Source organism: Phaeobacter sp. JH20_34 (assembly GCF_048056095.1).
Taxonomy (GTDB): Bacteria; Pseudomonadota; Alphaproteobacteria; order Rhodobacterales; family Rhodobacteraceae; genus Phaeobacter; species Phaeobacter bryozoorum.
Window position 1 is genome coordinate 57,672 of record NZ_JAYMWT010000021.1, and the last position, 112,069, is coordinate 169,740.

The window sequence follows — 112,069 nt, forward strand, 5'->3', positions numbered from 1 at the left end:
ACATCGGCGCTGGTGCTGCTGGCGATTTCGCCGCTGTTTGGACCGCTGCTGCGCGACCCCACGGCGCTGCATATCTCCGGCGTGTTGTTTCAGGCCATCGCCATCGCCAGCCTCGGCTATCTGCTGTGGCTCTGGCTGATCAGCCTCTACCGCGCCAATGCCGTTGCCTCCTTCAGCTTCCTGTCGCCGGTGATCGCGGCCATTCTCGGTTGGCTGCTGCTGGACGAGGTGATCCTGCCGCAGGTCTGGGCCGCACTGGTGCTGGTCGCGGTCGGTATCCTGCTGATCAATCGCAAATAGGTTCAGGTGCCGCAGAAGGTCGCCTTCACCACCTCGCTCGCAGTCGGCGGGCGACGCAGATCCTCGGCCCCTGCCTGCACGGTATAGGGATCCGCCAGCACGGTATTGAGCCGCTCGAACGGGGCAAAATCGCCCGCAACGGCGGCACTGATCATCGCCTCGATCCGGTGGTTGCGCGGGATATAGACCGGGTTCGCCGCCGCCATCACCGCCGCCGGATCCGCCTCCTGCGCCAGACGCGCGCGCCAGTCCCCTGCCCAGCCGTCAAACGCCTCCGGCTCCAGAAACTCATCGCGCACCTTGCCGGAGTCCGGCGCAACAGCATCGCCCAAGGCCCGGAAGGTATTGGTGAAATCCGCCTGCCCCGCCGCCATGCGCTGCATCAGGTCAGTGATCAGCGCCATATCGTCAGGCGTTGCCTCGGCAATGCCGATCTTGGCGCCAAAGCGCCGCAGCCAGGCGGCCTCGGTCCGGGCGGGCATCGCATGAACGATCTCGGTCGCCTCCTCAACCAGCGCCTGCGGATCCTCCGCCTGCTGGATCAGCGCGGTGGCCAGCTGCGCCAGATTCCAGACCGCAATATCGGGCTGGTTGGAATAGGCATAACGCCCCATCCGGTCGATCGAACTGAACACAGTGCTGGGGTGATAGACATCCAAAAAGGCGCAGGGACCATAGTCAATCGTCTCGCCGGAAATGGACGAGTTATCGGTATTCATCACCCCGTGGATAAAGCCTACCGACATCCAGGCCGCGATCAGCTCCGACTGCCGATCGCGCACCGCCCGCAACAGCCCCATCGGCCCCTTCGCCTCAGGATAATGGCGTTGGATGGCGTAATCCGTAAGCTGCCGCAGCGCCGCCTGCTCGCCCCGCGCGGCAAAGATCTGAAAGCTCCCGACCCGCAGATGGCTCGCGGCCACCCGCGTCAGCACCGCGCCCGGCAGCCCGCCCTGTTCGCGCCAGACCAGCTCACCGGTCGCAACCGCCGCCAGCGCGCGCGTCGTCGGAATACCAAGCGCGTGCATCGCCTCGCTCACCACATATTCGCGCAGGACCGGCCCCAGCCAGGCCCGCCCGTCACCGCCCCGCGAATAGGGCGTGCGCCCCGATCCCTTCAGCTGGATATCGCGGCGCTCGCCATCAACACCAACAGCCTCGCCCAGCAGGATCGCGCGCCCATCGCCGAGTTGCGGATTGTAGGTGCCAAACTGATGCCCGGCATAAAGCTGCGCCAGCGGATCGGCGCCATCGGGCACACGGTTGCCCGCAAAAATCTCGGCCAGCTCGGCCCTGTCACCCGCCCGGATGCCCAGCTCCGCGCCAAGTGCACCATTATAGGCGATCAACTCCGGCGCCTTCACCCGCACGGGAGCCTGTTTGCTGTAGAACAGCGGCGGCAGCGCGGCATATGTATTGTCAAAGGGGATGTGCAATGTCATGGCCCAAACATATGCGGCAAATGCCAAATTGCCAGAGCCAACAGACAAAACGGAGCACTGACATGACCGCCGATGAGATCATCGCCCGGCTGAACCTCCAGCCCCACCCCGAAGGCGGCTATTACCGCCAGACATGGATCGCCGAAACCACAGCCAGCCACGACGACCGCGCCACCGGCACCTGCATCTATTTCCTGCTGAAGGCGGGTGAGAGCAGCCACTGGCACCGTGTCGATGCCACCGAGATCTGGCTTTATCACGCTGGCGCGCCGCTGGTGCTGTCGCTGTCAGCCAGCGATAACGGCCCCGCCCACGACCACCTGCTGACCCCGGACCTGACCACCGGAGAACCGCAGCTGATCGTCCCCGAAGGCCACTGGCAGGCCGCCCGCACCACCGGCGACTATACGCTGGTCAGCTGCACCGTCTCACCGGGGTTCCGGTTCGAGGGCTTCACCCTCGCCGACCCCGGCTTCGATATCCCGCGCGCCTGACCCCAGATTACTTCGAAGGGATTTGCCGGGAAACCTCCAAGTTTCCCGGCCGCCAGACCTCAGTCCTCGCGCCCCGGCACACTCACCACACCGCCGCCAACGCAGGCGCTGACACCGGTTGTGCCGGGACAGGAGGTCGGCAGCCCGCGCGCAACCCGTACCGCCAGATGGGCAAAGGCCTGCGCCTCCAGCATGTCGCCATCCAGCCCCACCGTCTCGATCGGCTGAACCGGGCAGTCCAGCGACACCCGCAGCATCTCCATCAGCACCGGGTTGTGGCGCCCGCCGCCAGTGACCAAAACCACCTCCGGCGGCTCCGGGCAATGCTCCATCCCCTGCGCGACAGCAGCGGCGCACATGCCAGTCAGAGTCGCCGTCGCATCGCGGTCGCACAATTCGGAGACCAGCGTGATCATCTCGGAAAAATCATTGCGATCCAGCGATTTCGGCGGCATCCGGGCAAAATAGGGCTCCGCCAGAAACAGCTCCAGCGCCCCGGTCTCCACCGCGCCGCCACGGGCAATCGCGCCGCCTTCGTCCATCATCTGACCACAGCGCGCCTGCACCAGATCATTGATCGGCGCATTGGCAGGGCCGGTGTCAAACGCCAAAAGCGCGCCGGGATCCTCAGCCGCGTCACAGCGCGGATCGACATAGGTCAGATTGCCCACGCCGCCGAGGTTCAGGAAACACAGGGGTTTGTCCCGCTTCAGGTATTTGGCGCAGGCAAAATGAAAGAACGGCGCCAGCGGCGCGCCCTCCCCGCCCAGCCGCACATCGTCGCTGCGAAAATCCCAGACCACCGGGGTGTCAAGCTCAGCCGCAAGCGCCGCCCCATCGCCCACCTGCAGGGTGCCCTGCACGCGCGGCGCATGGGCCAGCGTCTGACCGTGAAACCCGATGACATCAACCGCCCGCTGATCCGCCCCGGCCTCTGCATCCTCAGCCAGAACCTGCGCCAGCAGCGCCGCATGGGCGCGGGTCACGATCTCTGCGGCGGCGTCCACCTGTGGCCCCTGCCACTGTCCCAGTGCGGCCGCCAGCTGCGCCCGTTCCACCGGCTCATAGGCGCGATAGGCACTGGCGCCAAAGCCGTGGATCACCACGCCATCGGTCTCGACAATGGCCGCATCCACCCCGTCCAGCGAGGTGCCGCTCATGGTGCCAAGGGCGCGCAGAACGCCGGTCTTGGGGATCGCCACAGAACGGGCCGAGGAGGGGGATCTGGTCATGCTGATGGTGCCTGCTGTGATATTGGGCGCGCCGCGCCGGTTTGCGCCAAGGATACAGCAGCGAATTTCTTGCGCAAAGCCGTTCACACTGCTTTCCCCCCGGCAATTTGCGTTTTATACAGCAGCGCGCAAATTAGAAAGCCGAGGCACATCATGACCTACCACCCAAAATCGGACTTCATCGCAGTTATGATGGAACGTGGCTATCTGGCCGACTGCACCGATTACCAGGGCCTGGACGAGGCACTGATGACCCCCGGCCAATCCGCCTATATCGGCTTTGACGCCACCGCGACCTCGCTGCATGTGGGCTCGCTGATCCAGATCATGATGCTGCGCTGGTTCCAGAAAACCGGCCATAAACCGATCACCCTGATGGGCGGCGGCACCACCAAGGTGGGCGATCCCTCCTTCCGCGCTGATGAACGCCCGCTGCTGACGGATGAGCAGATCGATTCCAATATCGCCGGCATCAAGAAGGTGTTTGCCGCCTATATCGACTATGACAGCGACGCGGATAACGCCGCCATGATGCTGAACAACGCCGAATGGCTGGATGATCTGAACTACCTCACTTTCCTGCGCGATATCGGCCGCCATTTCTCGGTGAACCGGATGCTGTCGTTTGAGAGCGTGAAATCGCGTCTTGACCGCGAACAGTCGCTGTCCTTCCTCGAATTCAACTACATGATTCTGCAGGCCTATGACTTCCTGGAGCTGAACCGCCGCTACGGCTGCGTGTTGCAGATGGGTGGCTCCGATCAATGGGGCAATATCGTCAACGGCATCGACCTCACCCGCCGGGTGCTGGACCATGAAATCTACGGTCTCACCTCGCCGCTCTTGACCACCTCCGACGGCAAGAAGATGGGCAAATCGCAGAATGGTGCGATCTGGCTCAATGGCGATCTGCTCTCGCCTTATGAGTTCTGGCAGTTCTGGCGCAACACCACCGACGCCGATGTGGGCCGCTTCCTGAAGCTCTATACAGAGCTGCCGGTGGACGAATGCAACCGCCTGGGTGCACTGGAAGGGTCGGAGATCAACGCCGCCAAGGTGATCCTTGCCAATGAGGTGACCACCCTGCTGCACGGTGCCGAGGCCGCCGCCGCCGCCGAGGCCACCGCCCGCGAAGTGTTCGAGAAAGGCGGCATTGGCGACGACCTGCCCACGCTCAGCCTGACTACCGCAGATCTGGGCGATGGCATCTCCATCGTGCAGCTGATCGTGAAATCCGGGCTGGCCAAATCGGGCAAGGACGCCAAGCGCCTGATCGCAGAGAACGGCGCCAAGATCGACGACGCGCCGCTGACCGATGCAGGGCTGATGATCGACGCCGCCGCTCTGGCCTCGCCGATCAAACTGTCTGCGGGCAAAAAACGCCACGCGCTGGTGCAGCTGGAGGGGTAATCGCCCCGCGGTGCAGCCGACGGGCCGGACCAACCGACAGCAATCAAAAAAAGGGGCCGCTGTGGCCCCTTTTTCGATCCCGAAGATCAGACCAGCCGCAGCGCCATTGCCAGCCCAGGGCCGAGGCGTTGCGGGAACCTCCGCAAAAGGCTCCCGCCCGTCATCCCCCATCCCGGATGGGGTGTTCCCGTTGGGCGGGGCGCCACGCGAAGGCGCGGCGTGGCAGCGCATCACGACAGGGCATCACCGCCGTGCACCGGAGCTGCTGCCAAGACCCTGCCCTCGGATCCCGGGCTAAAACAAAAGGCTTCACAGCACCCAGAGATCCAGCAGCATCAGCACCAGCCCAACCGGCAGCGACAGCGCCAGAGCCACCAGAAGAGCCGCAGCTTTGGTGACCCGCGGAGCCGGTGCGGAATGATTTCGAATTTTATTCGCATTTTTCATATCTTCATTAACCATCATTTAGGTTTCGCTGCGGTTAATGGCGCCATGTTCGATTTCACACCAGCAGATGTCATGCCCCGCCCCATTCTCCGCGACGAAACCATCTCTGCCCTACCGCAATCGGCGGAATTTGCCCGCGCGCTTCAGGCGACGGGCAAGGACCCTCTGGTGCTGAACCAGATGAAAGGCACCGTCGTCATGCGCCGCAAGCTCTGGGGCCGCATCAACGTGGCCATGGTCAACCGCGCCCGCATCGACAAGCCGTTGCGACTGCTGGAACAATTGCAGGAAAACGGCCTGCGCCGCACGCCCGTCATCCTGTCGCCAGAAACGCCGACCCCCGCCCTCGCCCGCCACGGCGCGGTGGCGCTGGTCAGCCCGGCGCATGTCGGTTTGCTCGACCTCACCGGTGACCCGGATCAGCGCCGCGCGGCGCTGCATCAGAAATGGCGCAACCGGCTGGTCCATGGCGAACAGCAGGGGCTGCGCATCACCCGCCAATCCCTGCCCCAGACCCCGGCGCATTGGATCTTTGCTGCTGATGCCGCGCAGCAATCCAGCCGCGGCTATCGCAACTGGCCGGTGGATCTGACCCTGGCCTATGCCCGCGAGAACAAGGGGATGGCCAAGATTTTCGAAGCCCATGACGGCAAGGAGATCGTCGCCGCCGTGCTGGTGCTCTGCCATGGGCGTGGCGCCACCTATCACATCGGCCATACCACCGATCGCGGCAAGGCGCTGTCCGCCCATAACCTGCTGATGTGGGAGGCGATGTCCTGGCTTGCCAAACGCGGCTATGAACAGCTCGACCTTGGCGTGATCAACACCGAAAACGCCGCCGGTCTGGCCCGCTTCAAACTGGGCACCGGCGCACGGCTGCACCAGCTGGGTGGCACCTGGGCCTATTGGCCGCCGCTGGGTCGCCTGCTGCGTCCGCTCGCCGCGCTCGACAAACGGCTGATGAACCCCGGGCTCTCTGGACACTGCTAGGGGGACGTGATTATCTGAACACACGTTCAGATATGAACCCGATAGCATAGACCCCCGGGAGGAGCCCTGCTCATGAAACTGTCGCAAACCGCCGCCGTCATCACCGGCGGCGCCTCTGGCCTTGGTGAGGCCACCGCCCGTCATTTTGCCGCCCAAGGCGCCCAGGTCACGCTCTTGGATCGTGACGCCGAACGCGGCGCTGCCGTAGCCGAAGAAATCGGCGGGCATTTTGCCCAGACCGACGTCACCAGCGAAGAGTCGGTTGCCGCCGCCATGGCGCTTGCCAGCGAGAAGATGGGCAAGATCAACGTCTGCGTGAACTGCGCAGGCATCGCCCTTGGCATCAAGACCGTGGGCCGCGATGGCGCGCACCCTCTGGATGCCTATCAGCGCACCATCGACATCAACCTTGTCGGCACCTTCAACGTCGCCCGGCTCGCTGCGGTGGAAATCGCCAAATGCGAGGCTGAGGCAGACGGTGGCCGGGGTGTCATCATCAACACCGCGTCAATCGCGGCCTTTGACGGCCAAAAAGGCCAGGCCGCCTATGCCGCCTCCAAAGGCGGCGTTGTGGGCATGTGCCTGCCGATGGCCCGTGATCTCGCGTCCTCTGGCGTGCGGGTGATGACCATCGCGCCGGGCATCTTCATGACCCCGATGCTGGCGGGCCTGCCGGAAGAGGTGCAGCAGCAGCTCGCCGCCGATGTGCCCAACCCGGCCCGCCTTGGCGACCCTGCCGAATATGGCCGTCTGGCCGGGTTCATCGTCGAGATGGGCTATCTCAACGGCGAGGTGATCCGCCTCGACGGCGCGCTGCGGATGCGCTGAGGCGCTCTCGGTTACCCGCATCGAAACCAAGACCTCAAGGGGCAGACCACCCCTTGAGACACCCCCTCTCCCCTCTCCGCGCAATACGGAATTGATCAGCGACAGCCTCCCGGTTCTCCGCTAGCCTGTCGCACAACCTTGCCGAGGGGGAGCAGACCCATGACCCAGCCCAACCTGCCGCTGACCGGCGCCTGTCTCTGCGGTGCTGTCCAGCTGCATGTCACCGCCTCCCCCCTGCTGACGCTGGCCTGCCACTGCCGAGATTGTCAGAAACTTGCCGCCAGCGCCTATTCCCTGACCGTCATGTTTCCGGCAGAGGCGGTCACCGTCACGGGAGAGCTGGTGCTGGGTGGAAAACACAGCGAAGAGCGCAACCATTATTACTGCCCGACCTGCCTCAGCTTTGTCCTCTCCCGCCTGAAGGCGGCACCAGAACGGGTGAACCTGCGCGCCTCTTTGCTGGATGATCTGACTTGGTTCACCCCCTTTGTCGAAGTCATGACCGAGGACAAACAGCCCTGGGCGACGGTTCCGGCCTCTCACAGCTATGCCCGCTTCCCCACCACGGCAAAGGAGCTGGCGGATCTGATGGATGATTACGTCAATACCATCGCACCCTCCGCGCCCGGCAGGGATCCGGCATGAGCAGATCCGAACGACAAAAGATGCAGGCGGGCGACTGGTACTGTTGCCTGGACAGCGAACTCTCCGCGTTGCGTCATCAGGCCCGTCTGGCGGTGCATCAGCACAATCACCGCCCCCCTGACCCCGGCGACAGCCTCAGCCCGTCACTGGCAGCCCTCTTTGCAGAACATGGGCAGAATTGCCTGATCGAGGCCCCGTTTCACTGCGCCTACGGGGTCAATATCACCCTCGGGCATCAGGTCTATTTGAACGCGGGCTGCACCATCCTTGATACCGCGCCGGTGCGCATTGGGGACCGCTCCATGCTGGGGCCGAATGTGCAGATCTTCTGCGCCCAGCACCATAAGGATAAAGCCTTGCGCGCCAAGGGGTTGGAAATCGCCCATCCGGTCACGCTGGGGTGCGATGTCTGGATCGGTGGCGGCGCGATCATCCTGCCCGGCGTCAGCATCGGCGATGGCGCCATCGTCGGTGCCGGCGCGGTGGTGACACGAGATGTGGAGGCCGGGGTGACAGTGGTCGGCAATCCGGCGCGGACGCTCCCTCGCTAGCATCCGCAGGGTCAAAACTCGCACCCGTTGCGCAGCAACCGCGCGCCGCCTCAGGCTTCAATCAGGAAAAATTTATATTTTACAAACGACTATGGCAACGTCTTTGACCCAATGTTTCGCACGCGAAACATTGGGTCAGCCCTGCTTACCGAAAAATCAGAGGGGCTTCAGCCTGCGGATTTCTCTTCCAGCTCCAGCCATTCTTCCTCAGCGGCAGAGAGTTTCTCCTGCCGCTCCACCAGCGCATCGGTGGCCTTCTGGAACTTCACCGGTTCGCGGGTGAACAGCTCGGGATCGGCCATCAGCTGCTGCAATTTGGCGATCTCCGCCTCCAGCCGGTCGATCTCGCCGGGCAGCGCCTCCAGCCGGTGTTTTTCCTTAAAGCTCAGACCGTCCTTGGGCTGGGCTTCCTGCTTGGGTTTCGGCTTGCTCGCCTTGGCTTTCTCCGCCTTCTCCGCCGCACCTTCGACCGGGGCACGCTGCGAGAGGTAATCGCTCCAGCCCCCCGCATAGGCCGTGGCGCGCCCGCCGCCTTCCATGGCGATGGTGGTGGTGGCCACGCGGTCCAGAAAATCCCGGTCGTGGCTCACCAGCAGAACCGTGCCATCGTAGCTGTCCAGGAGTTCCTGCAACAGGTCGAGCGTCTCAACATCCAGATCATTGGTCGGTTCGTCCAGCACCAGCAGGTTGCTCTGCCGCGCCATCAGCCGCGCCAGCAAGAGACGCGCCTTCTCGCCGCCGGACAGGGACCGCACCGGCGCGCGGGCCTGCGCCTCGTCGAACAGAAATTCCTTCAGGTAGCCGACCACATGTTTAGGCTGCCCCCGGACCATCACCTGATCCGCCTTGCCCGAAATCCCCAGAAGCGGATCCGAGGTCAGGTTTTCCCAGAGACTGGCATCGCCATCCAGCTGATCGCGGGTCTGATCAAACAGCGCCAGCTCCAGATTGGTGCCCATCTGCACATGGCCTTCATCAGGCTGTTCCAGCCCCAGCAGCATCTTCAGGAGCGTGGTCTTACCTGCCCCATTCGGCCCGACAAAGGCAACGCGATCGCCGCGCTGCACCTTCAGCGAGAAGTCCCGCACAATTGCCTTGTCACCGTAGGATTTCGTCAGCCCTTCGGCCTCGATCACCTTGCGGCCCGATTTCGGGCCCGCGTCCAGCGCCAGCTCAGCCGTGCCCTGCCGCTTGATCTGGCTGGACCGCTCCGCCTTCAGATCCTGAAGCGCGCGCACCCGGCCCATATTGCGTTTGCGGCGGGCGGAGATGCCCTCCACCGCCCAGCGGCTTTCGGATTTGATCAGCCGGTTCAGCTTATGCCGCTGCTGGTCTTCTTCTTCCCAGATCTTGTCGCGCCAGGCCTCAAAGGCATCAAACCCCTTCTCCTGACGGCGCACCTGCCCCCGGTCCACCCACAGCGTCGCGCGGGTCAGGGCGCGCAGAAACGCCCGGTCGTGCGAAATCAGCACAAAGGCGGCGCGGGTCGATTTCAGCTCATTCTCAAGCCAGGTGATCGCCTCGATATCCAGATGGTTGGTCGGCTCGTCCAAGAGCATCAGATCGGGTGCCTCGGCCATCAGCTTGGCCAGCGCCGCGCGGCGTTTTTCACCGCCGGAGGCCGTCGCCACAGGGCGGGCGGGATCAAACTTCAGCCCCTCGCCTGCGCGCTCCACCTTGTACATCTCGCCCGGATCCAGTTCGGAACTGGCAAAATCGCCCAGCGTGGCAAACCCGGTCATCTGCGGGTCCTGCTCCATATAGCCGACGGATTTGCCCGGCGGCACCACCAGCGAGCCGGTGTCGGCCTCGACCAGACCGGCCATCACCTTCATCAGGGTGGATTTGCCGGAGCCATTGCGCCCGACCAGCGCCACCCGGTCGCCGGGTTGCACCACCAGATCAAGATCCGCGAACACCGGATCGCCCCCAAAGGTGAGGGAGATACCGGACATCTGTAAAAGAGGAATACGTGCCATGTGAGGCTGCTAAACCGGGGCGCGGGGCAGGTCAACGGCTGTCAGCGCACCGGATGGTCAACGCCAGTGACAATGGCGCGCAGCAGACGTTTGCGCGCTGCGGGAATAGTGGCGATTTCCACCGCCGTAAACAGATGCAGCGTGCCAAGCTCGCGGTCGATCACCGCATGGTCGCTAACCCAGCCGCCCATCATCAGATAGGTGCGCAACAGGGGCGGCATCTGCTGCTGCGCCGCCTTGCCATCCACGGGCGGCAGATCCAGTGCCGCAAGGGGCAGCACCTGCGCCGCCCGCACCCCCACCCCCTGCCCGGTCGGTGCCTGATGACGGGCCAGCAGCAGGGCAAGGGCCTGCCCATAGGGCGCCGGATCAACACCCTGAAAGGACGAGCAGCCAAACAGCAGCTCGACCCCGTGATCATCGACAAACGCCGTCAGCGCCCCCCAGGCAAGCCGCAGGATATCGGCATCCTGCCAATCGGGATGGATGCAGAACCGACCCAGCTCCAGCAACGGGCCACGACGGGCGGAAAACATATTCAGATCATATCTTTGCGCGGAATAACTCTGGGCGATACATGCGCCATCTGGCAGCAGCAGAAGGCGAAAACAACAGACCAGAACACCGCTGGCCTGATCCTCGATCAGCATATGCCGGCAGCGCAGGTCCAACGGTTCTGCGTCGAGCTTGCTGCGGCCGAAACACAGGCTTCGCAGCGCCCGCGCCCGTTGCAGATCGCCGCCATCACCGGCCACCTGCCCGGCGCCATCAATCAGCCGGACCCGATAGCGGCCACGACACAGCAGCGGCCGCGGCGCGACCTTTGCAGGGGACATCTTCACAAGGGGCAACAGATCACGCAACGCAGCTCTTCCAGCGACCACAGGCACCGCAGCCTGTGGCCTGCCTAGCATGGATCACGTATCAGCCAAACGACGAAAGCCACCCCGGATCGGGATGGCTTTCTCAGAATTTGATATGCAGGCCGATCAGACCCGCCGCATCATTCGATCAGCCCACCGGGACCAAAGTTGCCGAGGCTGCCCAGCAGCTGGCGCAGGAAGGTCTTGTCCTGCACGTTGGAGCTGGTCACGCGGCGTTGCAGGGGAATCACCCGGCCCTGCTCCAGACCGTAGCGCTCGATCCCCGTGACCACGCCCTGATCGTTGAAATTGATCGCAACCAGCTCCCGCGAGACCGGCTTGCTGGCCGAAGGTCCGCGGCGGCGCATCAGGGTGGAAACATAGTAGTAGCCGCCATCGGTCAGCACGCCCTCTGCCGCCGGAACCCCAATGGTTTCAGCAACGCTGTCCTTGGTATCAACGCCGACAACCACCTCTGACAGCAGCTCTTCGCTGGGGACATATCCGTGCTTGCGGTACATGGAACAGGCGCCAACCGCGAGCCCCGCTACCAAGAGAACCGTGACCCTTATCGCCGCCTTCAGCGACCTCATACGTTTGGATGCCATGCTACTCTCTTACCCCCCCGGCTTGAATACGCCTTTGAACCGGATTACCTAAACCAAGCCTCCGGTTCAAGAAACGAAAGTCCCCCAAATGTCTGAGAGCACCGCTTTTCGGGTCGCTGACCTGCCGCAAAACCGCGCAACCTCGTTCGAACTGCGCCCCGACGCCGCTGGTCTGACCGCCCTCGCGCAGGAGCTGGGCGTCGACGATCTGCGCAAACTGCGCTTTGCCGGAGAGATCCGCGCTCTGGGCAAACGTGACTGGGAACTGGTTGCGGATCTGGGCGCCACCGTGGTGCAGCCCTGCGTGGTGACACTGGATCCGGTGACCACCCGCATTGATCAGAAGGTGCGCCGCAGCTTTATCGCCGGGATGGTGCATCCCGACAGCGAGGAAGAGGTGGAGATGCCTGAGGATGACACCAGCGAACCGCTGGGCAGCCATATCTCCCCGCATGAGGTGATGGTCGAAGCGCTGGCGCTGGCGCTGCCGCAATACCCCCGTAAAGACGGCGTCTCGCTCGGAGAATCAGTGCACGCCGAACCGGGTGTTGCCCCGATGCGCGACGAGGACACAAAGCCCTTTGCCGGGCTGGCCGCGCTGCGTGATCAGCTTGACGGCAGCCGCGAAGACTGAAAAGAGAGCGGCCAGACGATTCCGATTGGTGTTCATGCGCTGACCGGCCAAAAAACCACTTGCGCCAGCGTCAATTCGCAGTATTTTCGCGCGCTCATCGGAATTTTGGTTGGACATCGGCAAGGCTGAGGCCTAAACGCACGGCAGACCGATCGAAACATTGAATGTGAAACGCGCCGCGGGGACAGCCCCAAGGCCCCAAGTGACAAAGGTTGAGACATGGCTGTCCAACAGAACAAAGTATCCAAGTCGCGTCGCAACAACCGCCGCGCGCACGATGCACTGGTTGCTGCAAACCCGAACGAATGCGGCAACTGTGGCGAACTGAAGCGTCCGCACCACGTATGCCCCTCCTGCGGCCACTACGACGAGAAAGAAATCGTCGCAGCCGCTGACGAGATCGACATGGACGAAGACGCGGCCTAAGCCGCGTCTGCACCAGACTTAATGTCAGGCAGGCATTTTCATGGCGGGTAAACCCGATCAGATGCAGAAGAATGCCGGCCGCATAGTTATTTCGGTTGACGCCATGGGCGGAGATGCCGGCCCTGCAGTTGTGGTGGCCGGCATTGCCATGTCCGCCGAAAAGAACCCCGATCTGGGGTTCATCCTGCATGGTCCCGAAGAACAGCTGACGCCGCTGGTCGCCAAGAAGCGTATTCTCGACGGCCGGGTGGAATTCCGCGATGCCCGCGATGTGGTCACCATGGAGGACAAGCCCTCTCAGGTGATGCGCCACGGCAAGGGCACGTCGATGTGGTCGACGCTGGAGTCGGTCAAGGAGGGTGAAGCCGCCGGTGCGGTCTCCTGCGGCAATACCGGCGCGCTGATGGCGCTGTCGATGCTGCGGCTGCGCAAGCTGCCCGGTGTGAACCGCCCGGCCATTGCGATTCTCTGGCCGTCGCGCAATCCGCAGGGCTTCAACGTGATGCTCGATGTTGGCGCCGATGTGCGCGCCGACGCGCAGGATCTGCTGCAATACGCCATGATGGGCACCTCTTATGTGCGCAATTCGATGGACATACCCCGCCCCCGCGTGGGCCTGTTGAATGTCGGCACCGAAGAGCACAAGGGACATGCCGACCTGAAAGAAGCCTATGGGCTGATCTCGGATCATTCCGAAACCGGGGGGTTTGACTTTGTCGGTTTTGTCGAGGGCAGCGATATCCCCGGCGATGTCGCCGATGTGATCGTCACCGACGGGTTCACCGGCAATGTCGCGATCAAGACCGGCGAGGGCACTGCCAGCCTGATGCGTGTCGCCCTGCGGGAAGCCTTTGAATATTCGTTCCTGTCCAGGATTGCGGCGCTGCTGGCGATGACCTCGCTCAAGCGGCTGTCCAAGCGCATGGACCCGCGCCGGGTCAATGGCGGTGTTTTCCTTGGTCTCAATGGCACCGTGGTGAAATCCCATGGTGGCGCGGATGCCACCGGTGTCTCGGCGGCGGTGAAGCTGGCCTTCCGTCTTGCCCAGCAGGGGTTTGCAGAAAAACTCGCCGCACGGGTTGCATCCTCTGTGGCGCTTACCCAAGATAAACCAGCGCAAATGGACGAGACCAAAACCGACCAGGCGCCCACCAAAAAAGACTAAAAGGCAGGCATCAGAATGACGCGACGCGCAGTAATTGTCGGGACCGGGCATTATCTCCCTGAACGCGTGGTCGAGAACGCGGAATTCGAAGCCACGCTGGATACGTCGGACGAATGGATTCGCAGCCGCTCCGGGATTGAGCGCCGCCATTTCGCCGCCGACGGCGAGACCACCTCCTTCATGGCCACCAAGGCCGCTGAAAAGGCGCTGGATGATGCCGGGCTGACCGCGGATGATATCGACGCCATCGTGGTGGCCACATCGACCGCCGATCTCACCTTCCCCTCTGCTGCCACCATGGTGCAGGCCCAGCTGGGCATGACCCGTGGCTTTGCCTTTGACGTGCAGGCGGTCTGCGCCGGGTTTGTCTATGCGCTGAGCAACGCCAATGCGCTGGTGGCCTCCGGGCAGGCCGAAAAGGTGCTGGTGATCGGGGCCGAGACCTTCAGCAAGATCATGGACTGGAGCGACCGCTCCACCTGTGTGCTGTTCGGCGATGGTGCCGGTGCGCTGGTTCTGGAAGCGCAGGACGGCGCAGGCACCAGTGCCGACCGTGGTATTCTGGCCACCGACCTAAATTCCGACGGCCGCTACAAGGATCTGCTTTATGTGGATGGCGGCGTTTCCACCCAGAACACCGGCCATCTGCGGATGCAGGGCAATCAGGTGTTCCGCCATGCGGTCGAGAAACTGGCCTCCACTGCCAATACCGCGCTGGAGCGCGCCGGCCTGACCGCCGCCGATGTCGATTGGATCGTGCCCCATCAGGCCAATATCCGCATCATCCAGGGCACCGCCAAGAAGATGGGCCTGCCGATGGAAAAGGTGGTGGTCACCGTGCAAGACCACGGCAATACCTCGGCTGCCTCGATCCCGCTGGCGCTGTCAGTGGGCAAGGAACGCGGCCAGATCAAACAGGGCGATCTGGTCGTCACCGAAGCCATCGGCGGCGGTCTGGCCTGGGGATCGGTTGTCCTGCGCTGGTAAGCGGCAAAGCCAGCCCGAGAAGCGGCGCGATTTTACGGGCGGAACTCCGCGATGCAATTCATTGATATTGACAGGGAAATTCCCCCCGCCCTATGCTTTGCCAAACAGCGGGGATAGTCATGGGCGAAAAAACACTAACACGAATGGATTTGAGTGAAGCGGTCTTCCGCGAGGTTGGCCTGTCGCGCAACGAAAGCGCGCAGCTGGTGGAAAGCATGCTTCAGCATATGTCTGACGCCCTGGTCCGTGGGGAACAGGTCAAAATTTCTTCCTTCGGGACATTCAGCGTGCGCGATAAATCCGCCCGCGTTGGCCGCAACCCGAAGACCGGCGAAGAGGTGCCCATTCAGCCTCGCCGGGTTTTGACCTTTCGACCATCGCATCTGATGAAGGACCGGGTGGCAGACGGGAACCGTAAATAACGGTCAGTAACCACGGGACACACCACGCGATGTCAAAATCACCAGACGCCTTCCGCACCATCAGCGAAGTTGCGGAGTGGCTGGGGATCCAGGCGCATGTCTTGCGTTTCTGGGAAAGCAAATTCACCCAGATCAAACCGGTCAAACGCGCAGGCGGACGCCGGTACTATCGTCCTGCCGATGTGGAATTGATCAGCAGCATCAAATACTTGCTGCACGACAAGGGGCTGTCCATCAAGGATGTGCAGGCGCTGTTGCGCGAACATGGCCCGGTCCATGTCGCCGCGATGGGCGGTGGCGCCCCGATAGATGCCGACACGGTCGAGGCGGACACAATTGAGGCCACGGTCGCAGAGGCGCAGGAGGAACCCGCCAGCGCGGAGCTGTCCGGGGGTGATCTTTTCTCCGACGCCGAAGCGCCCGCGCCCGAGCCTGCAACCGCGCAGACGCCAGAGGTGGCAGCCGCCCCCGCTGTTGAGATGCCTGTTGCGGACGTGCCCGCCACTGCGCCTGTCACCGCGCCTGTCACCGCGCCTGTCGCCGCCGCTGCGACCACTCCTGCCGCTGCACCAATGGCCCCTGCCTCCGCCGCGCCTGTTGCGCCCGGAATGCCCGCAGCGCCCACCGCAGGTGGCCCGCCCGCGCCAGTGGTCGGATCCGCAGCAACCTCACCGGTGGATGCCGGTCCGGTTGAGGCTGCCGCCTTCGACGCCGCCGCCGTGGCGCAGCCTTTCGATGCTGGCCCTGTCCCGGCGCAGCCCGAAACCGGCGCTGCCCCCCTGACGCCAGTGCAACCTCAGGGCGCGGCATCAATTGCCCCACTGGCAGATGTTCCACCCGCCGCAGCTGCACCCGCTCCGGCAGCGCCGCTTGCGGCGGAGCCTGCCATGGCGCCGATGGATCCGATTGACGCGGCTGTAGCGCAGACTGGTTCGGTCCACCCGCCTGCCGCACCGGTCAGCGAAACCGCCATCCCTGCCGCCGCCGAACCCACCAGCGATCTGCATGTCATGGCAGACGCCCCCGAGAGCGCGCCACAGGCAGATGGTCCTGCGGATGACCTCCCGCCCATGATGGGCGCGGCCATGCCGCAGGCACCCGACGTTTCCGTGCCGGCGGATACCGCCGACGCGATCGCGGACCTGCCCCCGGCGGCGCCATCCGATGATGCAGCGGAGCTGACCCAACCGGGCCTGCCGCTTGGTGAGGAAGACGATGCGCTGGTGGATGCGCCTGTCGACGCTGCGGCAGATGCGCCGGAGCAGGAGCAGGCGCAGCTCTGGCCGGAGACGCCGGAGTCGCAAGACCCCGGCACCGTGGAGGTCGCCGAGGCTGCGGCGCTCCCGACGGTGGCGCCGGAAGGGAACAGGCTTGCCGAACCGTCAGCGGATCCGGCGCTGGAGGCGACAATCGAGATACCGGTTGCGAGTCCGGTTGAGAGTCCAGCGGACAGCCCGGTTGCCATGGCTCTGGACACAGATGCGGGCGCAGATGACAGCGCCGCGCCTGCGCCATATGCGCCTGACAGCCCCATGTCTGATAGCGCCATGTCTGACAGCGCCATGTCTGACAGCGCCGCGCTGATGGCAGAACCGGGCGAGCCGGTGACAACTGTCGCGCCGGTGGAGCAGATAGCCGAGCCCGCGCCGCTCCTCGCACCTGAGCCTGAGCCTGAGGTCGAGCCTGAGCCTGAGCTCATCCCGGAGGTCGTGGAAGAGACTGCGGAAGACGCATCAATCGAGGCCGAGGCGCCGAATCTCTCTCCTTGGGGGGATGAGGAGCTTGCCTCGCCCGAGGTGGAAACGCCGGTTTCCATGGCAATGGCGCCTGCCGCCGATGAGGCCGAGGCCCCTGCCGGTGCTGGCGCGGATGTATTTGCTGCCGACTCTGATGCGCCGATGGCCGAGGCCCTCGCCGAGACGGATACGCAAGATCCCGTGGTGTTTGATCAGGGCGACAGCCCGGCACCCGTGGTTGAGGCGCTGGACAGCGATCCCGCACTTGGCGATATGCCACCGGACGCGCCTGCGGCGGAGGCCGTGCCAGAGGTCACAGTGCAGCCGCTGGCCGATCCTGAGGCCGATGTCGCACAGGAAGCTGCCGAGCCGGTAGCGACAACCGACTTTTTCGCTGGTGGCGATGTGTCAGATGACGCGCTGGCAGATGGCGATCTGATGCCGGGCGAACTGGCGGGCAGCGATCTGCTGACGGACGCAGCGGGTGATCATCTGCCCGACGACAATGAGGCCCTCTCGCCCGAGGATGTGCCGCTGGCCTTTGCCGATGCGGCGGAGACGCCGGACGCTGCCGCGCCTCCGGCTGACGTGCTGGATATGCCTGACCCGGTTGCCGATCGTGCGGAGCTTGAGGCTGTGGCAGCACTGGAGGCGGGGCCGGAAGAGCTGCCAGATCTGGCTGAGGTTGCGGCCGAGGTTGAGGTTGCGGCTCCGGTTGCCCTGGAGGATCCGCAGCTGGACGCGGGCATTGTCAGCGATCCGGTCTTGGCTGCGCCTGCGGTTGATGAGGATCTGTTGACCACGCCGGTGCAGGAGGATGCCGCGCTGCCGGAACCTGACCTGCCGGAACCTGACCTCGTGGGACTTGGGGACGCAGGATTTGCGGCTGCCGCGCCGGAGCATCCCGAAGCGGAGGCCACGGAACTGGCCACCGCTGACCCGGCATCCGAGGTGACCGAAGGCGCGGTTGAACCTATCGCGCCTGAGCCATATGACGAGGATGCGGCTGCGATGCCCGCGGGTGGCTCCGATATGGCTGCCACGGGCGAGCTGAGCCCGCCGAGCGAATTGACCGCCCCTGTCGAACTGGGCCAGGCAACCGAATTGGCAGAGCCTGAAGAGCTGGCGCAGACCGCGCCGCTCGCAGAGCCTGTGGATGCGGCGACGCCGGACCAGGAGGCCATGGCCGAGGTTACCGAGGTCGCAGAGGTCACGGAGACGGCGCCGGCGCTGGATGAACCGGCAGAGCCTGCCGCGCCGGTTTCCGCCCCGGCTGGGCAGGAATTTGTCGAACCCGATCTCCCCGCAGCCTATGTGGCCGAAGCGGACCTGCCCGCCGCTAATACATCTGCCGCTGACACCCCTACCGCCGACGATCCCGCCGAGGCTGCGGCGCCGGAGCTTCGACCGCTGGTGATTGATATCCCCGATGAGGCGGAGCCGCGCGCTGCGCAGACCTCCCGCGCGCTGTCGCGGCTTGCGGGGATTGCGCAGCTGCCTGCGGATCATGTCGGACAGGCCCGCGCCTGTGCCGAGGCATTGCGGGCGCATCGGGGCGCTGCCTAGGGTCGCGTCACATTAATCTTGCAGAGGCGGCGAAATAATCTGGTTTTTTCGCTTGCCCCTGCCGGAAAAACGGGTAGAAACCAGCGCAACGGGCTATAGCGCAGCCTGGTAGCGCGTCCGTCTGGGGGACGGAAGGTCGCAGGTTCGAGTCCTGCTAGCCCGACCAAAATACCCCGCCTCGCAAGGGGCTAAAAAACGCCCGCCCCTCTTTGGGGTGGGTGTTTTTGTATCTGCCTTTCGTGCAAGGTATTGATAATAAAGCGTTGGGAGGATCGGGATGACATCAGAACCACGGCTCGTGAGCGGAGCGGCACAGGGCGTGCTGTCGGATCGCCAGATCCGCCAGATGATCACCGAGGGTGCGATTTCCGCTTCTTCTCCGATCCTGAATGACCAGATCCAACCGGCGAGCCTTGATCTGCGGCTGAGCGATTGTGCCTATCGGGTGCGGGCCTCCTTTCTGCCCGGTCTGGGGCGCACGGTCGCCGACCGGCTGGAGGATCTGACCATGCACCGGGTGGCGCTGACCGGTGGTGCGGTGCTGGAAAAGGGCTGCGTCTATGTGGTGCCGCTGATGGAGCGGATCCGTCTGCCCGAGGGAATGACGGCGGCGGCCAGCGCCAAATCCTCCATCGGGCGGCTGGATGTGATGACGCGGGTGATCACCGATCAGGGGGTGGAGTTCGACCGGGTCACCGATGGCTATGACGGGCCGCTTTATGCGGAAATCTGCCCGCAGAGCTTCTCAGTTGTGGTGCAGCCGGGGCAGCTGCTGACGCAGATCATCTTTCGTCAGGGGCGCACATTCCTCAGTGACGCGGAGCTGCGCGCGGTGCATGAGGCGACGCCGATTGTGTCGGGAACACCGGTGATCTCCGACGGTCTGGGCTTCTCCGTCGATCTTCGGCCTGAGCGGGGCGATCTGGTGGGATACCGCGCCAAACATCACACCGGTGTGGTCGATCTGTCAAAGCTCGGCCATTACGATCCGGCGGAGTACTGGGAAGAGGTCCGCACCACCAAGGGGCAGATCATTCTGGATCCCGGTGCGTTCTACATTCTGGTGAGCCGCGAAGCGATTGCCATCCCGCCGGATTATGCTGCCGAAATGGCGCCCTATCTGGCGATGGTCGGCGAATTCCGGGTGCATTACGCGGGCTTCTTTGATCCCGGTTTTGGCTATGCTGCCGCTGGCGGGGCCGGATCGCGTGGCGTTCTGGAAGTGCGCTGCCATGATGCGCCCTTTGTGCTGGAGCACGGGCAGGTCGTGGGGCGGCTGGTCTACGAGAAGATGTCGGAAGTCCCCGAACAGCTCTATGGCGTTGATATCGCATCAAACTATCAGGGTCAGGGGCTAAAGCTATCAAAGCATTTCAAACCCCAAACCCAGGGCTGACGCCCTGACTGGGGGAGCCTGAGCCTAGAACCGTGGGGGTCGGGTATTGCGCCCGGTCAGGCGCGCCTTCTGGGCGGTTGCCTTGTCCTGTGGCAGCGGGCGCGCGGATTTTTCCGTGCCCTGCCCCTTGTCGCGCTTGGCGATTGCCCTGATCCCGGCGTTGACGCCTGCATTGACCGCGCGGCCCACAAGACGGCGCAGGATCATGTTGATCAACCTGTCTATGCTCATCTGCGTCACTCCTTGGCCCTGGCATCTGTTGCACGCGGATCTCACCGCGTGCACCGGCAGTATCGCAGAGGTTTGCGGCCCTTTTGCGGCGCGGCGGCCTGCCCTCAGTCGCCAAAGAGTTCCGGCTGTTCCTCGACCTCGTCGCTGTCGCCGCGCCCGCCCAGAGGCAGGCTGCCCGGTGGCGGGCGGTTTTCCAGCAGACCTGCGGCGCGCAGCTCCTTGAGGCCGGGGAGATCACGCGCGCTTTCCAACCCGAAGTGATCGAGGAACGTGGGCGTCACCACAAAGGTCACCGGGCGGCCCGGTGTCATCTTGCGGCGGCCAAGGCGGATCCAGTCCATTTCCAGAAGCTGGTCGATGGTGCCGCGCGACACCGACACGCCGCGCACCTCTTCGATTTCGGCGCGGGTGACCGGCTGGTGATAGGCAATGATCGCAAGGGTTTCGATGGCCGCGCGTGAGAGTTTGCGGGTTTCGACCGTTTCCTTCTGCATCAGAAAGCCAAGGTCAGAGGCGGTGCGCAGCGCCCAGGCATCGCCGACGCGCACGATGTTGACGCCGCGCCCGTCGTAGCGTTTGCGCAGGTGCTCCAGCGCGGTGCCCGGTTCGCAGCCATGCGGCATCCGCGCCTCAAGATCGCGCACCGTCACCGGTTCGGCGCTGGCAAAGAGCACCGCTTCAACCATGCGCTCCTGTTCGGCCATGGGGGGCGCGTCGAAGAGGGTTTGGGTTTCCTCCGCAACAGTGTTCTGGCTGTGGTCGTCCATCAGGTATCCTTGTCACGAATGCGCAGCTGAATGGGCGCATAGGTCTCGCTCTGTCGCAGCTCCAGTCGGCCTTCTTTCACCAGTTGCAGCGAGGCGGCAAAGGTGGAGGCGGTGGCGGAGCGGCGTTTCATCGGGTCGGAGTGCCAGCCATCAGGCAGATAGGTCAGCATATCGGTCCAGCTGCCGGTGTAGCCGATCAGGTGGCGCATCCGTTCCAGCGCCGCCTCCATGGTAAAGATCGCCTCGCGGTCCAGCACGAAGGGGCGGAAATCATCGCGGGTGCGGATCCGGGCATAGGCCTGCATCAGGTCCAGGAGATTGGCCGAATAGCTGACGGTGCGGATGCGGGTCACATCCTCACCCTGACCACGGGCAAAGAAGTTGCGGCCCAGCTGATCGCGCGCCATCAGCCGCGCCGCGGCGTCGCGCATGGCCTGAAGCCGCTCCAGCTGGAAGGCCAGATGCGCCGCCAGCTCCTCACCGGAGGGGCCGTCCTCCGTCGGGTCGGGCGGCAGCAGCAGGCGGGATTTCAGATAGGCAAGCCAGGCCGCCATGACCAGATAATCGGCGGCCAGTTCGATACGCAGCTCATGGGCCTTTTCCACGAAACTGAGGTATTGGCGCGCAAGTTCCAGCACCGAAATGCGGCGCAGGTCGACCTTTTGCGTGCGCGAGAGCGACAAGAGCACGTCCAGCGGCCCCTCGTAGCCGTCAACGTCCACGATCAATGCTTCGGCCGCGAGCCGCTCCTCGACGCTGGTCGCGTCGTCGTCAAACAAAGTGTCAGCCATATACCTGTCCGCCCATGAGGGCTGATAGTTCGGCCTCGGCCGCGGTTATGTCAAGCGTGGCCGGAGCGCGGCGAGCGGCCTCGGCCTGTTCGGCGCGGGCCTGTGCAGCCACGCTCATCTGGCCCGAAGCCTCCGCCACGGCGGCGCGCTCATCCAGCGGGGCGTTGCAGAACAGGACCACATCGCAGCCTGCCGCCAGCGTGTCGCGGGCGATATCCTGCGGTGTGCCGCTCAGCGCCTTCATCGAGATGTCATCGCTCATGATCAGCCCGTCAAAACCAATGTCGGTGCGGATCATCTGCATGACGCGGGGCGACAGGGTGGCGGGGCGGCTGTCCAGCGCCTCATAGACCAGATGGGCGGTCATCCCCATCGGCAGGTCATTCAGCGCGGCAAAGGCGGCAAAATCCGAGCCGGTCAGCTGATCCAGCGGCGCGCTGATGCGGGGCAGGTCCTTGTGGCTGTCCAGCGTCGCGCGGCCATGGCCGGGGATATGTTTCACCACCGGCACGACGCCGCCATCCAGCAGGCCGTCGGCGGTGGCGCGGGCGCGGCGCACCACCGCCGCCAGATCGCTGCCGTAACAGCGGTTCTGGAGAAACGGGTGGGTATCGGGACCGGCCACATCGGCCAGCGGTGCGCAGTTGCTGTCGATGCCCAGCCCGCGCAGCTCCTCCGCGATCAGGCGGGCGCGCAGATACATGGCGCGATCCGCCCCTGCCCCGGCAGCCGCCGCGTGATCCAGCGCGGGCCGCCACTGGCGTGCCAGCGGCGGGCGCAGGCGCTGCACGCGGCCGCCCTCCTGATCGATGGTGATCAGACAGTTGCGGCCAACCGCCTCGCGCAGTTCATCACAGAGCGCGCGGGTCTGCTCGGCGCTGTCGATATTGCGGGCAAACAGGATGAAGCCAAAGGGATTGGCGCGGGCGAACAGCGCCTTTTCGGCGGCGCTGAGACGCAGACCTTCGGCATCTAGAATTGTGGCTCCGTAACGCATTGCGATCCTCTTGTGCTGGGGCGCTGATACACCAGTGTCGGGGGCGGCGCCATGGCCGGATGGGTCAAACTGGCAGCAGTTTGCCGGATGGAAAACGACAAACGCCCGGCTGGAGCCGGGCGCGGAGGTGTCGGAGGGAGGCCCATGTCCTAGCGGGTGGTCACGGGGATACAGTCGGCGTTGCCTGCCACCAGTGCGGAGCAGAAACGGCGCGCATCGGAGAGGTCGTCAAAGCCCATCGCGCGCAGGCGGTAGAAGGTGCGACCTCCGCTTTCCGCCTTTTGGATCACCCGTTTCTTGCCTTCCAGATAATCGGCGAAGCGTCCGTGGATGCGATCCCATTCGGCGCGCGCGACCTCGGCGCTTTCATAGGCGCCGAGCTGGGCCAGACGGGTGCCTGCGGGCAGGCTGTCGGGCGAGACATCCTGCGTGGTTTGCGCAACCGGGGCAGACGCTGTGGCGCGGCTTGGTGAAAAACGGGCGGGCCGCGCGGCGGGGCGCAGCGAGACGCGCACACCGGGGGCATTGCGCAGGGCTGCATTTGGCGCGGGCGCCACGGCCGCGACGCTCACGGCCTGCAGGGGTTGTGGCTGAACGATGGCCGGCGCTGTGGCGGAAGCCGACAGCTGTTCGGCGCCGCGCAGGGTCTCCTCCCCCAGAGGGGCGAAATCCTCGGTCAGCTCAGCCACCAGCGCGTCGATATCGCCGCCCTGATAGGCCGCGACCGCTTCGCTGGAGAGCCTGCCTGTATCGGCATTGGCCGCCGCAGCGGCATCAGCCGCCCCATCGCGGGTGTCGTTGATCCGCGCAGCACCGGTGGTGAGCGCCGCCTGCATGGGCTGGTCATCCTCGGTCAGCTGCACGTCCTGCGGCGCCAGTGTCAGCCGGTCGGCGGGAGTTTCGACATTGCCATTGGCGGCAACCGCATTGACGGCAAGCCCCTGATGATCGGCGGGCAGGCCGCCGGGGTTCTCGGGCTGCACCCGCAGCGGGCCTTCGACGGCGCGCACGACCGGCACGCCGCTGACATCGCGGGAAATCAGCTGGTAGCCCCAGAGACCGATGCCTGCGACCAATGCAAGCGAGGCCACGGCGCCAAGGACGCTGAACGCCTTGCTGAGGCCGGCGCGACCGGCCCCTGCCGGTTCCGGGCTAAACCCGTAGTCATCGTAGCGATGCCCCTGACCGGTGCCCGGCCCGCTATAGGCGTCCTGCGCGGAGGCACCATAGCTGGGCGCTGGCTGCTGATAGGGGCTGTAGGACTGCGCGCCCTGTCCGGGCGATGTATGGGGCTGCGCAAAATAGCCGCCCGCTGCCGGCTGCTGGGCCTGTGGCGCGGCGGCCGATGTCTGCGGATCGAATCCGAAGGGGTGTTTGGGCTGCGGATAGGGCAGATGCGCATCGGCAAAGGAAGGCTCCTGCCGGGTGCCCTGTGTTTCAGTGGCGGAGGCCGAAGAACGGTCCCCACCATTGGAATACGACTGGCCGTGACCTGCCTGCGTAAAATACGCCATTTCCGCCTCACTGCCCGCAGACGGCACGCAATGCGCCGATCCGGGTTTCTACTTGATGATCTGCCTCGATCCGGCGGCCTGGGCGATTTTAGCTATCGCATCTCCTGCGCCGGTGTGACCCCAAGAATACCAAGACCGGCAGAAATGACAATGGAAACGGACTTGGCCAGTGCCATTTTTGCATGTGTTGCAGATGGGTTGCTCTCGTTAACAAAACGTAAACCTTCGTTGGTTTTGCCAAGGTGATACAGCCCGTGCAGTTCCGAGGCGAGATCATAGAGATAGAAGGCAACCCGGTGCGGCTCGTGGGTGCGGGCGGCGATTTCCACCTGACGTGGCCATTCGGCCAGCTTCTTGGCCACCGCCAGCTGGGCGGAATCGTCCAGAAGCGACAGGTCGGCCGCGGCCAGCGTGGCCTCGTCGGTCGCAATCCCGGCCTCTGCCGCCTTGCGGAGGGTCGAGCAGATCCGCGCGTTGGCGTATTGCACATAGAACACCGGGTTATCCTTGGACTGCTCCAGCGCCTTGTCGAGGTCGAAATCGAAACCCTGATCGTTCTTGCGCGTCAGCAGCATGAAACGGGTGACATCGGCGCCGACGGCATCGACCACATCGCGCAGGGTAACAAAGGTCCCTGCCCGTTTGGACATCTTGAACTCCTGACCGTCCTTGAACAGCTTCACCAGCTGGCACAGCTTGATATCCAGCGGCACCCGACCATCGGAGAGCGCCGAAACCGCCGCCTTCATCCGCTTGACATAGCCGCCGTGGTCGGCGCCGAAAATGTCGATCAGCTCGTCAAAGCCGCGCTCAACCTTATCGTAGTGATAGGCGATGTCGGGCGCGAAATAGGTCCAGGAACCATCGGATTTCTTCACTGCCCGGTCAACGTCGTCGCCGTGATCGGTGGATTTGAACAGGGTCTGTTCGCGCGGTTCCCAATCGTCGGGTTTCTTGCCCTTCGGCGGTTCCAGCACGCCCTGATAGATCAGCCCCTTGGCATCCAGTTCCTTCAGCGCGGCCTCGATCTTGCCGGTGCCGTAGAGGGATTTTTCCGAGTAGAACACATCCATCTCGATGCCAAGCTGGGCCAGATCCTCGCGGATCAGCTGCATCATCGCATCGGTTGCGAATTCGCGCACCTCGGCCAGCCAGACATCTTCGCCCTGATCGACATAGGCATCGCCCACCTTGTCCTTCAGCGCCTGCCCGACGGGAACCAGATAGTCGCCCGGATAGGTGCCATCGGCAAAGGCCACGTCCTGCCCGTGTGCCTCGAGGTAGCGCAGGTAGACAGAGCGCGCCAGCACATCGACCTGACCGCCGCCGTCATTGATGTAATATTCGCGGGTGACGTCATAGCCGGCATAGGCCAGGAGCGCCGCCAGCGCATCGCCGAAGACCGCGCCGCGGGTGTGACCCACATGCAGGGGGCCGGTCGGGTTGGCGGAGACATATTCCACGTTCACCCGCTTGCCCGCGCCGACGTCCGAGCGGCCGAAATCCGTGCCTGCGTCCAGGACCGATTTCAGCACGCCCTGCCAGATGCCCGGAGCCAGCCGCAGGTTCAGGAAGCCTGGGCCTGCGACCTCAGCGCTGGTGATCCGATCGTCCGCGGCCAGCTTGGCCGCCAGCGCCTCGGCGATGTCGCGCGGCTTCATCCTGGCGGGCTTGGCCAGCACCATCGCCGCATTGGTCGCCATGTCGCCATGGGCGGCGTCGCGCGGCGGCTCCACCGCGACATTGGCAAAATCGAGCCCTCCGGGCAGCGCGCCCTCGCCGGTCATGGCGGTCAGGCTGTCGATCACGAGCGAGCGGATATCGGTAAAGAGGTTCATATCTGGCGTCCCAACTGTTCAGCACAGCGGATACCGGGGGCGGCAGGAAGGGTCAACAGGATTGCAGAACCCATCACCATCAGCAGCGGGGGCGTCCCGGAAAATTCCCGTTTTCCGGTCAATTTTCCGGGTGAAGAAAATTGCGCGCGGGGCGAGGTTACGCGATATACGCACCAAGGCGCGGCAGATCAGGCCACCGGTACATCACGGGCCGGCAGACGGCCCCATCTGGTGATCTGATACCGGCGCAGCGAGGCGACATAATAGGGGTCGCGCAGAATCAGACGCTCAACCTCATCGCGGCTGGCCGCCTCGACATTCCAGATCGCCCCCGGAAAATCCTGCTCGGGCCGCATCGCCAATGCGCCGCCGATCTGCAATTCGGGATGGGCGCGTACAAAGGCGATATGAGCATCCCGGCGCGGGCGATCCGCGCGGATCCGCGCCATCTCTGGCGCATCCTGAAAGGTCACGGTCCAATGCGTCATGCCATTGCTTGCCATGGCGGCCTCTTGCATCTGCGATTGCGGTTCTGGGCGTCTGCCCCATGAAACCGCATCGGACCTGCCTCAGGATAGTGCCAGTTGGCGTCAGCGTTACCGCCAGTCGCAGCGCAGCCCGCGCCTATTGCCCGGCTTGCAGATCTGCCGCAGCGGCAGCGGCCTCAGCCGGGAACAGGCGGCGGTGCTCCTGCAATGCAAAGCGGTCGGTCATGCCTGCGATATAATCCGAAACGATCCGGGCCAGAGCGGTTTCATCAGCGGCGGCGGCGATATCGCCCTGCCAGCGCGCGGGCATCTCTGCCGGATGGTTGAGGAAATGCGGAAACAGCGCCTCCACCACCTTGGAGACCTCAGCGCGTTTGCGCATCACGCTGGGCGCGCGGTACATGCGGGTGAAGAGAAAGGCGCGGATTTCCTTCAGGTCGGCCCAAAGCGCATCGGAAAACACCACCACGGGCGCGCCCAGGGCACGCACATCCTCGACGCTTTGCGCGCCGCTGGCAGCAAGACGGGCGCGGGCGCCGTCGATCACATCGCTGACCATCACGCCAAAGACCCGCCGCAGCGCCTCGTGCCGGCGGCGGCGCGCGTCAAGGCCGGGATAACGGCGATCCACCGCCTGATAGGCCGGTCCGATCACCGGCAGCTCGGCAATATCGGCATCGGTGAACAGCCCGGCGCGCAGACCGTCGTGCAGGTCGTGGTTGTTATAGGCGATGTCATCGGCCAAGGCCGCAACCTGCGCCTCGGCGCTGGCATGGGTGTGCAGCTCCAGATCCAGCGCCGCATTGCATTCGGCCAGCGCCCAGGGCAGATCGCCCACAACCGGACCATTATGTTTGGCAATCGCCTCAAGGGTTTCCCAGGTGAGATTCAGCCCGTCGAATTCGGCGTAATGCCGTTCCAGCGAGGTGACGATGCGGATGGCCTGCGCATTGTGATCAAAGCCACCATAGGGGGCCATCAGCGCATGCAGAGCATCCTCGCCGGTGTGGCCAAAGGGCGTGTGTCCCAGATCATGCGCCAGCGCCACCGCCTCGGTCAGTTCCTGATTGAGCCGAAGTGCGCCCGCTATGGTCCGCGCCACCTGCCCCACCTCGATCGAATGGGTGAGCCGGGTGCGATAATTGTCGCCTTCATGTTCGACAAAGACCTGGGTTTTGTGTTTCAGCCTGCGAAAGGCGCTGGCGTGGATGATCCGGTCACGGTCGCGCTGATAGGGGGAGCGGAAACTGCTTTCTTCTTCGGGGACTTGGCGGCCACAGCTACGGTCGGGCATGGTCGCATAAGGCGCGTAGGTCACTAATCTTTTCCCCGGTCAATCTTGTCCCTGTGGCGTCACCTTTCTATATTATGAACTCAGCTGCAACACGGCAGTGATCACCGTATTGGGAGACCAGAGATGCAATTGCCTCCAAAAGTGACCGAGCGCGCCTTTGCCCGGCTGGCCGAAATCGGCGCGGCCGATCAGGGTCAGGCGCTGCGCGTGGCTGTCGAAGGCGGCGGCTGTTCCGGGTTTCAGTACGAAATTGCGCTGGATGCCCCGCAGGCCGATGATCTGATCCTTGAGGGTCAGGGGCAGAAGGTGGTGGTGGATGAGGTCTCGCTGCCGTTTCTGGAAAACGCGGTGATCGACTTTACCGAAGAGCTGATTGGCGCGCGGTTCGTGATCAACAACCCCAATGCCACCTCAAGCTGCGGCTGCGGCACCTCGTTTTCGATGTAGAAACGCCCGCAGGGGCTGCATGACCACCGGTTTGCGCTAAGTGATGCTGGCCGCGCGGTGCCCTGCGGACCAGATCCGTCATCTGCTGCCATATGGCCGGAGCGTCGCCGCTAAACGGGCTGGCGCGTTTTGATCACGGCGACAGGCTGAGCCCCCCTGCCCCGATCCGTCGATATCGGGCGTGACAGTCCCCCGCCCTGCTGAAGATCTGCCAGAACGCCTCGAATGCGGGGGTGCTGTTTTGCAGGTTCCGCAACTGTTTGCGGGCGTCGGGACCGGAGTGCGCCGCCATATGGCTGAGGGCATCCTGCCAGAGTGCGGGTGCTGTCCGGCCGGGTCCAGCGCCTGCCTCCATCAGCCAGACCGACAGCGGCGCCAGCAGGCTGCGGGTGGCGGGGGCGGCGATATGCAGGGCCTGCCCGGCGCCTGCGGGGAGCCGGCAGGCGGGCTCGGCTTTCCGGCCACCGCAGTTACCTGCTGCCACCACAGCGTAACGAAACAGGCGTGATAGCCATCCATGCGCCCGTCAAACCCGTCTGGTGTCAGGGTAAACTGCGCGGTCGCGTGGCTGAGCAGCTGCTCCCAATAGGGCGCAGGCGTCGCGCCGGCATAGCGCAGGGCAATGCAGATCTCGGCCAACAGGTCCAGATCCTGATCAAGGCAGGCCAACAGCCCGGCGTAGGTCAGGCTTTGCAGGGCGCGGTCGTCCAGCCCCGGATCCCGCCGCCCGTAATCGGAGAGGTAGAACACGATATGGGTCAGCTCGTAGGCAGCCTTGCGATTGGGGATCGCAAAGGTCGCGCTGCGGCGGGTGAAGCGGCGCAGCCGGTCCGCAAGCCCAGGATCAACCGGCAGCGCAATGCCACGGCGGGCCAGCAGCTGCTGTGCCTCAGCGCGTTGCAGATCCGACAGTTCCGCCTCCACGAGACCCTGAGCCGCGGCCCAATGTGCCAGCTCCGCGGCGGCGGCGGGCGTGCCGGTCAGATCTTCGTAGTCGAGGCAAATCGACAGGATAAAGCGATAATATTGCGGGAAAAACCGCAGTTGGCGCGCGGCGCCGTCACAGAAGGGGCGCAGGGGGGACAGCGCCGCCTCGCCGCCGATCCCCCCTGCGCCTGCCGGTCCCCCGGCCCGCTGCTGCATCACCCGCAGCAGGCTCAGCAGTTCTGCGTTCTCCTTCAGCCAGTAGACCTCCTGCGGCCGGCGCCGGTGGCAGGCAAAGCTCTCGACCCATGTTGCAGCCGATGTACCCGGCGCCGTGCCCCGCCGCCCCGGTCCAGAGGGAGGCGGATGGTCGGGCGGGCCATCAGCGGACGCGCGGGTTTCGGCGTCCGGGATCTTGAAAGGCAGGATGATGGTCATGGTCGAAGCACCAAGATGGAACGCGCCCTGTGTCCGTCAGCCGTCAGACAGGCTGCCGGGGGGCTGGCTCATCGCGGCTTAGCTGCCGGAGGAGAACAGGCCGGTGGCCGCGCCGGTGGTGGTGGCGCCATCGGCCTGCGGGGCGGAACCCGAGGAGAACAGCGCGGTGCCTGCGCCCGCACCCAGATTGCCGTCGCCCTCGCGGCAGGTCGAACCGGAGGAGAACATCTCGACCCCGTCCCCGGCATGAAGATCGCCGGTATGAAGCTCCGCCGCCGCAGGTGTCGACGGCTGTGCAAAGAGGTCGTGGCGCAAGGTTGATGTGGTCATGGATCGTCTCCCGTTCTAGGTGAAAAACACCCGTCGACGATTGGCACGGGATGCCTGTTTCGCAACTGATAAACACGCCTATCGGTTGTTTTTCTGATAGGTCCACGGTTTAGGAAGGAGCGTCAATCCGTTGATCCTGAACCGAATGGCAGGTTCTGCACAGGTTAGCCACAGAGCTATCCACAACCGCAGACGCACAAAGCATAAGCAGACCGTCAGGCGATGATTTTGCAGGGCTGCAAATCACCCGGCAGCCGGGAGGGCGAGACCGAGCGGATCGCGTGCTGCTGATTCGCTGCTGTCGCCCGGGCGCGCCCTTGCCCCCTCGCCCGGATTGCGCGATAGATCAGGCGCCCCGCTGCGGGCCATTGAGGCAGGAGACCGGATATGAAAATCGCCACCTTCAACATCAACGGCATCAAGGCCCGCATCCATGCGCTGCCGGAATGGCTGGATGAGGCGCAACCCGATGTGGTGGTGCTGCAGGAGATCAAATCGGTCGATGAGGCCTTTCCGCGTGAGCTGTTCGAGGACCGGGGCTACAATGTCGAAACCCATGGCCAGAAGAGTTTCAACGGGGTGGCGATCCTGTCGAAGCTGCCGCTGGAGGATGTGCGGCGCGGCCTGCCGGGAGATGACAGCGACGAACAGGCGCGCTGGATCGAGGCAACCGTGGTGGGCAAACAGGCGATCCGCATCTGCGGGCTTTATCTGCCCAATGGCAACCCGGTTGAGCTGGACGCAGATGGACAGCCGGTCGACGGCGGCAAATACGCCTATAAACTGGCCTGGATGGAGCGGCTGCGGCAGCGGGCCAAGGATCTGCTGGCCGAGGAAATGCCCGCGCTGATGGCCGGGGATTACAATATCATTCCGCAGGCCGAAGACGCCAAGACGCCCGAAGCCTGGAAAGACGACGCGCTGCACCGCCCCGAAAGCCGGGCGGCATTCCAGCGGATCGTGGCGCTTGGCTTTACCGAAGCGTTCCGCGCCCGCCATCAGGGGCCGGGGCATTATTCGTTCTGGGATTATCAGGCCGGGGCCTGGAACCGCGATAACGGCATCCGCATCGACCATTTCCTGCTGAGCCCGCAGGCCGCCGATCTGCTGCGCGACTGCCAGATCGACAAGGAGGTGCGCGGCCGCGACAAACCGTCAGACCATGTGCCGGTCTGGGTCGATCTGGACCTATAGGCGGATAAGGCAGCAGCCTGAGCGCCGGGTCGCGGGCGATCCGGCGGATTGACCGGGGTCAGCCCTAGCGGCGCGCGGGCTGCTGATATCGGCCGCCCCCTGAGGTCCGCAAAGATTTCATCTCGGCACGGACAACTGCGCACAAAAAACAAAGGGCGCATCGTTTCCGATGCGCCCGAATATCATCTCAGCAGATCCCCCCGCGGGGGCAAAAGCTTAGGCGAGAGCCAGATTGGCTGCGCTTTCGCGGCCATCACGACCGGCTTCGATATCGAATGTGACTTTCTGGTCGTCATTCAGTGTGGTCAGGCCTGCGCGCTCAAGCGCCGAGATATGCACAAACACGTCTCTGCTACCGCCCTCGGGGGCGATAAAACCAAAACCTTTAGTAGAGTTGAACCATTTTACGGTGCCATTAGCCATCGTAAGTCTCCTTAAAAATGCCACCCGCGGAATGCGGCAGCTCGGCCAGTCAGTGCAAGATCGCATCGCTGAGCCGTAAGGAGCAGAAAAGTCGATAGAGATAACCTAACCTGACCTCCCTACCTGCCTTTGTGCAACTAAGCAAGCAGCAACTGCGGATTGTTGCGACGAGGGTGTGCAAATGCGCTAGCTCCAGCGCCGCGCCCCAGGTTCTGACGGCCTGCCCGCCGGTCAGGCCAGCGTGGTGACGGGGCCGCCGGTGCCGGGGTCGTTTTCGGCTGGGGCCGCGCTGTCGCCGGTGACGTCATGGCCGTAGATCCAGTCGAATTGCTGCACCATGCGCTGGGGCGCGAGGCGACCGCCAAGGCGCAGGATCTGATGCGCAGGCCAGGCCAGCGGCTGGCGCAGGTGGTATTTCCAGGCATTGCCGGTGGCGGCATCGACAACCCGGGCGGTGCGGTCGTGGCGGCGCGCCTGATAGGCGGCCAGACCGGCCTCGGTGGTCTTGGCGGTGCGCAGGGCATCAACCAGCACCCAGGCATCCTCAAGCGCGAGGTTCGCACCCTGAGCCATGAACGGCAGGGTGGGATGCGCGGCATCGCCCATGATCGCCAGCGCGCCCTTGTGCCAGACTTCGGCCACCGGATGGCGGAACAGCCCCCAGAGCGCCACCTGATCGACCTGCCCCAACAATTCTGCGGCAGCGCCACCAAAGCCCTGGAAGGCGGCGCGCAGGTTTTCGGGGTCATCCTGCTGATGCCAGCCCTCATCCGCCCAGGTCTTGCGCTCCTGCACCGCGACGATGTTCATCAGGCTGCTGTCGCGCAGCGGATAGGTGACCAGATGGCGACCCGGCCCCATGAAGACCTGCGCCTCGGCCGGGTGATTGTGAAGATTGGCAACTGTAGCGCGCCAGGCCACCTGCCCGGTAAAGCGCGGTTTGGCCACGCCGTTCAGCGCGGCGCGCGCCTTGGAGTGCAACCCGTCTGCGCCGATCACCAGATCGCCGCCGCATTGCGCGCCATTGGCCAGATGCACCACCGGCCGGGCGCCGCAGCTGATGCGGTCGACCTTCTGCAACAGGCGCACCTTGACGCCGCTGCGACGTGCGGCATCAGCCAGCAGGTTGATCAGATCGGCGCGGTGGACAAAGTAGAAATTCCGCCCCGGCGCATATTGGTCGAGATCGAGACGCAGCACCTCGCGGCCCCGCCGGTGGCTGCGCAGAACCACCGCACGGGCGCGCGGCGCAGTCCAGGCGAGATCATCGGCCAGCCCCAGCGCCCGCAGAACCGCGACACCATTGGGGCTGATCTGAATGCCCGCGCCGACCTCGGTGATCGCCTCGGCCTGTTCGAGGACCGTGACCTCGGCGCCCTGCTGGCTGAACGCCAGTGCCGCCGCCAGCCCACCGATGCCCGCGCCGATGATGGTGATTTTCCGGTCTGTCAGTCTCATGCTGTCCCGCTGTCTGCACGCCGACCGGTCCGTTCTGGCCAGGCGATACCCCCAGATAACCGAAAAACGCCGGAGCGACAGGCCCCGGCGTTGTGATTTTTTTCACAAATGCAAGAAAATCAGTCGTCGCGGTGGACTTTTTCGCGCCGCTCATGGCGTTCCTGTGCCTCAAGGCTCATCGTGGCGATGGGCCGGGCGTCCAGACGCTTGAGCGAAATCGGTTCACCGGTGACTTCGCAATAGCCGTATTCGCCTTCGTCGATGCGGCGGATCGCGGCGTCGATCTTGGCGACCAGTTTGCGCTGACGGTCCCGGGTGCGCAGTTCCAGCGCGCGGTCCGTTTCCTCGCTGGCGCGGTCGGCAACATCGGGAATATTGCGGGTATTGTCCTGCAACCCCTCGATGGTGTCACGGCTTTCGGCCAGGAGTTCCTGTTTCCAGTCATAGAGCTTACGACGGAAATACTCCTGCTGCCGGTCATTCATGAAGGGTTCATCTTCAGCCGGACGATAATCATCCGGCAGGAACACGTCTTGCTTCATTTCGCTACCTTTGGTTTGCCCCATACTGCCGGTCTTCCTCGGTATTGTTTACAAACTCAGCGGCTCCCCCCGCATGCCGCAGCGTTTATCCCCTGCGCAGGCGATTGTCACTACACAATAGTACGCACAAAGGGTTAAAACCTGCATAAGAGCGCCCCCAGGGGTTGCAGCGAGGCAACGAGGCAGGAAAGACATGCAGTTTCAGGGCACTAAGGATTATGTCGCGACCGAAGATCTGAAAATCGCGGTCAATGCCGCGGTCACTCTGGAGCGGCCGCTGCTGGTGAAGGGCGAGCCGGGCACCGGCAAGACCGAGCTGGCGCGGCAGGTGGCGGATGCGCTGGGACTGCGGATGATCGAATGGAACGTGAAATCCACCACCCGCGCGCAGCAGGGGCTGTATGAATACGATGCGGTCAGCCGGCTGCGCGACAGTCAGCTGGGCGACGAGCGGGTGCATGACGTCAGGAACTACATCAAGAAAGGCAAGCTCTGGGAGGCCTTTGAGGCCGACGAGAAGGTCGTTCTGCTGATTGACGAAATCGACAAGGCCGACATCGAGTTCCCGAACGACCTGTTGCAGGAGCTCGACAAGATGGAGTTCCATGTCTACGAAACCGGCGAGACGATCCGGGCCAGGCAGCGCCCGATCATGATCATCACCTCCAACAATGAAAAGGAACTGCCGGACGCGTTTCTGCGTCGGTGCTTCTTTCACTACATCCAGTTTCCCGATGCCGAAACCATGCGCAAGATCGTCGAGGTGCATCATCCCGGTATCAAGGACAGCCTGCTGACCACCGCGCTGACGCAGTTCTACGAGATCCGCGATACGGCCGGGTTGAAGAAGAAACCTTCGACCTCGGAGGTGCTGGACTGGCTGAAGCTGCTCCTGGCGGAGGATCTGAGCGCGGAAGATCTGAAGCGCGATGGCGCGGATGCGCTGCCGAAACTGCATGGCGCGCTGCTGAAGAACGAACAGGATGTGCATCTGTTCGAGCGGCTCGCCTTTATGGCGCGGGGACGTCGCTGAAGGCCAGCCGCGCAGGATCAGACCAGAGGCCCGCCCCTTGTTGCGGGCCTTTTTTGTCCTTGCCTCCGTATCAGACGGGCTGTTCCTCTTCTGGTCGTAGATAGGCCTGCGCTGTCTGCTTCAACAGAAGCCGCAGCTTGCGTGGGCGCCCTTCGATGGCAAAGTGCACGACCTGCTCCAGACAGTTCAGCTGTTTGAGCCGTTGCGGGACATTATGATGGGTGCCGGGCATCACATAGTGGCGAAGGGTGTCGCGCCGGGGAAAGCGGTCCCGTTGCGGTGCCTCGCGGCCATGTCTCCCGTGGATGACGGTATAATCCGTGCCGTCGCGAAAATGATCGGCAGCAGATTTCACCTCGTAATGCGAGATCCGGTTGCGATAGGCCGCCCAGCGTGTTTCGTCAGGCACGATATCGGGGTGGATCGAAATCTGCGGCGCAAAGGCGAGAACGGCGTCTATGCGGGTAACGGAGGATGCGACGATGGCGCTGAAGCCGCCCATGGAATGGCCCATCGCAATCACACGGGTGGCGCCGCATATCGCGCGGTAACTCTCAATTTCGGCACCGATGCGGCTCAGAAGACCCGGCGTGTTCAGCCAGCTTCGCTGCGGATCCGCGATGAACAGGGTGTTGTGACGGCCATTTCCCGTCGCGCTTCGCGCGAATTCATAAGGCGGGCAGGTTTCGGCATCCTTGCCAATCCCTGAAAAACACACGACGAGCCTGTCGCCGGGACCGCGATGCGCCCATGTGACCAGATCATCGCAGGACAGCCGGGGTGTGATCGTAAGCTGTGATGGAGGCACGTCCGCTCCCTGATTGCTGAGCGTTGTTTACGGTGCTCACGCATGGTGCGCGGCGACGCGACGGGGTTGGTAAGGGGGCGGCACATACACCGGCCTGCTGACGGCTGAGTGCGCCAGTGGGCTGGACCGGCGCCTATGCCGTGTCTTCCGTCTGCGGTGTTGGGCACCGCGGGGTTGCCCCGTCGGCCTGCCCTGCCCGCATGGAAGCGGTCACAAGGTCAATACGCCTCGCGCAGGAAGCGTTCGACGCGCTCGGGGTCATCCTCGATCATGCGCAAGAGGATGCGGGCGGGACGTTCCGGCAGGCGGCGGCCCTGTTCCCAGTTGCGCACCGAGCCGAGGCGAAAGCCGAAGTGGCTGCAAAAGCGTTCCTGCGACATGCCGAGGGTCTTGCGCAGGCGCACGACATCCACCATCGGCACCTCGCGGGTTGCGATGGTCTCCAAGGGCGTCTTGCCGGAGATGTCCTCCTGCATCTGTTTGAGCGCCATGGCGTCGCGGTCCGCTTCGCTTTGCTGGCGGATACGGCTGCCGGTTCGACGCCGTGCGTGATGCTCTGCCCGATGATCTGCCCGCTGCTCTGCCATGTCAGTTGCCCTCCTTCAATAGTGCCTTGATCCGGGATTTGACCACATCCAGGGCCAGATCCCGCACTGCCCGTGCCCCCTGCGCCATCAAGCCGGACAGCCGCGGATCGGGCTGTCGGCGGTGGATCCGCAGCACATAGACCATCATCAGATCAGGGCTGGCCTGATGGATGCGGTAGCGCAGCGCCAGATCCCCGGCGACATGGGTGTAATCTTCATCCGTCTTGCGCCCGATGGTGGGGTCGCGCACCAGGGTTGCGATCAGCCGGGCCAGCTCATCCTCGTCCAGATAGGCGTGGATGGCGTCCTCGACCGCGACCGGGGTGATGCGGTAATCCACCCGCAGGCATTTCTGTGTCTCTTTGCGTATATACGCCATTGGCGTAGCCTTTTCAACCTGTCTCTGCGTTCCGTCGCCGCTGGCAGAGTTGATCGGACCCGCCGTGACGCACAACCTCTGCCTGCATCAGCAGAGCCGCACCGCCCGCGGCGCGGGCGAAATTTTGCCGTCAATGTGATGCCGGGTGGCTCTTCTCATTGTCACACCGCTGCGATAAGGCCAGCCATAACATTGATTTTTAACCCTGTCTTGGCACAAGCTGGGGCGATCGCGCCGCAGGAGATATCGCTTGTTCACATTCCGGCCCCCCATCGCGGCCCCGCGCAAGCCTGCCAGCGGCAGCAGCGGCCCGGCGGCTGCCCCGTCCCGCGTGTTCCGGCGCGGCTGCGCCGCGCTGGTGCTGCTCGCCACACTGGCGGGATGTGGCACCGGAAGCGCCCCCCCGGCCCCCGGTCACCGCGGCGCGGCCACGGCGGCGCTGGCCCCGGCCAAGAGCTTTGCCCGTGCCCATCCGGTGGCTCCGCAGCGGGCCAACAGCGATATCGCACGGGATTTCCTGGATCTGCATTTCCAGCTGGAAGGCGGCACCGAACTGCCTGTGTTTACCCGGTTTGAAACTCCGATCACGCTGCGCGTCACCGGCCAGCCGGGCAGCGGGCTGACCCGCGATCTGGAGGCGTTGCTGCTGCGGCTGCGCCGAGAAGCGGGGCTGGACCTGCGGCAGCTGACCACCGGGGCGGCCAATATCACCATCGAAGCCGTGCCGCGCAAGGCGATCCGCCGCGCCTCGCCCCGGGCGGCCTGTTTCGTGGTCCCCAACGTCAGCTCGCTGGCGGAGTATCGCCGCTACAAGCGCCATCCGCGCACCAATTGGGCCAATCTGCGCGCCCGTCAGCGGCTGGCGATTTTTGTGCCGAATGATGTCAGCCCGCAAGAGACCCGCGACTGCCTGCACGAAGAGTTGGCGCAGGCGATCGGGCCGCTGAACGATCTCTACCGGCTGCCGGATTCGGTGTTCAACGATGACAATATCCATACGGTACTGACCGGGTTTGACATGCTGATCCTGCGGCTGGGCTATGCGCCCGAGCTGCGTACCGGCATGACACGGGCCGAGGTGGCCGCGCGCCTGCCTGCCATTCTGGCACGGCTGAACCCGGCAGGTGCCGGGCGCGCCGCGGCGCCGCTGCCGCGCACCTCTCGGGACTGGATCCGCGCGACCGAGGCGGCGCTGACACCGGGCACTGGCCGCGGCACCCGTTTGCAGGCCGCCCATCGCGGCGCCGCCATTGCCCGCGATCTGGGCTGGCAGGATCACCGGCGGGCGTTCAACCACTATGTGCTGGGGCGCATTTTGCAGCGGGACGAGCCGGAGCTGGCGCAGCAGCATTTCGAGACCGCGCTGATCTATTTGCAGGGGCGCTATGACAGCCCGCTGCTGCGCGCGCAGATCGCCAGCCGCATGGCGGCCTTTGACATCGTGCGCGGCGACGGCGCCAGCGCCCTGGCGCGGATCCGCCCTGCCCTGCCGGTGGCAGCGCGCGGCGAGAATGCGGTGCTGTTGTCAAGCCTGATGCTGCTGGAGGCCGAGGCGCTGCTGCTGGAGGGGCAAACTGACGCTGCCTATGCGGTCAGGCTGGACAGTCAGGGGTGGGCGCGATACGGGTTTGGCCCGGATTGGGCGGTCCGGGGGGCAATGCGCGAAATCGCAGCCCTGGCGCCGCCGCAATAACCGCAGCTGAGGGGCGCACCGGCTTGACCCGGCCCGCGGCGGCCCCACCTGAGACCTGAACACTCTAACATACGGACATTGGCATGATCGTAATCGGCGCATTGATCATTGGCGCATTCCTGGGGGCCCGTACGGCCCAGAAACGCGGCGGCAGCTTGGCGGACAAACTGCAATATGGCGCTGCATACGCCATTGTTTTTGGTATTCTGGGGATGTTTGCAACCATCCTTGCGGACCGCGCCCTGCTCTGACGCGGGGCTATGGGCCGCGACATGACCGCCTGATCAGCCCTGACGGAGACCCCGATGTTTCAGCCCTTCTTTGAAAACCTGCGCAAGGCGGCGGTTCCGGTATCCCTGCGGGAGTATCTGACCTTTCTCGAGGGGATGAAGGCCGGGCTGGCGACCTATGATATCGACGCTTTCTACTATCTGGCGCGCGCCGCCATGGTGAAAGATGAGCGCAATATCGACAAATTCGACCGCGCCTTTGCCACGACATTCTCCGGGCTGGAGGTGATACCCGCCGAGGCGGTGATGCAGGCCGTGGATATCCCCGAAGAGTGGATCCGCAAGATGGCGGAAAAGCATCTGAGCGAGGAAGAGCGCCGCGAAATCGAGGCGCTTGGCGGGTTTGAAAAACTGATGGAAACCCTGAAAGAGCGGCTGAAGGAACAGGAAGGCCGCCATCAGGGTGGCAACAAGTGGATCGGCACCGCTGGCACGTCGCCTTTTGGCGCCTATGGCTACAATCCCGAAGGCGTGCGCATCGGCCAGAAGGAAAGCCGCCACCAGCGCGCCGTGAAGGTCTGGGACAAGCGCGAGTTCAGGAACCTCGACGGCGATGTCGAACTGGGCACCCGCAACATCAAGGTGGCGCTGAAACGGCTGCGCCGCTGGGTGCGCGAGGGCGCTGCCGAGGAGCTGGACCTCTCCGGCACCATCCGCGCCACCGCCGAACATGGCTATCTGGATGTGAAGACCCGGCCCGAGCGGCACAATGCGGTGAAGGTACTGCTGTTTCTGGATGTCGGCGGGTCGATGGATCCGCATATCAAGGTGGTGGAGGAGCTGTTCTCGGCGGCGCGCAGCGAGTTCAAGCATCTGGAATATTTCTATTTCCACAATTGCCTCTATGAAGGGGTCTGGCGCGACAACCGGCGCCGCTGGGAGGCGCAGGTCCCCACCCATGAGGTGCTGCGCACCTATGGGGCGGACTATAAATGTATCTTTGTCGGCGATGCCTCGATGTCGCCTTATGAAATCGCCTATCCCGGCGGCGCCAATGAGCATTGGAACCCGGAGGCAGGCCAGGTCTGGCTGGAGCGGGCGCGGGCGCAGTGGTCCTCACATCTGTGGATCAACCCGGTGCCGGAGGCCTATTGGGGCCATACCCATTCGATCCAGATGATCCGGGAGATTTTCGAGGATCAGATGGTGCCGATGACATTGGCGGGACTGGAGCGTGGGATGCGGGAGCTGACGCGCTAGGCCCGGCAGCCCGCACAGGCCACGCGCGGCGAAAGCTTGCCAAGTCACCCTGCCTCGGGTAGACCAAGCGCCAGAGAATTGGAGAGTTTATGTCCTGGTGAAGAAGGGGCGGCAGAGGCCACCCCGGTTTGCAGATTGCCCCGGTGAAGACCACCTGCGCTCATCCGCAGGTGTCAGGAAAGATCTGCGCGACATTCATCAGAGACACGGATCCGGGCAGGCCCCGCGATCACACCAAGAAAGACATTCCCAATGACAAGGGACTATTCCCAATTCCTGAGCCCCGCCTCCACTGACGGATCTGCCGATACCGCGCGACCGCTGAGCCCGCTGGAGCATCTGGGCTGGCAGAGCTTTTTCTCTCAGCAAACCGATCTCGAAGAGATCGCCAGCCATCCGCCCGTGCGTATCACCGAGGTGAACCGCAGCGGGCTGCGCGCCCTTGGCGATGGCATCGACATGGTGATCCCCCCCGGCCCCGAGGCCACGGTGGGCGACTGGCTGATGCTGGACGCCGAGCTGCCGACCCATAGCCGGGTGCTGGAGCGCAAGAGCCTGATCCGCCGCCGCGCGCCGGGCAAGGATCGCAAGATCCAGCTGATTGCGGCCAATATCGACACCATGTTCGTGGTCACCTCCTGCAACGCGGATTTCAACGTCGCGCGGCTGGAACGGTTTATCGCCATGGCCTTTGACGCGGAGGTGACGCCGGTGATCGTGCTGACGAAGATCGACCTCTGCGACGATCTTGAGCCCTATGTCACCAAGGCAAAGGCGATTTCCGATCTGGTTGAGGTGGTCCCGCTGAACGCCAAGAGCGAGACCGCGCGCGAGGCGCTGGCGCCCTGGGTCCGGGCCGGGCAGACGATTGCCTTTCTCGGCACCTCCGGCGTGGGCAAATCCACGCTGACCAAGGCATTGGGCGATGATCTGGATATCGCAACCCAAGGCATCCGCGAAGATGACGCGCGCGGGCGCCATACCACCACCCGGCGGCAGCTCTATTTCATCGAAAACGGCTGCGGCGTGCTGGACACGCCGGGAATGCGGGAGTTGCAGCTGACCGATGCCGCCGAGGGGGTGAGCGATGTTTTCGCCGATCTTGAAGAGCTGTCCACCCAGTGCCGGTTCCGCAACTGCGCCCATGAGGGCGAACCGGGCTGCGCGGTGCAGGCCGGTATCGCAGCCGGCGAGGTGGACCCCGCGCGGCTTGACCGCTGGCGCAAGCTGGCGGCGGAGGAGGCGTTCAACTCGGCCTCGCTGGCGCAGCGCCGTGCCAAGGACAAGAGCTTTGGCAAGATGGTGAAAACCGTGAAGTCGATCAAGAAACGCAACCGGAAGTAACCGCGCTGCGCGATCAAGACAGAAAGGGCGCCTCGTTGGGGCGCCCTTTTGCTATGTGCAGATGCGGGGGTTTTGCCCCCTGCCACCCGGTCAGCTACCGCCCTGTAGCAGCGGCGTGATGCGGCGTACGGCAGCGCGGCGGTTGGCGCGCTCGGCGCGCTGTGTCACTACCGCCAGATCGGTTTCCCCATAGCCCTGCACCACCATGTTTTCCGGCGGCACGTTGAAATATTCGGTGAGCGCCAGCGCGACACTCTCGGCGCGGCGGTCCGATAGTGCCAGATTATAGGGCGCGGCACCGACCGCATCGGTGTGGCCTTCGATCAGGAACACGTCCTGCGGGTTCTTTGCAATCATCTCGCGCATGGCATTGCCCAGCGCCGATAGCTCTTCGGCCTCGGCGGCGCGGATCACGGCAGAGCCGGTCTCGAAGTTGATGGATTGCACGGTGATTTCCGGCACCAAGCGGCGCACCGCGTCAATATTGCGGATCTGGCGCAGGGAGAAGCGGCGGTTGACCTGCGGCGCTTCCTTTGCCGCCAGGGCCAGCGCCAGCTCATCGGCGCTGATCGCGTCGCTGCTGAAACCTGACTGACGCGGGGCGGCGGTGGGCAGTTCGGAGACCACAACATTGTCGCTGCGCTGGGTGTCGTCGAACAGGACCACGGTGCTGCCATCGGTCAGCGTGCGGGTGCGGCGCAGGACGCGACCATCGCGGGCGCGGATGGTTTCCACCTCTGCGCCATCCTCGCGTACGACAACGGTGCGGGTGGACCCGTCCTTGAACTTGTAGGTAGTGACATTGCTGCCGGGCTGGCGAAGCAGGGCGTCGTCATTCTTGATCACCCGGTACTGGCCGTTCTGTTCAACCACCGCGCGGTCGCCGGAATTGCTGACAACGGTTTCGCCCTGTTTCAGGAGCTGGCCGATGGCCACGGCCCCCAGTCCAAGCAGAGCGGCCTTCTGCAACTTGCTGAGACCGTCATCGTCGTTGTCTGCGGTGGCAGCGGCGCTGTTGCTGTCAGTTTCAGCGTTTGCAGACGTCTCGGCAGTGGCCGCGGCCTCAGCCGCCGGGGTGTTCACCGCGGTTTCAAATTCCTCATCCGAGCTGCGCGCGCTGTCCTCGGTCACGGTTTCCTCGACAACCTCTGCCTCCTCGGTGGCGGCGGCGCTGGCCGCTGCGGCGGCGGCGCTGTCATCTGCCTCCTCGGTCTGGGCAAGGGCGTCGGCCTGCGCCTGACTGTCGAGCGGCTCAACCTCGGGTTCGGGTTCAGGATCGGACGCAGGTGCAGGGTCGGTCCCGGCCTCAGCCTCTGCCAGCGCTGCGGCCAGTTCGGTGTCGGAGGTGGTCTCGGCCTCAGCCGTAGCCTCGGGTGCGGCGGCGGCGCCTGCCTCTGTGCTGGCGGCTGCATCCACCCCGTCATTGGCTGCCGGCTCCACCGGTGTCTCTGCCTCTGCGGTGGTTTCACCTGCGCTCTGTTCAGCGGCTGTCTCTGCCGTCTCGGCCGGAGCTTCGGTCGGCGCGGTCTGAGATTCGGCAGGTTCTGGGGCAGGTTCAACCGGAGCGGCGGCGGCCTGCTCGGCCTCGGTCGGGGCTGCTGGCTCAGCCTGTTCGCCTGCCTCAGGTGCAGGCTCAGCCTGTTCAGCGCCCGCCATCAGCGCAACGGACGCGAGCGCCGGATCCAATGCTGCGTCCAGCTCTCCGGTGACATAGGCCTGGCAGAATTGTGCCTTGGCCCCTTTGCCCTTGCCTTTGAGGATCTCACCTTCGGGGGTGATGCGGCCGTTTTGCAGCCAACGCAGGCAGCGCTGCACGGCCTCGGTGATCTGCTCCGCCGTCATCTGGCTGAGATCGGTCGGATCCGATTTGGACTGCGCCGGTGCGGCGACTGGAAGGCTGAGAGAGACGATGACCGCCAACGCGGTCGAGGATCTGAGAAGCTGCGAAACCATGCGGTGTTCCTTTCGCTGTGCGGTGCAAAGCCTAAGGAGCCAACTCGCGGCAAAGCAAATAAGTTGCCTGTGAGGGTCATTTTTCGGCCAGAGCCTGCCGATGCGGGCGTCGGGCGCCGGGGTCAGTCGGCGGTCAGCATCTGCAACAGGCGCTGTTTTTCGCCGCTGTCATCCTGACGCGCGAGCATATCCGCCAGATCCTGAAGCGCGGCAATGGAATGGCCTGCGCGAAAGCTGTCGACATGAGGCAGCATGGCGCGGATGCCGCGCGCCTTGGGGGCGAACCCGTCAAAGCGCAGCAAGGGGTTGAGCCAGATCAGACGGCGCGCGGAGAGATGCAGCCGCTGCATTTCCGCACTGAGCTGATCGCTATCGTCGCGGTCCAGCCCGTCGGTGATCAGCAGGACCACGGCCCCCTGCCCCATGACGCGGCGCGACCAGTCACGGTTGAAATCATGCAGGCAGGCGCCGATCCTTGTGCCGCCCTCCCAGTCCTGCGCCTCGCCCCCGGCTGCGGCCAGGGCGGCATCAACATCACGCTGCGCCAGATGGCGGGTAATGTTGGTAAGCCGTGTGCCGAAGGTAAAACCATGGACCCGCGCCCAGCCCGGCCCCTTGCGATTGGCGACCGCATGCAGGAAATGCAGGATCAGGCGGGAATATTGGCTCATCGAGCCGGAGATATCGCAGATCACCACCAGATTGGGCCAGCGCAGCCGGCGCTGCGCCCGTGCGAGGGTCGTGACCTCTCCGCCCTGACGTGCGGCCTGGGCGAGCGTGCGCCGCCAGTTGATCCGGCTGCCAGAGGGAGCCGCCATCAAACGGCGCGACTGAATGGGGCGGATCGGCAGCTGCATCTTGGCCAGCATCCGCTTGGCCTCGGCCACCTCGGCGGTGCTCATCTGCTCAAAGTCGAGCTGCCGCAACCGTTCCTCGCGCGACATGGTGAGTTCGGCGTTTAATTCCAGCTGTTCCGGTGGCTCCTCCCCCTCCGGCGGGTCAGGGCGATCCGGTGCCTCAGCCCCGTCCAGCAATGCCTCGGCGGCGCGTTTCTGGGCCGGTTTGGCGGCCTTCTCCTCCTGCGTGCCACGGATTGCGGGCAGCATCGCCGCCATCATATGCTCCAGAAAGCGCGGATCGCGCCAATAGAGGCGAAAGATCTGCGCAAAGACCTGACGATGCTCCGGCTTGGAGACAAAACAGGCGTGCAGCGTCCAGTAGAAATCCTGTTTCGAGGTAAAGCCAGCAGCGGCAACAGCCTCCACCGCCTCGCTCACCCGGCCCGGACCGATAGGCAGCCCAGCGCGGCGCAAAGCCCGCGCGAAATGGGTGATGTTCTGCGCCAGCCGGGGCGTTTCCGGCAGCGGCAATGGCGGGTATTCAGGCATATGGACAGGGAAGGCGCATCAGGCGGGACCCAGCGCGGCACGGGCCTGATCGAGAATGCGTTTGGCCTCTGATCCATGCAGGCGGCTGATATCATCCTGATATTTCAGGATGGCCCCCAGCGTGTCGGCGATCACCTCGGGCGACAGGTCGATCACATCCAGCGCCAGCAGGCAATTGGCCCAGTCGATGGTTTCGGCGATGCCCGGGCGTTTGAACAGATCCTCGGTGCGCAGAGCCTGCACAAAGGCGACGACCTCCTGCGACAGACGCGGTGCGAGACCGGGAGCGCGGGCGGTCAGGATCTCCATTTCGCGCTCAAAGTCCGGGTAATCCACCCAGTGATAGAGACAGCGGCGTTTCAGCGCGTCATGCACCTCGCGGGTGCGATTGGAGGTGAGGATCACAATGGGCGGCTCGGGAGCCTTGATGGTGCCGAGTTCGGGGATGGTGACCTGAAAATCGCTGAGCGCCTCAAGCAGGAAGGCCTCGAACGGCTCATCGGTGCGGTCGAGTTCGTCGATCAGCAAGACAGGTGCGCCCGCCGGGTCCGGCTGCATCGCCTCAAGCAGCGGGCGGCGGATCAGATAGTCGTCGCTGAAGAGTTCCGCCTGAAGCGCAGCACGGTCGCTTGCCTCCCCGGCAGCGACTTCGGCGGTGCGGATGGCCATCATCTGGGCGGCAAAGTTCCATTCATAGACGGCGCTGGCGGCATCCAGCCCCTCGTAGCATTGCAGCCTTATCAGCCGACGTCCAAGCGCGGCAGCGAGTGTCTTGGCGATCTCGGTCTTGCCGACCCCGGCCTCGCCCTCCAGAAACAGCGGCCGACCGAGGCGCAGCGACAGGAAGACCACCGTGGCAAGCCCGCGATCCGCGACATAGCCCGCGCCTGTCAGCAGGGTTTGCACCGCATCAATGGAGCCGGGCAGACCGTTGGCCTGAGCCTGCCCCTGAGCCCGTCCCCGAGCCTGGGCGCTGTCCGCTGCGTGGCGGGTGGGATTTTCCGGCTCGACCGCCTGTGTTTCCTGCGACATCTGCCCCCCTTCTGGTCCCTGATCAGGAGACATCTGGCCCCTGACCAACAGGCCATATGTTCGGCACCAAGAGGCCACGCCGAACTGGTCGGGTCAAGCGCTTGTCGATGCCACTTTGGTCTCATAGACGCCCCGCCGACCACGCCCGCACCGCATGTACCGATCTGCACAGCAAGGCCCAAACACCCGGCGCAGCGGCGCATGACATTGACCGGCTTTCGCTGCAATGCGATGACAGAGGCAGGCCATCCGCCCCAAGGGCGCGCCATGCCCCCAAGGCGGCGACGGCACAGACGTAGCGGGAGACAGCATGCGAACACTGGCCGTAACATGTGTAAAGAACGAAGGGGCTTTCCTGCTGGAGTGGATCGCCCATCACAAGGCCGTCGGCTTCAGCGACATTCTGATCCTGTCCAATGACTGCGCGGATGGCACCGACCGGATGCTGGATCGACTGGATGAACTGGGCCATATCACCCATCTGCGCAACGACGGCCCCTATGACAAGGGCGGCATCCAGTTCACCGGGCTGAAGAGAGCGGACAAACACCGGCTGATGCGCAAGGCGGACTGGGTGATGGCGTTTGACGTGGATGAGTTCGTCAATATCCACGTCGGAGACGGCCGCCTGACCGACCTGCATGACGCGCTGCCGGAGGCGGATGCGATCACCCTCACCTGGCGGCTGTTCGGCAATGGCGAAACGGTGCGCTATCAGGACCAGCCGGTGACCGACAGCTTTACCCGCTGCGCACCGGAGGTGATCCACTGGCCGTGGCGCGCGGCGATGTTCAAGACGCTCTATCGCAATGACGGCACCTATCGCAAACTGGGGGTGCATCGCCCGCGAAGCCCACAGGAGGAGGCCGCGCTGGCGCGGTATCGCTGGTTCGACGGATCGGGTCGTGAACTGGGTCAGGACTTCAGGACGCAGCGGATCTATTCCGACTATGGTCAGTCGAATTTCGATCTGGTGCAGCTCAACCACTACCCGCTTGGCGCGATGGAGAGCTATGTGCTGAAAGCCGACCGCGGACGGGTCAACCGCCCGGGCGAGCTGGGCATGGATTATTGGGTGGAACGCAATTTCAACACCGATGAGGACGGCAGCATCGCCCGCTATCGCCCCGCCCGTGAGGCGATCGCCGAGCTGCTGCGCGAAGACCCCAAGCTGCAGCGCCTGCACGAACGCGCGGTGCAGTGGCGCCACGACCGCTTTCGCATGTTGATGCAGCAGGAGGCCTATCGGACATTGTTTTCGCGCCTGCTGATGACACCGCCTTCGCGGCTGATCAGCCCCGGAACCGCCCGCACTCTCGCCGGTTTTGCCACCTTGGGCCGTCACAGCGCGCAGCAGGGCAGCGACAAACCCGACAATGGGCAGGACTGAGCAGTGGGCAGAGCTGAGCCCTGACCGGATGCGATCGGCCCGCCCCCGCCGCCCGCGCAGCAAGCCGTTCCGCCTCCTTTTGCGCGCAACAATGGCCGACAAACCGGCCTTACAATTTCCAATTTTAGCCTTATTTCGCCTTTAGATGTTGCTGGAGGCAAACCCGTCCGATCCAGGACGGGGCGAGAGGACGAGGCTATGCAGCAGGATACGTTGGACACGCTGGACGAGGATCTGTCCGGGCTGAAGCCCGCGCAGTGGCAGGCCCGCATGGCCGCGCTGGCCGAAGAAAACGGCATGTATCAGCCGCTCGGGAACCGTCACTTTGCCAGCTTCATCGATCAGGGCAATACGCTGCTGGTCAGCTTTGAGACAATCCAAGGCATCCACAACCTGTCAGATCTGGCGCAGCCCCTCGGGTTTGATCTGGTCAAGAACCTGGGCTGGTCGCATCTGTGCCTCATCTCCAACGGCGACACCTGGTTTCGCAATGACCGCATCTTCGGGTTTTTCGACCAGCTGATCGATGATGGTTTCTTTGACGAATTCGACAAGGTGGTGTTCTACGGCGCCGGTCCCTGCGGCTATGCCGCGGCCGCCTTCTCCGTGGCCGCGCCCGGCGCTACCGTGGTCGCGATCCAGCCGCAAGCAACCCTTGATCCCCGGCTGACAGACTGGGACGACCGCTTCACCGAGATGCGCCGTGTCGATTTCAGCAATCGCTACGGGTTTGCCCCCGACATGATGGATGCGGCCCGGCAGGGCTTTGTGATCTACGATCCGCGTGAGCGGCTGGATTCCATGCATGCCGCCCTGTTTGCACGAAAAAACGTGATGCGCCTGCGCACGCCCCATCTGGGCGACACTGTGCAGACCCGGCTGATCGAGATGGAAATCCTCTATAATATTCTGGCGCTGGCCGGTGCCGACCGGCTGACCGAACAGCAGTTCTACAAACTCTATCGCGCCCGCCGCACCAATGGCCCGTATCTGCGAAAGCTGATGGCAGAGCTGGAACAGACAGACCGCCCCTATCTGATGGCGCTGCTCTGCCGCAATGTCACCGGCAGGCTGCGCGCCCCGCGCTTCCGTCGTCGGCTTGAGGCGCTCCGGAAACGCGCTGCCGAGGGCGAGATCACCCTGCCACCCGAGCGCTGAGCGACACCGGGGACAGGCCAGCAGCGCGACAAGATGATCCCGTCGCTTCCCCTTCGCGCGGCCCTGTGCTAGGCGAACGCCATGACCGTTCAGCTCACCATCCCCCGCCCCGATGACTGGCATCTGCATCTGCGCGACGGCGCGATGCTGAAGGCCGTTCTCCCCGAAACCGCCCGCCATTTCGGCCGTGCGATCATCATGCCGAATCTGGTGCCGCCCGTGGTGACCGGTGACCAGGCCGCCGCCTACCGCGACCGTATTCTGGCGGCCCTGCCCGACGGCATGGCATTTGAACCGCTGATGACGCTCTACCTGACCGAGGACACCGATCCTGCGGATGTGGCAGCGGCCCACGCCAGCGGTCTGGTCAAGGCGGTGAAGCTGTATCCGGCCGGGGCCACCACCAACTCTGCTTCGGGGGTGAGCAATTTCGACAAGGTCCGTGCGGTGCTGGAGACGATGGCAGAGATCGGCCTGCCGCTCTGCACCCATGGCGAGGTCACTGACCATGATATCGACATTTTCGACCGCGAGGCGGTGTTCATCGACCGGGTGCTGGACCCGATCCGCAAGGCGACACCGGGCCTGCGGGTGGTGATGGAACATATCACCACCAGAAACGCCGCCGATTATGTCACCAGCCAGGACGAAGACCTCGGCGCGACAATCACCACGCACCATCTGATCATCAACCGCAACCACATCCTGGCCGGCGGCATCAAACCGCATTACTACTGCCTGCCGGTGGCCAAGCGCGAGGAGCACAGGATCGCCCTGCGCGCGGCCGCCACCTCCGGCCATCGGCGGTTTTTCCTCGGCACGGATTCCGCGCCTCATACCGACCCCAACAAACTCAGCGCCTGCGGCTGTGCCGGCTGTTTCACCGCCCCCAATACGATGTCGCTGCTCGCGCATGTCTTCGAAGAAGAGGCCGCACTGGACAAGCTGGCGGGCTTTGCCTCGGAACATGGCCCGGCCTTCTACGGCCTGCCCGTCAATGCAGACAGGCTGACCCTGATCAAGCAGGACAATGCCGTAGTGTTCCCCGACCAGATCAGCACCGCCGATGGCCCGGTGACCGTCTTTGATCCGGGGTTTGATGTATTCTGGAAAGTTGCCTGACCATATCTGCTGGCTCCAAATATCCCCGCCGGAGGCTCCTGCCACCGGCGGCTCGCGCCGACCACAAGGATGATAGAATGATCCCCTCCTCCTACCCTTCCCGCGAAGAAATCGCCCGTCTTTCCGCCCGTATGTTGCTGGAGATCGGCGCGGTGAATTTCAATACCGAGACGCCTTATACCCTGGCCTCCGGCCTGCCGTCGCCCAGCTATATCGACTGCCGCAAGCTGATCTCCTTTCCGCGGATCCGCTCGACGCTGATGGATTTCATGACCGTCACGGTGATGCGCAATGCCGGCTTTGAGGCCTTTGACAATATTGCCGGGGGCGAAACCGCAGGTATTCCCTTTGCCGCGCTGGTCGCCGAGCGCATGGCGCTGCCGATGACCTATGTGCGCAAGAAGCCCAAAGGCTATGGCAAGAACGCCCGCATCGAAGGCGCGATGAGCGACGGCGAGCGGGTGCTGCTGGTGGAGGATCTGACCACCGATGGCGGTTCGAAACTGTCCTTTGTCGATGCGATCCGCGAAACCGGCGCCTCCTGTGGCCATACGGCAGTGGTCTTCTACTACGACATCTTCCCCGAAACCGAAAAGACGCTGGGCGACCACGGCGTATCGCTGCACTATCTGTGCACCTGGTGGGACGTGCTGGCCGAGGCGCGCGCGCAGCAGGCCTTCTCCAGCGAGACGCTGGATGAGGTGGAGCGTTTCCTCAAGGATCCGCGCGCCTGGCAGGACGCGCATAAATCCGCCTGATCTGAAATCAGCACAGTGATGCACCGGGGGCGGCCTGTGGACAGGGCTGCCCTCGAATCCTCTCTGCCACTGGCAATCTCCCAGATATAGATCGCTTCCCAGATTACACCACATGATATAGAATGCGCCCAGCCCAAGCCGGTCTCTGTGGATTTGGCGCACAGGCCAGCCTGCGGATATCCACAGGCTGTTCACAATTCATCCACAGAGTTTTCCAGATAGCCAAACCGCGCGCCACGCCGGTATAACGCGGGGCCAAAGACGAGAGCAGCGATGAACGATATTACGCCTTTTGACCCCAATCTGCCCGCCGCCCCGCAGCCTGATGCCACTGGCGAGGGCAATGCAGACGACGTCAGCATCCTGCCCCATTCCGTCGAGGCCGAACAGCAGCTCCTCGGCGCCATCCTGACCAACAACGACGTCTACGACCGCGTTGCCTCGATCATCACCTCGGCGCATTTCTACGATCCGGTCCATGCCCGCATCTACGAGATCGCCGCTGCGCGGATCTCAAAGAACACGCTGGCCTCCCCGGTCACGCTGAAGGCGTTCATGGAGGATGACGAGGGGCTGAAGGAACTGGGCGGCCCTGCCTATCTGGCAAAACTGGCAGGCGCCTCGATCTCGGCCTTTGCGGTGCGCGACTATGCGCAGATGATCTATGATCTGGCGATCCGCCGCGAGCTGATCGCACTGGGGCGCAGCATCGCCGACAAGGCACGCCGCGTCGATGTCGCCTCCGAACCCAAGGAGCAGATCGTCGAGGCGGAACAGTCGCTTTATAAACTGGCCGAACAGGGGCAGACGGAAAGCGGCTTCAAATCCTTTCTCAAGGCGGTCACCGAAGCGGTCAATGTCACCAATGAAGCCTATCAGCGTGGCGGCGGCATGGCCGGGATTTCCACCGGTCTGGCTGATCTCGACAAACAGCTCGGCGGCCTGCACCCCTCGGACCTCCTGATCCTCGCCGGGCGGCCCTCGATGGGCAAGACCTCGCTGGCGACCAACATCGCCTTCAACGTGGCCAAGGCCTATAAGCGGGGTGTGAAACCCGATGGCACCGAAGGCGCCATTGACGGGGGGGTGGTTGGCTTTTTCTCGCTGGAGATGTCGGCCGAACAGCTGGCCGGCCGTATCCTCGCCGAGGCTTCGGAAATTTCCTCCCACAAGATCCGTCAGGGCGATATGACCGAGGAAGAGTTCCGCCGGTTCGTTCAGGCGGCGAAGGATCTGGAAAGCTGTCCGCTGTTTATCGACGACACCCCGGCGCTGCCGATCTCGCAGCTCGCGGCCCGGGCACGACGCCTGAAGCGGACCCATGGGCTGGATCTGCTGGTCATCGACTACCTCCAGCTCTGTCGCGGCATGGCTGACAACCGGGTCAATGAAATCGCCGAGATCTCCATGGGCATGAAGGCCATCGCCAAGGAGCTGAACATTCCGGTGGTTGCCCTCTCCCAGCTGTCGCGTCAGGTGGAAAGCCGCGAAGACAAACGTCCGCAGCTGTCGGATCTGCGGGAATCAGGCTCGATCGAGCAGGATGCCGACGTGGTCATGTTCGTGTTCCGCGAGGAATACTACAAGGAGCGCGAGAAGCCCGGCGATCACGAGCTGGACAAGATGGAAGAATGGAAACAGGCCATGGAACGGCTGCACGCCAAGGCCGAGGTGATCGTCGGCAAGCAGCGTCACGGCCCCATCGGCACCGTGGAACTGGCGTTTGAGGCGCAGTTCACCCGTTTCGGCAATCTCGCCAAAGCCTGGCAGCAGGACCATGCGCCCGAATATTGAGCGCTGATAATTCGGCAATCGACATCAGGCGGCGCAGATCTATTGCGCTGCCTTGTTGTTATGCCGCGGCCCTGCCCCGCGCGCCCTGCCGACTTGGGCCGCAGCTCGGCGCTTGTCCTCGGTCATGGTCCAGGTCTTGCCTGTCACCTTTCCAGAAATACTCAAAATCCCCGATCGCGGCGCAGATCATCACTTGCCGTGACAGCCCCTGAAGCCCCGGTCTCCCCGCAGGCCGATATGTGTCAGGTCAGCGCCGAAACTCCGCCAAGCACGCCCGCAGCAAAGCCGGAATGCGGTTTCCCCCTTGACCCCTGTGCCCCCCATGTCATGAACAGCACATGACGACTGCTAGACTGACACTCAACCTCGATGCGCTGGTGACCAACTGGCGCAACCTCGATGCGCTGACCAATTGCGAAACCGCCGCCGTGGTCAAGGCCAATGGCTATGGGCTGGACGCAGGCCGCGTCGGCAAGGCGCTGGCCAAGGCGGGTGCGCGCAACTTCTTCGTGGCCATGGCAGAGGAAGGCGTGGCCCTGCGCCGCGCCATCGGCCCCGGCCCCGGCATCTCGGTCTTTGCCGGCCATATGGAGGGCGACGCAAAACTGCTGCGTGATTTCCAGCTGACGCCGATGCTCAATTCGCTGGACCAGATGCTGCGCCATTTCGAAAGCCTGCCGGGGCACCCCTTTGGCGTGCAGCTCGACAGCGGCATGAACCGGCTCGGCATGGAAGCCGCCGAGTGGAGCGCCGTGCGCGACATCGCGCTCAGCCAGGGGCCGGTGCTGCTGATGTCGCATCTGGCCTGCGCCGATGAGCCGGCCCATCCGATGAACGACCAGCAGTTGCAGCGCTTCGTCGAGATGACCGACGGGCTTGATCTGCCCCGCTCCCTCGCCGCGACCGGCGGGCTGCTGCTGGGGCGCAAGTATCACTTCGACCTCTGCCGTCCGGGCATCGGCCTATATGGTGGCCAGCCCTTCGGTGATGCGCTGCCGGTGGTGCAACTCGATCTGCCGGTGATCCAGATCCGCAGCCTGGATCTCGGCGAGACCGTCGGCTATGGCAACAGCTGGACTGCACAGCGCCCCAGCCGTATTGCCACCGTCGCCGCAGGCTATGCCGACGGGCTGCACCGCGCGCTTGGCAATGGTGGGATCAAGGTCTACGCGGGCGACACGCCCTGCCCCGTGGTCGGCCGGGTGTCGATGGATCTGATCACGGTCGATGTCACCGACCTTGGTGACGAGCCGAGCCATCTGACCATTCTGAATGAACGCCAGACCGTCGATACGCTTGCCGATGCGGCCGGCACCATCGGCTATGAAATTCTCACTTCCCTCGGCAGCCGCTATGCACGGAGCTACACCGGATGAGCACCCTCTCGCGTCTCTCGCCCCTCAGCCTGCTTGCCCGGCTGGGACAGATGGCCCTTGCCGGACTGGGGGCTGTGGGGCGGGTCACGCTCTTTGGTCTTTCGACCTTCAGCCACATGCTGCGCCCGCCCTTCTACCCGCGCGAGCTGCTTAATGCGCTGTTGCAGGTGGGCTGGCTGTCGCTGCCGGTGGTTGGGCTGACCGCGATTTTCACCGGCGCGGCCCTGGCCTTGCAGATCTATGCCGGCGGCGCCCGCTTCAACGCAGAGGCTGTGGTGCCGCAGATCGTGGCGATCGGCATGGTCCGCGAGCTTGGCCCGGTTCTGGTCGGGCTGATGATCGCCGCGCGCGTCACCTCCTCCATCGCGGCGGAGATCGCCACCATGAAGGTGACCGAGCAGATCGACGCGCTGGTGACGCTCTCCACCCATCCGATGAAATACCTGGTGGCGCCGCGGGTGCTGGCCGCGCTGATCACAGTGCCGGTGCTTGTCGGGGTTGGTGACATCATCGGCATTATGGGCGGCTATGTGGTGGCGACCCAGAATCTGGGCTTCAACCCGGCTGCCTATCTGAAGAACACCGTAGATTTCCTCGAAACCCGCGACATCGTCTCGAGCCTGGTCAAAGGCGCCGCCTTTGGCACCATCGCCGCCACGATGGGCTGCTACTACGGCATGCAGTCGGGCCGCGGCGCGCAGGGCGTCGGCCGCGCCACCAAAGGCTCGGTTGAGGCCGCAGCCGTGCTGATCCTGGCCGCCAATTTTGTCCTTACAGGGATTTTCTTCTCGCTATGATCCAGATGAAAGACGTCTATAAGGCCTTTGGCGACAACCGCGTGCTCAATGGCATGAATCTCGAGATCGCCAAAGGCACCTCGATGGTGATCATCGGCGGCTCCGGTACCGGCAAATCGGTGGCGCTGAAAAGCATCCTCGGCCTGATCCAGCCCGACAGCGGTGAGATCCTTGTCGATGGCAAACCCGCCGGATCCGGCGACCGCGACATGTTTCTGGCCCGCTTCGGGATGCTGTTCCAGGGCGGCGCGCTGTTTGACAGCCTGCCGGTCTGGCAAAACGTGGCCTTCCGCCTCCTGCGCGGCGCGCTGAAGCGGCCCACCGAAGAGGCGCGCGAAATCGCCATCGAGAAGCTGCGCCGGGTGGGCCTGAAGGCTGATGTGGCGGACCGGCTGCCCGCAGAACTGTCGGGCGGCATGCAGAAGCGTGTGGGTCTTGCCCGTGCGATTGCAGCCGAGCCCGAGATCATCTTTTTCGATGAGCCGACCACCGGCCTTGACCCGATCATGTCCGGCGTCATCAACGACCTGATCCGCGAAATCGTGGTCGAGATGGGCGCAACGGCGATGACCATCACCCACGACATGTCCTCGGTCCGCGCCATTGCCGACAATGTGGCGATGCTGCACGCAGGCGTGATCCAATGGACCGGCCCGGTCAGCGAGATGGACCAGTCGGGCGATCCCTATCTCGACCAGTTCATCCACGGCCGCGCGGAAGGACCGATCGAGGCGGTGCGTTAGGCCTCGCGGCCCTTTTTTTTTGCGAGGGTCGCTGTCTCTGGCACCGCGTCTGGCGTTCGCTCACAGCCTTCCCCCTTCAAATCCGGCACTAAACGCGCAAGTCTTGGCCGACCCCAGAAAACGAGCTGCCATGATCCTCCGCTTCCTCACCCTTTCGCTCTTGATCCTCTACCCCGTCGCCTGGTTTGCGCCGTTGATGCGGGCGGGTCTGCTGCCGATCTTCGGCCTCAGCGAGATCTCGGTGATCACCGGCTTGCAGAGCCTCTGGGGCAGCGACGTGATCCTCGCTCTGACGGTCACGGCTTTTGCGATCTTTGCGCCCTATCTCAAAACCATCGGGCTGGCGCTGGTGCAATGGCGCCTGCTGGATATGCGGCTACAGCCCGTCCTCCATATTCTGGGCAAGCTGGCGATGGCCGATGTCTTTCTGATCGCGCTCTATATCACCCTGGCCAAGGGGATCGGCTACGCGACGATCGAAACCGCCTGGGGGCTTTATCTGTTTACAGGCTGTATCCTGGCCTCAGTGGTGCTGGGGCTGATAACCGAGCGGCGGGTCAGAACTGCCGAGTAAGAACCGGGTCCGCGGGGGCTCTGCCCCCGGCCTTGCGGCCTCCCCCGGGATATTTCCGGCCAGAAGAAATCCGCTACTTCCCATCTTCTGGCGTCAAATATCCCGGAGCGCGAGGCAGCGCCTCGCAGGATCGGTTTCAGCGACCGCAACACTTGAACAAACCGGAAACATCTGCCAGATCTACCGGATGGCAAAAACAACATATTCCTGCTCTGCCTGCGGAGCATCTTTTTCAAAGTGGTCCGGGCGCTGCGATGGCTGTGGCGAGTGGAATTCCATCACCGAAGACAAGGGCCTGTCCAAAGGCGGCCCGGCGTCGAAATCTCTGGGCATGCGCCGGGGCAAGACCATTCCACTCAGCGATCTTGCAACCGAGGAGACACCGCCGCCACGCACCTGCTGCGGGGTTGCGGAACTGGACCGGGTGCTGGGCGGCGGGCTGGTGCCTGCCTCGGCCATTCTGGTGGGCGGCGATCCCGGGATCGGGAAGTCGACGCTGCTGCTACAGGCGGCGGCGCAGTTTGCCCATTCAGGCCTCAAGACGATCTATGTCAGCGGCGAAGAGGCCAGTGCGCAGGTACGCATGCGGGCGCAGCGGCTGGGATTGGCTGAAGCGCCGGTCAAGCTGGCGGCGGAGACAAATCTGCGCGATATCCTGACCACGCTGGAGGCGGAGCGGCCACAGCTGGCGATCATCGACTCCATTCAGACCATGTGGGCCGATCATGTGGACAGCGCGCCGGGATCCGTAAGCCAGGTCCGTGCCGCGGCGCATGAGCTGACCACCTTTGCCAAGACCAATGGGATCTCCATCATCATGGTGGGCCATGTCACCAAGGAAGGCCAGATTGCCGGTCCGCGGGTGGTCGAGCATATGGTGGATACCGTGCTGTACTTCGAAGGCGAGCGCGGGCATCAGTTCCGCATTCTGCGCGCGGTCAAGAACCGCTTTGGTCCGGCGGATGAGATCGGCGTCTTCGAGATGACCGGTGGCGGGCTGAGCGAAGTCCGCAACCCCTCGGCGCTGTTTCTGTCGGAACGCGGCACACCCTCGCCCGGTTCTGTGGTGTTTTCTGGTATTGAAGGTACCCGCCCGGTTCTGGTCGAGATGCAGGCGCTGGTCGCGCCCTCGCCGCATTCGCAGCCACGCCGGGCCGTGGTGGGCTGGGACTCTTCGCGCCTGGCGATGATCCTTGCCGTGCTGGAGGCGCGCTGCGGCATCCCCTTTGCCGGGCTCGACGTCTATCTGAATGTGGCCGGCGGCATGAAGATATCGGAACCTGCGGCGGATCTGGCGGTGGCGGCGGCGCTGCTCAGCGCCCGCGAAGACACCGCATTGCCCTCTGATACGGTGGTATTCGGAGAAATATCGCTCTCAGGAGCCCTGCGACCGGCCCCGCAGACCGAAAACCGGTTGAAAGAAGCGCAAAAACTTGGTTTCACCGCAGCGATAGCTCCAAGTGGTGGCAAATCCGTCGCGGTCCCCGGACTTGCGGTGCGGCAGGCCTCTGATCTCGCCGGTTTTGTTGGCGAATACTTTGGGGCTGGCTAAAGTCGCAAGAATTCTAATCGCAGGTTAACGGGCGAGGGACATGGAAGGTTTCACCATTATCGACGGGGTCGTGGCCCTGGTCATTGTTGTATCAGCGTTGCTGGCCTATTCGCGCGGTTTCGTGCGTGAGGCGATGGCCATCGCTGGTTGGATCGCCGCCGCCATCTTGGCCTTTCTGTTTGCGCCACAGGTTGAGCCGCTGATGGCCGAGATCCCGGTCATCGGGGAGTTCATTGCGGACAGCTGCGAGTTGTCGATCATCGCGGCGTTTGCCGCGGTCTTTGCGCTGGCGCTGATTGTGGTGTCGTTCTTCACGCCGCTGTTCTCATCATTGGTCCAGCGCTCGGCGCTTGGCGGGCTGGATCAGGGGATCGGCTTCTTCTTCGGGGTGCTGCGCGGCATCCTGTTGGTGGCGATTGCCTTCTTCCTCTATAATGTGGTGATGACCGGCCAGAGCTTTACCATCGTGGACGAGAGCCGCTCTGCGGTGGTGTTTGAGCGGATGATCGGCAAGATCGAAGACCGCAACCCCGAGCAGGCGCTTGGCTGGGTGACCACACAATATGAAAGCCTGATCGGCTCCTGCGACAAGTGAGGCGGACGCCGATCCGCCGCCAGTGGGCGGCTGCGCGGATCACGGGTGCGGGCGAGAAACGGGATTGCAACCGGACTGAAACGGGGCGCCTTCGGGCGCCCTTTTTTAATACATCGGGTCACGCCTGCGACCGGAGGCGCGTTGTGGCGCCAATGGGAAGCGCCGCCTCGACTAGCGATGACATCCTCCGGTTAGGGCTGCGCAGTGCAGGCTTTGGAGCGATGGTGACTTATCCAATTCCGACATTCCAGCCCCGACTGGCGTTTACCTTTCCTAACATCAAGAACGCCTATTAACGCTTTATTAACCAATTAGAATCGCGATTTTTAGCGCCTGATCGCCTCCCTGCTCCATGTGCTGAGCGCGGGGGCAAACCGATAAAAGTTAACAAATCCTGTGATCGGAGGTGTTTTTCGGCAACAATTTGGGGAATGAGGCAGCTTTGGAGACCAAAAACCCCGCTGTTGTCCCAATCGGCCCGATCCTTGCCCCAATTCCGTCCAAATTCGGAGCGCACATTGGTGTCAACAAGACGCCGGACAGAACGTCAGGCCTATCGCTCAGAAGGACAACACCATGCTGCTGGATCACTCGACATCATTTGCGGACTGTCAGCCGGTTGGTCTTCTGATGGATTTCCCGACAGCTGCGCGCCCTGCCGCATGCAACCGCAGCCGCCTGCGTCCGCGCACCGGCGGTCTGCTGCCGCATATGATGGTCGAGACCGAGCGTGGGTTTGTACAGGCCCGTCACGTCAAGCCCGGCGACAAGGTCTACACCCTGGATGGCGGTGCGCAGGAGGTGACCGGTGTCAAACACGCGGTGCCGCGCCTCACTTCTCTGGTGCATGTCCCCGCCGGCGCTTTGGGCAATGATGACGATCTGATGCTGCCCGCCGATCAGCAGGTTGGTCTGGAACTGGCCGCCGTCGAGAGGCTGTTTGATGTGCCCACCGCGATCACCAAGGTGGTGTCGCTGATTGGCTACAACGGCATCTCTGCCGCCATGCCGGAAAAGATGGCCCGCATCTATCTGTCCTTTGCCGAGGAAGAAATGATCTGGGCTGCCTGCGGGATGCTGGTACATGTTGCACATGAGAACACCGCCAACAGCGCCGATGATGGTGCCTTCCGGGCGCTGTCGCTGGCCGAAACCCGTCAGATCCTCGCCAGCGAGGACGGGCGTGCTCTTTCTGACGCGGGCAAGGACGAGACCGACAGCCGCGAAGATGACCGTGACGATGTGCTCTCCGCCTTTGACATGCTGCGCGGGCTGCTGGCCGCCTGAGGCTGACGCGGGCGCGAACCGGACACGGATCTGGACGTTGCCGGTCACGGGATCTGCATATGCCACGCTGTTCGCCAAATAAATATGCTCCGGCACCCCCCTCCTGCGGCCTGCGATATTTCGCAGGTTTTTTTGTTTTTGGCGGCTGTCCGACGGCGGTCAGGGCTGCGGTTTTTTTACCCAACTGTCGTGAAACCGTGATCCTTGGGTGACATGCGCGGACGGACCCTCTATGTGGGGGACATCCTGACAACCGGATTCGGAGCTACACCGCCTTGCCGATGCCGCAGATGCCCCCCGCCCACCCGTTTGACGATGACAAGCTGCGCGAAGAATGCGGCATCTTTGGCGTCGTCGGCGTCCAGGACGCTTCCAACTTTGTCGCGCTCGGCCTGCACGCCCTGCAACACCGGGGACAGGAGGCCGGCGGCATTGTCACCCATGATCCTGTCGAAGGGTTCCAGAGCGCCCGTCGTTTCGGCTATGTCCGCGACAACTTCACCTCGCAGGATGTGATGTCCACCCTGCCCGGCCCCATCGGGATTGGCCATGTGCGCTATTCCACCGCCGGGTCCAAGGGTCAGACTGCGATCCGGGACGTGCAGCCTTTCTTTGGCGAATTCGCTATGGGCGGTGCAGCGATTGCCCACAACGGCAATATCACCAACGCCAATGCCCTGCGCCGCGAACTGATCGAGCGCGGCTCGATCTTCCAGAGCTCGTCCGACAGTGAGTGCATCATTCATCTGATGGCCCGCTCGTTGCAGCGCAATATCCCGGAGCGGATGGAAGATGCGCTGCGCCGGGTCGAAGGCGCCTTCTCGGTTGTTGCCATGACCCGGACCAAGCTGATCGGTGTCCGCGACCCGCTGGGCGTGCGCCCGCTGGTGCTGGGTCGGGTCGGCGAAGGCTATGCACTGAGTTCGGAGACCTGTGCGCTGGACATCATCGGCGCCGAGTTCCTGCGCGAGATTGAGCCGGGCGAAATGGTGGTGATCACCGACAAAGGTGTCGAGAGCCATTTCCCGTTCCGCCGCCAGTCGTCCAAGTTCTGCATCTTTGAACATGTCTATTTCTCCCGCCCTGATTCGATCCTTGGCGGGCGGTCCGTCTATGAGACCCGCGAAGCCATCGGTCGCGAGCTGGCAAAGGAAAACCCGGTCGAGGCGGATCTGGTCTGCCCGGTGCCGGACAGCGGCACGCCCGCAGCGATCGGCTATTCGCTGCAATCGGGCATTCCCTATGCGATGGGGATCATCCGCAACCAGTATATGGGCCGGACTTTCATTGAGCCGACCGAGCAGATCCGCAACATGGGCGTGCGCCTGAAGCTGAACGTGAACCGCGCGCTGATCGAGGGCAAGCGGGTGATCCTGGTGGATGATTCCGTGGTGCGTGGGACAACATCGCGCAAAATCAAGGAGATGATCCTGGACGCCGGGGCCAGCGAGGTGCATTTCCGCATTGCCTCGCCGCCGACCGCTTGGCCCTGTTTCTATGGTGTGGACACACCCGAACGTGACAAGCTGCTGGCCGCAACCATGTCCGAGGATCAGATGGCCAAACATCTGGCCGTGGACAGCCTGAAGTTCATCTCGCTGGACGGGCTTTACCGGGCCGTCGGGCAGGATCAGGGCCGTAACAGCAAATGCCCGCAGTATTGTGATGCCTGTTTCTCGGGCGAATACCCTGTTGTTCCGACCGATATGGTCGAACGGGGGTTTGAAATGAAGTCGCCGGCAGAGTAAGAGCGCAGCCGATATCAGTTCGACTCATGAGGCGCTGATCACCGGATCGGCGCCTCTTTCCTTTTTGCCCCTGCCCCCGAAAGGCCGCCCCCTTGGATCCACATCTCGCCCGCATGCTTGGCTCGCAGCGCCAGTGTCGCTGTTGCGGAGCGACGTTTGCCCAGCTGTTGAGCCTCAGCTGCGACCGGCCCGACGTCTGCCCGGAGGATATGTTCGTGCATGACAACACGGCAATCTCGGCGCAGGCGGGGGATGTGCTGACCGAAGATTTCTGCCGCCTGGGGCATCTGCGCTTTGTGCGGGCGGTGCTGGCTGTACCGCTGGCGGACACACGTGGAGAAGAGTTCATTCTGGGCACATGGGCGCGGCTCAGCCAAGAGGATTTCGATGCCTATCTCGACCGGTTCGAGATGCAGGACACCGAAGATATGGACAGCAAGCGGGCCTGGCTGGCCAATGCCATTCCGCCCGATGACAGCGAGTCTGTTGAAGCGATGCTGCATATGCGGCCCGAAGGGCAATACCCTGAGCTACAGATCTCCGAGCCGGATCACCCGCTTTACAATCTGCAGATGGTCGGCGCGCAGATGGAAGAGTTGCTGGGGCTGCTTTATGCCTATGGCCACGATCTGCCCTCGCTCATCTATGATGCCTGAGGAGGCTGCTCTGCGCGCCGCCTAGGCGCTGCACTGTCGCTCTTGCAAGATGCGACACCTGAGACTTCAAGCCCCCTGCGCGCAATTGCGCAGGGTCACTTGGCGGAATGGGCGGGCGTTTGCGCAGGGCGCCGGGGCGCACCGGCATGGGCTTGCCCACGCTCTCGGCGCCCCCTGTTCCCGGCAGTGCACAGCTGATAGCCGAAGGGCGATACCGCACAAGAAAGAAATCCTGTCCAGAATGGCAAATCGTGAGAATGGCAAGACGCCGGCCAATGTCGCCGGTCATGCCACCCAGAAAGACGCATTGCACCGCAACCGCCTCAGCCTTCTGGGGTTGTTCGGCGCCAACGACAACCTGAGCGCCATGGTTCGGATGCCGAACGGCCGCATGCAGATCGTGACCCGCGGCAGCCGCCTGTCCGGTGGCGAAGTTGTTGCCATTGATGCCGACGGCCTGATCCTTCAGAAAAACGGCAAGGCATCACGTCTGGCGATGCCGGGCGGGTGACCCGCAACCGGCGCGCGGACGGGCATCACGCCCAGGCTTGAGACCGCTGCGCCGCTTTGGCCCCTTGACCCGCGCCGCGCTGCGCCGCACAAGGCGCCCATGACACAGAAACTCGCTCTCATCACCGGGGCCTCACGGGGCCTGGGCGCCGCCCTCGCAGAGGCATTGGCGCCGACGCATCACATCGTCGCCGTGGCCCGCACCACAGGCGCATTGGAAGAGCTGGACGATCGTATCAAGGCCAACGGTGGCTCGGCGACTCTGGCCCCTATGGATATCACCGTTCCGGAGGCCATGGCCACGCTCTGCCGGGGCATCCATGATCGCTGGGGACAGCTGGACCTCTGGCTGCACACCGCCATTCACGCCGCGCCGCTGAGCCCGGCGCAATTCGTGGCGGCCAAGGACTGGCAGAAATCCATCGCGATCAATGCGACGGCACCCTCCGTTCTGATCCCCTATGTGGCGCCGCTTCTGGGGCAGACCGGTCAGGCCGTGTTCTTTGACGATCCCCGCGCGGGCGAGAAATTCTTTGGAGCCTATGGCGCCAGCAAGGCCGCGCAGATGTCGCTGGCCAGCAGCTGGCAGGTCGAAAGCGCCAAGACCGGCCCCAGAGTACAGGTGCTGACGCCAAATCCGATGGCGACAGCGGTGCGCGCACGGTTCTTTCCGGGTGAAGATCGCGATGCGCTGAGCACGCCGCAGGCCGAGGCCGCACGGCTGCTCCCCGAGATTCTGGCCGCCGCCGACTGATCTGAGGGTCAGAGACACCCGCGAACTGCGCGAACACGCGGCTTTCCGCCGACCGGTGCCTGCAACGGGCGCCGGTCGTTCTGGTTTTCAAGCGGGCCAGAAAATCTGTGACCTCTGTGCCGCAGGGGCTGGCGCCGGGCGCTCTGGTCGGGATCACGACGGGGAAAGGCTTGCCCCCTTTTGCCCCACATCTTATTCAGGTCTGGAGTGCAGATCGGCGTAATCACGCCCGACACATAGGCTGCCAGAGCCAGACGAGAGGCCCCGTCCATGCGAATTCTGATCACCAATGACGATGGCATCAGCGCCCCCGGCCTTGCGGTTCTGGAGCAGATCGCCCGCGAGGTTGCAGGTCCCGGCGGAGAAGTCTGGACAGTGGCACCGGCGTTTGAGCAATCCGGCGTTGGTCATTGCATCAGCTACACCCGCCCCTTCATGCTGAGCCAGCTGGGCGAACATCACTTTGCCGCAGAAGGATCGCCTGCGGACTGTGTGTTGGCCGGGCTGCATGTGGTGATGAAAGACCAGCAACCGGATCTGGTGTTGTCAGGGGTAAACCGGGGCAACAATTCTGCCGAGAACGCGCTCTACTCCGGCACCCTCGGCGGGGCGATGGAGGCGGCATTGCAGGGCATTCCGGCCATGGGCCTGTCGCAGTATTTCGGACCTCAGAACGCGCAGCTTGAAAACCCGTTTGAGGCAGCCGCCCAACATGGTGCCGATCTGATCCGTTCCATCTTGGAAGCGCAGCCCAAGGAAGACGCCGATTACCGCTTGTTTTACAACATTAATTTCCCACCTGTCCCTGCCGCTGATGTGAAGGGACGGCGGATTTCACCGCAGGGTTTCCGGCGCGGCAGCCATTTCTCGGCCGAGGAGCAGACCTCCCCCAACGGGCGGCGCTACCTGTGGATCCGTGGTGGCAACCAGCATGTTGCCACCGCCGAGGGCAGTGACGCAGCGCAGAACCTGGCAGGCTATATCTCCGTGACGCCGATGCGGGCGGATCTGACCGCTACAGATGCGCTGGAGCGCCTGAAGGGCATTGAATGAGCGACCCGACAGCTGAAACCAAGATGCAGTTCCTGTTCGCCCTGCGCTCGCGCGGGGTGACGGATGCGCAGGTCCTCGATGCAATGGAACAGATCGACCGCGGCCCCTTTGTGCGGGGGCTGTTTTCGGCGCGCGCCTACGAGGATATGCCGTTGCCGATCGCCTGCGGGCAGACCATTTCGCAGCCCTCTGTTGTCGGTCTGATGACCCAGGCCTTGCAGATCTCGCCTCGCGATACGGTGCTGGAGGTTGGCACCGGCTCTGGCTATCAGGCCGCGATCCTGAGCAAGCTGGCGCGGCGGGTCTATACCGTGGATCGTCATGCGCGGCTGGTGCGGGAGGCGCGGCAGATCTTCGATCAACTGCACCTGTCCAATATTACCTCGCTGGTCGGCGATGGCAGCCACGGCCTCCCCGAACAGGCGCCTTTTGATCGAATCATCGTGACTGCTGCCGCCGAAGACCCGCCCGGCCCACTCTTGGCGCAGCTGAAGACCGGCGGTATTATGGTGGTGCCCGTGGGGCAGTCCGACACTGTACAGACGCTGATCCGTGTTCAAAAAACCGACAGCGGCCTCGAATACGACGAATTGCGCCCGGTGCGTTTTGTTCCCCTGCTTGAGGGGATCGGCAAAGACACGTAAGGGAGGGGCAAGAGACCCGCCCACCCCAACCGCTCCGGACATCCTCGAGCGGGATCGCGTGGCTGGCCGACAGACTATTGGCAAGCCCCAGGGATAATGGGGGCCCGCAAGACGGGAACGGCGTTCCGAGGAGAGCGAAATGACAGTGACTGTACCCACCCACCGCAATCGTGTGACAGGACGCAAGGCGCTGATGGCACTGCCGCTGGTGGCCGTGCTGGCGGCCTGCGAGGCACCGCTGGATTACGACCTGCGCGGCCAGATCGGTGCGTTCAACACGACAAAGGCGGCGCAGACCGCAACCGCCAGCCGCCCGAAACCCGATGCCAAGGGGCTGATCACCTATCCATCCTATCAGGTGGCCGTTGCCCGTCGCGGCGATACGCTGAACGATGTGGCAGGCCGCATTGGTCTGCCCGCCAGCGAGCTGGCCCGGTTCAACGGGATGAAGCCCGACGATCCGCTGCGGCAGGGGGAGATCATTGCCCTGCCTCGCCGCGCACCCGGTACGGCGACCAGCGGCGGCGTCGATATCGCCTCGCTGGCGGGGGATGCGATCGACAGCGCCCCATCGACCACACCCTCGGCGGCAAGCACCGTCAGCACAACGCCGCTGGCACCGCAGCCGACCGCAAGCAAGCCGCAGGTCCAAAGCGGACCAGAGCCGGTGCGCCACAAGGTGAAGCGCGGCGAAACCGCTTATACCGTCTCGCGGCTTTATCAGGTGCCGGTGAAATCCCTTGCGGAATGGAACGGCCTCGGCAGCGATTTTGCCATACGTGAGGGCCAGTTCCTGCTGATCCCGCTGAAGGACCGCCCAGCCCCGCGCAAGGAAGCATCCGCAGCGGTGATTCCGGCCGCCGCCACCGTCACCGCGCCGGGTGAAGGCACCAATACGCCCCTGCCGCCAAGCGCCACCAAGCCACTGCCGCAGGAAACCGTCGCGCCCGCGGCACAGGCGCCGAAAGCGCTGCCTAAGGTAGAGGTCCCGACCCCGACCCGCAGCTCCAGCGCCGCGATGGGCTTCCCGGTCAAGGGCAAGATCATCCGCACCTATTCCAAGGGCAAGAACGACGGCATTGATATCGCAGGTGCAGCGGGCGCCCCGGTGCAGGCCGCCGATGGCGGTACGGTGGCGGCGATCACCAAGGATTCCAACAATATTCCGATCATTGTGATCCGCCACGACGCCAAGCTGCTGACGGTCTATGCCAATGTCGACAAGATCGAGGTCAACAAGGGCGACACCGTTTCGCGCGGTCAGACCATCGCCGCATTGCGGGACGGACCCGCTGCCTATGTGCATTTCGAGGTGCGCAACGGCTTTGAAAGCGTCGATCCGCTCCCCTATCTGCAATAAACGTCGCAAGCGGCAACAGGCAATAAAGAGACGGCGCTCCGGGTCATCCCGAGCGCCGTCTTTTGGTTGATCACAGCTGTTCAATCATGGCTGCTGCCGTCTTTGCGGTCAGCTGACCTTCACCCCATGGCGGCCGGCCAGATCGGTAAAGAACTGCCAGGCCACCCGGCCCGAGCGGGCGCCGCGCGTGGCCTGCCATTCGATCGCCTCGGCGCGCAGAACCGGCTCCGGCACCACAACGCCATAGGCCGCGCAATAGCCTGAAATCATGGCGAGATATTCATCCTGATCGCAGGGGTGGAAACCCAGCCACAGCCCGAACCGATCCGAGAGAGAGACCTTTTCCTCAACGGCTTCCGACGGGTTGATGGCGCTGGAGCGTTCGTTCTCGATCATATCACGCGGCATCAGATGACGGCGATTGGAGGTGGCATAGAACAGCACATTGTCCGGCCGACCTTCGATGCCGCCATCCAGCACCGCTTTCAGGCTTTTGTAGTGCTGATCGTCATGGCCAAAGGACAGGTCATCGCAGAACAGGATGAACCGCTCGGGCGCTGCCCGCAGATGGTTCAGCAGGCGCGCGACCGATGGCAGATCCTCGCGCTGCAGCTCCACCAGTTTCAGAGCGGGGAAGTCCGGCGACAGCTGTCCGTGGATCGCTTTCACAAGGCTGGATTTACCCATCCCCCGCGCGCCCCAGAGCAGTGCATTATTGGCGCCGAACCCGGCGGCAAAGCGGCGGGTATTGTCCAGCAGCGTGTCGCGCGCGCGGTCGATCCCCAGCAGCAGCTCAAGATCGACGCGGTTCACGGTTTCGACAGCCTCCAGCCGGTCCGGGGCCACATGCCAGACAAAGGCAGAGGCAGCACCAAAGTCAGGCGCCTTCAGCGGCGCAGGTGCCATCCGTTCCAGCGCATCGGCGATGCGGCTCAGGCTTGTGTCATCCATCGGGGCCTCCGGTCTATTGCACGTGGGGCGTATCGGCGCGCTCGGGCTCAGCTGTCCTGCGGCTCGATCATGTCGACGCGCGTGGCATGTCGGCCGCCCTCGAACTCAGCATTGAGGAAGGCATCGACAATTTCAATCGCCAGGCTGTCGCCCACCACACGCGCCCCGATAGAGAGCATGTTGGCGTTATTGTGCTGGCGGATCATCTTGGCCGAGAAAGTCTCCGAGCAGACGCCGCAGCGGATGCCTTTGACCTTGTTCGCGGCCATCATGATGCCCTGGCCGGTGCCGCAGAGGATAATGCCCAGATCGCAATCACCCGAGGCAACACGCTCTGCCGCCGCCGCGCCATGTTTGGGGTAATGCGTGCTTTCCGGTGTTGTCGGACCGATATCAACCACCTCATATCCGTTTGCGGCAATATGCGTGGCAATGGCCTGGCGCAGGTCGATTGCGGCGTGATCGCTGGAAAGAACAACGCGGGTGGGTTTGGTCTGGTCCATGGGTGTCTCCGTCGGTGGGTTACCGGCGTCAAAGCATGTTCCGGCTGCGCGAGCAAGGGGGCAGCCTATACACCCCTGCCCGATCCGCCATGGCGCCCCGGCCGCATGAGGAAGGGCGCACCGTCTCCGGCGCGCCCTTCCTCGATATGCTGGTCCAGATCTGGCAGGAGCAGATCCGGTCTGGATTACCGGGTCTTGCCGTCGTCCTCATCGTCGAACTCGGCCATCAACGGGTCGTCTTCGGGATGCCGGTCCATCTCCTCGTACAGATCGTCGCCGTCATCATCCTCGTCATCATAGTAGCCTTCTGCGCGCAGCTTGGCCTCGCGGGTCTTTTCCACCTGACGCACCAACAGGATCGACAGCTCGTAAAGGCCATAGACCACCGAGAACAGGATGCCTTGGGTGATCACATCCGGCGGCGTCACCAGCGCAGCCAGCACCAGAATGGCGACAACCGCGTATTTGCGCACGCTGCCAAGACCATCGGCGCTGACCAACCCGGCCTTGCCCATCAGGGTCAGGAGCACCGGCAGCTGGAAACACAGGCCAAAGGCCATAATGAACTTCAGCGTGATGTCCAGCGACTCGTTGACCTTGCCAAAGAAGGTGATGCGCACACCTTCTGTGGTTTCCGGCACCACGGCGGCATCCGCAGGCAGGTTGTCGACCGCGCCGGACAAGAGGTTGGCAAAGATGGATGACACATCGGCAAAGCCAAGGAAAAACGCCATCGCCAGCGGTGTGACCACGAAATGGGCAAAACTGGCCCCCAAGAGGAACATCACCGGTGAGGCGATGAGGAAGGGCAAAAAGGCGTTCTTCTCTGTCTTGTAAAGCCCCGGTGCCACAAAGCGCCAGAGCTGGAAGCCGATAACCGGGAATGACAGCGCAAAGCCAAACACCATGGAGATGCGGAACAGCGTGAACAGATATTCCTGCGGGCTGGTATATTGCAGCGTTGGCGACGGGTCGCCGAGGCTGCGCAGGGTTTCCTCGATCGGGCCAAGCAGGAACTGCAGGATCGGCTCTGCCACGGTGAAGGCCAGCACGATCCCCACGATGAACGCGCCAACCGCCCGGATCAGGCGGGTGCGCAATTCGGCCAGATGCTCAATCAGCGGCGCTGTGCTGTCGTCGATATCCTCGGACGCGCTCATGTCTTGGTCTCACTTTCTGACGTCGCCGACGTGTCCGTGGCAGCCAGGGCCGCCTCCGCTTCGGCTGCCTTGGCCTGGGCCTCTGCGGCCTCGCGTGCCTTGCGGTCCGCAGCGGCACGGGCAGTGGCCGCCTGGATCTTCTTGGCATCCTCAGCCCGCTCAGCGGCCAGTTTCCCGGTTTCACTGTCGGGGTCGAACTTGGTCGGGTCGATGGATTTTGCCATATCCTGCGCGGCCTGTTTGACGCCGTCCATTGCGGTATTGACCGGGTTGGCCGCCGCTTTCAGCCCCTTGGCCATCTCATTGACGCCCGCCTCATCGGCGGCGTCATTCATGGCCCGGCTGAATTCGCGCGCCATGCCCTTGGCCTTGCCCACGAACCGTCCGACATTGCGGAACAAAACCGGCAGGTCCTTGGGCCCGACAACAATCAGCGCCACAACGCCGATAACCATGAGTTCGGTCCACCCAAGATCAAACATCGCGGCTTAGACCTTGTCTTTTTCGGTCTCGGGCGTCACGTCGCGCGCGGTCTCGGCGGTGGTCTCTTCTTCCAGCTCCTTGGTGCTGTCGTTCACACCCTTTTTGAAGGCGGTGATGCCTTTGCCGACCTCACCCATCAGCGAGGAAATCTTGCCGCGGCCAAAGAGGACCAGAACCACGACGGCGATGAGCAGCAGGCCGGGAAGGCCAATATTATTAAGCATGAGAGCGTCTCCTTCTGCGGCAGATCCGCCGGGAGACGGTCTGCGTTGTTGTTTGACCTGTTTTTAAGCGCCGAGCCCCCGGCGGGAAAAGCGGTGAGACATCGGCAGGGGCGTGGATTCCACGCAAAACTGCATTTTTGCGCGCTGCTGAAAACACAACTGACAGGTTTATGTCAGTTGGACTGCTCTACACCACCCCCATCACAGCATTCAAGGAGAGACGTGATGAGCAAACATGTTGCAGAGATTGTGACCTTCAAACTGGCCGAAGGTGTGAGCGAGGCGGAATTCATCGTGCTGAGCCAGGCCAGCGAATCCTTCGTTCGCGCCCAGCCCGGATTTGTTCACCGACAGCTGAGCTGCGGCGAGGACGGGCGCTGGACCGATTATGTCATCTGGGCAGACATGGAAACCGCCAAGTCGGTCGCGGCTGAGTTCCACAAGCAGGACTTCTGCGCCAGCCTGATGCAGGCGATTGCCGAGGGCACTGCGCAGATGCGTCATGAGGAGGTACAGTGGAGCATGGCCTCCTGAGGGGCGCGAGCCAGGCTCAGGTCAAGTACGGAGGGTGGATGCGCTGCATCCGCCCTCTATCCGGCGGGGGGCGTCAATCACTGCGCGTGGTGTCGGGCCTTGACCTCCTCCCCGCGCCGTTCCAAGGCTAGATCATGCGCCGTACTGATCGCCTCTTTGATATTATCCAGATCCTGCGCGACGGGAAATTGCACCGCGCACAGGATATCGCCGAACGGCTGGAAGTCTCGACCCGGACGATCTACCGCGACATGGATACGCTGGTTGCCAGCGGTGTCCCGGTGGAGGGCGCAAGAGGGGTCGGCTATATGGTGCGCGAAGCGATCACGCTGCCGCCGCTGACGCTGACTGCGGAGGAGCTGGAGGCGCTGAACCTGGGCATGGCGATTGTGGCCGAGGCCGCCGATCCGGATTTGAAGGCCGCCGCCGAGAGGCTGGCCGCCAAGGTGGACGCGGTGCTGCCCGAAGGCACCATCGCCGAGGCGGATGCGTGGAAGTTTGCCGTCTACCCCTTTGCCGATGCTGCGCGGGGCTTTACGCAGATGCCAACCTTGCGGGCCGCGATAAAGGCCCGCCAGAAGCTGCATCTGACCTATCGCCGCATTGATGAGACGCTGACAGAGCGCGTCATCCGCCCCTTGCATATGGAGTATTGGGGCCGGGTCTGGACGCTGACCGCCTGGTGCGAAACGCGTGGCGATTTCCGGGTGTTCCGGGTCGACCTGATCGAGGCGGCCAAACCCCTGCCCGAGCTGTTCGTGGATGAGCCGGGCAAACGGTTGATGGACTACCAGCCCTATGCCGACTCGTCCGATGCCGCTGCGGGGCCAACGACCGGCTGATGGATGTAGCTCAGCTGCCGGTCGGGAAGACGAAGCAGCGGTTGCGCCGAACCGTGAGCCACATCACCCGGCCTGCATCCGGCAGGAACACATTGGGCACTGTCGCCTTCAGCACGCTGCCATCGAAATCCATGCGAAATTCAACCAGGCTCTCATGCCCTAGAAAGCGCGCCCGCTCGACCACGCCGCGCGCGGCTACCCCGTCGCTGGGGGTCGGGTGCGGGCCGCGCCCGTTCCGATCAAAATCAATGCGCAGATGTTGGGGGCGGAACACGATGTCGACCTTGGTGCCATCAGGCACACCCGGCGCCAGAAACTGACCAAAGGGCGTTTCGGCCAGAGCGCCATTCACTTCGGCATGAAGAACATTGGTGTCACTGAAGAACCCCACCGCCGCACGATCGACCGGACGGGTATAGACATTATAGGGCGCCCCCTGCTGCACGATCTTACCGGACCGCATCAGCGCAATCTCATCAGCCATCCGCATCGCCTCTTCCGGCTCATGGGTGACCAGCAGGACGGCAGCATCCTCTTCCTTCAGCAATGTCAGGGTCTCGTCGCGAATGCCGTCGCGCAGGCGATTGTCCAGCCCGGAGAACGGCTCATCCATCAGCATGATGCGCGGCTTGGGCGCCAGCGCGCGGGCCAGGGCCACCCGCTGCTGTTCGCCGCCCGACAGCTGATGGGGGAATTCGTCGATATATTGCGACAGCGACACCTTCTGCAGCAGCTCCTGCACCCGGAGGCGTTTCTCGTCCTTGCTGCCCTTCAGTCCGAAGGCGACATTGTCGGCCACGCTCAGATGCGGGAACAGGGCAAAGTCCTGAAACATAAGCCCGATTTCCCGGCGTTCGGGCGGAACGCGGAACACGGTGTCGCAGATCAGCTTGCCATCGACGTAAATCTCGCCGCTGTCCTGCATCTCGACGCCGGCAATCATCCGCAAAGTGGTGGATTTGCCGCAACCCGAAGGCCCCAGAAGACAGGTCACCTGACCGGCCTGGATCTGTAGCGACACGTCATCCACCACCGCCCGCCCGTCAAAGAAGCGCCGCAGGTTGCGGATCTCCAGACGTGGTGCGGTCACGGCGGGTCTATCGGTGCCAACCATCGGATCAAGGGGGGCAGATGTCATGCGACCTCGTAACTGGTTTCTGATCAAAACGATCTGGTTTAGCTCGCAGATATCAACCCCGCTGCCCCCATGCAAGGGAACGGGGCGCGGCGCGACAGATCGCGCTTTGGATCGGGCAAACTCACCGCTGACGGAGGGGCGGCTGGCAGAGGGTAAACCGAGGGCGGACTGCTAGCTCATAGGCTCCAGCAGATCAAAGGTGAGATCATCCCGCACCCGGCCATTGACCAGCAACTCCAGCCGATGCGGCCCCGGCACCAGCGTAAAGGTGCTGGCCCCGGCTTTCAGCGGATGGCGCTTGCTGAGACGGGTGCCGCCTTCGGAAATCGCCGTCTGTTTCAGTTTGAAGACCTTCGCCGAGACCTTGCCTCCGGGGCGCTGGAAATGCAGGCGATAATCCACCAGCACAGGGGCGCCGGGCGCGCCGTCCAGATGGCAGTCAAATTGCAGGGCTCCGCCGATATGGACCGGCTCCTTGGCAAGCGCCAGCGTCGCCTTGACGGCGGCCTCGGGATCATAGCCCAGCATCTGCATGGCGCCTGTATGACCCTCTTTGACGAGACCGCGCAGGGCATGGGCCGTGATCCAGGCCAGCTCCTCCGGGCGCTGCTGGTCGGCCGCCTGCCAGCTGCGTAACCGGTCCAGCACCAGTTCCGGCTCCTTTTTCGAGATGTCATTCAGGTGGTTGGCGACCGAGCGGGTGACATAGCGGGTGGGATCTGCGTGAAGCTGATCCAACAGCGGCAAGGGCTGCGCAAGAGTCAGCGGTACCGACTGCCCCCAGGGCAGCCTTGGACGGGTGCCCTCGCTCACCAGACGGCGGACATGATAATTGTCGCTCGTGGCCCAGTGCTGCATCTCTGCCAGCGTCAGATCGGTCCAGCGGGTCAAAAAGGGACGTATCGCCCATTCCATCGAGAACCGCTGCGTGATGTCGCGGAGCAGCTGCAACGACAGCTCCGGTGCCTGGTCCAGCCCGCGCAGCACCACAAATTCCCCCAAAGGCGCAAATATGAAATCACCGAAGTCATCATCGCTCAGGCTTGGGTCCAGCGGCGGTGGCAAGGCGCGCCGCAACACCGGTGCTGCGGCCTCCAGATCCTCCGGTAGGTGGCGGGCCAGCACATCGGCAATCAGCGCGATGCGCTGCTTCAGCTCCAGATCGGGAAGATCCGTCATCACCTCGGACACAAATCTGTCCGCTTCAAACCCCGGGTCCGCCGCCGCAAAGAGACCCGCGAGATAGCGGGTCTTCTCAAGATTAAATAACTGATCCTTCAGCGAAAAACCGGATGCCACGCTGTTGCCCCCATCAGATGGTCATATTGGTGGCGCCGCCATCCAACAGGATGTTCTGGCCAATGATAAAACCCGCATGCTGGGAGCAGAGAAAGGCGCAGGTGGCGCCAAATTCCTGCCGCGTGCCGTAGCGCCCGGCGGGAATGCTGGCGGCGCGCTGTTCGGCCGCTTCCTCAAGCGATATCCCCTGTTGCTGGGCCACGCCCGTATCCAGCGAGACCGCGCGGTCAGTGGCATGGATGCCGGGAAGCAGATTGTTGATGGTCACGCCCCTGGACGCGACCTGGCGAGAGGTGCCTGCCACATAGCCGGTCAGCCCGGTGCGCGCCGCATTGGAGAGGCCCAGAACCGGAATCGGTGCCTTCACCGACTGTGAGGTGATGTTGACGACACGGCCCCATCCGCGTTCCATCATGCCGGGGACCAGCGCCCTGATCAGCGCGATCGGCGTCAGCATGTTGGCATCCAGCGCCCTGATGAAATCATCACGGCCCCAATCGGACCACATGCCCGGTGGCGGCCCGCCCGCGTTGGTGACAAGGATATCGACGCCCTCTGCCGCGGCGATAACCTCGGCCTGCCCTGCCTCGGTGGTGATGTCAGCAGCAATGGTTTCGACATTGACACCATGCACATCGCGGATCGACTGGGCCGACGCCAGAAGCGCCTCTTCGCCGCGCGCGTTCATCACCAGATCCACGCCCGCCTCGGCCAGAGCCTCAGCACAGCCCAGCCCCAGCCCCTTGCTGCTGGCACAGACCAACGCCCGCTTTCCCGACAATCCCAAATCCATCAGATCTCTCCCTGTTACGGCGCGTCGTCGTCCGCCTGTCAGCTGCCCGATGGGCTGATGTGGCGGACCGGATCACGCATCTGTTCTGTTGCCCGAAGCTTGCACGCTCGCCCCGGGATTGACCAGCCCCGATGCCATCGGCGACCCGGTGGTCGTCCCCTGCCCTGCCGGCTTTGGCAGTTTCCCCTTGCGGCTTCGCAAAACCACCCCGCTCTGGTCCGCATCTCGCCACATTTCGCCGCAAGATAGAAGGTCATACGCGCAGGATGCGCACACGATACTGGTTAGGTTATTCATGCTGACACAGCTGCATCAGAGCCCCGTTGCCGCCCAGATTCTTGCTGTTTTTCCTGCCGCCGATTTCTGCGTCGAGATGGGCGCGAATATGGGCGATGGGCTTGGGGTATATGATGACCTGCATCTGGACGACGTCTATCAGCTGATGCGCAACGCGCCACCGCGCCAATTGTCGTTGACCGCACGCGCTGACGGGCAGCTTGTTCTTGGTCAGGACAGCGCAACAGGTGCACCCGGTGCCCGGCTGCATCTGGATTGCCTGTTGACGCTGATGCCGGATATCGGCGCCAATGTGGAGGCGCTGGTGGTGGTTGAGGTCGATGACGACGGGTTGATCGCGGCGATCTATCTGCTGCCGCTTGCCCCCTTGCTGCCGCAGACCGGCTATACCCTTGTGCGCAAGACCCGCGAGGGCACGCGCCAGCGGCTTGCACAGCTTGCCTGTGTCTCCTTCACGCGCGGAACACATATCACCCTGGACACCGGCGCCCAGCGACCGATTGAGGATCTACAGGTAGGCGACCGGGTTCTGACCCGCGATGCCGGTGCCCAAGTGGTGCGCTGGATCGGCCAATGCACCAGCCGTGCGGTTGGAGAAATGGCTCCGATCCTGATCCGGGCCGGGGCGCTCAACAACGCAAATGACCTGCTTGTCAGCCCGGACCACCGGTTGCTGGTGCATCGCTGTCGTGAAGGTCGCCGCCGTGGCCGACCAGATCAGCTGGTGCGCGCACGCGAACTGGTCAATGGCATCGACATTGTCGAACGAACCGGCGGCTTCATCGACTATTTCCAGCTGCTGTTTGATCGCCACCAGATCATCTTTGCCGAAGGGATCGCCGCCGAGAGCCTGCTGCTTGATCCGCTGACACGGGCTGCGCTGCCGCAGGAGAAGCTGATCCGCACGCCGGGCCTGATCCCCGGTCAACCACCGCGCATCTCGGGCCTGGAGCCGCGCCCGATGTAAACACGCTGGTATATGGCCCCTTCGCGCCGGGATGTGCGGGGCCGCAACAGATGCCCGGGAACTGGGCGAGAGGCGAAGCGAGTTTACGATTACTGATAGAATTGCCCCTACAATTCAACCATATGGGGAATTCTCTCCTTATGGACTCTATGGGACTTTGCCTGACGATGACAAAACAGCAACTGGTGCAGCGCTGGTTTTTCGAGGTCTGGGAGAAACGCAACATGGCCGCGTTTGCCGAGATGCTGGCCCCCTCTCTGGATACGACCGAACTGCTCGACGGGCTCCCCAATCCACGTCAGGACTATCCCGTCCTGATTGACGTCGTTCACAAGCTTGCGGGCAAATTCCGCGTTCAAATCCTGCAGTATATCGAGGATGGCGACTGGACCTCGACACGCTATCTGCTGACCTCTGATGGCCCGGACGGGATGACGCCGGTCAGTGCCGAGGGGATCATGATGATTCGGTTTACGGACGGCAAAATCGCCGAGCTGAGTTCCAAGTTCGATGCCTTCACCTTTTTTGAACAGCTGGGTCAGCTGCCGCCAGATGCCATGCCGGCCTGCCTTGGAGGGCAGACGCTGGTCTGGGAGTAACCAGTCGGCCTCAGCTATCAGGACCGCGACGCAACGGCTGTCGCCCTGTTTTTCTTGCCTCGGCCCGCCATCCTGATATACGCGCGCTCATGCTCGATATCGTCCCCAACCCCCCCGACCTGCCGGCCGAAATTGCCCGGCGCCGCACCTTTGCGATCATTTCGCATCCGGATGCCGGCAAAACCACGCTGACTGAAAAGTTCCTGCTTTATGGCGGTGCTATTCAGATGGCGGGTCAGGTGCGCGCCAAAGGCGAGGCACGGCGCACGCGGTCGGACTTCATGCAGATGGAGAAGGACCGCGGGATCTCCGTCTCAGCCTCGGCCATGTCGTTTGACTACAGCAGCTACCGCTTCAATCTGGTGGACACACCCGGTCACTCCGATTTCTCGGAAGATACCTATCGCACGCTGACTGCGGTGGACGCGGCGGTGATGGTGATCGACGGTGCCAAGGGTGTGGAAAGCCAGACCCAGAAGCTGTTTGAGGTCTGCCGCCTACGCGACCTGCCGATTCTGACGTTCTGTAACAAGATGGACCGAGAGAGCCGGGACACCTTTGAGATCATCGACGAGATCCAGCAGAACCTTGCGATTGACGTGACGCCCGCCAGCTGGCCGATCGGCGTTGGCCGTGATTTCATCGGTTGTTACGACATGCTGCGCGACCGGCTGGAACTGATGGACCGCGCGGATCGCAACAAGATCGCCGAAAGCATCGCGATTGAGGGGTTGGACGATCCCAAGCTGGCCGAGCATGTGCCTGCACATCTGCTTGAGAAGCTGCTGGAAGAGGTCGAAATGGCCCGCGAGCTGCTGCCTGCACTGGATCCGCAATCGGTGCTTGAGGGGCATATGACGCCGATCTGGTTCGGCTCGGCGATCAATTCCTTTGGCGTGAAGGAACTGATGGATGGCATCAGCACCTACGGACCCGAGCCGCAGCCACAATCGGCGCTGCCGCGCCAGATTGCGCCGGATGAGACGAAGGTTGCCGGTTTTGTATTCAAGGTGCAGGCCAATATGGATCCCAAGCACCGCGACCGTGTGGCCTTTGTCCGGCTGGCCTCGGGCCATTTCAAACGCGGTATGAAGCTGACCCATGTGCGCTCAAAGAAGCCGATGGCCATCTCCAACCCGGTGTTGTTCCTGGCCTCTGACCGCGAGCTGGCCGAGGAAGCCTGGGCTGGTGACATCATCGGCATCCCGAACCACGGCCAGCTGCGCATCGGCGACACGCTGACCGAAGGAGAGGCGCTGCGTGTCAGCGGCATTCCGTCCTTTGCGCCGGAACTGTTGCAGGGGGTGCGCGCGGGTGACCCGATGAAGGCCAAGCACCTGGAAAAGGCGCTGATGCAATTTGCCGAGGAAGGTGCCGCAAAGGTCTTCAAACCCTCGATCGGCTCCGGCTTTATCGTGGGTGTGGTCGGCCAGCTGCAATTCGAAGTGCTGGCGAGCCGTATCGAGATGGAATACGGCCTGCCGGTGCGCTTCGAAGCCTCGCAGTTCACCTCGGCCCGCTGGGTCAGTGGCGATAAGACCGCGCTTGATAAATTCATCAACACCAACAAGCAGCACATTGCCCATGACCATGACGGCGACGTGGTCTATCTGACCCGCCTGCAGTGGGATATCGACCGTGTAGAGCGCGACTATCCAGACTTGAAACTGACGGCGACCAAGGAGATGATGGTTTAAGACCAGCACCCTGACACATAGGTGACATCAGACCCCGCCATGGATATCGACAACGAAACCTATCCTGGCGGGTTCTACAGCCTGCTGCGCCAGCTTGAAAAAAAAGAGACCCCCTTCATAGATCCGACGTCGGCGCTGCCGCCGGTGGATGTGGATCTCTCGTCGCTGCTCGCCCCCCTGCCCGAGGCCGCACCACAGTCACCAGAGGACGATCTGCCCAGTCGGCATATCGCGCGGAAATGGGAGGCCCTGCGAGCCGAGTTCGCAGGGCAGCCCGAACTTTGGGCACGACATGCGCTGTGCATCGCGATTCTGCGGCGCCGGGATCCGCCAGAGCAAGCGCGCAGCCTCTTTCTGCGGATCTGGCGCGAACAGGGCCCGATGCTCGCCGCCGAGCTGCCCACACGCTGGTTGATTTCCGCCGCCACCACCTTTGCCGATCATGGGGATACCATGGAGCAGCGGCTTGGTGGTCAGGGGCTCCAGATGCTGTTTCACCTGATCGCACTGCACGATAGCGAACGTCGGCTGTCAGGACGGCCGACCGATAGCGGCTTTCCTCGGGTGAAAGGCAAGAAGCTTGACGATATCGGCTTTGGCATGAAGCCCTATCACCTGCCCCACGGAGATCTGGATCGGCACATGCTGGCGCGGCTCTGGCGCCAGGTCGAGGACGATGCCGTGCTGCGCCCGCTTGGTGTGCGGATGCTGCGGATGGTCATGGACGATCCCCGCAGCATTTTCGGCCGCATTCAGCGTTACAAGAAACCCCGCAAATCATGAGCAGGCCCAACGATCCGAAATGGGGCATCGTCAGCACGATCAAGGCCGATGCAGAGACCATCCTGAATTTCGCCGCCTATCATCTGGATCTGGGGGCCCATCGGCTTCATCTTTATCTGGATGCGCCGAATCCTGATGCCTATCCGCATCTGAAAGCACATCCAAAGGTGCGGGTCACCACCTGCGACGACAGCCACTGGAGCCAGCGCAAGAAACCGCGCCCGAAGATGCACCAGGCGCGCCAGACGATGAATGCGACCCATGCCTACGGCCGGATCCAGGCCGATTGGGTCGCCCATATAGATGTGGATGAATTTCTCTGGCCCCATATCTCGGCAAGAGGTGCGAGGCCGCAGATTGGCGAAATACTGGCTGCCCTGCCCGCTGAAACCGATGTCTTGCGGATGCGCCCGCTGGAAGCGCTTGCTGGGCGGGTGGATATGTATAAATCCATGATTGCCATTGCAGCCGACCGCGAACAGCAGGTCCGTGCGATCTATCCCGAATTTGGTGTCTTCCTGAAAGGCGGGTTCCTCAGCCATACTGCAGGCAAGCTGTTCGCCCGCACCGGCCTGCCTGACATTCAGTTCCGAATCCACAACCTGTTCCAGCATGGTGAAAAAAACACGCACGAGCAGGAGCAGGACGCCCTGCAGATCTGTCATCGCCACGCCCCGAGTTGGGAGGCCTGGCAGGACAGCTATCGGTTCCGGCTCAAGCAGGGCTCTTATCGTCCGGGTCTGGCTGCCGGGTTTTCGCGCAACCTCGGCGGGTTGAACACCCATGATCTGCTGTCGATGATCGAGGAAGAGCACGGTTCTGAAGGGCTGAAGCGTTTCTTTGGTGAAATCAACGCAGAGGCGCCAGACATCTATCAACGGCTGCAAAATCGTGGGATGATCCACCACTGCCCGCTGGATCTGACCGCCAAACGGCGTGAACATTTCCCGCAATTTGAATAAACTGTTTCGAGTTTGCCCGTTTTTCAATCAATACGCGCCGAAAACCCGGCTTCGTTTGACGATTGCAGCGGATTTTGCTATGCCCCGCGCAAGCCGATAGAGACAGGACGCAAGACCATGCGGAATCGGCCCTGACATACACGCGCGGGCCAGGTCAGTGTCCGCAAAAACGGACGCATATGACCAAATTTTCAGATCTGAACCTGAACCCCAAAGTCCTCAAAGCGATTGAGGAAGCGGGTTACGAAACCCCCACCCCCATTCAGGCAGGGGCGATTCCGCCCGCCTTGGAAGGGCGCGATGTGCTGGGGATCGCACAGACCGGCACCGGCAAGACGGCTTCGTTCACCTTGCCGATGATCACTCTGCTGGCGCGTGGCCGCGCGCGTGCGCGGATGCCGCGCAGCCTGGTGCTTTGCCCCACGCGGGAGCTGGCAGCCCAGGTGGCGGAGAACTTCGACACCTATACCAAACACCTGAAACTGACGAAGGCCCTGCTGATCGGCGGTGTCTCTTTCAAGGAACAGGACACGCTGATCGACAAGGGGGTTGACGTTCTGATCGCAACGCCCGGTCGCCTGCTCGACCATTTCGAGCGCGGCAAGCTGATCCTGTCTGACGTCAAGGTGATGGTGGTGGATGAAGCCGACCGTATGCTCGACATGGGGTTCATCCCCGATATCGAACGCATCTTCGGCCTTACGCCCTTCACCCGTCAGACCCTGTTCTTCTCCGCCACCATGGCGCCGGAGATCGAGCGGATCACCAATACCTTCCTCTCCGCCCCGGAGCGTGTCGAAGTGGCGCGGCAGGCAACCACCTCTGAGAATATTTCCCAGGGTGTTGTGCTGTTCAAAGCCTCGCGCCGCGATCGTGAAGGCAGCGAGAAACGGAAGCTTCTACGCCACCTGATTGATCAGGAAGGCGAGAAATGCACCAATGCGATCATCTTCTGCAACCGTAAGACGGATGTGGATATCGTTGCGAAATCGCTGAAGAAATACGGCTATGACGCGGCGCCGATCCACGGTGATCTTGATCAGAGCCAGCGCACCAAGACGCTGGAAGGCTTCCGCGAAGGGTCGCTGCGCTTTCTGGTGGCATCTGATGTGGCCGCCCGCGGGCTTGATGTGCCCAGCGTCAGCCATGTGTTCAACTTCGATGTGCCGAGCCATGCCGAGGACTATGTTCACCGCATCGGCCGGACGGGTCGCGCAGGCCGTAACGGCACCGCGATGATGATCTGCGTGCCCAAGGACGAAAGGAACCTCGAAGATATCGAGCGCCTTGTCCAGAACGAGATCCCGCGTCTTGAGAACCCGCTGAAAAAGGCCGAACCAGCGGCAAAAGACAGCAAGGACGCAGCGACCGGCGAGACCACAGAGCGCAAGACCCGCAGCCGCAGGTCTTCCACCCGTGCATCGGCTGCCAAGGAATCGGCCGCCAAGGAAGAGACCGCAGCGCCAGAGGCACAGGCTAAGGATATCCCGACAGCTGAAGCCAAAGCTGCAACGCCGGATCAGTCGCAGGGCGAGCAGGAGAAGCGCAGCGATAGCCGCTCTTCCTCCCGTCAGAAATCGGCTGAGAAACCCTCCGCCCCCAAGACCGGGCAGAAGGGCAACCAGAAATCCGGCCGGGGACGTGGTGGCAACGACCGCAACAATGTGGTTGGCATGGGCGACCATATGCCGAGCTTTATCGCTCTCAGCTTTGCCGAGCGCCGCGCCGGCTAAACTGGCTACCGCATAGTCGTATTCCGAAGGGCTGCCTCTTGGGGCGGCCCTTTTTCATATGTGTGATCAGGAACCTGACCGCAAACAGCGCCCGATTTCTCTCATGAGCTTTGCACTTGCAGCATGGCAGGATTGCCCATTTTTGCAGATGTCGCCCCCGGCAGGAACGCCTATCTGGAGGGCAACAAGACGCACTTAAGCAAGATGAGAGCCGCCATGAACAACCTTGAGTTCCCCACTGTGACCGCCGACGAAATCCGCGCCATCGAAGCCCGCGCACATGAGCTGCGCGCACAGGCGATGGCTTCCTTCCTGCGCAGCCTGGGCCGTGGGATCGTCAGCCTGCCCGGCAAACTTGCAGCGCTGCTGTCGCGCCCCCGGCACGCCTGACCCCATCCGCAGCGACGCCTGCGCAGTATAGATTGACGGTTGCCCCTAGCAGCCGAAGAAAGCCCCGGCCCCACCGCCGGGGCTTTTTCTATAAAGCGTGTGGGCTGTGGCCCACAGGGCCGATGTGCACATAAAAAAGGCCCGCCACAGAAACTGCGGCGGGCCTGTCTATCAACTTGGTCAGAAGCGATCAGCGCATCCGGCTGACCACCACGGTAACTTCCGGTTTCTTGCCAATCTCGTTCTGTGCTGTCTGGCGGGCAACGCGGCGAAGGTTTTCTTCCAGCTTGTCGTCATCGCGCAGTGTTTTGGCACCCGCGCGCATGATGAACTGGTTGAGATCCTCTTCCATCACCTCGACCAGCGCGGCATTGGAGCGGCCTGTCTCGGCCAACCCCTTGATATCGCACCAGGGTTCGCCCAATGGCTCATCTTCCTCGTCAAGAATGACGGTGACAATGACATGGCCGTTCAGCGCCATGCGAATCCGGTCCCGGACCACGCCATCCAGCGCACCGTATTTGACAGACCCATCCAGATAGGTGCGGCCGGTGTCGACATAATCCACGACCTTGGGGCGATCACCGGTCAGGTCCATCATCATGCCGTTGACCACAACCGCGCTGGCAATGTCCTTGGCCTCGCCGAGACGGGCGTGCTGGCGCAGGTGCCGGTGCTCGCCGTGCATCGGGATCAGCATCTGCGGCTTGATGATATCGTGCATCCGCTCCAGATCGGGGCGGTTTGCGTGACCGGAGACATGGTAGAGACCGGAGCTGTCATCGACCACATCCACACCCTTTTCGGAGAACTGGTTGATGATGCGAATGACGCCACGCTCATTGCCCGGAATGGTCTTTGAGGAGAACAGGAACAGGTCGCCCTCCTTCACCTCGATCCCGCGATACTTGCCGCGCGCCAGCTGGGCGGACGCCGCACGACGTTCGCCCTGGCTACCAGTCACGATCAGCATCAGGTTCTCACGCGGCAGCTCTTGCGCGGCCTCGACACTGACCACCTTCGGAAAGTCCTTGAGCACGCCGGTTTCGGTGGCGGCTTCGATCATGCGCTGCATGGCGCGGCCCAGCAGCACGATGGAGCGCCCGGCCCGCTGACCGGCCTCGGCGAGGGTTTTCACCCGCGCGACATTGGAGGCAAATGTGGTGGCAACCACCATCCCCTCAGCCTCGCCCACCAGGCGGGTGATCTCGGGTCCGACATCGACCTCAGACCGGCCCGGATGCAGCGAGAAGACATTGGTGGAGTCGCAGACCAGCGCCTTGACGCCATCCTTGGCAATCTCGCTCCACATGTCGGGATCAAATGCCTCGCCGACAATCGGCGTCGGGTCGGTTTTGAAATCACCGGTGTGAACGATGCGCCCCGCAGGCGTGTCGATCACCAGACCGCCACTCTCCGGGATAGAATGCGAGATCGGTGCAACGCCGATGGTAAACGGCCCCAGTTTGGTGACCTCTGGCCATGCGGAGACGGTTTTCACCTCTTCGCTGTCCAGACCGGCCTCATCCATCTTGCGGCGCGCCAGATTTGCGGTAAAGGCACGGGCATAGATTGGCACATTCAGGTCACGGTAGAGATGCGCCACGGCGCCGATGTGATCCTCATGGGCATGGGTGATGAACACCCCCTCCAGCTGGTCGGCCCGTTCCTTCAGCCAGCTGATGTCCGGCATGATCAGATCCACGCCGGGCGTGCTGTCCATATCCGGGAAAGTAACGCCAAGATCAACCAGGACCAGGCGTTCCTTGCCCGGTTTGCCGTAGCCGTAGATATAGGCGTTCATACCAATTTCGCCTGCCCCGCCGAGGGGCAGGTAGATTAAACGTTCAGTGCTCATCCTCGAGACCGTTATCCTTATTATATTTGTGTATGATCTGTAGCCCATGCATCGTGAGATCATCCTCAAATGCGTCAAACAGATCTGCTGTTTGCTGGAACAAAGGCGCCAGCCCGCCTGTCGAGATTACTTTCATCGGCACGTCGCGCTCCGCTTTGATGCGGGCGCAGATTTCGCGCACCAGTCCTACGTATCCCCAGAACACACCTGACTGCATACATGCAACCGTATTGGTGCCGATCACCGACTGGGGTTTGGAAATATCCACATGCGGCAGAGCCGCTGCTGCCTGATGTAGGGCTTCCAGGCTCAAATTCACCCCCGGCGCAATCACACCGCCGATATAGGCGCCATCCTCGGCCACCACGTCAAAGGTTGTCGCCGTGCCAAAATCGACGACGATGAGGTTGCCGCCATATTTGTCAAACCCGGAGACTGTATTGACCAAACGGTCCGGGCCGACATTGGTTCCCTGATCAACCCGCACCGCAACCGGCAGCAGGCAGTCAGGCTTACCCACCACCAGGGGGCGAGTGTGGAAGTAACGATCCGCCAGCACCCGCAGATTGAACACAACGCGCGGGACCGTGGAGGAGATGATCATATCGGTGATATCCGCTTCGATCCCCTGTAGCCGTATCAGCGTATTGAGCCAGACAAAATACTGATCCGCCGTGCGCCGCCAATCGGTGGCGGTACGCCAGGTGCCGATGAAATTCTCCCCGTCCCAGATTGAGAAGACAGTATTGGTGTTGCCGCAATCGACTGCCAAAAGCATGACCTGCCCCGTTCCTATGCCCTAGAAAAAGATATCCGCCGCCGGAATGCTGACACGGCCCTTGGCGGTGTTTAGGACAAGGTTGCCGCCGCCGTCCACTGTCTCAAAGGTGCCTTCGGTTTCGGTGTTCATGGTGCGGGCCACCACCACCTCGCCCAGGCGCGCAGCACGGGCCAGCCAGGCGGTGCGGATCGGCTCGAACCCATAGGTGACAAACTGTCGTTCGTAGCGGTCATAGGCGACCGCAAGCGCGGTCAGGAACGCCTCTGGGGTGACCTGGACCCCGGTTTCCGACAGCAGCGAGACAGGCCAGACAGCACCCGGTTCCAGCCATTCCTGCATCGGCGTCTCGATCAGATTGACACCAATCCCGATCGCAAGATGTGTCACACCGGCGGCGGCCCCCGCGCTTTCCAGTAGGATCCCCGCCAGCTTGCCACCATTCAGCAGCACGTCATTGGGCCATTTCAGTGCAAGTCCAGCCGTCTCGCCGCAGAGCGCGACACAGGCATCATAAAGCGCCAGCGCCGCAACAAAGCTGCGCAGCGCCACCTGATCGGGCGGCCCCTCCGGCCGCATGACGAGTGTTGCGGCAAAATTCCCCTTGGGCTCCTTCCAGGCACGGCCACGGCGCCCCCGCCCCTTGGTCTGGCGTTTGGCCATGATCCATTCAGGGCCGGTCAATGTGGGCGCGCGGCGCGCCGCCTCATCGAGGGTGCTGTCCACCTCGTCAAGCAGGCTCCGCCCGTATCCCTCTGGCCAATCACTCATGATGCTGTCCCTTCAAGGCAAAAAGGCCCGGTCCGCAGACCAGGCCTTTGTGTGTTCTGTGTCGAAACCGTCAGTTGACCAGCGTGGCAGCCGCCGCAGCCGCTGCACCCTCGATGCCGAACATGTTGATGATCCCAAGAAGCATCACGGCCGCCGAGGCCATCAGGAACCCCCAGAGGATCGGCGAGCGGTTGGTTTCCAGCTCCTCGCCCTCTTCACCGAAATACATGTAGTACACGATGCGCAGGTAGTAGAACGCGCCGATAACCGATGCGATCACACCGGCAATCGCCAACCACGCCATATCCGCCTGGTAGGCCGCATTAAGCACATAAAGCTTGCCGAAGAAGCCCAGCATCGGCGGTACACCCGCCAGAGAGAACAACAGGATCAGCATCGCCAGCGCCTTGCCCGGCTCGCGACGGGAGTAGAGGTTGAGCGCGCGAATGTCAGTGATCGGCTTACCGTCCTTCTCCATCATCAGGATGAAGGCAAAGGTGCCGATATTCATCGAGACATAGATCGCCATATAGACCAGCAGCGCCTGCACGCCGTAGGCGGTGCCGGCGGCGAGGCCCATCAGCGCATAGCCCATATGGGCGATCGAGGAATAGGCCATCAGACGCTTGATATCGCGCTGGCCAATGGCGGCAACGGCCCCGACGAACATCGACAGCAGCGACAGAAGGGCCACAACCTGGCTCCAGTCCTGTACCGCATGACCAAAGGCATCATGCAGCACGCGGGCGAACAGGCCCATGGCCGCAACCTTCGGCGCCGATGCAAAGAATGCGGTAACCGGGGTCGGCGCGCCTTCGTAGACGTCAGGGGTCCACATGTGGAACGGCACGGCAGACACCTTGAACGCCATGCCGGAGATCAGGAAGACCAGGCCGAACAGCAGACCGATGGAGACTTCACCATGCTTGGCCACCGCGTAGATACCGGCAAAGTCGGTGGTCCCGGCAAAACCATAGACCAGCGATGCGCCATAGAGCAGCAAACCGGACGAAAGCGCGCCGAGCACGAAGTACTTCAGGCCGGCTTCGGTGGATATTACACTGTCACGACGCAGCGAAGCCACGACGTAGAGCGCCAGAGACTGCAGCTCAAGGCCCATGTATAGCGACATCAGGTTGCCGGCCGAGACCATCACCATCATGCCCACCGCGCTCAGCGCGACGAGGATGGGATATTCAAAGCGCAACATGCCACGGCGTGACATGTAGTCCTGGCCCATGACCAGCACGGCAGAGGCCGACAGCAGGATGGCGACCTTGGCAAAGCGGGCAAAACCATCGTCGACGAACATGCCGTTGAATGCCTCGCGGCTGCCCGAGGATCCGGTGGCGATCCAGATGGCCAGCGCCGACATCAGACCGGCCATCAGCCAGATCAATGCCGGGGCCAGTTTGTCCTTGCCGGTGTAGACAGCGCCAAGGAGCGCCGCCATTGCGCTGAGCGCCAGAACAATCTCTGGCAGGATAACGGTGAGATCAGCTGGGATCATCGCCCACGCCCCCTTAGTGCGAAGCTATCTGGGTCGCCGGGGACAGGTCCGCGGCAGCCAGAGATTCATTGAAGTTTGCAATCAGCGCCTCGGTCGACGGGCTGATGATATCGGTGACAAGCGCCGGGTAGACGCCCAGAAGGATGGTCATCACCACCAGCGGTGCAAAGATGAACCGCTCACGGGCAGTCATATCCTTGATGGTCTTGAGGCTTCCCTTGATAAGGTCGCCAAAGACCACGCGACGGTAAAGCCACAGCGCATAGCCTGCCGAGAAGATGACACCGGTTGCGGCAACTGCTGCGACCCAGGTGTTCTTCTGGAAGGTGCCCATCAGCGTCAGGAATTCCCCGATGAAGCCCGAGGTGCCCGGCAGGCCGACGTTCCCCATCGTGAAGAACATGAAGACCAGCGCATAGGCAGGCATACGAATGACAAGGCCACCATAGGCGTCGATGTCACGGGTGTGCATCCGATCGTAGATGACACCCACGCAGAGGAAGAGCGCCGCCGAAATGAAGCCGTGGCTCAGCATCTGGAAGATCGCGCCATCAATGCCCTGCTGGTTCGCCGCAAAGATGCCCATGGTCACAAAGCCCATATGCGCCACCGAAGAATAGGCGATCAGCTTCTTCATGTCCGACTGCACCAGCGCCACCAGCGAAGTATAGACCACCGCAATCGCCGACATCCACAGGATCAGATCCGTCATTACGTCAGCCCCGACGGGGAACATCGGCAAGCTGAAGCGCAGGAAGCCGTAGCCGCCCATCTTCAACAGGATCGCCGCCAGCACCACGGAGCCTGCGGTCGGCGCCTGCACGTGCGCATCGGGCAGCCAGGTGTGCACCGGCCACATCGGCATTTTCACCGCGAAGGAGGCAAAGAACGCGAGGAACAACAGGGTCTGCATCCCACCAACGACATGCACTCCAAGAAGATCAAAGCCGGAGGCCGAGAAACTGTGCGTCAGCAGCTGGGCAATATCGGTGGTGCCTGCATCTGCGTACATCGCGACCATCGCCACCAGCATCAGCACCGAGCCAAAGAAGGTGTAGAGGAAGAATTTGAACGACGCGTAGATCCGTTCCTTGCCGCCCCAGATGCCGATGATCAGGAACATCGGAATGAGGCCCGCCTCAAAGAACAGGTAGAACAGCACCAGATCCAGCGCCATGAACACGCCAAGCATCAGCGTCTCCAGCATCAGGAAGGCGATCATGTATTCCTTGACGCGGGTGTTCACACCCCAGCTCGCCAAAATGGTCAGCGGCATAACAAAGGTGGTGAGCATCACAAACAGCACCGAAATGCCATCGACGCCCATCTTGTACTTCAGGCCAAAGATCCATTCGGCCTCTTCCACAAACTGAAAGCCTGTGTCGGAGGGGTCGAACTGGAAATAGATGCCAAGGCTCACCAGGAAGGTGATCGTGGTGGCAAAAAGCGCAACAGACTTGGCGTTGCGCTGCGCCGCCTCATCCTCGCCGCGCAGGAACAGGGCCAGAATGGCCGCCGCAAGCGCCGGGATAAAGGTGACAATAGAAAGGAGATTGTCCATCAGTGCGCTCCTCCGCCGATCGACATCCAGGTAACCAGGGCAGCAATGCCCAGCACCATCCAGAAAGCATAGGTGAAAATGTAACCCGACTGTGCGCGACCGGCGAGGCGGGTGAAGAAGGGAATGATGCCCATGGCGATCCCGTTGAGCGCGCCGTCAATGGTCTTGCCGTCACCGCGCTTCCAGAAGAAGCGGCCGATCATCAGCGTCGGTTTGACAAAGACAAAATCGTAGAGCTCGTCAAAATACCACTTGTTCTTGAGGAACAGGTAGAGCGGCTGCTGCTGCTTGGCGAGACGGCCCGGCAGGCTTGGGTTCACGATGTAGAACAGGATCGCAAGACCAAGGCCAAGCAGCATCGCGATAAAGGGCGAAACTTTCACCCATTTCGGAGCGGCGTGCGCGTCATCCAGAACAGTGTTGTCGGCACCGAAATACAGCGCGCCTTCGCCCGGCTGGCCTGCGAATACATAGTGATGCTCACCGGATGCGTCAGCTGTGCCGTGACCGTCATCCGCCGTGCTGGCATGGCTGTCATCAGCGCCGTGGCCCGAATCCGCTGCCGCATCGCCATGTGCCGCGGCTTCTGCCACTGGGATGCCGTAGAATTTGCCAACCTTATCAGCATGGCCGAAGAAGCTGTTATACCAGAGCATTCCCGAGAAGATCGCACCAAGGGCAAGCACACCCAGCGGGATCAGCATGACCATCGGGCTTTCATGCGCGTGATCATGCGTATGCTTGTCGCCGCGCGGCTTGCCGTAGAAGGTCAGGAAGATCAGGCGCCAGCTGTAGAAGGATGTCATTGCCGCCGCGATGACCAGCAGCCAGAAACCATACATCGACCCGCCAGCATAGGCGCTCTCGATAATGGCATCCTTGGACAGGAAGCCGGCAAAGCCAAAGTGGGTCAGCGGGATACCAACGCCGGTGATGGCCAGCGTGCCGATCATCATCGCCGCAAAGGTGTAGGGGATCTTTTTGCGCAGACCACCGTAGTTCATCATGTCCTGCTCATGGTGCATCGCGTGGATCACGGAGCCTGCACCAAGGAACAGCATCGCCTTGAAGAAGGCATGTGTGAACAGGTGGAACATCGCAGCGGAGTACATGCCTACCCCGGCTGCAACGAACATGTAGCCAAGCTGCGAACATGTCGAATAGGCGATCACGCGTTTGATGTCGGTCTGAACCAGACCCACAGTCGCCGCGAAGAAGGCCGTGGTTGCACCCAGCACGGTGATGAAGGTTGTCGCTTCGGGTGCGAACTCCATCAGCGGCGACATGCGGCAGACGAGGAAGACACCGGCGGTCACCATGGTGGCGGCGTGGATCAGGGCCGACACCGGGGTCGGGCCTTCCATCGCATCCGGCAACCAAGTGTGCAGGATCAGCTGCGCCGATTTACCCATGGCACCAATGAACAGCAGGACTGCAATCAGATTGGCGGCATTCCACTCCGACCAGAGAAAGGTCAGCTGGGTTTCCGCCAGCTGCGGCACCGCTGCAAAGATGTCATCAAAATTGATGCTGTCAGTCAGGAAGAACAGGGCAAAGATACCGAGGGCAAAGCCAAAGTCACCCACGCGGTTGACGATGAAGGCTTTCATCGCTGCCGCATTGGCCGAAGGCTTGCGGTAGTAGAAACCGATCAGCAGGTAGGAGGCAACGCCCACGCCTTCCCAGCCAAAGAACATCTGAACCAGGTTGTCGGAGGTCACCAGCATCAGCATCGCGAAGGTGAAGAACGACAGATAGGCAAAGAAGCGCGGCTTGTAGCTCTCGCCGTCTTTCCACTGCGGGTCATGGGCCATGTAGCCAAAGGAATAGAGATGCACCAGCGATGACACCGTGGTCACAACGATCAGCATGATCGCAGTCATCCGGTCCAGACGGATCGCCCAGGATGTCGACAGCGAGCCGCTTTCGATCCAGCGCATGATCTCGATCGACTGGGTCACCCCGTCAAAGCTGAGGAAGACGATCCACGACAGAAGCGCCGACAGGAACAAAAGCCCGGTCGCCGTCCAGGTGGCTGCGGTCTCGCCGATGAACTTCCAGCCAAAGCCACAGATGATGGCCCCGACCAGAGGGGCAAAGAGAAGGATGGTTTCCATGACGCTTTAGCCCTTCATCACGTTGATGTCTTCCACGGCGATGGTGCCGCGGTTGCGGAAGAAGCAAACCAGGATCGCAAGACCAATAGCGGCCTCGGCGGCGGCCACGGTCAGCACAAAGAGGGTGAAGACCTGACCCACCAGATCCCCAAGGAAGCTGGAGAAAGCCACAAGGTTGATGTTCACCGCCAAGAGCATCAGTTCGATGCTCATCAGCAGGATGATGACGTTCTTGCGGTTCAGGAAGAGCCCGAAGATGCCGATGACGAACAGCGTCGCCGCGACGGTTAGATAATGCTCGAGTGTGATCATTGTCTCAAAGCCCCTGCCCCGGTTTCACATCCTTGAGTTCCATGGCCAAGGCCGGATCGCGCATCATCTGGGCGACAACGTCCTGACGCTTGACGTCGGTGCGGTGGCGCAGGGTCAGCACAATGGCGCCGATCATCGCAACCAGCAGGATCAGGCCGGAAAGTTGGAACAGAAGGAAATATTGATCGTAAATGATGAGGCCAAGCGCCTCGGTGTTATGCTGGTCAGTCGGGATCGGCTGGGCCAGCTGCGTGGCCGCCGCCGGTGCGGTTTCCCACACACCAAAAGCCATCACGAACTGCATAAGGATCACCAGACCGATGAGCAGCGCCAGCGGCATATAGCGCGCCATCTCTGCTTTCAGCTCGGCAAAATCCACGTCCAGCATCATCACCACAAAGAGGAACAGCACCGCAACGGCACCGACGTAGACGATGACCAGCAGCATGGCGACAAATTCGGCGCCCAGCAGCACGAACAGCCCGGCCGAGGAAATAAAGGCCAGGATCAGCCACAGCACAGAATGCACCGGCTGGCGGCTGATCACGGTGAACAGCCCGCCGGTGATGGCGCTAATGGCAAAGAGGTAAAAGGCAAAAACGCTCATGTTTCATCGTCCCCTTTGGCGTCCAGAACCTCTTGCGCCAGTTCCAGCGCGCGGGTCATGGCCGGGATGCCGGCAAACACCGACATCTGTCCGATCGTTTCAACGATCTCTTGTTTCCTCGCGCCCGCCTCTAGGGCGTGGCGTACGGTCTGGCGCACGGCTGAATCCGCCTGTGCGCCCTGCATTGTCAGCCCGGCCAATGTCAGCAGCAGCCGGGTCTTGGCATCCAGCCCGCCCTTGTTGACGGTATTGCCGAACATCATCTCCATGACATCCTTCGGCATCGTCGGCCACAGCGCTTCAAACTCCTTGAACGCTCCGGTGGGAGAAAAGCTCTCCAACGCCGGGTTCAGGGCTTTGGCCATGTCCTGGGCCTGGGCCATCATGGCCTCAAATGGGTTCTTGGCATCGCTCATCGGTACGGCGCGTCCAGTTCGAGATTGCGCGCGATCTCGGCTTCCCAGCGCTCCCCGTTCGAAAGCAGCTTGTCCTTGTCATAGAACAGCTCCTCGCGGGTCTCGGTGGCGAACTCGAAGTTCGGGCCTTCGACAATTGCATCCACCGGGCAGGCTTCCTGGCAGAAACCGCAGTAGATACACTTCGTCATGTCGATGTCGTACCGCGTGGTGCGGCGGCTGCCGTCCTCGCGCGGTTCCGCGTCGATGGTGATCGCCTGCGCCGGGCAGATCGCCTCGCACAGTTTACAGGCAATGCAGCGCTCCTCGCCGTTCGGATAGCGGCGCAGCGCGTGCTCGCCGCGAAAACGCGGCGACAGCGGACCCTTCTCATGCGGATAGTTCAGGGTGGCCTTAGGGGCGAAGAAATACTTCATCCCCAGTTTGAAGCCGACCCAGAAATCCTGCAGCAGGAAGTATTTGGCGGCGCGGGTGTAGTCGATGTTCGCCATTGATCAGCCTCCCACGGTCCAGCGGGCGAAGATGCCCCAGAACCAGTCAAATTTTGCAGCAAAGGATACGAAGACCACCCAGGCCAGCGAGAACGGCAGGAACACTTTCCAGCCCAGACGCATCAGCTGGTCATAGCGGTAGCGGGGCGTGATTGCCTTCACCATTGCGAAAAGGAAGAAGAAGAACGCCATTTTGCCGACCATCCACAAGACGCCGTCGGGCAGCCCAGGGATCGGAGACAGCCAGCCGCCGAAGAACAGCAGTGTTGTCAGCGCGCACATCAGGAAGATGGCGATGTATTCCCCGGCCATGAACAGCAGGAACGGTGTCGCCGAGTATTCCACCTGGTAGCCTGCAACCAGCTCCGATTCCGCTTCGGGCAGATCGAACGGGGGGCGGTTGGTTTCCGCAAGTGCCGAGATGAAGAACAGGAAGACCATCGGGAAATGCGGGATCCAGTACCAGTTCAGCAGCCCCAGATCGCCGTCCTGCGCACGTACGATGTCGCCGAAGTTCATGCTGCCGGTGGAGATGATGACCCCGACGATAATCAGACCAATCGAGACCTCGTAGGAAATCATCTGCGCCGCAGAGCGCAAGCTGCCGAGAAACGGATATTTCGAGTTCGACGCCCAGCCGCCCATGATCACGCCGTAGACCTCCAAGCTGGAGACCGCGAATACATAGAGGATCGCCACATTGATGTCCGACAGGACCCAGCCGTCGTTGAAGGGGATCACCGCCCAGGCGATCATCGCCAGCACAAAGCTGGTCAATGGGGCCAGAATAAACACGGTGCGATCGGCACCGGCGGGGATCACCACCTCTTTGACAACATATTTGAGCGCGTCGGCCACCGTTTGCAGCAGGCCGTAGATGCCTACGACATTGGGGCCACGACGCATCTGGACAGCCGCCCAGATCTTGCGGTCCCCGTAGACGAGGAACAGCAGCGAAATCATGACAAATGCAACAACTGCAAGCACTTGCGCCAGGATCAGAACAGCGATGCCGCCTGGGGTGTTAAAGAATTCAGCCATAGGTCCTCACACCGTGGGTATTCCGTTAGCCTCGCAATCCGCGACCACGACTTCGGCGTCGATGGTGCGCAGTCCGCGCGGGAGGGAAGGCGAGATGGTGTAGACAGCATCTGCCGTCTGATTGCCACCCTCTTGTTTCATTTTTGTGCGCACATGACGTGCAAATCCATAACCGCGGATCAGCGCATATTGCGCCGCCGCGCATTCCGCATAGTTGTCCAGATCGGCACCATTGCGGGCGCCGGTCATGGCCACGTGGAATTGCACCAGATCGCCATCCAGTAGCCGTGTCTCTACCCCTTTGTAATCGGGGGTGAACGGCGCCCGAGACGTCTGCGGGGCCTGCACGCAGGCTGCCAGCAGCAGAGGCGATATGATGCCCGCACGGATCACTCCGCCGCGATCTTCTCGGCGCTACGCGCCTTTGCGTTGGCGGAGAGTTCCGCCATCAGCTGCGACGACCGCGCAATCGGGTTGGTCAGATAGAAGTCCTTGACCGCAGGCAGGAATGCCGCCTTGCCCATGGCCTCAACCTCAAGCGCCGGGCCGTCATTTGCCGCCACTTCGTCAATGCGCGCCAGATGCGGCACCTCTGCCACCAGCGCACTGCGCAGTTGCGCCAGCGCGTCATAGGGCAGCTTGGCATCCAGCTCCGCGCTGAGCGCCCGCAGGATCGCCCAGTTTTCCTTGGCCTCACCGGGGGCAAAGCTTGCGCGCATGGCCAGCTGCGGACGCCCTTCGGTGTTCACGAACAGACCGTTTTCTTCGGTATAGGCAGCGCCGGGCAGGATGACGTCGGCGCGATGGGCACCACGATCGCCGTGCGAGCCCTGGTAGATCACAAAGGCGCCTGCATCGATTTCGACCTCATCAGCACCGAGGTTGTAGATCACCTCTGCGCCGTCGATGGCCGCCTCAAGGCCACCCTCGGTGACCGCATTCACATCCATCGCACCAACACGGCCGGCAGCGGTGTGCAGCACCAGCAGTTTGCTCTCGGTCATGGCCGCGTATTTCTGCGCATGGGCCAGTACCGCCAGACCATCGGCCTCACGCAGGGCGCCCTGGCCGACTATGACCAACGTATCTTTACCAATCGCGCCTTCGGTTTCGCCGTTGAGCAGTGTCTCGAGCGCTGCGCGGTCGGTGCCGAGGTGGGCGTAGTCATAGGTCAGATCGACCGGCTGACCGATCAGGCCGATATTGGCGCCGTTGATCCAGGCCTTGCGCAGGCGGGCGTTCAGAACCGGCGCCTCATTGCGAGGATCGGTGCCAATCAGCATGATCGCCTTGGCGCTGTCGATATCTTCGATGGTTGCGGTGCCGACATAGGCCGCGCGGTTGCCGATCGGCAGACGGGCCTTGTCCGTCCGGCACTCAACCTTGCCACCCTCCCCTTCGACCAGCTGTTTCAGCGCAAAAGCCGCCTCAACCGGGACCAGATCACCGATCAGGCCGGCAATCTTCTTGCCCTTCATTGCAGTGGCCGCTGCCTCCAGGGCCTCCGGCCAGGTCGCGGGCTTCAGCTTGCCGTCAACACGCACATAGGGGCGATCCAGACGCTGGCGACGCAGCCCGTCCCAGACGAACCGGGTCTTGTCGCTGATCCATTCCTCATTCACGCCGTCATGGTTGCGCGGCAGGATGCGCATCACTTCGCGGCCCTTGGTGTCGACACGGATGTTCGATCCCAGCGCGTCCATCACGTCGATGGTTTCGGTTTTGGTCAACTCCCACGGGCGGGCCGTGAAGGCATAGGGTTTCGAGGTCAGCGCCCCAACCGGGCACAGGTCGATGATGTTGCCCTGAAGGTTCGAATCCAGCGTCTCGTTCAGATAGGAGGTAATCTCGCTATCCTCACCACGACCAGTCTGGCCCATCTGGGTAATGCCTGCGACTTCGGTGGTGAAACGAACGCAGCGCGTGCAGGAAATGCAGCGGGTCATCGCGGTGCCGACGAGCGGGCCGAGATCGAGATCGTCGACGGCGCGCTTTGCTTCGCGGAAGCGCGAGAAATCGACGCCATAAGCCATCGCCTGATCCTGAAGATCACATTCGCCACCCTGATCGCAGATCGGGCAATCCAGCGGGTGGTTGATCAGCAGGAACTCCATCACGCCCTCACGGGCCTTCTTGACCATCGGCGAATTGGTCTTCACCTGCGGCGCCTGGCCTTCGGGACCGGGACGCAGGTCGCGGACCTGCATGGCGCAGGAGGCGGCAGGTTTCGGCGGGCCGCCGACAACCTCAACCAGGCACATCCGGCAATTGCCGGCGATGGACAGGCGCTCGTGGTAGCAGAAGCGGGGAATTTCCACCCCGGCCTCTTCACAGGCCTGGATCAGGGTCATCGCCCCATCCACCTCAATCTCGGTTCCGTCAATGTTGATCTTGCGGAGGTCAGACATGGTCTATTTCGCCCTCAGTAAAACGCCGATCGCGCTGTTTTTCTTGATTTCCGCACGACCAAACGTACAGAATGTTTCCGTTTTCTCATATGAGACCCCGTTTTGCGCCAGGAAGCGTTCTCCCTTGGCCCGCATCCGGGCTTTTTCCTCGTCCGAGCCGATGTAGGCGCGGATTTCCGTATCCGTGTAGCCAAGAGCATTGGCACGTGCCCGCAGGCGCCGCAGTTCGGTCAGACCCTTGAAGTAACGCGCGGTAATCGCATCACAGTGGTCGGCCACTTCCTTGGCCAGAGCGACCGCGAACAGCGGGTCTTCGATCTCTTGCACATCGCGCAAGGACGGCTTTGCCGCGCCCATCGACGGCAGCAGCATCAGGCAGGCGGCACAGGTCGCAATCAGGATTCGCATTGGTGAACACTCCTTGGTGAGGGAGCGACCAGAACGCGCGCAGGCGACGGCGTTATGCAATAACACCGGCGTGGGCGCAGATTGCGCGGCCATGGGATATGCCCGGCCTGCGATCACGGGGTGCAGGTTCCGCCATAGACGGCCGTATCGCCATCCAGCGGCACGGCAATATCCGCATCAAGCGGGTTGACCTGCCAGGCAATGCGCGACGTGCCGAAGTTTTCGATGCAGTAACGGGTGCTCTCGTGATGAGCGGCCAGCCGCGCGCCTTCCAGCGAACGCGAGGCTTTGGATACCGTAGTGGTAAACACCGCCAGCGTCTCTTTCTTGTTGACCGCTTTGGACTTCGCCGAGAAGGGCACGCCCGCGTAGGTCGGGCGATTGTTGACGATACCGTCACACCCCGCCAGCACCCCGCCGCAGACGGCCAGCACAGCCATGGTTTTGGTCACACCCGTGATCATCCGCTACCCCCCGACCCTATTCGGCTGCCATGGCGCCCATGCGCCCGGACTTCTGTGCCTTGATACGGTCTTCGATTTCCTCGCGGAAATTGCGGATCAGGCCCTGGATCGGCCAGGCTGCGGCGTCGCCGAGCGCGCAAATGGTGTGGCCTTCGACCTGCTTGGTCACATCCCACAGCATGTCGATCTCTTCCAGCTCGGCCTCGCCCTTCACCAGACGATCCATCACGCGCATCATCCAGCCGGTGCCTTCACGGCAGGGCGTACACTGACCGCAGCTTTCGTGCTTGTAGAACTTCGACAGGCGCCAGATCGCCTTGATGATATCGGTCTGCTTGTCCATCACGATGACCGCCGCCGTGCCAAGGCCGGAGCCCAGTTCGCCGCGCAGATAGTCAAAATCCATGATGGCGTCTTTCATCTTCTCGCCGCGCACACAAGGAACCGAAGAGCCGCCGGGAATGACAGCCAGAAGATTGTCCCAGCCGCCGCGAATACCGCCGCAATGCTTCTCGATCAGCTCCTCAAAGGAGATGCTCATCGCCTCTTCAACCACACAGGGGTTGTTGACGTGACCGGAGATCGCAAACAGCTTGGTGCCCGCGTTGTTCTGACGGCCAAAGCCTGCAAACCAATCGGGTCCACGGCGCAGAATGGTCGGCACCACGGCGATAGACTCCACGTTGTTCACCGTGGTCGGGCAGCCATAAAGGCCAGCACCAGCCGGGAACGGCGGCTTCATACGCGGCATGCCCTTCTTGCCCTCAAGGCTTTCGATCAGCGCAGTTTCTTCGCCGCAGATATAGGCCCCTGCACCATGGTGCAGGAAGACGTCAAAGTCCCAGCCGGATCCGGCTGCATTGCGACCCAGAAGACCTTGGTCATAGCATTCGTCGATGGCGGCCTGCAGCGCCTCGCGCTCGCGGATGTATTCGCCGCGCAGATAGATGTAGCAGGTATGCGCATTCATCGCGAAGGAGGCGATCAGCGCGCCCTCGATCAGCGTGTGCGGATCATGGCGCATGATCTCGCGGTCTTTGCAGGTGCCCGGCTCCGATTCATCGGCGTTGATGACCAGATAGGAGGGACGACCGTCGCTCTCTTTCGGCATGAAGGACCATTTAAGGCCGGTCGGGAAGCCCGCACCACCGCGTCCGCGCAGGCCGGAATCCTTCATGTTCTGGATGATCCAGTCCCGCCCTTTTTCGATGATGCCCGCAGTGCCATCCCAATGGCCCCGCTGTTTTGCGCCTGCCAATGTGCGCTCATGCATCCCGTAAAGGTTGGTAAAGATCCGGTCCTGGTCCTTCAGCATGTCTGCCTACCTTTGGCTGTCCTGGCGCATCCGCCAGAGTTGAAAAATGTTGACCGCTGCATAGATGAAGCCTGCAAGGGCTGCGAAATCAAACAGCAGAGCGTAGCGCCCGGCGAGCCCCAGGGCGGGGCCGATGAACAGCGACATTGCCAGCCAGCCAAGCATGGTTGCGGCAATCACCAATGCGATGTGCCGTCCCTTTGCTGCCAGTGCTTTGTCGCGCTCTACGCTCATGTGGTCCTGAATATTGGCCCCTGCCCCGTAGGACAGGCGCGGTTATCGTGGTGTCAGTCTTTTTTGTAGCGGTCGTCGGCCTTGGCCTTCTTGGCGAATTCGGTTTCCTCGCCAGCCGCCAATTGCCGGGACTGTTCGATCCAGCCGTCGCGGACGATGCGCCCCTTGAACTTCAACCGGCTATCGACCCATGCGATCTGCTCATCCGTCCAGGCGGCGATCTGGTCAAAGTGAAAGAACCCCAGATCATTCAGGGTCTGCTCCAACTTGGGACCGACACCTTTCAGCATCTTCAGATCATCGGCCTTACCATCACGCGCTGCGGTCAGGGTTTCCGGCTTTTCTTCAACAGCGGCTCCGGCTTCTGCGGCCGCGCCCTCAGGAGAGGCCGGTTCGCTGACAGCAGCTTTTTTCGGAGCGGCCTTCTTTGGGGCGTCGCTCTTTGCCTTGGCAACCTCGGCCTGTTTCACCGCCGGAAGCGGTGTTTTCGGCGCGGGCGGCGGGGTGTCGGCACTGTCGCGACCGGCAACCTTGCCGTCCTTGCCAATCCATGGCGTCAGGATCGGCACTTCGGTGCCGTCGATACGCTTGACTGTATCGCCAATATCCGCCGCCAGCTGGACAGACGCATTATACTGCGTCTTGCCGCTTTCATATTCTGTCAGCGAGGTCAGCCCCGATTTCGGCTCGGCCGCGTAGCGCCCGTTTTGCGGGCCCGGCAGCGGCACCTGACCGGCAGCCAGATCATCCAGCAGCTTGGCAAAGCCTTCTGCGGTCAGATCTTCGTAATAATCCTTGCCGATCTGGGCCATCGGGGCGTTGGTGCAGGCACCAAGGCACTCGACCTCTTCCCAGGTAAACTTACCATCCGCCGACAGGGTAAAAGGCTTGTTCGCGATCTTTTCCTGACAGACGGCAATCAGATCCTCTGCGCCGCAGATCATGCAGGACGTGGTCCCGCAGATCTGAACATGTGCAACCGATCCAGTGGGTTGCAGCTGGAACATGAAGTAGAAGGACGCAACCTCAAGCGCACGGATATAGGCCATGCCCAGCATGTCCGCGACATATTCGATTGCAGGCTTCGTCAGCCAGCCTTCCTGCTCCTGCGCACGCCACAGCAGCGGAATGATCGCACTGGCCTGACGGCCATCAGGGAATTTGGTGATCTGCGCTTCGGCCCATGTCTGGTTCTCGGGCGTGAAGGCAAAACTATCGGGTTGTTCGGAATGCAGACGACGAAGCATTAGCGGTCAATCTCTCCAAATACGACGTCCATGGTGCCAATGATGGCCGCGACGTCGGCGAGTTGGTGGCCCTTGGCCACATAATCCATGGCCTGCAGATGCAGGAAGCCCGGCGCACGCAGCTTGGCGCGATAGGGTTTGTTGGTGCCATCTGCAACCAGATAGACGCCAAATTCGCCCTTGGGTGCCTCAACAGCGGCGTAGACCTCGCCAGCGGGCACGTGGAACCCCTCGGTATAGAGCTTGAAGTGGTGGATCAGGCTCTCCATCGAAGTTTTCATATCGCCCCGTTTGGGCGGGGTCAGCTTGCCACGGGCCAGAATATCACCGGGGGTCTCGCGCAGTTTGCCGATACACTGGCGAATGATCGACAGCGACTGGCGCATCTCTTCCATACGGACAAGGTAGCGGTCGTAGCAGTCGCCGTTCTTGCCAACCGGGATCTGGAAATCGAATTCGTCATAGCACTCATAGGGCTGCGCACGGCGCAGGTCCCAGGCAAGGCCGGAGCCGCGCACCATCACCCCGGAGAACCCGTAGTTGAGGATATCCTCCTCGGTCACGACACCGATATCGGCATTCCGCTGTTTAAAGATGCGGTTCTCGGTCAGCAGCCCGTCGATGTCATCCAGAACGGATGGGAAGCTATGGGTCCAGGCCTCGATATCGTCGATCAGCGCGTCGGGCAGATCCTGATGCACACCACCGGGGCGGAAATACGCCGCGTGCAGGCGCGCACCACAGGCCCGCTCGTAGAAGATCATCAGCTTCTCGCGCTCTTCAAAGCCCCACAGCGGCGGGGTCAGCGCGCCAACGTCCATCGCCTGCGTCGTCACATTGAGCAGGTGGTTCAGAATCCGGCCGATTTCGGAATAGAGCACACGGATCAGCGACGCGCGACGCGGCACTTCCACGCCGGTCAGCTTTTCGATGGCCAGGCACCAGGCGTGTTCCTGGTTCATCGGCGCCACATAGTCGAGGCGGTCGAAATACGGCAGGTTCTGCAGGTACGTCCGGCTCTCCATCAGCTTTTCGGTGCCGCGGTGCAACAGGCCGATATGCGGGTCGCAGCGCTCAACGATTTCGCCGTCCAGCTCCAGCACCAGACGCAGAACGCCGTGTGCCGCAGGGTGTTGCGGTCCGAAGTTGATGTTGAAGTTACGGATCTTCTGTTCGCCGGTCAGGGCGTCGTCCATTTTGGAGCCGTCCATTACTTCGCCCCCTCTTTCTCGTCGCCGGGCAGGATGTATTCGGCACCCTCCCACGGGCTCATGAAGTCAAACTGGCGGTACTCCTGAACCAGGCTGACCGGTTCATAGACTACGCGCTTCTGCGCCTCGTCGTAGCGAACCTCGGTATAGCCGGTGGTCGGGAAATCCTTGCGCAGCGGATAGCCACGGAAACCATAGTCGGTCAGGATGCGGCGCAGATCCGGGTGGCCGGTGAACAGGATGCCGAACATGTCGAACACCTCCCGCTCAAACCAGTTGGCCGAGGGATGGATCGTCACGATCGACGGCAGCATCTCATCCTCGCGGATCGATACGCGCAGGCGGATCCGCTGGTTCTGATACATCGACAGAAAGTGGTAGACCACGTCGAACCGCTTGGCGCGGTCCGGGTAGTCAACGGCCGTGATATCGACAAGCGACGAGAACTTGCACGTCGCATCGGCTTTCAGAAATTCGACAAACCCTGCAAGGTTCGACGGGGCAACATCGACATTCAGCTCATCAAAGCTGACATCCCAGTCGATGACACAATCAGGACGTTTGGCAGCGATCTGGGTGCCGAGTTCTTTCAGAGCTTCAGTCATATTTGTCTCTCCAACCAAAGCCACTTAACGCACAAGCGTGCCGGTGCGGCGAATTTTGCGCTGCAATTGCATCAGACCATACAGCAGCGCCTCTGCCGTCGGCGGGCAACCGGGCACATAGACATCCACAGGCACGATCCGGTCACATCCGCGCACCACGGAATAGCTGTAGTGGTAATAGCCGCCGCCATTGGCGCAGGACCCCATCGAGATCACATAACGCGGCTCGGGCATCTGGTCGTAGACCTTGCGCAGGGCGGGCGCCATCTTGTTGGTCAGCGTCCCCGCGACGATCATCACATCCGACTGGCGCGGAGAGGCACGCGGCGCGATACCGAAACGCTCGGCATCGTAGCGCGGCATCGAGGTGTGCATCATCTCAACCGCGCAGCAGGCCAGACCAAAGGTCATCCAGTGCAGCGAGCCGGTGCGCGCCCAGTTGATGATATCCTCTGCCGAGGTCAGCAAAAACCCCTTGTCCTGCAGTTCGGCATTCAGGGCCTGGGTGACAACTTCCTTGTCGACGCCAGCCGTATTGGCTCCGGTCATCACTCCCATTCCAGGGCCCCCTTCTTCCACTCATAGGCAAAACCGATGGTCAGCACAGCGAGAAACACCATCATCGACCAGAAGCCCGCATCGCTCATATCCTTGAAGCCGACGGCCCAGGGAAACAGAAACGCAATTTCCAGATCAAAAATAATGAACAGAATCGACACCAGGTAGAACCGGACATCAAACTTCATCCGTGCGTCGTCGAATGCGTTGAACCCGCATTCGTAGGCGCTGACCTTTTCAGGGTCCGGATTGCGGACGGCCAGCACAACTGCCGCCAAAATAAGAACAATTCCAAGCCCGACCGCTACGGCCAGAAACACCAGAATCGGGAGGTATTCCCGCAACATCTCTTCCACGAGTGGCTCCTTTCCGTGCGCGCGGATTTCTGCGCGCCGTCAATTGGCGTGTTGACTTGGGGCAGTGTCTACTCCCCTCCCCCCTCACCGTCAACCAACGCATCGTTAATGGATAAACCTTCTGTAACGGGCGCGGCAGATCCACATCATGGGCCTTAAACCCTATTGTTTTCATAGGATAAGGCGTACCCGGCAAAAGGCACGCCCCAAGCGAAGAAATCAGGCATTTTTAACGGGGCTACCGCTGCCAGCTTGGTTTTTCCTTGGCGAAAAACGCGGCAATCCCTTCGGGTGCCTCCCGGCCTTCCCAGCGCTCCACCAATGCGGCAATCGTGTGATCAATCACCGCATCGTCGATTTTCGGCCCCAGATCACGTACCAATGCCTTTGCGGCCCCGACCGCCTCGGGCGCGCAGCTCAGATAGGGGGTCACCTCGGCCTCGATTGCGGCGTCCATCTCGCTGGCGGGCACGGCCCGCGCAAGAATCCCGAGATCGACCGCCTCATCAGCCCCGAACAGACGCGCCGACATAAAGACACGCCGCGCCCGCGCCTCGCCCATGCGGGCGACGACATAGGGGCCAATCGTGGCCGGGATCAGGCCCAGCCGTGTCTCCGTAAGACCCATCTTGATGTGGTCGGCCCCAATCGCGACATCGCAGACACAGGCCATGCCGACACCGCCGCCAAAGGCATTGCCCTGAACCGCCCCAATCACCGGCTGCGGCAGGGTATTGATGGCCATCAGCATCTCCGCCAGAACCCTGGCTTCGCGCGCGCGGGTTTCGGCATCCGCCGTCATCTGTGCCTGCATCCAGCCCAGATCGCCGCCCGCGCAGAAACTTTTGCCCGCCCCAGTGAGCACGACAACGCGCACCGACCGGTCCGCAGCCAGCGCAGCTGCGGCAGCCTTCAGCTCCTGTAGCATTTCGCCGGACATGGCGTTGTGCTTCTCGGGGCGGTTGAGCATGAGGGTCGCAACACCCCGATCGTCGGTGGTCAGCGTGAGTGTGGTGTACATAGGGGTCGTCCTGCCTGTCCTGCTCGCAGCCCACTGCCGGCGGGCTGCGATTTTGGTTTCGGTCCGCTGTTGTTTACGCTTCGGTGTGAATCAGCTGCCGTCGCTGCGCATTGCCTGGGCCATCTTCGCCGCGTCCTGTAGCACAGAACCGTCAAGACCCGTCTCGTAGCCAAGCCGCGTCAGATGCTCATGCACCGCCTCGGTTGCGACATTGCCTGCTGCCCCCGGCGCATAGGGGCAACCGCCCAGGCCGCCGACGGCCGCGTCAAACACCCGGACACCAAGCGAAAGCGACGCATCAATGTTGTCAATCGCCCGCCCCGCTGTGTCATGATAGTGCCCCGCCAAGCGGCTGACCGGCACCCGCTCACGCACCGCAAGCAACATGCGTGCAATCGAATCCGGTGTTGCCTGACCAATGGTGTCGCCCAGCGAAATCTCATAGCAGCCCATGGAAAACAGCCGATCCGCCAGCGCCGCAACAGCGTCGGGGTCCGTCGGCCCGTCAAACGGGCATTCGGTCACACAGGAGATATATCCGCGCACCGGCAGGTCGATATGGCGCGCGGCCTCGATGATTGGCGTGAACCGTTCGATGGATTCGGCCACGCTGGCGTTGATATTGGCCTTGGAGAACCCCTCCGACGCAGAGGCAAAGACCGCGATCTCATCCGCTTTGGCGGCCAAGGCATCCTCGTAACCGCGCATATTCGGCGTCAGCGCGGCATAGCGCACATCCGCCCCACGGTTGATCCCGGCGAGCACCTCGCCCGATCCGGCCATCTGCGGCACCCATTTGGGCGAGACAAAGCTCGCCACTTCGATCCGCCGGAAGCCCGCCTGCGTCAGGCGGTCGATCAGCGCGACCTTCTCCGATACCGGTATGTCCCGCTTTTCATTCTGCAAACCATCGCGTGGTCCGACTTCGAAAATCTCGACGCTTTCACCCACAGCACATCCTCCCAAGCTCAATTCACAAATCAAATGGCCCATCAGGCCGCAGGGCGCGGGCACGACCCGAGATCGCGCCCATGCCAGCCGTTTAGCTGTCCGCCTCCTCCAGGCGGACCAACGCGGCCCCCGCTTCGACCTGATCACCAGCCGAGGCCAGCACCTCGGCCACCACGCCGTCGCGGGCCGCCAGAAGCGAGTGTTCCATTTTCATCGCCTCAAGGATAGCGAGTCGTTCACCTTCTTTGACGCTCTGGCCTGCTTCGGCAAAAACCGCCTTGACCAGACCGGGCATCGGGGCCTCGATCACATTCTGATCCCCGCCCGCTGCCGATGCGCGGTCCAGGGGGTCAATCACCTCGAACTCGAGGCCATAGCTATCAAATACGGTGATCGTATTGCCCGATTGGGCGATCGAGGGCAGACGATTACCGCCCAGCACCCAATGTCCACCGATCCTGGTGGCGCAGACCTGGGATTCAGGGTCCTGAGGGAACTCCCAGATCTGGCGATCCGGTCCATCCACCTCAACCGTGGCTTCAAACACATCACCCTGATGGCTGAGGTGAACGGAACGGCGCATATCGGACCAAAGGGTAAAGCCGGTCTCCCAGCCGCCCTCGAGGAGGCCAAGGGCCTGCATACCGGCAGCGGCCTTCTGCTCGGGCGTCACCCCAGGCGCCTGCACCAGCTGATCCAGATCGCGCGCGATAAGGCCCGTGTCGACGTTCCCCGCCGCAAAGCCCTCATGCGCCGCCAGCGCGCCAAGGAAGGCAAGGTTGGTGACCGTGCCGCCGACCTCGGTTGCCGCCAGCGCCTGCGACAGGCGCGACAGGGCGATTGCGCGGGTGGGACCATGTACGATCACCTTCGAGATCATCGGATCATACCAGGGGCTGATGGTATCCCCTGCCCTGACACCGCTGTCGGCGCGGGCCTCAGCCGGGAAGGACAGATGCGTCAGCGTGCCGGTTGCGGGCAGGAAGCCCTTGGGCACGTCCTCCGCGTAAAGCCGTGCCTCAAAAGCGTGGCCGGTGATGGTGAGGTCTTCCTGTTTGGCAGGCAGGCTCTCGCCCGATGCAACCCGCAGCTGCCATTCCACCAGATCAACGCCGGTGATCAGCTCGGTCACTGGATGCTCCACCTGCAGGCGGGTGTTCATTTCCATGAACCAGAACCCGTCAGGGCGCAGCCCGTCAGAGCCGTCAACGATGAACTCAACCGTGCCCGCGCCCTTGTAGCCGATGGCTTCGGCCGCGCGCACGCCCGCCTCGCCCATCGCGGCGCGCATTTCTGCGGTCATGCCCGGCGCGGGGGCTTCCTCGATCACCTTCTGATGGCGGCGTTGCAGGGAGCAGTCGCGCTCGAACAGATGCACGGCACTTTTGCCGTCGCCAAAAACCTGCACCTCGATATGGCGCGGCTGCTGGATGTATTTCTCGATCAGCACATCGGGGTTGCCAAAGGCGGTGGTGGCCTCGCCCTGCGCGCTTTTGAGCGCGTCGGCGAAATCGGCAGGTTTCTCAACCAGCCGCATCCCCTTGCCGCCGCCACCGGCAACTGCCTTGATCAGCACCGGATAGCCAATCTGATCCGCCTGATCCTTGAGGAAATCCGCATCCTGATTGGCGCCGTGATAGCCCGGGACCACCGGCACGCCAGCCGCCTCCATCAGCACTTTGGCGGCGTCTTTCAGACCCATCTTGCGGATCGCCTCCGCAGACGGGCCGATGAAGGTAAGGCCCGCTGCCTCTACCGCATCCACAAAGCCCGGGTTCTCCGAAAGAAACCCATAACCGGGATGGATGGCCTGCGCACCGGTCGCCCTGGCGATTGCGATGATCTCATCGCCGAGGAGATAGCTGTCGGCCGGCGCCGGGCCATGCCCGATGTGGCAGGCCTCATCCGCCATGGCGACATGCTTTGCGCCACGATCGGCGTCGGAATAGACCGCCACGGTTTTCACGCCCATGGCGTGGGCGGTTTCCATCACACGGCAGGCGATCTCGCCGCGATTGGCAATCAGGATTTTGTCAAACATGGGGTTGGTCCTTTGTCTGGAGCTCTGGACCGGGGGCTGCCTGCCCCCGGACCCCCGGGGATATTTTGGGCCAGAAGAAACGCGGGGCGCTTACATCCGGAAGACGCCGAATTTGGTCTCTTCGATCGGGGCGTTCAGGGCGGCACTCAGCGACAGGGCCAGCACGTCGCGGCTCTTGCGCGGGTCGATGATGCCGTCGTCCCAAAGCCGCGCCGAGGCGTAAAGCGGGTGGCTCTGCTCCTCGAACATCTCGATGGTGGGGCGTTTGAACTCGGCCTCGTCCTCAGTGCTCCAGCTGCCGCCCATACGTTCGATCGCGTCGCGTTTCACTGTCGCCAGCACGCCCGCCGCCTGCTCGCCACCCATCACCGAGATACGGGAATTCGGCCAGGTCCACAGGAAACGCGGGGAATAGGCGCGGCCCGACATGCCGTAATTGCCGGCACCGAAGGAGCCGCCAACCAGCATCGTAACCTTCGGCACATTGGTGGTGGCCACCGCTGTCACCATCTTGGCGCCGTGGCGGGCAATGCCTTCGTTTTCGTATTTGCGGCCGACCATGAAGCCGGTGATGTTCTGCAGGAACACCAGCGGGATCTTGCGCTGGGAGCACAGCTCCACGAAATGCGCGCCTTTCTGGGCGGCTTCGGAGAACAGGACACCGTTGTTGGCGATGATGCCGACCGGGCAGCCCTTCACATGGGCAAAGCCGGTCACAAGGGTCTCGCCAAAGCGCGGCTTGAACTCATCAAAGCGCGAGCCATCGACCAGCCGCGCAATCACCTCGCGGATGTCATAAGGCGTGCGCAGATCGCCCGGCACCACGCCGAGGATTTCCTCGGGGTCGTAGGCGGGGTCCTCTGGGCTGGCCCAGTTCACTGTCAACGGCTTGGTGATATTCAGCGATTGCACCGCGCGCCGCGCCAGTGCCAGCGCATGGGCGTCATCCTCGGCGAGGTAATCCGCCACACCGGAGAGGCGCGTGTGCACATCGCCGCCACCCAGATCCTCGGCGCTGACCACCTCGCCCGTGGCGGCCTTCACCAGCGGCGGGCCCGCGAGGAAGATGGTGCCCTGCTCCTTCACGATGATGGTGACATCCGACATCGCCGGCACATAGGCACCGCCCGCAGTGCAGGAGCCCATGACGACGGCAATCTGCGGGATGCCCTTGGCCGACATCCGCGCCTGATTGTAGAAGATGCGCCCGAAGTGGTCACGGTCGGGGAATACCTCGTCCTGGTTGGGCAGGTTGGCACCACCCGAGTCGACCAGGTAGATGCAGGGCAAACGGTTTTCCTCGGCAATCTCCTGCGCGCGAAGGTGCTTCTTCACCGTCATCGGGTAATAGGTGCCGCCCTTCACGGTGGCGTCGTTGCAGACCACCATGACCTCCTGGCCGTGAACCCGACCGATGCCCGCGATCACGCCCGCCGCAGGAGCAGCACCGTCATACATGGCGTGCGCCGCAGTGGCGCCGATCTCCAAAAACGGGGAGCCGGGGTCCAAGAGGTTCGCCACCCGGCGGCGCGGCAGCATCTTGCCGCGGCTCTCGTGGCGGGCGCGGGACTTCTCGCCGCCCCCCATGCGCGCGGCCTCGGCTGCCTCGCTGATCTGCGCGAGCGCGTCCAGATGCGCCGCACGGTTCTGTTTGAAGCCTTCCGAGGAAGGCATCGCCTTGGATGTGAGTTTCATGTCCACTCTCCCATTGTTGGGGTTAGGCTGTGTCCCGTCATACAGGAAGACTTATTGGTTCTGGTTGGGGCAGCGTACGCCGGGTAAGCAATACCTAAAGTCATTGGCTTGCCTCACCGGTCATTTTCTCACCGCGCATCAGAATTCTTAGTTTGAGCCATTCCAAAAGCGCCTCCGAATAGCGGCACGCTACGTCAGACGGCAGATTGGGGTCCGAAACCTTGGTGCAATCGGGAACCTCACCGAAGGCAGGAATTGGCAGGGACAGACCTGCAGGCCCGCTGCCATCAAGAACACTTTTGTCGAAGCCGGGCATCAGGCTAACGATGCGTGCTCCGTCCGCCTCCAACCACGCCGCAGCGCTTTCAACACAGTACTGTAAAGCCTTGTTTTCTTGGCTCGTGTTGCACATGCGGACGGCCTGCGAGACGTATTGGGTGTCCATGGGCACCGCAAAGCCAACATCGGGGACAAATCCAGAGCAAGCGCTCAGAAAACCGGCTGTATCAAAAACGGGGGTTTCCTCACTTGCCGCAGTAAAAGGAAAGGGCGCGCCTAAAGCGCAAGCACAGGCTGCAAGAAAGGAAAGGAGCGGCTGTTTCATCAGTTCATCTCCCCCGCTGCCCGCGCCTTCAGTTCCTTGCGGATGACCTTGCCGGTCACGGTCATTGGTAGGGCATCCAAGAACTCCACTTCGCGTGGGTAAGAATACTTTGCCAGACGGGATTTGACGTAGTCCTGCAGATCTTTCTCGGACGGCGAATGGCCGGGTTTCAGCACCACATAGGCCTTCACGATTTCGGTGCGCAGCTCGTCCGGCTTACCCACCACACCCACGGTTGCCACCGCCGGATGGGTCATCAGACAATCCTCAATCTCCGCTGGGCCGATGCGATAGCCAGCGGAGGTAATGACATCATCCTCGCGGCCCACAAAGCGCAGATAGTCACCCTCCCAGATGCCGCGATCCCCGGTGACCAGCCAGTCGCCATGAAATTTTTCAGCCGTCGCGTCGGGGCGATTCCAGTATTCAAGCATCATCGACGCAGCACCCCGGCGCACGGCGACATCGCCCTCAGCAAGCGTGGGGGTGCCGTCGGCGTCGATCACCTCGACCACGCACCCCGGAACCGGCCTGCCAATACAGCCCGGACGGACCGGGAAATCAGCGGCGCAGGAGGAAACCGTCATATTGCATTCGGTCTGACCGTAGAATTCGTTGATGGTCACGCCCAGGCTCCGCTGGCCCCAGGCGAGCATCTCTGCGCCCAGGGGCTCTCCACCAGACGCGACCGAGCGCAGACCGTCGAGCCCCTGCCCCGCCGCCTTCAGCAGGCGCAATGCGGTCGGCGGGAAGAAGACGTTGCGCACGTCCCCCCGGCGGATGATGTCGGCGCAAGCCTCCGGCGTAAATTTGTCCAACCGTGCGGCGACAACAGGGACGCCCAGCGCCAGACCCGGCATCAGCACATCGAACAGACCGCCGATCCAGGCCCAGTCCGCAGGGGTCCAGAGGCAATCGCCAGGTTGGCCGAGATGATCATGGCTGATCGCAACACCGGGAAGATGGCCCGACAAAACCCGGTGCCCGTGCAATGCCCCCTTGGCGCTGCCTGTGGTGCCGGAGGTGTAGATCAACACCGCTGGCGTCTCCGGGGTGGTTTCGACATAGGGCAGCAGATCGCCATTGTGCGCCGGGGTTTCGGTCAGGACCTCCTCCACCAGAAGCGGCTGTGCCAGCTCACCCAGCTGGGCGGCCCCAGCCGTATCGGTCAGCACAAGGTTCAATCCGGCATCGCCGATGCGTGAGGCCAGCGCATCCTGCTGGAACAGCTTGAACAACGGCACCGAGATGGCACCAATCTTCCAGATCGCCAGATGCGCAACGGCGCAGCCGACAGACTGGCTCAGCAGTACACCGACACGATCTCCGGGGGCGACCTGCGCCGACAGGTGGCGGGCCAGCAGGTCCACCTGTCCACGCAGCATCCCGTAGGTCACATCCCGGCGGTCTGCGGTTGTGAGATCAATCAGCGCAAGCGCATCGTCCGGGTGGTCTAGAGCTTGTTCAGCCATGTTGAGGCGCGCAGGAAACGCCCAGCCGCCTGCGGCCGTCAACCCGGGATATGTCGTCTGCTTGATCATTAACAGCCCCTCGCAGGTTGCATGGCCGCCATGCGTTTTTTCACTGCATTCCCAAGGGGAAAGCCCGCGCGGGTTTGATCCAGATCAGTGTAACACCCGGCGGATGAGCGCATAGATCCCCCGTACACGAAAGAAGAGGGATAGTCCCAATGACCCGTATGGTTTCCGCCCTGGCTCTTAGCGCTGCACTGGCAGCCCTGGCCGGCCCCGCCCTTGCCCAGTCCCAGGGGGATTGGACCCTTGGCATCGGCATCGCCAACGTCAATCCGAAATCCGACAATGGCACGCTCGCCGGTGCTGCTGCCACGATTGACGACGATACTGCTCTGACCTTCACCGCGGAGTACTTCATCCGCGACAACATCGGGATTGAACTTCTGGCCGCCAGCCCGTTCGAACATGATATTTCTTTGAACGGCGCCTATACCGCGACTACGAAGCATCTGCCGCCGACCCTGTCGGTCAACTATCACTTCCCGACGCAGACTAAGTTCAAACCCTTTGTCGGCGTTGGTATCAACTACACGACCTTCTTTGAGGAAAGCTCGCCCGCGGGGGTTATTTCGCTTGATGACAGCGTCGGGCTGGCACTGAACCTTGGCGCCGACTGGCAGATCTCGGATCGTGGCGCATTGCGGGTGAACGTCCGCTACATGGATATCGAAACCGATGTGACCCTGAACGGCACCAAGATCGGCACCGCCGAGATTGATCCGATCACTGTTGGGTTTGGCTACGTTCACCGTTTCTGATCCCTTTGACGAGTAACTGATTAGAACGAGTGGTTCAGGGAGAGGCGGCGCACCTTATGGGGCGCCGCTTTCTCTGTCTTGCGCCTTGCAGGCGTGTTGCATCACCAAGCCGCAAGACAGCAGTCACCCGGGGCATCTGCCCCGGTGCGGGCTTACATCTGGCCCATCAGCTCGCGGCCGATCAGCATCCGGCGGATCTCCGAGGTGCCCGCGCCAATCTCCATCAGCTTGGCATCCCGGAAGATACGGCCCACCGGGTTGTCGGAGAGATAGCCCGCCCCACCAAAGGCCTGCACCGCCTGATGCGCCTGCGTCATGGCCACCTCAGAGGCGTAAAGACAGCAGGCGGCGGCATCCTGGCGGGTCACGGTCCCCTTGTCGCAGGCTTTTGCCACTTCGTAGACATAAGCCCGCGCGGTGTTCATCGCGGTATACATGTCGGCGATCTTGCCCTGCATCAGCTGGAAGTTTCCAATCGGCTGGCCGAATTGTTTGCGTTCTTTCATGTAGGGCATCATCTCATCCATGCAGGCGGCCATGATGCCAGTGCCGATGCCCGCCAAAACGACGCGCTCATAGTCGAGACCAGACATCAGGACGCGCACGCCCTTGCCTTCTTCACCCAGCACATTCTCAAATGGGACCTCGACGTCTTCGAATACCAGTTCGGCGGTGTTGGAGCCGCGCATCCCCAGCTTGTCAAAATGCGGCGAGGTCGAGAAGCCCTTGAATTCCTTTTCGATCAGGAAGGCTGTGATCCCCTTGGATCCCGCTTCGGGGTCGGTCTTGGCATAGACCACCAGCGTGTCGGCATCGGGACCGTTCGTGATCCAGTATTTATTGCCGTTCAGGCGGTAGTGATCATTGCGCTTCTCCGCGCGCAGGCTCATCGAGACGACATCGGAACCGGCGCCTGCCTCGGACATGGCCAACGCGCCGACGTGTTCGCCGGAAATCAGCCGCGGCAGGTATTTTGCCTTTTGTTCGGCATTGCCGTTGAGCTTGATCTGATTGACGCAGAGATTCGAATGCGCGCCATAAGACAGCGACACCGAGGCGCTGGCCCGGGCGATCTCCTCAACCGCGACGGTATGGGCCAGATAGGACATGCCGGCACCGCCGAATTCCTCAGGCACGGTGATACCCAGCAATCCCAGCTCACCCATCTCCTGCCATAGCTCGGCGGGGAATTCGTTTTTCTGATCAATCTCCTGCGCCATTGGCTTGACGCGCTCCTGCGCCCAGCGGTGCACCATGTCGCGCAGGGCATTCACATCTTCGCCCAGATCAAAGGTCATGCTTGCGTTAAACATCGTTTTCTCCCGAAGTCGCCGGTTATTGAACAGTTGTTCATTAATAGCCACATCCCTGGCCTTCAGTCAATAAGATGACACCTCAGGGTGCAGAAATAATCTGCACATACCCGCCGCCACGGCGGTGCGATTGCCACACTGGCGCCTTACTTTGCGATTAACGCATTGTTTACCAAAAGCAGGCAGAGGCCCGGCGCGATGCAAAATCTGATCATCAACGGAACATTTGACAGCGGCTCCGCCAATTGGAGCGGCACCGACCTGGAGGCCAGCAATACCGAGAGCGCCTATCTCGGGAATGGCTCATCCAATCGCGTGGCCGAAATGGACGGTCAATCCGGCCAGACCACCGTGATGGAGCAGAGTTTTACCGTCACTGCTCCGATCCAGACCACGCTGACGCTGGACGCCGCCCTGCGCACTGCCTCGCTGAGTCAGGCGGGCACCGAGGGATTTACCGTCGAAATTCTGGATGCGAGCGGAGCCGTTATCGCCTCCATGTCGGTGCTGCCGACCACCAGCAGCTTTACCCAGGCCAGCCTGAATGTGAACTTCACCAGCCCCGGAGACTACACGCTGCGCCTGACCGAACTTGGCAGCGACGATAGTCTCGGCGCGATCGTCGACAATATCTCGCTCTTGGTATGCTTCTGCAATGGCACCCTGATCGAAACGTCCGACGGTCCCCGCGCCATCGAAACCCTCACGCCGGGCGACATGGTCATGACTGAGGACGGGCTGAAGCCGCTGCGCTGGATTGGCAGGCGGCGTGTCTCGGCGAACGAGATGAGGGACGACCCCAGGCTCCGCCCGGTGCGGATCGAGGCCGGCGCCCTCGGGCCGGGACTGCCCAAGAAACCGCTGCTGGTCTCGCGGCAGCATCGGATGCTGATCCGATCACGCGTGGCGCAGCGCATGTTTGGCCTATTCGAGGTGCTGATCCCGGCCATTCGCCTTACGGCCCTGCCGGGGATCTATGTATCCGCACCGCAGGAGGGCATCGCCTATTTCCACATGCTGTTCGACAACCACGAGATCGTTCTCGCCAATGGTGCCCCCAGCGAAAGCCTGCTGGTCACCGAACCGTCGCTGGCCGCCCTCTCCCCCGCCGCGCGGCAGGAGTTGAAACAGCTGTTTCCGGATCTGGTAGGCG

113 protein-coding genes and 1 tRNA gene (2 of these 114 only partly in view) are annotated in these 112,069 nt (G+C 62.7%); 52 read left to right on the plus strand and 62 right to left on the minus strand.

What is annotated here, in order from left to right; all coding sequences use genetic code 11:
- Window positions 1–300, plus strand: the 3' end of a protein-coding gene (locus VWZ81_RS14870; RefSeq protein ID WP_416549236.1) for a DMT family transporter. The gene continues 612 nt to the left of window position 1, outside the view; the window shows 300 of its 912 coding nt (coding positions 613–912); its start codon lies beyond the left edge, outside the window; it ends in the stop codon at window positions 298–300.
- A gap of 2 nt (window positions 301–302) precedes the next feature.
- On the opposite strand, the gene VWZ81_RS14875 is transcribed toward VWZ81_RS14870, so the two are convergent.
- A complete protein-coding gene (locus tag VWZ81_RS14875; RefSeq protein ID WP_416542882.1) occupies window positions 303–1,742 on the minus strand; it encodes a protein adenylyltransferase SelO in 1,440 nt (479 codons plus the stop codon).
- A 62-nt stretch (window positions 1,743–1,804) separates the two neighbouring features.
- On the opposite strand from VWZ81_RS14875, the gene VWZ81_RS14880 reads away from it, so the two are divergent.
- A complete protein-coding gene (locus VWZ81_RS14880) occupies window positions 1,805–2,236 on the plus strand; it encodes a cupin domain-containing protein (RefSeq protein ID WP_416542881.1) in 432 nt (143 codons plus the stop codon).
- A 59-nt stretch (window positions 2,237–2,295) separates the two neighbouring features.
- On the opposite strand, the gene VWZ81_RS14885 is transcribed toward VWZ81_RS14880, so the two are convergent.
- Entirely contained in the window at window positions 2,296–3,468 is a 1,173-nt protein-coding gene (locus VWZ81_RS14885; RefSeq protein WP_416542880.1) for an anhydro-N-acetylmuramic acid kinase, read from the minus strand.
- A gap of 153 nt (window positions 3,469–3,621) precedes the next feature.
- Between VWZ81_RS14885 and tyrS the strand changes: the two genes are divergently transcribed.
- The gene (tyrS, locus tag VWZ81_RS14890) at window positions 3,622–4,878 is read left to right on the plus strand and encodes a tyrosine--tRNA ligase (protein WP_416542879.1); all 1,257 of its coding nucleotides are present in this window, start codon (window positions 3,622–3,624) and stop codon (window positions 4,876–4,878) included.
- Between the two features lie 309 nt (window positions 4,879–5,187).
- Here tyrS and VWZ81_RS14895 read toward each other — a convergent pair whose 3' ends face one another.
- Window positions 5,188–5,325: a hypothetical protein gene (locus VWZ81_RS14895; RefSeq protein ID WP_340545198.1), complete on the minus strand. Its 138-nt coding sequence runs from the start codon at window positions 5,323–5,325 to the stop codon at window positions 5,188–5,190.
- A 45-nt stretch (window positions 5,326–5,370) separates the two neighbouring features.
- Between VWZ81_RS14895 and VWZ81_RS14900 the strand changes: the two genes are divergently transcribed.
- The 4 genes from VWZ81_RS14900 (at window position 5,371) to VWZ81_RS14915 (ending at window position 8,339) form a co-directional block, all read left to right on the plus strand.
- Window positions 5,371–6,315 carry a GNAT family N-acetyltransferase gene (locus VWZ81_RS14900; protein WP_340545197.1) on the plus strand — a complete coding sequence of 315 codons (945 nt, stop codon included), beginning with the start codon at window positions 5,371–5,373 and terminating at the stop codon, window positions 6,313–6,315.
- A 72-nt stretch (window positions 6,316–6,387) separates the two neighbouring features.
- On the plus strand, window positions 6,388–7,143 hold the full coding sequence (locus VWZ81_RS14905; RefSeq protein ID WP_416537749.1) for an SDR family NAD(P)-dependent oxidoreductase: 756 nt from the start codon (window positions 6,388–6,390) through the stop codon (window positions 7,141–7,143).
- Window positions 7,144–7,302: 159 nt separating this feature from the next.
- Window positions 7,303–7,788 carry a GFA family protein gene (locus VWZ81_RS14910; RefSeq protein WP_416542878.1) on the plus strand — a complete coding sequence of 162 codons (486 nt, stop codon included), beginning with the start codon at window positions 7,303–7,305 and terminating at the stop codon, window positions 7,786–7,788.
- The gene (locus tag VWZ81_RS14915) at window positions 7,785–8,339 is read left to right on the plus strand and encodes a sugar O-acetyltransferase (RefSeq protein WP_416542877.1); all 555 of its coding nucleotides are present in this window, start codon (window positions 7,785–7,787) and stop codon (window positions 8,337–8,339) included. Before VWZ81_RS14910 ends, VWZ81_RS14915 begins: the two co-directional genes overlap by 4 nt.
- A 167-nt stretch (window positions 8,340–8,506) precedes the next feature.
- Here the strand turns inward: VWZ81_RS14915 and VWZ81_RS14920 are convergent, their stop codons facing one another.
- From VWZ81_RS14920 to VWZ81_RS14930, 3 genes are all read right to left on the minus strand, one after another.
- Window positions 8,507–10,294, minus strand: coding sequence for an ABC-F family ATP-binding cassette domain-containing protein (locus VWZ81_RS14920; protein ID WP_416542899.1), 1,788 nt, complete (start codon window positions 10,292–10,294; stop codon window positions 8,507–8,509).
- Between the two features lie 65 nt (window positions 10,295–10,359).
- Window positions 10,360–11,154 carry a GNAT family N-acetyltransferase gene (locus VWZ81_RS14925; protein WP_416542898.1) on the minus strand — a complete coding sequence of 265 codons (795 nt, stop codon included), beginning with the start codon at window positions 11,152–11,154 and terminating at the stop codon, window positions 10,360–10,362.
- A gap of 167 nt (window positions 11,155–11,321) precedes the next feature.
- Window positions 11,322–11,789 (minus strand): outer membrane protein assembly factor BamE, encoded by a 468-nt coding sequence (locus VWZ81_RS14930; RefSeq protein WP_416537752.1) that lies wholly within the window; start codon window positions 11,787–11,789, stop codon window positions 11,322–11,324.
- A gap of 88 nt (window positions 11,790–11,877) precedes the next feature.
- On the opposite strand from VWZ81_RS14930, the gene VWZ81_RS14935 reads away from it, so the two are divergent.
- From VWZ81_RS14935 to VWZ81_RS14970, 8 genes are all read left to right on the plus strand, one after another.
- On the plus strand, window positions 11,878–12,423 hold the full coding sequence (locus VWZ81_RS14935) for a YceD family protein (RefSeq protein ID WP_340545191.1): 546 nt from the start codon (window positions 11,878–11,880) through the stop codon (window positions 12,421–12,423).
- 219 nt (window positions 12,424–12,642) lie between these two features.
- On the plus strand, window positions 12,643–12,849 hold the full coding sequence (gene rpmF, locus VWZ81_RS14940) for a 50S ribosomal protein L32 (RefSeq protein WP_014874239.1): 207 nt from the start codon (window positions 12,643–12,645) through the stop codon (window positions 12,847–12,849).
- 40 nt (window positions 12,850–12,889) lie between these two features.
- Window positions 12,890–14,014, plus strand: a complete 1,125-nt coding sequence (plsX, locus tag VWZ81_RS14945; RefSeq protein ID WP_340545190.1) for a phosphate acyltransferase PlsX — start codon at window positions 12,890–12,892, stop codon at window positions 14,012–14,014.
- A 15-nt stretch (window positions 14,015–14,029) separates the two neighbouring features.
- A complete protein-coding gene (locus VWZ81_RS14950; protein ID WP_340545189.1) occupies window positions 14,030–15,001 on the plus strand; it encodes a beta-ketoacyl-ACP synthase III in 972 nt (323 codons plus the stop codon).
- A 119-nt stretch (window positions 15,002–15,120) separates the two neighbouring features.
- On the plus strand, window positions 15,121–15,423 hold the full coding sequence (gene ihfA / locus VWZ81_RS14955) for an integration host factor subunit alpha (RefSeq protein ID WP_008207184.1): 303 nt from the start codon (window positions 15,121–15,123) through the stop codon (window positions 15,421–15,423).
- A gap of 29 nt (window positions 15,424–15,452) precedes the next feature.
- Complete coding sequence (locus VWZ81_RS14960; protein ID WP_416542876.1) at window positions 15,453–18,725, plus strand: MerR family transcriptional regulator; 3,273 nt, start codon at window positions 15,453–15,455, stop codon at window positions 18,723–18,725.
- 89 nt (window positions 18,726–18,814) lie between these two features.
- A tRNA-Pro gene (locus VWZ81_RS14965) sits at window positions 18,815–18,891 on the plus strand.
- 111 nt (window positions 18,892–19,002) lie between these two features.
- Window positions 19,003–20,121, plus strand: coding sequence for a 2'-deoxycytidine 5'-triphosphate deaminase (locus VWZ81_RS14970; protein ID WP_416542875.1), 1,119 nt, complete (start codon window positions 19,003–19,005; stop codon window positions 20,119–20,121).
- Between the two features lie 24 nt (window positions 20,122–20,145).
- On the opposite strand, the gene VWZ81_RS14975 is transcribed toward VWZ81_RS14970, so the two are convergent.
- From VWZ81_RS14975 to VWZ81_RS15010, 8 genes are all read right to left on the minus strand, one after another.
- On the minus strand, window positions 20,146–20,352 hold the full coding sequence (locus VWZ81_RS14975) for a hypothetical protein (protein ID WP_340545186.1): 207 nt from the start codon (window positions 20,350–20,352) through the stop codon (window positions 20,146–20,148).
- A 104-nt stretch (window positions 20,353–20,456) separates the two neighbouring features.
- Window positions 20,457–21,119 (minus strand): SMC-Scp complex subunit ScpB, encoded by a 663-nt coding sequence (scpB, locus tag VWZ81_RS14980; protein WP_340545185.1) that lies wholly within the window; start codon window positions 21,117–21,119, stop codon window positions 20,457–20,459.
- Window positions 21,119–21,910 (minus strand): segregation and condensation protein A, encoded by a 792-nt coding sequence (locus VWZ81_RS14985; protein ID WP_416542874.1) that lies wholly within the window; start codon window positions 21,908–21,910, stop codon window positions 21,119–21,121. Before VWZ81_RS14985 ends, scpB begins: the two co-directional genes overlap by 1 nt.
- On the minus strand, window positions 21,903–22,907 hold the full coding sequence (nagZ, locus tag VWZ81_RS14990; RefSeq protein WP_416542873.1) for a beta-N-acetylhexosaminidase: 1,005 nt from the start codon (window positions 22,905–22,907) through the stop codon (window positions 21,903–21,905). The genes VWZ81_RS14985 and nagZ overlap by 8 nt, the downstream gene beginning before the upstream one ends.
- A gap of 149 nt (window positions 22,908–23,056) precedes the next feature.
- Entirely contained in the window at window positions 23,057–24,421 is a 1,365-nt protein-coding gene (locus VWZ81_RS14995; protein WP_416542872.1) for an SPOR domain-containing protein, read from the minus strand.
- 92 nt (window positions 24,422–24,513) lie between these two features.
- A complete protein-coding gene (gene argS / locus VWZ81_RS15000; RefSeq protein ID WP_416542871.1) occupies window positions 24,514–26,259 on the minus strand; it encodes an arginine--tRNA ligase in 1,746 nt (581 codons plus the stop codon).
- 188 nt (window positions 26,260–26,447) lie between these two features.
- Window positions 26,448–26,762 (minus strand): YciI family protein, encoded by a 315-nt coding sequence (locus tag VWZ81_RS15005; RefSeq protein WP_102877579.1) that lies wholly within the window; start codon window positions 26,760–26,762, stop codon window positions 26,448–26,450.
- Between the two features lie 121 nt (window positions 26,763–26,883).
- Window positions 26,884–28,065: a deoxyguanosinetriphosphate triphosphohydrolase gene (locus VWZ81_RS15010; RefSeq protein WP_416542870.1), complete on the minus strand. Its 1,182-nt coding sequence runs from the start codon at window positions 28,063–28,065 to the stop codon at window positions 26,884–26,886.
- Between the two features lie 99 nt (window positions 28,066–28,164).
- Between VWZ81_RS15010 and VWZ81_RS15015 the strand changes: the two genes are divergently transcribed.
- On the plus strand, window positions 28,165–28,488 hold the full coding sequence (locus VWZ81_RS15015) for a HesB/IscA family protein (protein ID WP_014874225.1): 324 nt from the start codon (window positions 28,165–28,167) through the stop codon (window positions 28,486–28,488).
- Between the two features lie 354 nt (window positions 28,489–28,842).
- Here the strand turns inward: VWZ81_RS15015 and VWZ81_RS15020 are convergent, their stop codons facing one another.
- Together VWZ81_RS15020 and VWZ81_RS15025 are read right to left on the minus strand one after the other, a co-directional pair.
- Window positions 28,843–29,850: a DUF6902 family protein gene (locus tag VWZ81_RS15020; protein WP_416542869.1), complete on the minus strand. Its 1,008-nt coding sequence runs from the start codon at window positions 29,848–29,850 to the stop codon at window positions 28,843–28,845.
- 78 nt (window positions 29,851–29,928) lie between these two features.
- Window positions 29,929–30,180 carry a hypothetical protein gene (locus VWZ81_RS15025; RefSeq protein ID WP_416542868.1) on the minus strand — a complete coding sequence of 84 codons (252 nt, stop codon included), beginning with the start codon at window positions 30,178–30,180 and terminating at the stop codon, window positions 29,929–29,931.
- A 387-nt stretch (window positions 30,181–30,567) separates the two neighbouring features.
- Between VWZ81_RS15025 and xth the strand changes: the two genes are divergently transcribed.
- Complete coding sequence (xth, locus tag VWZ81_RS15030) at window positions 30,568–31,374, plus strand: exodeoxyribonuclease III (protein WP_416535899.1); 807 nt, start codon at window positions 30,568–30,570, stop codon at window positions 31,372–31,374.
- A 216-nt stretch (window positions 31,375–31,590) separates the two neighbouring features.
- Here xth and VWZ81_RS15035 read toward each other — a convergent pair whose 3' ends face one another.
- The 3 genes from VWZ81_RS15035 to dksA all read right to left on the minus strand — a co-directional run bounded on the left by VWZ81_RS15035 (window position 31,591) and on the right by dksA (window position 33,797).
- Window positions 31,591–31,797: a cold-shock protein gene (locus tag VWZ81_RS15035; protein WP_014874221.1), complete on the minus strand. Its 207-nt coding sequence runs from the start codon at window positions 31,795–31,797 to the stop codon at window positions 31,591–31,593.
- A 231-nt stretch (window positions 31,798–32,028) separates the two neighbouring features.
- Entirely contained in the window at window positions 32,029–33,255 is a 1,227-nt protein-coding gene (locus VWZ81_RS15040; protein WP_416542867.1) for an FAD-dependent monooxygenase, read from the minus strand.
- A gap of 119 nt (window positions 33,256–33,374) precedes the next feature.
- Window positions 33,375–33,797, minus strand: coding sequence for an RNA polymerase-binding protein DksA (gene dksA, locus VWZ81_RS15045; protein WP_340545175.1), 423 nt, complete (start codon window positions 33,795–33,797; stop codon window positions 33,375–33,377).
- Between the two features lie 193 nt (window positions 33,798–33,990).
- Between dksA and VWZ81_RS15050 the strand changes: the two genes are divergently transcribed.
- The gene (locus VWZ81_RS15050) at window positions 33,991–34,830 is read left to right on the plus strand and encodes an AAA family ATPase (RefSeq protein WP_340545174.1); all 840 of its coding nucleotides are present in this window, start codon (window positions 33,991–33,993) and stop codon (window positions 34,828–34,830) included.
- Between the two features lie 70 nt (window positions 34,831–34,900).
- Here VWZ81_RS15050 and VWZ81_RS15055 read toward each other — a convergent pair whose 3' ends face one another.
- The 3 genes from VWZ81_RS15055 to VWZ81_RS15065 form a co-directional block, all read right to left on the minus strand.
- On the minus strand, window positions 34,901–35,638 hold the full coding sequence (locus VWZ81_RS15055) for a hypothetical protein (protein WP_416535901.1): 738 nt from the start codon (window positions 35,636–35,638) through the stop codon (window positions 34,901–34,903).
- Between the two features lie 218 nt (window positions 35,639–35,856).
- Window positions 35,857–36,225, minus strand: coding sequence for a helix-turn-helix domain-containing protein (locus VWZ81_RS15060; RefSeq protein ID WP_416535902.1), 369 nt, complete (start codon window positions 36,223–36,225; stop codon window positions 35,857–35,859).
- Between the two features lies 1 nt (window position 36,226).
- A complete protein-coding gene (locus VWZ81_RS15065) occupies window positions 36,227–36,604 on the minus strand; it encodes a hypothetical protein (RefSeq protein WP_340545171.1) in 378 nt (125 codons plus the stop codon).
- Window positions 36,605–36,935: 331 nt separating this feature from the next.
- Between VWZ81_RS15065 and VWZ81_RS15070 the strand changes: the two genes are divergently transcribed.
- From VWZ81_RS15070 to rsgA, 4 genes are all read left to right on the plus strand, one after another.
- Window positions 36,936–38,297, plus strand: coding sequence for a DUF2927 domain-containing protein (locus tag VWZ81_RS15070; RefSeq protein ID WP_374015624.1), 1,362 nt, complete (start codon window positions 36,936–36,938; stop codon window positions 38,295–38,297).
- Between the two features lie 83 nt (window positions 38,298–38,380).
- Window positions 38,381–38,548, plus strand: a complete 168-nt coding sequence (locus VWZ81_RS15075) for a hypothetical protein (RefSeq protein ID WP_340545170.1) — start codon at window positions 38,381–38,383, stop codon at window positions 38,546–38,548.
- 54 nt (window positions 38,549–38,602) lie between these two features.
- On the plus strand, window positions 38,603–39,787 hold the full coding sequence (locus VWZ81_RS15080; RefSeq protein ID WP_416542866.1) for a vWA domain-containing protein: 1,185 nt from the start codon (window positions 38,603–38,605) through the stop codon (window positions 39,785–39,787).
- A gap of 252 nt (window positions 39,788–40,039) precedes the next feature.
- On the plus strand, window positions 40,040–41,131 hold the full coding sequence (rsgA, locus tag VWZ81_RS15085) for a ribosome small subunit-dependent GTPase A (protein ID WP_416537764.1): 1,092 nt from the start codon (window positions 40,040–40,042) through the stop codon (window positions 41,129–41,131).
- 90 nt (window positions 41,132–41,221) lie between these two features.
- Here the strand turns inward: rsgA and VWZ81_RS15090 are convergent, their stop codons facing one another.
- From VWZ81_RS15090 to VWZ81_RS15100, 3 genes are all read right to left on the minus strand, one after another.
- Window positions 41,222–43,084 carry an OmpA family protein gene (locus VWZ81_RS15090; RefSeq protein ID WP_416542865.1) on the minus strand — a complete coding sequence of 621 codons (1,863 nt, stop codon included), beginning with the start codon at window positions 43,082–43,084 and terminating at the stop codon, window positions 41,222–41,224.
- A 122-nt stretch (window positions 43,085–43,206) separates the two neighbouring features.
- Complete coding sequence (locus VWZ81_RS15095) at window positions 43,207–44,472, minus strand: vWA domain-containing protein (RefSeq protein WP_416542864.1); 1,266 nt, start codon at window positions 44,470–44,472, stop codon at window positions 43,207–43,209.
- 18 nt (window positions 44,473–44,490) lie between these two features.
- Complete coding sequence (locus tag VWZ81_RS15100; protein ID WP_416537767.1) at window positions 44,491–45,504, minus strand: AAA family ATPase; 1,014 nt, start codon at window positions 45,502–45,504, stop codon at window positions 44,491–44,493.
- Between the two features lie 310 nt (window positions 45,505–45,814).
- On the opposite strand from VWZ81_RS15100, the gene VWZ81_RS15105 reads away from it, so the two are divergent.
- The 19 genes from VWZ81_RS15105 (at window position 45,815) to VWZ81_RS15195 (ending at window position 65,375) form a co-directional block, all read left to right on the plus strand.
- Window positions 45,815–46,894, plus strand: a complete 1,080-nt coding sequence (locus tag VWZ81_RS15105) for a glycosyltransferase family 2 protein (protein ID WP_416542863.1) — start codon at window positions 45,815–45,817, stop codon at window positions 46,892–46,894.
- A 198-nt stretch (window positions 46,895–47,092) separates the two neighbouring features.
- Window positions 47,093–48,052, plus strand: coding sequence for a phosphoadenosine phosphosulfate reductase (locus VWZ81_RS15110; protein WP_416537769.1), 960 nt, complete (start codon window positions 47,093–47,095; stop codon window positions 48,050–48,052).
- 81 nt (window positions 48,053–48,133) lie between these two features.
- Window positions 48,134–49,174: a dihydroorotase gene (pyrC, locus tag VWZ81_RS15115; protein WP_416542862.1), complete on the plus strand. Its 1,041-nt coding sequence runs from the start codon at window positions 48,134–48,136 to the stop codon at window positions 49,172–49,174.
- Window positions 49,175–49,251: 77 nt separating this feature from the next.
- Entirely contained in the window at window positions 49,252–49,932 is a 681-nt protein-coding gene (locus VWZ81_RS15120) for an orotate phosphoribosyltransferase (RefSeq protein ID WP_416535910.1), read from the plus strand.
- Between the two features lie 273 nt (window positions 49,933–50,205).
- Window positions 50,206–51,726 (plus strand): replicative DNA helicase, encoded by a 1,521-nt coding sequence (locus VWZ81_RS15125; RefSeq protein ID WP_416535911.1) that lies wholly within the window; start codon window positions 50,206–50,208, stop codon window positions 51,724–51,726.
- Window positions 51,727–52,064: 338 nt separating this feature from the next.
- Window positions 52,065–53,102 (plus strand): alanine racemase, encoded by a 1,038-nt coding sequence (alr, locus tag VWZ81_RS15130; protein ID WP_416535912.1) that lies wholly within the window; start codon window positions 52,065–52,067, stop codon window positions 53,100–53,102.
- Complete coding sequence (locus VWZ81_RS15135; protein WP_416542861.1) at window positions 53,099–53,899, plus strand: MlaE family ABC transporter permease; 801 nt, start codon at window positions 53,099–53,101, stop codon at window positions 53,897–53,899. Before alr ends, VWZ81_RS15135 begins: the two co-directional genes overlap by 4 nt.
- Window positions 53,896–54,642, plus strand: coding sequence for an ABC transporter ATP-binding protein (locus VWZ81_RS15140; protein ID WP_416537773.1), 747 nt, complete (start codon window positions 53,896–53,898; stop codon window positions 54,640–54,642). Before VWZ81_RS15135 ends, VWZ81_RS15140 begins: the two co-directional genes overlap by 4 nt.
- 130 nt (window positions 54,643–54,772) lie before the next feature.
- On the plus strand, window positions 54,773–55,216 hold the full coding sequence (locus tag VWZ81_RS15145; RefSeq protein ID WP_416542860.1) for a paraquat-inducible protein A: 444 nt from the start codon (window positions 54,773–54,775) through the stop codon (window positions 55,214–55,216).
- 187 nt (window positions 55,217–55,403) lie between these two features.
- Window positions 55,404–56,768 (plus strand): DNA repair protein RadA, encoded by a 1,365-nt coding sequence (gene radA, locus VWZ81_RS15150; protein ID WP_340545155.1) that lies wholly within the window; start codon window positions 55,404–55,406, stop codon window positions 56,766–56,768.
- A gap of 40 nt (window positions 56,769–56,808) precedes the next feature.
- Window positions 56,809–57,363, plus strand: a complete 555-nt coding sequence (locus tag VWZ81_RS15155) for a CvpA family protein (RefSeq protein ID WP_340545154.1) — start codon at window positions 56,809–56,811, stop codon at window positions 57,361–57,363.
- Window positions 57,364–57,939: 576 nt separating this feature from the next.
- Window positions 57,940–58,650, plus strand: a complete 711-nt coding sequence (locus VWZ81_RS15160) for a Hint domain-containing protein (protein ID WP_416542859.1) — start codon at window positions 57,940–57,942, stop codon at window positions 58,648–58,650.
- 290 nt (window positions 58,651–58,940) lie between these two features.
- Window positions 58,941–60,398 carry an amidophosphoribosyltransferase gene (purF, locus tag VWZ81_RS15165; RefSeq protein ID WP_374015315.1) on the plus strand — a complete coding sequence of 486 codons (1,458 nt, stop codon included), beginning with the start codon at window positions 58,941–58,943 and terminating at the stop codon, window positions 60,396–60,398.
- Window positions 60,399–60,511: 113 nt separating this feature from the next.
- Complete coding sequence (locus VWZ81_RS15170) at window positions 60,512–61,054, plus strand: DUF2199 domain-containing protein (protein WP_340546295.1); 543 nt, start codon at window positions 60,512–60,514, stop codon at window positions 61,052–61,054.
- Between the two features lie 241 nt (window positions 61,055–61,295).
- Window positions 61,296–61,565, plus strand: a complete 270-nt coding sequence (locus VWZ81_RS15175) for a hypothetical protein (RefSeq protein ID WP_340545151.1) — start codon at window positions 61,296–61,298, stop codon at window positions 61,563–61,565.
- Window positions 61,566–61,664: 99 nt separating this feature from the next.
- Window positions 61,665–62,318, plus strand: coding sequence for an SDR family NAD(P)-dependent oxidoreductase (locus tag VWZ81_RS15180; protein ID WP_416542858.1), 654 nt, complete (start codon window positions 61,665–61,667; stop codon window positions 62,316–62,318).
- A gap of 270 nt (window positions 62,319–62,588) precedes the next feature.
- Window positions 62,589–63,371 (plus strand): 5'/3'-nucleotidase SurE, encoded by a 783-nt coding sequence (gene surE / locus VWZ81_RS15185; protein ID WP_416542857.1) that lies wholly within the window; start codon window positions 62,589–62,591, stop codon window positions 63,369–63,371.
- Window positions 63,368–64,015, plus strand: coding sequence for a protein-L-isoaspartate(D-aspartate) O-methyltransferase (locus tag VWZ81_RS15190; protein WP_340545148.1), 648 nt, complete (start codon window positions 63,368–63,370; stop codon window positions 64,013–64,015). The genes surE and VWZ81_RS15190 overlap by 4 nt, the downstream gene beginning before the upstream one ends.
- Window positions 64,016–64,154: 139 nt before the next feature.
- Window positions 64,155–65,375, plus strand: a complete 1,221-nt coding sequence (locus VWZ81_RS15195) for a peptidoglycan DD-metalloendopeptidase family protein (RefSeq protein WP_416542856.1) — start codon at window positions 64,155–64,157, stop codon at window positions 65,373–65,375.
- 108 nt (window positions 65,376–65,483) lie between these two features.
- On the opposite strand, the gene VWZ81_RS15200 is transcribed toward VWZ81_RS15195, so the two are convergent.
- From VWZ81_RS15200 to tatA, 5 genes are all read right to left on the minus strand, one after another.
- Window positions 65,484–66,326: an ATP-binding protein gene (locus VWZ81_RS15200; RefSeq protein WP_416537778.1), complete on the minus strand. Its 843-nt coding sequence runs from the start codon at window positions 66,324–66,326 to the stop codon at window positions 65,484–65,486.
- A 47-nt stretch (window positions 66,327–66,373) separates the two neighbouring features.
- Complete coding sequence (gene rpiB, locus VWZ81_RS15205; protein ID WP_416535920.1) at window positions 66,374–66,829, minus strand: ribose 5-phosphate isomerase B; 456 nt, start codon at window positions 66,827–66,829, stop codon at window positions 66,374–66,376.
- Between the two features lie 185 nt (window positions 66,830–67,014).
- Window positions 67,015–67,989, minus strand: coding sequence for a twin-arginine translocase subunit TatC (gene tatC, locus VWZ81_RS15210; protein ID WP_340545144.1), 975 nt, complete (start codon window positions 67,987–67,989; stop codon window positions 67,015–67,017).
- Window positions 67,986–68,471: a Sec-independent protein translocase protein TatB gene (gene tatB, locus VWZ81_RS15215; protein WP_260087519.1), complete on the minus strand. Its 486-nt coding sequence runs from the start codon at window positions 68,469–68,471 to the stop codon at window positions 67,986–67,988. The genes tatC and tatB overlap by 4 nt, the downstream gene beginning before the upstream one ends.
- A 6-nt stretch (window positions 68,472–68,477) precedes the next feature.
- Window positions 68,478–68,696, minus strand: coding sequence for a twin-arginine translocase TatA/TatE family subunit (gene tatA / locus VWZ81_RS15220; protein ID WP_260080776.1), 219 nt, complete (start codon window positions 68,694–68,696; stop codon window positions 68,478–68,480).
- A gap of 225 nt (window positions 68,697–68,921) precedes the next feature.
- Here tatA and VWZ81_RS15225 point away from each other — a divergent pair, with 225 nt between their 5' ends.
- Both VWZ81_RS15225 and VWZ81_RS15230 read left to right on the plus strand, forming a co-directional pair.
- Window positions 68,922–69,230 (plus strand): antibiotic biosynthesis monooxygenase family protein, encoded by a 309-nt coding sequence (locus VWZ81_RS15225; protein ID WP_416535921.1) that lies wholly within the window; start codon window positions 68,922–68,924, stop codon window positions 69,228–69,230.
- A gap of 134 nt (window positions 69,231–69,364) precedes the next feature.
- The gene (locus VWZ81_RS15230; protein ID WP_416537781.1) at window positions 69,365–70,072 is read left to right on the plus strand and encodes a helix-turn-helix transcriptional regulator; all 708 of its coding nucleotides are present in this window, start codon (window positions 69,365–69,367) and stop codon (window positions 70,070–70,072) included.
- Window positions 70,073–70,082: 10 nt separating this feature from the next.
- Here VWZ81_RS15230 and VWZ81_RS15235 read toward each other — a convergent pair whose 3' ends face one another.
- The 3 genes from VWZ81_RS15235 to VWZ81_RS15245 form a co-directional block, all read right to left on the minus strand.
- The gene (locus VWZ81_RS15235) at window positions 70,083–71,210 is read right to left on the minus strand and encodes an ABC transporter ATP-binding protein (RefSeq protein WP_340545141.1); all 1,128 of its coding nucleotides are present in this window, start codon (window positions 71,208–71,210) and stop codon (window positions 70,083–70,085) included.
- Window positions 71,211–71,381: 171 nt separating this feature from the next.
- Window positions 71,382–72,509: a hypothetical protein gene (locus VWZ81_RS15240; protein ID WP_416542855.1), complete on the minus strand. Its 1,128-nt coding sequence runs from the start codon at window positions 72,507–72,509 to the stop codon at window positions 71,382–71,384.
- 13 nt (window positions 72,510–72,522) lie between these two features.
- The gene (locus tag VWZ81_RS15245; RefSeq protein WP_416542854.1) at window positions 72,523–73,302 is read right to left on the minus strand and encodes an SDR family oxidoreductase; all 780 of its coding nucleotides are present in this window, start codon (window positions 73,300–73,302) and stop codon (window positions 72,523–72,525) included.
- Between the two features lie 295 nt (window positions 73,303–73,597).
- On the opposite strand from VWZ81_RS15245, the gene VWZ81_RS15250 reads away from it, so the two are divergent.
- The 7 genes from VWZ81_RS15250 (at window position 73,598) to VWZ81_RS15280 (ending at window position 80,730) form a co-directional block, all read left to right on the plus strand.
- Window positions 73,598–74,566 carry a Hint domain-containing protein gene (locus tag VWZ81_RS15250; RefSeq protein WP_416537783.1) on the plus strand — a complete coding sequence of 323 codons (969 nt, stop codon included), beginning with the start codon at window positions 73,598–73,600 and terminating at the stop codon, window positions 74,564–74,566.
- Between the two features lie 167 nt (window positions 74,567–74,733).
- Window positions 74,734–75,165: a nuclear transport factor 2 family protein gene (locus VWZ81_RS15255; RefSeq protein ID WP_340545137.1), complete on the plus strand. Its 432-nt coding sequence runs from the start codon at window positions 74,734–74,736 to the stop codon at window positions 75,163–75,165.
- An 89-nt stretch (window positions 75,166–75,254) separates the two neighbouring features.
- A complete protein-coding gene (locus tag VWZ81_RS15260) occupies window positions 75,255–76,862 on the plus strand; it encodes a peptide chain release factor 3 (protein ID WP_416542853.1) in 1,608 nt (535 codons plus the stop codon).
- A 21-nt stretch (window positions 76,863–76,883) separates the two neighbouring features.
- Complete coding sequence (locus VWZ81_RS15265; RefSeq protein ID WP_416542852.1) at window positions 76,884–77,645, plus strand: hypothetical protein; 762 nt, start codon at window positions 76,884–76,886, stop codon at window positions 77,643–77,645.
- Window positions 77,642–78,607, plus strand: a complete 966-nt coding sequence (locus VWZ81_RS15270) for a glycosyltransferase family 2 protein (protein WP_416542851.1) — start codon at window positions 77,642–77,644, stop codon at window positions 78,605–78,607. Before VWZ81_RS15265 ends, VWZ81_RS15270 begins: the two co-directional genes overlap by 4 nt.
- A 179-nt stretch (window positions 78,608–78,786) precedes the next feature.
- On the plus strand, window positions 78,787–80,340 hold the full coding sequence (locus VWZ81_RS15275; protein WP_416542850.1) for a DEAD/DEAH box helicase: 1,554 nt from the start codon (window positions 78,787–78,789) through the stop codon (window positions 80,338–80,340).
- 216 nt (window positions 80,341–80,556) lie between these two features.
- Window positions 80,557–80,730: an RSP_7527 family protein gene (locus VWZ81_RS15280; protein WP_374015318.1), complete on the plus strand. Its 174-nt coding sequence runs from the start codon at window positions 80,557–80,559 to the stop codon at window positions 80,728–80,730.
- 190 nt (window positions 80,731–80,920) lie between these two features.
- On the opposite strand, the gene VWZ81_RS15285 is transcribed toward VWZ81_RS15280, so the two are convergent.
- The 28 genes from VWZ81_RS15285 to VWZ81_RS15420 form a co-directional block, all read right to left on the minus strand.
- A complete protein-coding gene (locus VWZ81_RS15285; RefSeq protein ID WP_416542849.1) occupies window positions 80,921–82,588 on the minus strand; it encodes a ribonuclease J in 1,668 nt (555 codons plus the stop codon).
- Window positions 82,578–83,366 (minus strand): type III pantothenate kinase, encoded by a 789-nt coding sequence (locus VWZ81_RS15290; RefSeq protein WP_340545130.1) that lies wholly within the window; start codon window positions 83,364–83,366, stop codon window positions 82,578–82,580. The genes VWZ81_RS15285 and VWZ81_RS15290 overlap by 11 nt, the downstream gene beginning before the upstream one ends.
- Before the next feature lie 21 nt (window positions 83,367–83,387).
- Complete coding sequence (locus VWZ81_RS15295) at window positions 83,388–84,137, minus strand: biotin--[acetyl-CoA-carboxylase] ligase (RefSeq protein ID WP_416542848.1); 750 nt, start codon at window positions 84,135–84,137, stop codon at window positions 83,388–83,390.
- Window positions 84,138–84,207: 70 nt separating this feature from the next.
- Complete coding sequence (gene nuoN / locus VWZ81_RS15300) at window positions 84,208–85,647, minus strand: NADH-quinone oxidoreductase subunit NuoN (RefSeq protein ID WP_416542847.1); 1,440 nt, start codon at window positions 85,645–85,647, stop codon at window positions 84,208–84,210.
- A gap of 13 nt (window positions 85,648–85,660) precedes the next feature.
- Window positions 85,661–87,208, minus strand: a complete 1,548-nt coding sequence (locus VWZ81_RS15305; RefSeq protein WP_340545127.1) for an NADH-quinone oxidoreductase subunit M — start codon at window positions 87,206–87,208, stop codon at window positions 85,661–85,663.
- A complete protein-coding gene (gene nuoL, locus VWZ81_RS15310; protein WP_416537791.1) occupies window positions 87,208–89,325 on the minus strand; it encodes an NADH-quinone oxidoreductase subunit L in 2,118 nt (705 codons plus the stop codon). The genes VWZ81_RS15305 and nuoL overlap by 1 nt, the downstream gene beginning before the upstream one ends.
- Window positions 89,326–89,331: 6 nt before the next feature.
- On the minus strand, window positions 89,332–89,637 hold the full coding sequence (nuoK, locus tag VWZ81_RS15315) for an NADH-quinone oxidoreductase subunit NuoK (protein ID WP_014874166.1): 306 nt from the start codon (window positions 89,635–89,637) through the stop codon (window positions 89,332–89,334).
- A 4-nt stretch (window positions 89,638–89,641) separates the two neighbouring features.
- On the minus strand, window positions 89,642–90,244 hold the full coding sequence (locus VWZ81_RS15320) for an NADH-quinone oxidoreductase subunit J (protein WP_340545125.1): 603 nt from the start codon (window positions 90,242–90,244) through the stop codon (window positions 89,642–89,644).
- On the minus strand, window positions 90,241–90,660 hold the full coding sequence (locus VWZ81_RS15325) for a carboxymuconolactone decarboxylase family protein (RefSeq protein WP_416542846.1): 420 nt from the start codon (window positions 90,658–90,660) through the stop codon (window positions 90,241–90,243). Before VWZ81_RS15325 ends, VWZ81_RS15320 begins: the two co-directional genes overlap by 4 nt.
- A complete protein-coding gene (gene nuoI, locus VWZ81_RS15330; RefSeq protein WP_340545123.1) occupies window positions 90,657–91,151 on the minus strand; it encodes an NADH-quinone oxidoreductase subunit NuoI in 495 nt (164 codons plus the stop codon). The genes VWZ81_RS15325 and nuoI overlap by 4 nt, the downstream gene beginning before the upstream one ends.
- Window positions 91,152–91,154: 3 nt before the next feature.
- The gene (gene nuoH / locus VWZ81_RS15335) at window positions 91,155–92,192 is read right to left on the minus strand and encodes an NADH-quinone oxidoreductase subunit NuoH (protein ID WP_340545122.1); all 1,038 of its coding nucleotides are present in this window, start codon (window positions 92,190–92,192) and stop codon (window positions 91,155–91,157) included.
- 6 nt (window positions 92,193–92,198) lie between these two features.
- Window positions 92,199–92,585, minus strand: coding sequence for a hypothetical protein (locus VWZ81_RS15340; RefSeq protein ID WP_416542845.1), 387 nt, complete (start codon window positions 92,583–92,585; stop codon window positions 92,199–92,201).
- Window positions 92,582–94,600: an NADH-quinone oxidoreductase subunit NuoG gene (nuoG, locus tag VWZ81_RS15345; protein WP_416542844.1), complete on the minus strand. Its 2,019-nt coding sequence runs from the start codon at window positions 94,598–94,600 to the stop codon at window positions 92,582–92,584. The genes VWZ81_RS15340 and nuoG overlap by 4 nt, the downstream gene beginning before the upstream one ends.
- Window positions 94,601–94,603: 3 nt before the next feature.
- Complete coding sequence (locus VWZ81_RS15350) at window positions 94,604–95,008, minus strand: DUF5333 domain-containing protein (protein WP_340546294.1); 405 nt, start codon at window positions 95,006–95,008, stop codon at window positions 94,604–94,606.
- A 113-nt stretch (window positions 95,009–95,121) separates the two neighbouring features.
- Window positions 95,122–95,472, minus strand: coding sequence for a hypothetical protein (locus VWZ81_RS15355; protein WP_340545119.1), 351 nt, complete (start codon window positions 95,470–95,472; stop codon window positions 95,122–95,124).
- Window positions 95,473–95,488: 16 nt separating this feature from the next.
- Complete coding sequence (gene nuoF, locus VWZ81_RS15360) at window positions 95,489–96,787, minus strand: NADH-quinone oxidoreductase subunit NuoF (RefSeq protein ID WP_040172812.1); 1,299 nt, start codon at window positions 96,785–96,787, stop codon at window positions 95,489–95,491.
- A 6-nt stretch (window positions 96,788–96,793) separates the two neighbouring features.
- Window positions 96,794–97,021, minus strand: coding sequence for a DUF5337 domain-containing protein (locus tag VWZ81_RS15365; protein ID WP_340545117.1), 228 nt, complete (start codon window positions 97,019–97,021; stop codon window positions 96,794–96,796).
- Between the two features lie 53 nt (window positions 97,022–97,074).
- The gene (locus tag VWZ81_RS15370) at window positions 97,075–98,268 is read right to left on the minus strand and encodes an NADH-quinone oxidoreductase subunit E (protein WP_416542843.1); all 1,194 of its coding nucleotides are present in this window, start codon (window positions 98,266–98,268) and stop codon (window positions 97,075–97,077) included.
- The gene (locus VWZ81_RS15375) at window positions 98,268–99,479 is read right to left on the minus strand and encodes an NADH-quinone oxidoreductase subunit D (RefSeq protein ID WP_260084618.1); all 1,212 of its coding nucleotides are present in this window, start codon (window positions 99,477–99,479) and stop codon (window positions 98,268–98,270) included. Before VWZ81_RS15375 ends, VWZ81_RS15370 begins: the two co-directional genes overlap by 1 nt.
- Window positions 99,479–100,084, minus strand: coding sequence for an NADH-quinone oxidoreductase subunit C (locus tag VWZ81_RS15380; RefSeq protein ID WP_340545115.1), 606 nt, complete (start codon window positions 100,082–100,084; stop codon window positions 99,479–99,481). Before VWZ81_RS15380 ends, VWZ81_RS15375 begins: the two co-directional genes overlap by 1 nt.
- Before the next feature lie 24 nt (window positions 100,085–100,108).
- A complete protein-coding gene (locus tag VWZ81_RS15385) occupies window positions 100,109–100,642 on the minus strand; it encodes a NuoB/complex I 20 kDa subunit family protein (protein WP_082996117.1) in 534 nt (177 codons plus the stop codon).
- A complete protein-coding gene (locus VWZ81_RS15390) occupies window positions 100,633–100,998 on the minus strand; it encodes an NADH-quinone oxidoreductase subunit A (RefSeq protein ID WP_014874151.1) in 366 nt (121 codons plus the stop codon). The genes VWZ81_RS15385 and VWZ81_RS15390 overlap by 10 nt, the downstream gene beginning before the upstream one ends.
- A gap of 238 nt (window positions 100,999–101,236) precedes the next feature.
- Window positions 101,237–102,019 carry a crotonase/enoyl-CoA hydratase family protein gene (locus tag VWZ81_RS15395; protein WP_416542842.1) on the minus strand — a complete coding sequence of 261 codons (783 nt, stop codon included), beginning with the start codon at window positions 102,017–102,019 and terminating at the stop codon, window positions 101,237–101,239.
- A gap of 90 nt (window positions 102,020–102,109) precedes the next feature.
- Entirely contained in the window at window positions 102,110–102,970 is an 861-nt protein-coding gene (locus tag VWZ81_RS15400; RefSeq protein ID WP_416535938.1) for a hydroxymethylglutaryl-CoA lyase, read from the minus strand.
- A gap of 91 nt (window positions 102,971–103,061) precedes the next feature.
- Window positions 103,062–105,011, minus strand: coding sequence for an acetyl/propionyl/methylcrotonyl-CoA carboxylase subunit alpha (locus VWZ81_RS15405; protein ID WP_416542841.1), 1,950 nt, complete (start codon window positions 105,009–105,011; stop codon window positions 103,062–103,064).
- A gap of 90 nt (window positions 105,012–105,101) precedes the next feature.
- Window positions 105,102–106,706 (minus strand): carboxyl transferase domain-containing protein, encoded by a 1,605-nt coding sequence (locus VWZ81_RS15410; protein WP_416543645.1) that lies wholly within the window; start codon window positions 106,704–106,706, stop codon window positions 105,102–105,104.
- A 100-nt stretch (window positions 106,707–106,806) separates the two neighbouring features.
- On the minus strand, window positions 106,807–107,310 hold the full coding sequence (locus VWZ81_RS15415) for a hypothetical protein (RefSeq protein ID WP_416543644.1): 504 nt from the start codon (window positions 107,308–107,310) through the stop codon (window positions 106,807–106,809).
- Complete coding sequence (locus VWZ81_RS15420; RefSeq protein WP_416543643.1) at window positions 107,310–108,851, minus strand: AMP-binding protein; 1,542 nt, start codon at window positions 108,849–108,851, stop codon at window positions 107,310–107,312. Before VWZ81_RS15420 ends, VWZ81_RS15415 begins: the two co-directional genes overlap by 1 nt.
- A 149-nt stretch (window positions 108,852–109,000) precedes the next feature.
- On the opposite strand from VWZ81_RS15420, the gene VWZ81_RS15425 reads away from it, so the two are divergent.
- Window positions 109,001–109,603 (plus strand): OmpW/AlkL family protein, encoded by a 603-nt coding sequence (locus VWZ81_RS15425; protein WP_416543642.1) that lies wholly within the window; start codon window positions 109,001–109,003, stop codon window positions 109,601–109,603.
- A gap of 152 nt (window positions 109,604–109,755) precedes the next feature.
- Here VWZ81_RS15425 and VWZ81_RS15430 read toward each other — a convergent pair whose 3' ends face one another.
- Complete coding sequence (locus VWZ81_RS15430; RefSeq protein ID WP_416540400.1) at window positions 109,756–110,916, minus strand: isovaleryl-CoA dehydrogenase; 1,161 nt, start codon at window positions 110,914–110,916, stop codon at window positions 109,756–109,758.
- Window positions 110,917–111,114: 198 nt separating this feature from the next.
- Here VWZ81_RS15430 and VWZ81_RS15435 point away from each other — a divergent pair, with 198 nt between their 5' ends.
- On the plus strand, window positions 111,115–112,069 hold the 5' portion of the coding sequence (locus VWZ81_RS15435; protein ID WP_416543641.1) for a Hint domain-containing protein. 110 nt of this gene lie beyond the right edge of the window; 955 of the gene's 1,065 nt are visible here — the first part of the coding sequence; the start codon lies at window positions 111,115–111,117; its stop codon lies beyond the right edge, outside the window.

Bases quoted from the DNA above. Each gene is read 5' to 3' on its own strand.
- VWZ81_RS15255 (WP_340545137.1), top strand. From the start codon at position 74,734: ATGACAAAACAGCAACTGGTGCAGCGCTGGTTTTTCGAGGTCTGGGAG.
- VWZ81_RS15105 (WP_416542863.1), top strand. From the start codon at position 45,815: ATGCGAACACTGGCCGTAACATGTGTAAAGAACGAAGGGGCTTTCCTG.
- VWZ81_RS14975 (WP_340545186.1), bottom strand. From the start codon at position 20,352: ATGAGCATAGACAGGTTGATCAACATGATCCTGCGCCGTCTTGTGGGC.
- VWZ81_RS14905 (WP_416537749.1), top strand. From the start codon at position 6,388: ATGAAACTGTCGCAAACCGCCGCCGTCATCACCGGCGGCGCCTCTGGC.
- VWZ81_RS15425 (WP_416543642.1), top strand. From the start codon at position 109,001: ATGACCCGTATGGTTTCCGCCCTGGCTCTTAGCGCTGCACTGGCAGCC.
- VWZ81_RS14950 (WP_340545189.1), top strand. From the start codon at position 14,030: ATGACGCGACGCGCAGTAATTGTCGGGACCGGGCATTATCTCCCTGAA.
- VWZ81_RS14930 (WP_416537752.1), bottom strand. From the start codon at position 11,789: ATGGCATCCAAACGTATGAGGTCGCTGAAGGCGGCGATAAGGGTCACG.
- VWZ81_RS15095 (WP_416542864.1), bottom strand. From the start codon at position 44,472: ATGCCTGAATACCCGCCATTGCCGCTGCCGGAAACGCCCCGGCTGGCG.
- VWZ81_RS14985 (WP_416542874.1), bottom strand. From the start codon at position 21,910: ATGGCTGACACTTTGTTTGACGACGACGCGACCAGCGTCGAGGAGCGG.
- VWZ81_RS14995 (WP_416542872.1), bottom strand. From the start codon at position 24,421: ATGGCGTATTTTACGCAGGCAGGTCACGGCCAGTCGTATTCCAATGGT.
- VWZ81_RS15305 (WP_340545127.1), bottom strand. From the start codon at position 87,208: ATGGACAATCTCCTTTCTATTGTCACCTTTATCCCGGCGCTTGCGGCG.
- nuoL (WP_416537791.1), bottom strand. From the start codon at position 89,325: ATGGAAACCATCCTTCTCTTTGCCCCTCTGGTCGGGGCCATCATCTGT.
- xth (WP_416535899.1), top strand. From the start codon at position 30,568: ATGAAAATCGCCACCTTCAACATCAACGGCATCAAGGCCCGCATCCAT.
- VWZ81_RS14935 (WP_340545191.1), top strand. From the start codon at position 11,878: ATGTCTGAGAGCACCGCTTTTCGGGTCGCTGACCTGCCGCAAAACCGC.
- VWZ81_RS15125 (WP_416535911.1), top strand. From the start codon at position 50,206: ATGAACGATATTACGCCTTTTGACCCCAATCTGCCCGCCGCCCCGCAG.
- VWZ81_RS15260 (WP_416542853.1), top strand. From the start codon at position 75,255: ATGCTCGATATCGTCCCCAACCCCCCCGACCTGCCGGCCGAAATTGCC.
- pyrC (WP_416542862.1), top strand. From the start codon at position 48,134: ATGACCGTTCAGCTCACCATCCCCCGCCCCGATGACTGGCATCTGCAT.
- VWZ81_RS14960 (WP_416542876.1), top strand. From the start codon at position 15,453: ATGTCAAAATCACCAGACGCCTTCCGCACCATCAGCGAAGTTGCGGAG.
- VWZ81_RS14910 (WP_416542878.1), top strand. From the start codon at position 7,303: ATGACCCAGCCCAACCTGCCGCTGACCGGCGCCTGTCTCTGCGGTGCT.
- dksA (WP_340545175.1), bottom strand. From the start codon at position 33,797: ATGAAGCAAGACGTGTTCCTGCCGGATGATTATCGTCCGGCTGAAGAT.
- VWZ81_RS14885 (WP_416542880.1), bottom strand. From the start codon at position 3,468: ATGACCAGATCCCCCTCCTCGGCCCGTTCTGTGGCGATCCCCAAGACC.
- rpmF (WP_014874239.1), top strand. From the start codon at position 12,643: ATGGCTGTCCAACAGAACAAAGTATCCAAGTCGCGTCGCAACAACCGC.
- VWZ81_RS15235 (WP_340545141.1), bottom strand. From the start codon at position 71,210: ATGACATCTGCCCCCCTTGATCCGATGGTTGGCACCGATAGACCCGCC.
- VWZ81_RS15230 (WP_416537781.1), top strand. From the start codon at position 69,365: ATGCGCCGTACTGATCGCCTCTTTGATATTATCCAGATCCTGCGCGAC.
- VWZ81_RS15320 (WP_340545125.1), bottom strand. From the start codon at position 90,244: ATGAGCGTTTTTGCCTTTTACCTCTTTGCCATTAGCGCCATCACCGGC.
- VWZ81_RS15035 (WP_014874221.1), bottom strand. From the start codon at position 31,797: ATGGCTAATGGCACCGTAAAATGGTTCAACTCTACTAAAGGTTTTGGT.
- VWZ81_RS14920 (WP_416542899.1), bottom strand. From the start codon at position 10,294: ATGTCCGGTATCTCCCTCACCTTTGGGGGCGATCCGGTGTTCGCGGAT.
- plsX (WP_340545190.1), top strand. From the start codon at position 12,890: ATGGCGGGTAAACCCGATCAGATGCAGAAGAATGCCGGCCGCATAGTT.
- VWZ81_RS15110 (WP_416537769.1), top strand. From the start codon at position 47,093: ATGCAGCAGGATACGTTGGACACGCTGGACGAGGATCTGTCCGGGCTG.
- VWZ81_RS15140 (WP_416537773.1), top strand. From the start codon at position 53,896: ATGATCCAGATGAAAGACGTCTATAAGGCCTTTGGCGACAACCGCGTG.
- VWZ81_RS15200 (WP_416537778.1), bottom strand. From the start codon at position 66,326: ATGGATGACACAAGCCTGAGCCGCATCGCCGATGCGCTGGAACGGATG.
- VWZ81_RS15040 (WP_416542867.1), bottom strand. From the start codon at position 33,255: ATGAGACTGACAGACCGGAAAATCACCATCATCGGCGCGGGCATCGGT.
- nuoH (WP_340545122.1), bottom strand. From the start codon at position 92,192: ATGGCTGAATTCTTTAACACCCCAGGCGGCATCGCTGTTCTGATCCTG.
- ihfA (WP_008207184.1), top strand. From the start codon at position 15,121: ATGGGCGAAAAAACACTAACACGAATGGATTTGAGTGAAGCGGTCTTC.
- tatB (WP_260087519.1), bottom strand. From the start codon at position 68,471: ATGTTTGATCTTGGGTGGACCGAACTCATGGTTATCGGCGTTGTGGCG.
- VWZ81_RS15430 (WP_416540400.1), bottom strand. From the start codon at position 110,916: ATGTTTAACGCAAGCATGACCTTTGATCTGGGCGAAGATGTGAATGCC.
- VWZ81_RS15285 (WP_416542849.1), bottom strand. From the start codon at position 82,588: ATGAGCACTGAACGTTTAATCTACCTGCCCCTCGGCGGGGCAGGCGAA.
- VWZ81_RS15120 (WP_416535910.1), top strand. From the start codon at position 49,252: ATGATCCCCTCCTCCTACCCTTCCCGCGAAGAAATCGCCCGTCTTTCC.
- VWZ81_RS15250 (WP_416537783.1), top strand. From the start codon at position 73,598: ATGCTGACACAGCTGCATCAGAGCCCCGTTGCCGCCCAGATTCTTGCT.
- purF (WP_374015315.1), top strand. From the start codon at position 58,941: ATGCCCCCCGCCCACCCGTTTGACGATGACAAGCTGCGCGAAGAATGC.
- tatC (WP_340545144.1), bottom strand. From the start codon at position 67,989: ATGAGCGCGTCCGAGGATATCGACGACAGCACAGCGCCGCTGATTGAG.
- VWZ81_RS15415 (WP_416543644.1), bottom strand. From the start codon at position 107,310: ATGAAACAGCCGCTCCTTTCCTTTCTTGCAGCCTGTGCTTGCGCTTTA.
- VWZ81_RS15355 (WP_340545119.1), bottom strand. From the start codon at position 95,472: ATGATCACGGGTGTGACCAAAACCATGGCTGTGCTGGCCGTCTGCGGC.
- VWZ81_RS15025 (WP_416542868.1), bottom strand. From the start codon at position 30,180: ATGACCACATCAACCTTGCGCCACGACCTCTTTGCACAGCCGTCGACA.
- VWZ81_RS15180 (WP_416542858.1), top strand. From the start codon at position 61,665: ATGACACAGAAACTCGCTCTCATCACCGGGGCCTCACGGGGCCTGGGC.
- VWZ81_RS15385 (WP_082996117.1), bottom strand. From the start codon at position 100,642: ATGGGAGTGATGACCGGAGCCAATACGGCTGGCGTCGACAAGGAAGTT.
- VWZ81_RS15050 (WP_340545174.1), top strand. From the start codon at position 33,991: ATGCAGTTTCAGGGCACTAAGGATTATGTCGCGACCGAAGATCTGAAA.
- VWZ81_RS15275 (WP_416542850.1), top strand. From the start codon at position 78,787: ATGACCAAATTTTCAGATCTGAACCTGAACCCCAAAGTCCTCAAAGCG.
- tatA (WP_260080776.1), bottom strand. From the start codon at position 68,696: ATGCTTAATAATATTGGCCTTCCCGGCCTGCTGCTCATCGCCGTCGTG.
- VWZ81_RS15380 (WP_340545115.1), bottom strand. From the start codon at position 100,084: ATGACTGAAGCTCTGAAAGAACTCGGCACCCAGATCGCTGCCAAACGT.
- argS (WP_416542871.1), bottom strand. From the start codon at position 26,259: ATGAACCTCTTTACCGATATCCGCTCGCTCGTGATCGACAGCCTGACC.
- VWZ81_RS15375 (WP_260084618.1), bottom strand. From the start codon at position 99,479: ATGGACGGCTCCAAAATGGACGACGCCCTGACCGGCGAACAGAAGATC.
- nuoG (WP_416542844.1), bottom strand. From the start codon at position 94,600: ATGTCTGACCTCCGCAAGATCAACATTGACGGAACCGAGATTGAGGTG.
- VWZ81_RS15155 (WP_340545154.1), top strand. From the start codon at position 56,809: ATGGAAGGTTTCACCATTATCGACGGGGTCGTGGCCCTGGTCATTGTT.
- nuoF (WP_040172812.1), bottom strand. From the start codon at position 96,787: ATGCTGAAGGACCAGGACCGGATCTTTACCAACCTTTACGGGATGCAT.
- radA (WP_340545155.1), top strand. From the start codon at position 55,404: ATGGCAAAAACAACATATTCCTGCTCTGCCTGCGGAGCATCTTTTTCA.
- VWZ81_RS15280 (WP_374015318.1), top strand. From the start codon at position 80,557: ATGAACAACCTTGAGTTCCCCACTGTGACCGCCGACGAAATCCGCGCC.
- tyrS (WP_416542879.1), top strand. From the start codon at position 3,622: ATGACCTACCACCCAAAATCGGACTTCATCGCAGTTATGATGGAACGT.
- VWZ81_RS15225 (WP_416535921.1), top strand. From the start codon at position 68,922: ATGAGCAAACATGTTGCAGAGATTGTGACCTTCAAACTGGCCGAAGGT.
- VWZ81_RS15145 (WP_416542860.1), top strand. From the start codon at position 54,773: ATGATCCTCCGCTTCCTCACCCTTTCGCTCTTGATCCTCTACCCCGTC.
- VWZ81_RS15410 (WP_416543645.1), bottom strand. From the start codon at position 106,706: ATGAAACTCACATCCAAGGCGATGCCTTCCTCGGAAGGCTTCAAACAG.
- VWZ81_RS15325 (WP_416542846.1), bottom strand. From the start codon at position 90,660: ATGAGCGATGCCAAGAACCCATTTGAGGCCATGATGGCCCAGGCCCAG.
- VWZ81_RS15100 (WP_416537767.1), bottom strand. From the start codon at position 45,504: ATGTCGCAGGAAACACAGGCGGTCGAGCCGGAAAATCCCACCCGCCAC.
- VWZ81_RS15190 (WP_340545148.1), top strand. From the start codon at position 63,368: ATGAGCGACCCGACAGCTGAAACCAAGATGCAGTTCCTGTTCGCCCTG.
- VWZ81_RS14880 (WP_416542881.1), top strand. From the start codon at position 1,805: ATGACCGCCGATGAGATCATCGCCCGGCTGAACCTCCAGCCCCACCCC.
- VWZ81_RS15420 (WP_416543643.1), bottom strand. From the start codon at position 108,851: ATGATCAAGCAGACGACATATCCCGGGTTGACGGCCGCAGGCGGCTGG.
- VWZ81_RS14915 (WP_416542877.1), top strand. From the start codon at position 7,785: ATGAGCAGATCCGAACGACAAAAGATGCAGGCGGGCGACTGGTACTGT.
- VWZ81_RS14925 (WP_416542898.1), bottom strand. From the start codon at position 11,154: ATGTCCCCTGCAAAGGTCGCGCCGCGGCCGCTGCTGTGTCGTGGCCGC.
- VWZ81_RS15195 (WP_416542856.1), top strand. From the start codon at position 64,155: ATGACAGTGACTGTACCCACCCACCGCAATCGTGTGACAGGACGCAAG.
- VWZ81_RS15005 (WP_102877579.1), bottom strand. From the start codon at position 26,762: ATGGCAAGCAATGGCATGACGCATTGGACCGTGACCTTTCAGGATGCG.
- VWZ81_RS14875 (WP_416542882.1), bottom strand. From the start codon at position 1,742: ATGACATTGCACATCCCCTTTGACAATACATATGCCGCGCTGCCGCCG.
- VWZ81_RS15270 (WP_416542851.1), top strand. From the start codon at position 77,642: ATGAGCAGGCCCAACGATCCGAAATGGGGCATCGTCAGCACGATCAAG.
- VWZ81_RS15350 (WP_340546294.1), bottom strand. From the start codon at position 95,008: ATGCGAATCCTGATTGCGACCTGTGCCGCCTGCCTGATGCTGCTGCCG.
- VWZ81_RS14895 (WP_340545198.1), bottom strand. From the start codon at position 5,325: ATGAAAAATGCGAATAAAATTCGAAATCATTCCGCACCGGCTCCGCGG.
- rpiB (WP_416535920.1), bottom strand. From the start codon at position 66,829: ATGGACCAGACCAAACCCACCCGCGTTGTTCTTTCCAGCGATCACGCC.
- surE (WP_416542857.1), top strand. From the start codon at position 62,589: ATGCGAATTCTGATCACCAATGACGATGGCATCAGCGCCCCCGGCCTT.
- VWZ81_RS15290 (WP_340545130.1), bottom strand. From the start codon at position 83,366: ATGCTTTTGGCAGTCGATTGCGGCAACACCAATACTGTCTTCTCAATC.
- VWZ81_RS15015 (WP_014874225.1), top strand. From the start codon at position 28,165: ATGCAATTGCCTCCAAAAGTGACCGAGCGCGCCTTTGCCCGGCTGGCC.
- VWZ81_RS15160 (WP_416542859.1), top strand. From the start codon at position 57,940: ATGCTGCTGGATCACTCGACATCATTTGCGGACTGTCAGCCGGTTGGT.
- VWZ81_RS14970 (WP_416542875.1), top strand. From the start codon at position 19,003: ATGACATCAGAACCACGGCTCGTGAGCGGAGCGGCACAGGGCGTGCTG.
- scpB (WP_340545185.1), bottom strand. From the start codon at position 21,119: ATGGACGACCACAGCCAGAACACTGTTGCGGAGGAAACCCAAACCCTC.
- VWZ81_RS15060 (WP_416535902.1), bottom strand. From the start codon at position 36,225: ATGGCAGAGCAGCGGGCAGATCATCGGGCAGAGCATCACGCACGGCGT.
- VWZ81_RS15080 (WP_416542866.1), top strand. From the start codon at position 38,603: ATGTTTCAGCCCTTCTTTGAAAACCTGCGCAAGGCGGCGGTTCCGGTA.
- rsgA (WP_416537764.1), top strand. From the start codon at position 40,040: ATGACAAGGGACTATTCCCAATTCCTGAGCCCCGCCTCCACTGACGGA.
- VWZ81_RS15170 (WP_340546295.1), top strand. From the start codon at position 60,512: ATGCTTGGCTCGCAGCGCCAGTGTCGCTGTTGCGGAGCGACGTTTGCC.
- VWZ81_RS15295 (WP_416542848.1), bottom strand. From the start codon at position 84,137: ATGAGTGATTGGCCAGAGGGATACGGGCGGAGCCTGCTTGACGAGGTG.
- VWZ81_RS15175 (WP_340545151.1), top strand. From the start codon at position 61,296: ATGGCAAATCGTGAGAATGGCAAGACGCCGGCCAATGTCGCCGGTCAT.
- VWZ81_RS15405 (WP_416542841.1), bottom strand. From the start codon at position 105,011: ATGTTTGACAAAATCCTGATTGCCAATCGCGGCGAGATCGCCTGCCGT.
- VWZ81_RS15370 (WP_416542843.1), bottom strand. From the start codon at position 98,268: ATGCTTCGTCGTCTGCATTCCGAACAACCCGATAGTTTTGCCTTCACG.
- VWZ81_RS15020 (WP_416542869.1), bottom strand. From the start codon at position 29,850: ATGACCATCATCCTGCCTTTCAAGATCCCGGACGCCGAAACCCGCGCG.
- nuoI (WP_340545123.1), bottom strand. From the start codon at position 91,151: ATGGCGAACATCGACTACACCCGCGCCGCCAAATACTTCCTGCTGCAG.
- VWZ81_RS15395 (WP_416542842.1), bottom strand. From the start codon at position 102,019: ATGTACACCACACTCACGCTGACCACCGACGATCGGGGTGTTGCGACC.
- VWZ81_RS15065 (WP_340545171.1), bottom strand. From the start codon at position 36,604: ATGGCGTATATACGCAAAGAGACACAGAAATGCCTGCGGGTGGATTAC.
- VWZ81_RS15135 (WP_416542861.1), top strand. From the start codon at position 53,099: ATGAGCACCCTCTCGCGTCTCTCGCCCCTCAGCCTGCTTGCCCGGCTG.
- nagZ (WP_416542873.1), bottom strand. From the start codon at position 22,907: ATGCGTTACGGAGCCACAATTCTAGATGCCGAAGGTCTGCGTCTCAGC.
- VWZ81_RS15075 (WP_340545170.1), top strand. From the start codon at position 38,381: ATGATCGTAATCGGCGCATTGATCATTGGCGCATTCCTGGGGGCCCGT.
- VWZ81_RS14900 (WP_340545197.1), top strand. From the start codon at position 5,371: ATGTTCGATTTCACACCAGCAGATGTCATGCCCCGCCCCATTCTCCGC.
- nuoK (WP_014874166.1), bottom strand. From the start codon at position 89,637: ATGATCACACTCGAGCATTATCTAACCGTCGCGGCGACGCTGTTCGTC.
- VWZ81_RS15365 (WP_340545117.1), bottom strand. From the start codon at position 97,021: ATGAGCGTAGAGCGCGACAAAGCACTGGCAGCAAAGGGACGGCACATC.
- nuoN (WP_416542847.1), bottom strand. From the start codon at position 85,647: ATGATCCCAGCTGATCTCACCGTTATCCTGCCAGAGATTGTTCTGGCG.
- VWZ81_RS15245 (WP_416542854.1), bottom strand. From the start codon at position 73,302: ATGGATTTGGGATTGTCGGGAAAGCGGGCGTTGGTCTGTGCCAGCAGC.
- VWZ81_RS15090 (WP_416542865.1), bottom strand. From the start codon at position 43,084: ATGGTTTCGCAGCTTCTCAGATCCTCGACCGCGTTGGCGGTCATCGTC.
- alr (WP_416535912.1), top strand. From the start codon at position 52,065: ATGACGACTGCTAGACTGACACTCAACCTCGATGCGCTGGTGACCAAC.